Origin of the sequence: Limnobaculum eriocheiris (assembly GCF_021010575.1) — a bacterium.
GTDB lineage: Bacteria > Pseudomonadota > Gammaproteobacteria > Enterobacterales > Enterobacteriaceae > Limnobaculum > Limnobaculum eriocheiris.
The window spans coordinates 1-115,343 of sequence record NZ_JAJNAG010000004.1 but is presented as its reverse complement, the minus strand read 5'-3'; the positions used below and the strand labels follow the sequence as shown (position 1 = coordinate 115,343).

96 protein-coding genes, 3 tRNA genes and 2 pseudogenes are annotated in these 115,343 nt (G+C 46.6%); 68 read left to right on the top strand and 33 right to left on the bottom strand.

The window, feature by feature from the left end; genetic code table 11:
• Positions 1 to 174: 174 nt before the first annotated feature.
• Positions 175 to 1,542: an L-serine ammonia-lyase gene (locus LPW36_RS03665; RefSeq protein WP_230608119.1), complete on the bottom strand. Its 1,368-nt coding sequence runs from the start codon at positions 1,540 to 1,542 to the stop codon at positions 175 to 177.
• A 33-nt stretch (positions 1,543 to 1,575) separates the two neighbouring features.
• Entirely contained in the window at positions 1,576 to 2,877 is a 1,302-nt protein-coding gene (locus LPW36_RS03660; protein ID WP_230608118.1) for an HAAAP family serine/threonine permease, read from the bottom strand.
• Positions 2,878 to 3,672: 795 nt separating this feature from the next.
• On the opposite strand from LPW36_RS03660, the gene LPW36_RS03655 reads away from it, so the two are divergent.
• A complete protein-coding gene (locus LPW36_RS03655; RefSeq protein WP_230608117.1) occupies positions 3,673 to 4,647 on the top strand; it encodes a TerC family protein in 975 nt (324 codons plus the stop codon).
• 772 nt (positions 4,648 to 5,419) lie between these two features.
• Here the strand turns inward: LPW36_RS03655 and LPW36_RS03650 are convergent.
• Positions 5,420 to 5,653, bottom strand: coding sequence for a DUF2594 family protein (locus LPW36_RS03650; protein WP_230608116.1), 234 nt, complete (start codon positions 5,651 to 5,653; stop codon positions 5,420 to 5,422).
• A 162-nt stretch (positions 5,654 to 5,815) separates the two neighbouring features.
• On the opposite strand from LPW36_RS03650, the gene LPW36_RS03645 reads away from it, so the two are divergent.
• Positions 5,816 to 6,250 carry a hypothetical protein gene (locus tag LPW36_RS03645; protein ID WP_230608115.1) on the top strand — a complete coding sequence of 145 codons (435 nt, stop codon included), beginning with the start codon at positions 5,816 to 5,818 and terminating at the stop codon, positions 6,248 to 6,250.
• A 107-nt stretch (positions 6,251 to 6,357) separates the two neighbouring features.
• Here the strand turns inward: LPW36_RS03645 and LPW36_RS03640 are convergent, their stop codons facing one another.
• Together LPW36_RS03640 and LPW36_RS03635 are read right to left on the bottom strand one after the other, a co-directional pair.
• The gene (locus LPW36_RS03640; protein ID WP_230608114.1) at positions 6,358 to 7,194 is read right to left on the bottom strand and encodes a 3-hydroxyacyl-CoA dehydrogenase NAD-binding domain-containing protein; all 837 of its coding nucleotides are present in this window, start codon (positions 7,192 to 7,194) and stop codon (positions 6,358 to 6,360) included.
• A gap of 247 nt (positions 7,195 to 7,441) precedes the next feature.
• A complete protein-coding gene (locus LPW36_RS03635; RefSeq protein ID WP_230608113.1) occupies positions 7,442 to 7,810 on the bottom strand; it encodes an HMA2 domain-containing protein in 369 nt (122 codons plus the stop codon).
• 262 nt (positions 7,811 to 8,072) lie between these two features.
• Here LPW36_RS03635 and LPW36_RS03630 point away from each other — a divergent pair, with 262 nt between their 5' ends.
• The 5 genes from LPW36_RS03630 to LPW36_RS03610 are packed head-to-tail and all read left to right on the top strand — an operon-like array spanning position 8,073 to position 11,759.
• Entirely contained in the window at positions 8,073 to 8,405 is a 333-nt protein-coding gene (locus tag LPW36_RS03630; RefSeq protein WP_230608112.1) for an HMA2 domain-containing protein, read from the top strand.
• Positions 8,406 to 8,419: 14 nt separating this feature from the next.
• Positions 8,420 to 9,079 carry a hypothetical protein gene (locus LPW36_RS03625; protein ID WP_230608111.1) on the top strand — a complete coding sequence of 220 codons (660 nt, stop codon included), beginning with the start codon at positions 8,420 to 8,422 and terminating at the stop codon, positions 9,077 to 9,079.
• Complete coding sequence (locus LPW36_RS03620) at positions 9,072 to 9,386, top strand: magnetosome protein MamC family protein (RefSeq protein ID WP_130590576.1); 315 nt, start codon at positions 9,072 to 9,074, stop codon at positions 9,384 to 9,386. Before LPW36_RS03625 ends, LPW36_RS03620 begins: the two co-directional genes overlap by 8 nt.
• Positions 9,370 to 9,681, top strand: coding sequence for a YtxH domain-containing protein (locus LPW36_RS03615; protein ID WP_230608110.1), 312 nt, complete (start codon positions 9,370 to 9,372; stop codon positions 9,679 to 9,681). The genes LPW36_RS03620 and LPW36_RS03615 overlap by 17 nt, the downstream gene beginning before the upstream one ends.
• An 8-nt stretch (positions 9,682 to 9,689) precedes the next feature.
• Positions 9,690 to 11,759, top strand: coding sequence for a heavy metal translocating P-type ATPase (locus LPW36_RS03610; protein ID WP_230608109.1), 2,070 nt, complete (start codon positions 9,690 to 9,692; stop codon positions 11,757 to 11,759).
• Between the two features lie 160 nt (positions 11,760 to 11,919).
• Here the strand turns inward: LPW36_RS03610 and LPW36_RS03605 are convergent, their stop codons facing one another.
• The 4 genes from LPW36_RS03605 to galR form a co-directional block, all read right to left on the bottom strand.
• Entirely contained in the window at positions 11,920 to 12,519 is a 600-nt protein-coding gene (locus tag LPW36_RS03605) for a histidine phosphatase family protein (protein WP_230608108.1), read from the bottom strand.
• Positions 12,520 to 12,917: 398 nt separating this feature from the next.
• Positions 12,918 to 13,193, bottom strand: a complete 276-nt coding sequence (locus tag LPW36_RS03600; RefSeq protein WP_230608107.1) for a type II toxin-antitoxin system RelE/ParE family toxin — start codon at positions 13,191 to 13,193, stop codon at positions 12,918 to 12,920.
• Between the two features lie 3 nt (positions 13,194 to 13,196).
• Entirely contained in the window at positions 13,197 to 13,445 is a 249-nt protein-coding gene (locus LPW36_RS03595) for a CopG family ribbon-helix-helix protein (RefSeq protein WP_230608106.1), read from the bottom strand.
• A 318-nt stretch (positions 13,446 to 13,763) separates the two neighbouring features.
• Positions 13,764 to 14,765, bottom strand: a complete 1,002-nt coding sequence (gene galR / locus LPW36_RS03590) for an HTH-type transcriptional regulator GalR (protein ID WP_230608105.1) — start codon at positions 14,763 to 14,765, stop codon at positions 13,764 to 13,766.
• 409 nt (positions 14,766 to 15,174) lie between these two features.
• Here galR and aas point away from each other — a divergent pair, with 409 nt between their 5' ends.
• Both aas and lplT read left to right on the top strand, forming a co-directional pair.
• Positions 15,175 to 17,331, top strand: coding sequence for a bifunctional acyl-ACP--phospholipid O-acyltransferase/long-chain-fatty-acid--ACP ligase (gene aas / locus LPW36_RS03585; protein WP_230608104.1), 2,157 nt, complete (start codon positions 15,175 to 15,177; stop codon positions 17,329 to 17,331).
• Positions 17,328 to 18,530, top strand: a complete 1,203-nt coding sequence (lplT, locus tag LPW36_RS03580) for a lysophospholipid transporter LplT (protein WP_230608103.1) — start codon at positions 17,328 to 17,330, stop codon at positions 18,528 to 18,530. Before aas ends, lplT begins: the two co-directional genes overlap by 4 nt.
• 89 nt (positions 18,531 to 18,619) lie before the next feature.
• Here the strand turns inward: lplT and LPW36_RS17745 are convergent, their stop codons facing one another.
• Together LPW36_RS17745 and mutH are read right to left on the bottom strand one after the other, a co-directional pair.
• On the bottom strand, positions 18,620 to 18,751 hold the full coding sequence (locus tag LPW36_RS17745; RefSeq protein WP_268991493.1) for a hypothetical protein: 132 nt from the start codon (positions 18,749 to 18,751) through the stop codon (positions 18,620 to 18,622).
• Between the two features lie 291 nt (positions 18,752 to 19,042).
• Positions 19,043 to 19,729, bottom strand: coding sequence for a DNA mismatch repair endonuclease MutH (mutH, locus tag LPW36_RS03575; protein WP_230608102.1), 687 nt, complete (start codon positions 19,727 to 19,729; stop codon positions 19,043 to 19,045).
• A gap of 709 nt (positions 19,730 to 20,438) precedes the next feature.
• Between mutH and rppH the strand changes: the two genes are divergently transcribed.
• The 7 genes from rppH to LPW36_RS03540 all read left to right on the top strand — a co-directional run bounded on the left by rppH (position 20,439) and on the right by LPW36_RS03540 (position 25,010).
• A complete protein-coding gene (gene rppH / locus LPW36_RS03570; protein WP_230608101.1) occupies positions 20,439 to 20,975 on the top strand; it encodes an RNA pyrophosphohydrolase in 537 nt (178 codons plus the stop codon).
• A 226-nt stretch (positions 20,976 to 21,201) separates the two neighbouring features.
• Entirely contained in the window at positions 21,202 to 22,080 is an 879-nt protein-coding gene (gene lgt, locus LPW36_RS03565) for a prolipoprotein diacylglyceryl transferase (RefSeq protein WP_230608100.1), read from the top strand.
• Positions 22,081 to 22,087: 7 nt separating this feature from the next.
• Positions 22,088 to 22,882: a thymidylate synthase gene (thyA, locus tag LPW36_RS03560; protein WP_230608099.1), complete on the top strand. Its 795-nt coding sequence runs from the start codon at positions 22,088 to 22,090 to the stop codon at positions 22,880 to 22,882.
• 194 nt (positions 22,883 to 23,076) lie between these two features.
• Positions 23,077 to 23,595 carry a prepilin-type N-terminal cleavage/methylation domain-containing protein gene (locus LPW36_RS03555; protein WP_230608098.1) on the top strand — a complete coding sequence of 173 codons (519 nt, stop codon included), beginning with the start codon at positions 23,077 to 23,079 and terminating at the stop codon, positions 23,593 to 23,595.
• Entirely contained in the window at positions 23,589 to 24,194 is a 606-nt protein-coding gene (locus LPW36_RS03550; RefSeq protein ID WP_230608097.1) for a prepilin peptidase-dependent protein, read from the top strand. The genes LPW36_RS03555 and LPW36_RS03550 overlap by 7 nt, the downstream gene beginning before the upstream one ends.
• Before the next feature lies 1 nt (position 24,195).
• A complete protein-coding gene (locus tag LPW36_RS03545; protein WP_230608096.1) occupies positions 24,196 to 24,666 on the top strand; it encodes a DUF2509 family protein in 471 nt (156 codons plus the stop codon).
• Positions 24,654 to 25,010, top strand: coding sequence for a prepilin-type N-terminal cleavage/methylation domain-containing protein (locus LPW36_RS03540; RefSeq protein WP_230608095.1), 357 nt, complete (start codon positions 24,654 to 24,656; stop codon positions 25,008 to 25,010). Before LPW36_RS03545 ends, LPW36_RS03540 begins: the two co-directional genes overlap by 13 nt.
• A gap of 69 nt (positions 25,011 to 25,079) precedes the next feature.
• On the opposite strand, the gene LPW36_RS03535 is transcribed toward LPW36_RS03540, so the two are convergent.
• Positions 25,080 to 26,177 carry an NADH:flavin oxidoreductase/NADH oxidase gene (locus LPW36_RS03535; protein WP_230608094.1) on the bottom strand — a complete coding sequence of 366 codons (1,098 nt, stop codon included), beginning with the start codon at positions 26,175 to 26,177 and terminating at the stop codon, positions 25,080 to 25,082.
• A gap of 360 nt (positions 26,178 to 26,537) precedes the next feature.
• Between LPW36_RS03535 and recC the strand changes: the two genes are divergently transcribed.
• The 4 genes from recC (at position 26,538) to recD (ending at position 38,361) form a co-directional block, all read left to right on the top strand.
• Positions 26,538 to 29,918, top strand: coding sequence for an exodeoxyribonuclease V subunit gamma (recC, locus tag LPW36_RS03530; RefSeq protein WP_230608093.1), 3,381 nt, complete (start codon positions 26,538 to 26,540; stop codon positions 29,916 to 29,918).
• A gap of 156 nt (positions 29,919 to 30,074) precedes the next feature.
• Positions 30,075 to 32,954, top strand: a complete 2,880-nt coding sequence (gene ptrA, locus LPW36_RS03525; protein ID WP_230608092.1) for a pitrilysin — start codon at positions 30,075 to 30,077, stop codon at positions 32,952 to 32,954.
• A gap of 2 nt (positions 32,955 to 32,956) precedes the next feature.
• The gene (gene recB / locus LPW36_RS03520; protein ID WP_230608091.1) at positions 32,957 to 36,493 is read left to right on the top strand and encodes an exodeoxyribonuclease V subunit beta; all 3,537 of its coding nucleotides are present in this window, start codon (positions 32,957 to 32,959) and stop codon (positions 36,491 to 36,493) included.
• Positions 36,493 to 38,361, top strand: coding sequence for an exodeoxyribonuclease V subunit alpha (recD, locus tag LPW36_RS03515; protein WP_230608090.1), 1,869 nt, complete (start codon positions 36,493 to 36,495; stop codon positions 38,359 to 38,361). Before recB ends, recD begins: the two co-directional genes overlap by 1 nt.
• A 127-nt stretch (positions 38,362 to 38,488) precedes the next feature.
• Here the strand turns inward: recD and argA are convergent, their stop codons facing one another.
• Positions 38,489 to 39,817, bottom strand: a complete 1,329-nt coding sequence (argA, locus tag LPW36_RS03510; RefSeq protein WP_230608175.1) for an amino-acid N-acetyltransferase — start codon at positions 39,815 to 39,817, stop codon at positions 38,489 to 38,491.
• Between the two features lie 304 nt (positions 39,818 to 40,121).
• Between argA and amiC the strand changes: the two genes are divergently transcribed.
• Positions 40,122 to 41,363: an N-acetylmuramoyl-L-alanine amidase AmiC gene (gene amiC, locus LPW36_RS03505; protein WP_230608089.1), complete on the top strand. Its 1,242-nt coding sequence runs from the start codon at positions 40,122 to 40,124 to the stop codon at positions 41,361 to 41,363.
• Here amiC and LPW36_RS03500 read toward each other — a convergent pair.
• The 4 genes from LPW36_RS03500 to LPW36_RS03485 all read right to left on the bottom strand — a co-directional run bounded on the left by LPW36_RS03500 (position 41,360) and on the right by LPW36_RS03485 (position 42,165).
• Entirely contained in the window at positions 41,360 to 41,701 is a 342-nt protein-coding gene (locus LPW36_RS03500) for a DHCW motif cupin fold protein (protein WP_230608088.1), read from the bottom strand. The genes amiC and LPW36_RS03500 overlap by 4 nt on opposite strands.
• A gap of 103 nt (positions 41,702 to 41,804) precedes the next feature.
• Positions 41,805 to 41,881, bottom strand: a tRNA-Met gene (locus tag LPW36_RS03495).
• A 65-nt stretch (positions 41,882 to 41,946) separates the two neighbouring features.
• Positions 41,947 to 42,023 (bottom strand) — tRNA-Met (locus LPW36_RS03490).
• Positions 42,024 to 42,088: 65 nt separating this feature from the next.
• Positions 42,089 to 42,165: transfer RNA gene (locus tag LPW36_RS03485), tRNA-Met, on the bottom strand.
• Between the two features lie 224 nt (positions 42,166 to 42,389).
• Here LPW36_RS03485 and mltA point away from each other — a divergent pair.
• A complete protein-coding gene (gene mltA, locus LPW36_RS03480) occupies positions 42,390 to 43,502 on the top strand; it encodes a murein transglycosylase A (protein WP_230608087.1) in 1,113 nt (370 codons plus the stop codon).
• A gap of 182 nt (positions 43,503 to 43,684) precedes the next feature.
• Positions 43,685 to 44,491, top strand: coding sequence for a tRNA cyclic N6-threonylcarbamoyladenosine(37) synthase TcdA (gene tcdA / locus LPW36_RS03475; protein WP_230608086.1), 807 nt, complete (start codon positions 43,685 to 43,687; stop codon positions 44,489 to 44,491).
• Between the two features lie 251 nt (positions 44,492 to 44,742).
• Here tcdA and csdE read toward each other — a convergent pair whose 3' ends face one another.
• Both csdE and csdA read right to left on the bottom strand, forming a co-directional pair.
• Positions 44,743 to 45,177 (bottom strand): cysteine desulfurase sulfur acceptor subunit CsdE, encoded by a 435-nt coding sequence (csdE, locus tag LPW36_RS03470; RefSeq protein ID WP_230608085.1) that lies wholly within the window; start codon positions 45,175 to 45,177, stop codon positions 44,743 to 44,745.
• 2 nt (positions 45,178 to 45,179) lie between these two features.
• A complete protein-coding gene (gene csdA, locus LPW36_RS03465) occupies positions 45,180 to 46,382 on the bottom strand; it encodes a cysteine desulfurase CsdA (protein WP_230608084.1) in 1,203 nt (400 codons plus the stop codon).
• Positions 46,383 to 46,665: 283 nt separating this feature from the next.
• On the opposite strand from csdA, the gene LPW36_RS03460 reads away from it, so the two are divergent.
• The 4 genes from LPW36_RS03460 (at position 46,666) to rlmM (ending at position 49,780) form a co-directional block, all read left to right on the top strand.
• On the top strand, positions 46,666 to 46,890 hold the full coding sequence (locus LPW36_RS03460; RefSeq protein WP_230608083.1) for a YgdI/YgdR family lipoprotein: 225 nt from the start codon (positions 46,666 to 46,668) through the stop codon (positions 46,888 to 46,890).
• Between the two features lie 384 nt (positions 46,891 to 47,274).
• A complete protein-coding gene (locus LPW36_RS03455) occupies positions 47,275 to 48,189 on the top strand; it encodes a transcriptional regulator GcvA (protein WP_230608082.1) in 915 nt (304 codons plus the stop codon).
• 101 nt (positions 48,190 to 48,290) lie between these two features.
• Entirely contained in the window at positions 48,291 to 48,677 is a 387-nt protein-coding gene (locus LPW36_RS03450) for a DUF423 domain-containing protein (RefSeq protein ID WP_230608081.1), read from the top strand.
• Positions 48,677 to 49,780 (top strand): 23S rRNA (cytidine(2498)-2'-O)-methyltransferase RlmM, encoded by a 1,104-nt coding sequence (gene rlmM / locus LPW36_RS03445; RefSeq protein ID WP_420844709.1) that lies wholly within the window; start codon positions 48,677 to 48,679, stop codon positions 49,778 to 49,780. Before LPW36_RS03450 ends, rlmM begins: the two co-directional genes overlap by 1 nt.
• A 64-nt stretch (positions 49,781 to 49,844) precedes the next feature.
• Here rlmM and xni read toward each other — a convergent pair whose 3' ends face one another.
• From xni to queF, 3 genes are all read right to left on the bottom strand, one after another.
• Entirely contained in the window at positions 49,845 to 50,627 is a 783-nt protein-coding gene (gene xni / locus LPW36_RS03440) for a flap endonuclease Xni (RefSeq protein ID WP_230608080.1), read from the bottom strand.
• A gap of 68 nt (positions 50,628 to 50,695) precedes the next feature.
• Positions 50,696 to 52,063, bottom strand: a complete 1,368-nt coding sequence (gene ppnN, locus LPW36_RS03435) for a nucleotide 5'-monophosphate nucleosidase PpnN (protein ID WP_230608079.1) — start codon at positions 52,061 to 52,063, stop codon at positions 50,696 to 50,698.
• A gap of 248 nt (positions 52,064 to 52,311) precedes the next feature.
• Positions 52,312 to 53,166 (bottom strand): NADPH-dependent 7-cyano-7-deazaguanine reductase QueF, encoded by an 855-nt coding sequence (queF, locus tag LPW36_RS03430; protein ID WP_230608078.1) that lies wholly within the window; start codon positions 53,164 to 53,166, stop codon positions 52,312 to 52,314.
• A gap of 88 nt (positions 53,167 to 53,254) precedes the next feature.
• Between queF and syd the strand changes: the two genes are divergently transcribed.
• The 4 genes from syd (at position 53,255) to LPW36_RS03410 (ending at position 56,221) form a co-directional block, all read left to right on the top strand.
• Positions 53,255 to 53,812: a SecY-interacting protein gene (syd, locus tag LPW36_RS03425; protein ID WP_230608077.1), complete on the top strand. Its 558-nt coding sequence runs from the start codon at positions 53,255 to 53,257 to the stop codon at positions 53,810 to 53,812.
• An 822-nt stretch (positions 53,813 to 54,634) separates the two neighbouring features.
• A complete protein-coding gene (locus LPW36_RS03420) occupies positions 54,635 to 54,964 on the top strand; it encodes a YqcC family protein (RefSeq protein WP_230608076.1) in 330 nt (109 codons plus the stop codon).
• Complete coding sequence (gene truC, locus LPW36_RS03415) at positions 54,964 to 55,743, top strand: tRNA pseudouridine(65) synthase TruC (RefSeq protein ID WP_230608075.1); 780 nt, start codon at positions 54,964 to 54,966, stop codon at positions 55,741 to 55,743. The genes LPW36_RS03420 and truC overlap by 1 nt, the downstream gene beginning before the upstream one ends.
• A 25-nt stretch (positions 55,744 to 55,768) precedes the next feature.
• Positions 55,769 to 56,221: a flavodoxin gene (locus LPW36_RS03410; RefSeq protein WP_230608074.1), complete on the top strand. Its 453-nt coding sequence runs from the start codon at positions 55,769 to 55,771 to the stop codon at positions 56,219 to 56,221.
• 112 nt (positions 56,222 to 56,333) lie between these two features.
• On the opposite strand, the gene LPW36_RS03405 is transcribed toward LPW36_RS03410, so the two are convergent.
• Positions 56,334 to 56,735 (bottom strand): DUF3461 family protein, encoded by a 402-nt coding sequence (locus LPW36_RS03405; protein ID WP_108901528.1) that lies wholly within the window; start codon positions 56,733 to 56,735, stop codon positions 56,334 to 56,336.
• Between the two features lie 99 nt (positions 56,736 to 56,834).
• Here LPW36_RS03405 and LPW36_RS03400 point away from each other — a divergent pair, with 99 nt between their 5' ends.
• Positions 56,835 to 57,212, top strand: coding sequence for a hypothetical protein (locus LPW36_RS03400; protein WP_230608073.1), 378 nt, complete (start codon positions 56,835 to 56,837; stop codon positions 57,210 to 57,212).
• A 4-nt stretch (positions 57,213 to 57,216) separates the two neighbouring features.
• A complete protein-coding gene (locus LPW36_RS03395) occupies positions 57,217 to 57,786 on the top strand; it encodes an SMI1/KNR4 family protein (protein ID WP_230608072.1) in 570 nt (189 codons plus the stop codon).
• Positions 57,787 to 57,862: 76 nt separating this feature from the next.
• Here LPW36_RS03395 and dapD read toward each other — a convergent pair whose 3' ends face one another.
• From dapD to map, 3 genes are all read right to left on the bottom strand, one after another.
• Positions 57,863 to 58,687: a 2,3,4,5-tetrahydropyridine-2,6-dicarboxylate N-succinyltransferase gene (gene dapD, locus LPW36_RS03390; RefSeq protein WP_230608071.1), complete on the bottom strand. Its 825-nt coding sequence runs from the start codon at positions 58,685 to 58,687 to the stop codon at positions 57,863 to 57,865.
• A 33-nt stretch (positions 58,688 to 58,720) separates the two neighbouring features.
• On the bottom strand, positions 58,721 to 61,396 hold the full coding sequence (gene glnD, locus LPW36_RS03385) for a bifunctional uridylyltransferase/uridylyl-removing protein GlnD (RefSeq protein ID WP_230608070.1): 2,676 nt from the start codon (positions 61,394 to 61,396) through the stop codon (positions 58,721 to 58,723).
• Between the two features lie 236 nt (positions 61,397 to 61,632).
• Entirely contained in the window at positions 61,633 to 62,427 is a 795-nt protein-coding gene (map, locus tag LPW36_RS03380) for a type I methionyl aminopeptidase (RefSeq protein ID WP_230608069.1), read from the bottom strand.
• A 427-nt stretch (positions 62,428 to 62,854) separates the two neighbouring features.
• On the opposite strand from map, the gene LPW36_RS03375 reads away from it, so the two are divergent.
• The 20 genes and pseudogenes from LPW36_RS03375 to LPW36_RS17935 form a co-directional block, all read left to right on the top strand.
• Positions 62,855 to 63,778 (top strand): aspartate carbamoyltransferase catalytic subunit, encoded by a 924-nt coding sequence (locus LPW36_RS03375; protein WP_130590632.1) that lies wholly within the window; start codon positions 62,855 to 62,857, stop codon positions 63,776 to 63,778.
• On the top strand, positions 63,778 to 65,079 hold the full coding sequence (locus LPW36_RS03370; protein WP_230608068.1) for a dihydroorotase: 1,302 nt from the start codon (positions 63,778 to 63,780) through the stop codon (positions 65,077 to 65,079). The genes LPW36_RS03375 and LPW36_RS03370 overlap by 1 nt, the downstream gene beginning before the upstream one ends.
• Before the next feature lie 330 nt (positions 65,080 to 65,409).
• The gene (gene rpsB / locus LPW36_RS03365; RefSeq protein WP_130590634.1) at positions 65,410 to 66,135 is read left to right on the top strand and encodes a 30S ribosomal protein S2; all 726 of its coding nucleotides are present in this window, start codon (positions 65,410 to 65,412) and stop codon (positions 66,133 to 66,135) included.
• Between the two features lie 131 nt (positions 66,136 to 66,266).
• Entirely contained in the window at positions 66,267 to 67,121 is an 855-nt protein-coding gene (tsf, locus tag LPW36_RS03360) for a translation elongation factor Ts (RefSeq protein WP_230608067.1), read from the top strand.
• Positions 67,122 to 67,217: 96 nt separating this feature from the next.
• Complete coding sequence (gene pyrH / locus LPW36_RS03355) at positions 67,218 to 67,952, top strand: UMP kinase (protein ID WP_230608065.1); 735 nt, start codon at positions 67,218 to 67,220, stop codon at positions 67,950 to 67,952.
• A gap of 144 nt (positions 67,953 to 68,096) precedes the next feature.
• The gene (gene frr, locus LPW36_RS03350) at positions 68,097 to 68,654 is read left to right on the top strand and encodes a ribosome recycling factor (protein ID WP_230608063.1); all 558 of its coding nucleotides are present in this window, start codon (positions 68,097 to 68,099) and stop codon (positions 68,652 to 68,654) included.
• A gap of 201 nt (positions 68,655 to 68,855) precedes the next feature.
• Entirely contained in the window at positions 68,856 to 70,052 is a 1,197-nt protein-coding gene (gene ispC / locus LPW36_RS03345; RefSeq protein ID WP_230608062.1) for a 1-deoxy-D-xylulose-5-phosphate reductoisomerase, read from the top strand.
• A gap of 208 nt (positions 70,053 to 70,260) precedes the next feature.
• Entirely contained in the window at positions 70,261 to 71,019 is a 759-nt protein-coding gene (gene ispU / locus LPW36_RS03340; RefSeq protein WP_230608061.1) for a (2E,6E)-farnesyl-diphosphate-specific ditrans,polycis-undecaprenyl-diphosphate synthase, read from the top strand.
• Between the two features lie 9 nt (positions 71,020 to 71,028).
• On the top strand, positions 71,029 to 71,886 hold the full coding sequence (cdsA, locus tag LPW36_RS03335) for a phosphatidate cytidylyltransferase (protein WP_230608060.1): 858 nt from the start codon (positions 71,029 to 71,031) through the stop codon (positions 71,884 to 71,886).
• Between the two features lie 18 nt (positions 71,887 to 71,904).
• Positions 71,905 to 73,263 carry a sigma E protease regulator RseP gene (gene rseP, locus LPW36_RS03330; RefSeq protein ID WP_230608059.1) on the top strand — a complete coding sequence of 453 codons (1,359 nt, stop codon included), beginning with the start codon at positions 71,905 to 71,907 and terminating at the stop codon, positions 73,261 to 73,263.
• Between the two features lie 31 nt (positions 73,264 to 73,294).
• Positions 73,295 to 75,703, top strand: a complete 2,409-nt coding sequence (gene bamA, locus LPW36_RS03325) for an outer membrane protein assembly factor BamA (protein WP_230608058.1) — start codon at positions 73,295 to 73,297, stop codon at positions 75,701 to 75,703.
• A 67-nt stretch (positions 75,704 to 75,770) separates the two neighbouring features.
• Entirely contained in the window at positions 75,771 to 76,256 is a 486-nt protein-coding gene (locus tag LPW36_RS03320) for an OmpH family outer membrane protein (protein ID WP_230608057.1), read from the top strand.
• A gap of 3 nt (positions 76,257 to 76,259) precedes the next feature.
• The gene (gene lpxD, locus LPW36_RS03315) at positions 76,260 to 77,285 is read left to right on the top strand and encodes a UDP-3-O-(3-hydroxymyristoyl)glucosamine N-acyltransferase (RefSeq protein ID WP_230608056.1); all 1,026 of its coding nucleotides are present in this window, start codon (positions 76,260 to 76,262) and stop codon (positions 77,283 to 77,285) included.
• Positions 77,286 to 77,424: 139 nt separating this feature from the next.
• Entirely contained in the window at positions 77,425 to 77,880 is a 456-nt protein-coding gene (gene fabZ, locus LPW36_RS03310) for a 3-hydroxyacyl-ACP dehydratase FabZ (protein WP_108902140.1), read from the top strand.
• Positions 77,881 to 77,884: 4 nt separating this feature from the next.
• Positions 77,885 to 78,673 carry an acyl-ACP--UDP-N-acetylglucosamine O-acyltransferase gene (gene lpxA / locus LPW36_RS03305; RefSeq protein WP_230608054.1) on the top strand — a complete coding sequence of 263 codons (789 nt, stop codon included), beginning with the start codon at positions 77,885 to 77,887 and terminating at the stop codon, positions 78,671 to 78,673.
• 3 nt (positions 78,674 to 78,676) lie between these two features.
• Positions 78,677 to 79,858 (top strand): lipid-A-disaccharide synthase, encoded by a 1,182-nt coding sequence (gene lpxB, locus LPW36_RS03300; RefSeq protein ID WP_230608052.1) that lies wholly within the window; start codon positions 78,677 to 78,679, stop codon positions 79,856 to 79,858.
• Between the two features lie 5 nt (positions 79,859 to 79,863).
• On the top strand, positions 79,864 to 80,475 hold the full coding sequence (rnhB, locus tag LPW36_RS03295; protein WP_230608051.1) for a ribonuclease HII: 612 nt from the start codon (positions 79,864 to 79,866) through the stop codon (positions 80,473 to 80,475).
• Positions 80,476 to 80,537: 62 nt separating this feature from the next.
• Positions 80,538 to 84,020 carry a DNA polymerase III subunit alpha gene (gene dnaE / locus LPW36_RS03290; RefSeq protein ID WP_230608050.1) on the top strand — a complete coding sequence of 1,161 codons (3,483 nt, stop codon included), beginning with the start codon at positions 80,538 to 80,540 and terminating at the stop codon, positions 84,018 to 84,020.
• Positions 84,021 to 84,032: 12 nt separating this feature from the next.
• Complete coding sequence (gene accA, locus LPW36_RS03285; protein WP_230608049.1) at positions 84,033 to 84,992, top strand: acetyl-CoA carboxylase carboxyl transferase subunit alpha; 960 nt, start codon at positions 84,033 to 84,035, stop codon at positions 84,990 to 84,992.
• Between the two features lie 1,020 nt (positions 84,993 to 86,012).
• Positions 86,013 to 87,491 (top strand): annotated as a pseudogene (locus LPW36_RS17935) (Ig-like domain-containing protein); the annotation flags it as partial.
• On the opposite strand, the gene LPW36_RS17930 reads toward LPW36_RS17935, so the two are convergent.
• Positions 87,440 to 87,571 (bottom strand): hypothetical protein, encoded by a 132-nt coding sequence (locus LPW36_RS17930; protein ID WP_420844713.1) that lies wholly within the window; start codon positions 87,569 to 87,571, stop codon positions 87,440 to 87,442. The pseudogene LPW36_RS17935 and the gene LPW36_RS17930 overlap by 52 nt on opposite strands.
• Here LPW36_RS17930 and LPW36_RS03280 point away from each other — a divergent pair.
• From LPW36_RS03280 to LPW36_RS03235, 10 genes and pseudogenes are all read left to right on the top strand, one after another.
• Positions 87,537 to 96,899 (top strand): Ig-like domain-containing protein, encoded by a 9,363-nt coding sequence (locus tag LPW36_RS03280; protein WP_420844712.1) that lies wholly within the window; start codon positions 87,537 to 87,539, stop codon positions 96,897 to 96,899. The genes LPW36_RS17930 and LPW36_RS03280 overlap by 35 nt on opposite strands.
• 110 nt (positions 96,900 to 97,009) lie before the next feature.
• The gene (locus tag LPW36_RS03275; RefSeq protein WP_230608047.1) at positions 97,010 to 97,180 is read left to right on the top strand and encodes a hypothetical protein; all 171 of its coding nucleotides are present in this window, start codon (positions 97,010 to 97,012) and stop codon (positions 97,178 to 97,180) included.
• A gap of 7 nt (positions 97,181 to 97,187) precedes the next feature.
• Complete coding sequence (locus LPW36_RS03270) at positions 97,188 to 97,961, top strand: OmpA family protein (protein WP_230608046.1); 774 nt, start codon at positions 97,188 to 97,190, stop codon at positions 97,959 to 97,961.
• 254 nt (positions 97,962 to 98,215) lie between these two features.
• Positions 98,216 to 100,378, top strand: coding sequence for a type I secretion system permease/ATPase (locus LPW36_RS03265; RefSeq protein WP_230608045.1), 2,163 nt, complete (start codon positions 98,216 to 98,218; stop codon positions 100,376 to 100,378).
• 23 nt (positions 100,379 to 100,401) lie between these two features.
• A complete protein-coding gene (locus tag LPW36_RS03260; RefSeq protein WP_230608044.1) occupies positions 100,402 to 101,658 on the top strand; it encodes an HlyD family type I secretion periplasmic adaptor subunit in 1,257 nt (418 codons plus the stop codon).
• 5 nt (positions 101,659 to 101,663) lie between these two features.
• A complete protein-coding gene (locus LPW36_RS03255) occupies positions 101,664 to 103,919 on the top strand; it encodes a TolC family protein (protein WP_230608043.1) in 2,256 nt (751 codons plus the stop codon).
• 84 nt (positions 103,920 to 104,003) lie between these two features.
• Positions 104,004 to 104,288 (top strand): hypothetical protein, encoded by a 285-nt coding sequence (locus tag LPW36_RS03250; protein ID WP_230608042.1) that lies wholly within the window; start codon positions 104,004 to 104,006, stop codon positions 104,286 to 104,288.
• Between the two features lie 199 nt (positions 104,289 to 104,487).
• A pseudogene (locus LPW36_RS03245) lies at positions 104,488 to 104,835 on the top strand (BCCT family transporter); the annotation flags it as partial.
• A gap of 210 nt (positions 104,836 to 105,045) precedes the next feature.
• Complete coding sequence (locus tag LPW36_RS03240) at positions 105,046 to 105,978, top strand: LysR family transcriptional regulator (protein WP_230608041.1); 933 nt, start codon at positions 105,046 to 105,048, stop codon at positions 105,976 to 105,978.
• A 57-nt stretch (positions 105,979 to 106,035) separates the two neighbouring features.
• Positions 106,036 to 106,260: a hypothetical protein gene (locus tag LPW36_RS03235; protein ID WP_230608040.1), complete on the top strand. Its 225-nt coding sequence runs from the start codon at positions 106,036 to 106,038 to the stop codon at positions 106,258 to 106,260.
• Positions 106,261 to 106,428: 168 nt separating this feature from the next.
• Here the strand turns inward: LPW36_RS03235 and LPW36_RS03230 are convergent, their stop codons facing one another.
• From LPW36_RS03230 to LPW36_RS03215, 4 genes are all read right to left on the bottom strand, one after another.
• Complete coding sequence (locus LPW36_RS03230) at positions 106,429 to 107,133, bottom strand: LutC/YkgG family protein (RefSeq protein WP_230608039.1); 705 nt, start codon at positions 107,131 to 107,133, stop codon at positions 106,429 to 106,431.
• A gap of 2 nt (positions 107,134 to 107,135) precedes the next feature.
• Positions 107,136 to 108,557, bottom strand: coding sequence for a LutB/LldF family L-lactate oxidation iron-sulfur protein (locus tag LPW36_RS03225; RefSeq protein ID WP_230608038.1), 1,422 nt, complete (start codon positions 108,555 to 108,557; stop codon positions 107,136 to 107,138).
• An 11-nt stretch (positions 108,558 to 108,568) separates the two neighbouring features.
• Positions 108,569 to 109,288 (bottom strand): (Fe-S)-binding protein, encoded by a 720-nt coding sequence (locus LPW36_RS03220; protein WP_230608037.1) that lies wholly within the window; start codon positions 109,286 to 109,288, stop codon positions 108,569 to 108,571.
• A gap of 182 nt (positions 109,289 to 109,470) precedes the next feature.
• Positions 109,471 to 111,015 (bottom strand): L-lactate permease, encoded by a 1,545-nt coding sequence (locus LPW36_RS03215; RefSeq protein ID WP_230608036.1) that lies wholly within the window; start codon positions 111,013 to 111,015, stop codon positions 109,471 to 109,473.
• Positions 111,016 to 111,193: 178 nt separating this feature from the next.
• On the opposite strand from LPW36_RS03215, the gene LPW36_RS03210 reads away from it, so the two are divergent.
• The 3 genes from LPW36_RS03210 (at position 111,194) to LPW36_RS03200 (ending at position 113,375) form a co-directional block, all read left to right on the top strand.
• On the top strand, positions 111,194 to 111,589 hold the full coding sequence (locus LPW36_RS03210) for a VOC family protein (protein ID WP_230608035.1): 396 nt from the start codon (positions 111,194 to 111,196) through the stop codon (positions 111,587 to 111,589).
• Positions 111,590 to 111,652: 63 nt separating this feature from the next.
• Positions 111,653 to 112,990 carry a tRNA lysidine(34) synthetase TilS gene (tilS, locus tag LPW36_RS03205; RefSeq protein WP_230608034.1) on the top strand — a complete coding sequence of 446 codons (1,338 nt, stop codon included), beginning with the start codon at positions 111,653 to 111,655 and terminating at the stop codon, positions 112,988 to 112,990.
• Between the two features lie 67 nt (positions 112,991 to 113,057).
• Positions 113,058 to 113,375, top strand: coding sequence for a c-type cytochrome (locus LPW36_RS03200; RefSeq protein WP_230608033.1), 318 nt, complete (start codon positions 113,058 to 113,060; stop codon positions 113,373 to 113,375).
• Positions 113,376 to 113,431: 56 nt separating this feature from the next.
• Here the strand turns inward: LPW36_RS03200 and rof are convergent, their stop codons facing one another.
• Together rof and LPW36_RS03190 are read right to left on the bottom strand one after the other, a co-directional pair.
• Positions 113,432 to 113,698, bottom strand: a complete 267-nt coding sequence (gene rof / locus LPW36_RS03195) for a Rho-binding antiterminator (protein WP_228398175.1) — start codon at positions 113,696 to 113,698, stop codon at positions 113,432 to 113,434.
• A complete protein-coding gene (locus LPW36_RS03190) occupies positions 113,685 to 113,885 on the bottom strand; it encodes a YaeP family protein (protein WP_108901554.1) in 201 nt (66 codons plus the stop codon). Before LPW36_RS03190 ends, rof begins: the two co-directional genes overlap by 14 nt.
• A gap of 342 nt (positions 113,886 to 114,227) precedes the next feature.
• On the opposite strand from LPW36_RS03190, the gene LPW36_RS03185 reads away from it, so the two are divergent.
• Both LPW36_RS03185 and arfB read left to right on the top strand, forming a co-directional pair.
• A complete protein-coding gene (locus LPW36_RS03185; protein WP_230608173.1) occupies positions 114,228 to 114,776 on the top strand; it encodes a YaeQ family protein in 549 nt (182 codons plus the stop codon).
• A gap of 3 nt (positions 114,777 to 114,779) precedes the next feature.
• Positions 114,780 to 115,196, top strand: coding sequence for an alternative ribosome rescue aminoacyl-tRNA hydrolase ArfB (arfB, locus tag LPW36_RS03180; protein WP_230608032.1), 417 nt, complete (start codon positions 114,780 to 114,782; stop codon positions 115,194 to 115,196).
• Positions 115,197 to 115,343: the final 147 nt, after the last annotated feature.

Genomic DNA, 115,343 nt, shown 5'->3' with positions numbered 1-115,343 from the left:
TTATTTTTCTTATTTCATCATATTGATGTGAGTCACGGACTTGGTTTTATGCAGACTGAAAATACAGGAATAGTAATGAGATGGTGTTTATACAGCAGTTAGCCCCCTTTTAGGGGGCCGTGTCAAAGCCACCTGCTATGCAGGTGGATTATTACTACCAGGATTTAGCTATTATCAGGACTCACACAGCGCCACTTTAATGGCTAATCCACCGCGAGACGTTTCACGATATTTGGCGTTCATATCTTTACCGGTCTCGTACATGGTTTCGATAACCTTATCCAGAGAAACGCGCGGTTCGCTGGTACGCAGAATCGCCATGCTGGCGGAGTTAATCGCTTTTACTGCGGCAATGGCATTACGTTCAATACAAGGAACCTGAACCTGACCGGCAACCGGATCGCAGGTTAAGCCCAGATTATGCTCCATACCGATTTCGGCAGCGTTACACACTTTTTCCGGGCTACCGCCCCGTAACTCAGCCAGACCGGCAGAAGCCATTGAACAGGCCACGCCAATCTCACCCTGACAGCCGACTTCAGCGCCAGAGATAGAGGCGTTCATCTTATACAGTAACCCTACCGCACCAGCCGCCAGGAAATAGCGAGTATAAGCTTCAGGTGTTACCGGCTGAATAAAGTGGTCATAGTAAGCCAGAACCGCAGGAATGATGCCACAGGCGCCGTTGGTTGGCGCAGTAACCACGCGGCCACCGGCGGCGTTCTCTTCACTCACCGCCATGGCGAACATATTAACCCAATCCATAGCGGTCATTGGATCGGTAGACAAGCGGTCATGAGTTTGCAGTATGCGGTGCAGGGCAGATGCCCGGCGCGGAACCTTTAATGGACCGGGCAACACACCCTCTGTACTCATACCTCGATGGATGGCACCTTTCATGGTTTCCCATACCAGCGCCATATAACGCTCCACCCCCTCTCTGCCGTGCAGGGCAATTTCGTTTTTCATCATGACCGCAGAGAGCGACAAACAGTTGTCTTTGCAGTGACGAAGCAGGTTTTTGGCTGAATAGAATGGGTAAGGAACCGTCACCTCAGCGGTGGACTCCTTACCAAAATTTTCTTCATCCACCACGAAACCGCCGCCGGTAGAGTAGTAGGTTTTGCTACTGAGCAGAATATTGTTGTCGTAAGCATGAAATGTCAGGCCGTTTTCATGCAGGGGCAACGTCTTATCTGAGAAATTCAGCGTTAGTCCAACACGACGCAGTGTGTTGTCAGTACAGCGGATAGGTAAAGTGCCGGTTTCATGCACCTGCTGAATAAAGCCAGGAATGGAATCAACTTCTACCGTATCCGGTTTGTTGCCGGCCAGACCCATGATGATGGCGATATCGGTATGGTGTCCTTTACCTGTCAGTGATAGAGAACCGTAGATATCAACAACAATATCGGTAGTCAGATTGTCCAGTTGTTTACTTTTCAGGTCTTCAATAAACCGGATACCGGCTACCATCGGACCCACCGTATGGGAACTGGAAGGACCTATACCAATTTTAAAAATTTCAAATACGCTAATCATGGAATCTCCTTACAACATCATGTTGGACGACTGTTAGCTGATAAGGCTGTAAACAATGGCTGACATGGAAATCAGACCCATCAGTACGACGAACACGTTGCTGATGTGACCACTGTATTTACGCATAGCGGGAACTTTATGAATGGCATACATCGGCATCAGGAACAGCAACATTGCGATGATTGGCCCACCCAGCGTTTCAATCATACCCAGAATGCTTGGGTTCAGTGTTGCAACGATCCAGGTGGTAATTAACATGAACAGTGCTGTGATACGGTTCAGTTTGTTCAGTTCGATGCTCTTACCTTTACCGCGCAGAGATTTGATCACCATACCGTTGAAACCTTCACGAGCACCCAGATAGTGGCCCAGGAATGATTTGGTAATCGCGATAAAAGCAATCACCGGAGCGATATAAGCAATGATAGGTGTATTAAAGTGGTTAGCCAGGTAAGACAAAATTGAGATGTTCTGTGCCTTGGCAGCAGCCAGGTCCGCAGGCGACAGGCTCAGTACGCAGCTGAATACGAAGAACATAACGGTCAGAACCATCATGATGTGGCTACGAGCCAGAATTTGCGAACATTTACGTTCTGCGTTCTGACCGTACTCTTCACGTTTCGCCACGGCGAATGCAGAGATAATCGGTGAGTGGTTAAAAGAGAACACCATTACCGGAATTGCCAGCCACAGAGTCATTAACAGACCGTTGCCGGTAGCACTTGCAGTTGATGATAAACTGGCAGTTTCGAATATTGCGCCGCTCCAGTTTGGAATCAGGTATAGCGCTAATAACATCAGAACGGCAACGAATGGGAATACCAGAATACTCATTGCCTTAACAATAAATTGCTCACCAAAGCGAACAATTGTCATTAATCCCACAATCAGGATTAAAGATAAAATAGCACGCGGTGGTGAGGGTAAATTTAATTGGTGAACAATAAAGCTGTCTACAGTGTTAGTAATAGCCACACTATAAACTAACAGGATTGGGTATATTGCAAAGAAATATAGCAGGGTAATTAATTTGCCTGCACCAACACCAAAGTGTTCTTCTACTACTTCAGTAATATCTTCACCGGGGTTTTTACCAGAAAGAACAAAGCGAGTTAGTCCACGGTGTGAAAAATAGGTCATAGGAAAAGCGATAAGTGCCATAATAATTAATGGAATAAGACCGCCAATACCTGCGTTAATTGGTAGAAATAATACGCCTGCACCGATTGCTGTGCCGTACAGGCCCAGCATCCACATGGTGTCAGATTTACGCCAGCCTAAACTGGAAGCCGGCGCAATACTTGCTGTGATTGTTGTGGTTTGAGTAGTGTCCATAAATATCCCAAAGTAAATTTTTATTAAAATGGTCCCGCGGTATTAAATTAATACCGGTGATAAACTAACTTTTTATTAAGAAATAATGTGTTGATTTGTCACGGAGGGAACTTTAACAAATTAAAATAAAATAATGCTAAATTTCGATCACAAAACCATTTTTGAATAAAAAGTTTTAAAGAATCAGATTTGATATTTTATTTTTTAGAGAGAGGTGTTAGAGCAGTAATGATACTTTTTGTAAGGTTTTTATTGAGGCTGGAAAATATAAGGAATCAAAATTGATATTTAATATTCTTTATTTCCTAAGGGCTCATTGTTGATACTTTATTATATTTCGCTCGGATGTATTTATTATAGAATCAATAAGAAAATAAGTGCAAATAAATAATATAATTAAATAAGAAAACATTATTCATCTGGTTATCAGTTTATTGCTCATCAACCCAACGGGTAGTGTAATCTGCTTTTCTGTCATTTAAGTTTCCCCTCCTATTGACTCTGGTAACGATAATACGTATCTTTCCCTCTGCAAAGGGGAGTAACTTCCAAGCTGGCTAATCGTCAATACGATGTATGCATATACATCCGGTTACCAGGCAACCTTCGGTTGTAAGTGAGACCTTGCCGGAAGGCGAGGTGCGCTTATAGCTAGCTAAAACAGCGGCTGCGTCTTCCGACGTTGGCCGTTTTTTTATGTCTGAAGGTTAGGTTTCTGTATCTGTCAGCCATGTTGTTTAAAGCCACTCGGGTTTTAAACAGCAGGGTGAGATAAGAAGCCAGAGGAGACCCAAAATGAATACTATAGGAACCCCGTTGTTGTGGGGCAGTTTTGCACTTATTGTCGCTGTGATGCTAATGATTGACCTGTTTGGACAGGGCAAGAAGAAGGGCGGAGCGATGTCTTTTAAACAGGCTGCAGTCTGGTCGTTAGTCTGGATTTCTCTCTCTTTACTGTTTGCGCTGGGTCTATGGTGGTATCTGAAAGATAGTGCTGGTCAGCAGGTGGCTGATACTCAGGCACTGGCTTTTATTACCGGTTATCTGATTGAAAAAGCACTGGCAGTCGATAACGTGTTCGTCTGGCTGATGATATTTAGCTACTTCTCTGTTCCTGTCGCAGTACAACGGCGGGTGCTGGTGTATGGTGTGCTGGGAGCCATCGTCCTGCGTGCCATTATGATTTTCGCCGGTAGCTGGCTGATTTCTGAATTTAGCTGGATACTGTATGTGTTTGGTGCTTTCCTGTTGCTCACCGGTATTAAAATGGCGCTGGCCAAAGAGGATGATGAATCCAATATTGGCGATAAACCAATGGTGAAATGGCTTCGCAGCCATATTCGCATGACCGATAGTATGGAGGGTGAGCGCTTCTTCACCCGCCGCAACGGCGTACTGTTTGCCACTCCACTGTTTTGGGTTTTGATTTTGGTGGAAATCAGCGATGTGGTTTTTGCCGTAGACAGTATTCCGGCTATTTTTGCCGTGACAACGGACCCCTTCATTGTATTAACCTCAAACCTGTTCGCCATTTTGGGCCTGCGGGCAATGTACTTCCTGCTGGTTAATGTAGCAGAACGTTTTTCTATGCTGAAGTATGGTCTGGCGGTGATCCTGGTGTTTATTGGCATCAAGATGTTGATCGTTGATTTCTACCATATTCCGATAGCGGTATCGCTGGGAACCGTAGGGGGAATTCTGGCGGTGACGTTGGGGGTTAATGGATGGGTGAATTACAGGAATGATAGTCTTGAGGATGATAAGAAGTAACCTGATTCATACTTGATGTGTTGAAGAAAATTAGGTTGAGCGTTGGTTTCGTCCACTAATAGTACTGTGCCTGAATAAACATTGGTGCGAGTGGCCGAGCAGAGGGTACCAGGGCGGGTACCCTCTGCTTTCCCGCGCCTTCGCACACGAATCCAGGTCTTCTGATGGCGACTGCCTTCCTTCTTCACTCGGGCTTACGCCCCGGCGCAGAGCCGGAGTACTCGCCTCATCCATGAGGCTCGGCCCTTTGGGCCAGCACTTTGTGCTGTTCAAAATTGCTCCTACAATTTTGTCAGACGTCGCTGCGCCTCGCCCAGCATCCCTGCTGGTCGTGCTACCCTCTCTCAGTCGTCAGCTGAATTCCAGTGCTCTTAAAGGTCAAAAGATAAAGGGCGAGAGATTGTTTAGTATTCAGGGCGTTGCCCTGAATATTATGTATTTTTGATCTTTGTTTTTCGCGAAAGCTAATCGTCGGGTGAGAGTGCCGTTGGGGTCGACTTGGTGTAAGCCAACGACAAACAGGCAAAGCCTGTTTGAACAGCGCTAGCGCTGGCCCGCAAGGTGTTTCATAACTGCCCGTAGGAAGCTCAGGCTTGGCGCTCTTTGGTCTCAAATACAGACGGCCTTACCGGCCGGGCACAATGGTAATATGAGCAGATTGCCTTTACGGCCGGAATCGCCTCAGTAGTCAATTTCGCTTAAAAACCCAATTTCCAAACAACAAAAAGCCCCGTGTTAAACCTAACGCGGGGCTCCTAAAGAAAAACAACTATCAGCACGTCTCTTGGCGATATGCCTGCCGCATTTGCTGGACGATACCTTTAAAGGTTTCGGCTTCCGCCATATCCGGATGATCGGCAATCAGTCTTTCCATTTTCAGAATCACTTTTCCCGCGTCCGCTTGACCCATCGTGATCAGCATTAATGTCAGAATAGCTTTCAGACCTGAAATCTCTCTGGCCATCTCTTCTGGTGTCGCGTTGGTTGGAAAATCGATATTGTTCATAACTAGTCCCGTGTCGATGTCGATATATGTGACAATTTAAATTTTCCCATATGGTAGCAAAGTATTGCCTCCGGCGTGAGCATCTGTTGGTGGAAAAGTATTGAAAAGTGATTTAATAATATAGATAATCATTCTCATTATTGTTTGCGAGCAGGCTACTTTATGTCATCAGCCCTCAAGGCACTGAAAAAATTACGTAAAAAAGCGTCTAAGCACGGAAGCAAAAGTAAGGCGGGGGATCGTGCGCTTCAGAATCTTGTCCGCCCCGCAGTTTTACCAAATTCACATCCCCGAGCCACTAAACCAGAAACCACGGATTCAATCTGGAGTGAACTCTCTCAGGAAGTGATGGGTAATATGCTGGTTGAAGTTTCAAAACCCTTGAAACCCCTATTGGACTGGTTCGATCACGGCGGCTATAACGCTCCAGCATCACGCCAGCCGGTAAAAACCGGAAATGTCGGTAATATGCGCATACAATCTGGTAGTATGGCCCCTCCGGCAATCCTGCGTTTGCCCTTTAAATCCCCACCCTGCAAACGCTGTCCGGCTAAAAGCGGTGGCATTTGCCAGTGTGCCGCTAAACGTTTTGCTTAATATTGGCAATCTATTGCCCATCAGATTTATATTAAGGGCACACCGTTATAAGAGCACCCTAGCCCGATTGGTGCTGTAATCGGGCATCCAATCGTCGGGGGTTGATATCAGGCGTAACGATAAAATCCTTTCTTACTCTTTCTTCCCAATGCTCCACCTCTGACCATTTTACGAAGCAAAATGTGAGGGCGATATTTTGAGTCTCCGGTTTCTGAGTACAGCACTTCCATAATAGCAAGACAGACATCCAGACCGATTAAGTCGCCCAGAGCCAACGGCCCCATAGGATGATTCGCCCCCAGCTTCATGGCGGTGTCGATATCTTCTGCGCTGGCGGTGCCATCGGCATAGATACCAATGGCTTCATTTACCATCGGTATCAGCACCCGGTTGACGATAAAACCCGGTGCGTCTTTAGAAATAGCGGCAACTTTCCCCACTTGCTGAACGATCGCCTGCATTTTGCTGATCATCTCATCGGTGGTACCTAAACCCACGACAATTTCTACCAGAGCCATCACCGGTGCAGGGTTGAAAAAATGCAACCCGATAACCTGGCGATCCAGCCCGGCGCTGAGTTCAGTAATGGATAGTGAAGAGGTGTTAGAGGCGAAAATGGCGTCGGGTCGACAGATGTCTTTTAGTTTATTAAAAAGCTGGCGTTTAATGTCAATATTCTCGACTATCGCCTCAATGATCAGGTCACAGTTAGAGACATCTTCTGGCAGGCCGGGAGTAATATTGGCGGCGATTGTTTTAGCCGTATCTGCCACCATTTTATCTTTATCTACCAGCTTGTTCAGCGAGGCGATAATGTTGTTTTTTCCCTTTTCTGCGAACTCTTGCTTAATATCAGCAAGAACCACCGTGAAGCCTTCTGCTGCGGCAAACACCTGAGCAATACCCGCACCCATCGCACCCGCACCGATAACGCCTATTTTCATATTCTGTCCTTCTTATTTTCAAATCGTTGGGAGTTATTTATACGCAGATCTCAATTATATCTTGCCGTTCGAAAGAGGACTGTGTCGGGAGGCGCAGTTTCTTTATCTGATATTTGATGACCGGATAACCAGAGACAGAGAGAAAAGCAGAGGTTGATGAAGAGCGGGCAGGGGGAATTGGGCTGTCCCGTCCTAAAAAACTGTCAACGTATTTTAGGACGGGACACAGGAAGAATGAGGGCGTTATTTATCTGGCGATGGCTGCTACAGCACTGACCAGTGAACCACCTAACGTGCGCTTCAGCGTAGTTAAGGCAATACCTTTTAATAAGGTTTTAGCCCCCAGACGTACCGCATTATTAATAAAGTCGCGTTCTTCACTATTTTCCAGCCAGCCATAGCTTTCTACCGTTTCCAACAGCGCAGCAGCGCTGATGACTTTGCTGTCAAAACGAATTGCCACAGAACCTGCATAGCGACGGTATTGAATCTCTTTGATTCCCGGCACTAAATCCAACTTTGCAATCAAGTTTGTCACTTCAGCAGCGTGCTGTTGAATATAATCAGAACGAATGCGAACGCGGTTTTGTGTCTGATGAACATATGGACTACTCATGATGGCCACCTGAATGATAAAGATAACGAGAATAATTTACATTAAGCTTTGAGCACTGTCCAGTACTGTTATTAACCAATTTTTGTGTAATATCTCTACTTCTTTATGCTAGGGTCTTTCTGTTTTTCGGCATAAATCTGATTTACTTCCAAACCGGGGCGTTTAAGTGTTTTAAATCATCAGGTCACGTCATATGATAGCCATAACTAATATGACTCCTTATTCTGCTGCGGCGGAATAGTTGATTTTTTTAGGATGTAAAATGAGTTCTGATAGTTATAGTGGGTTAATGGCGCTACGCCGTTTTGTAACGCTTGCCCATCACATCCCTGGTCGAATCAGGCTGCGTTTTGCCAATAAGCTGGTGGCCGGGCTGAGTAAAAGTAAGTTATCTGCGTTAGAAGAGCTTTGCGGTAAGAATAACTGTTTACGTAGCTATACCCTTAATAGTGCAACCGGAAGTCTATTATTAGAGTATGACGCTAAACGTTTGCCGCCAAAGTTACTGGAACAGCTATTTGGTGATGACGATCGGGTTGCAGAGCAAGCGTTAACTGAAATTCTGCCAATTATCTCTCCGCCAGAGTCTAAATAAGTGAGGAACTGAAGATGGGAAAAGACAAGAAGAGTAACGATCAGGAAATCCCTGAATATCAAGGGATGCCGCCCTACGGGCCTTACGGTTATCCTTATTATCCTCCCTATCCTCAGCAGCAGGGGCAACCAATGCCACAGATGATGTGGCCACCTCATCCTCCGATGTGGAACCCAATGTGCGGTCAGCCTCCGATGGGCTATCCAATGCCTCCGCAATTTCAACAGTATCCTCCCCAGTTTCAACAGTATCCTCCCCAGTTTCAACAGTCCGCCCCACAGCAAATAGCGCCGGGTTTTGACTGGAGTGGACAGGCGCAAGGTATGGTTGAAGGCTTGATGGGAGAGCAGGCCGGATTATTTAAAAATATCATCAGTACTATTGGTGTTGATGATAAAGAGTTCTGGAAAGGCGCGATGATTGGTGCCGCTGCGGCGCTGATTTTAGGTAATGAAAGCGTACGCAATACGCTGCTGCAAACCTTTGCTAATGCCGGTGATATGTTGAAAAGTGGCGGGAGTAAAGTAAAAGAGGCGGCGGAAACCACCGCAGGCAGCGTTAAAGAGAGTGTCATGACCAGCGGTGCGATTTTCCGTGATACGGTTCAGGCTGGCAAAGAAGGCTTTCAGGAATCGGTAGAGCGTCACCGTGAACAGGAGAAGGCGGATGAGTAATAACAGCGACCGTATGAATCCTGCCAGCCGGGCGCTGATTGCTGGCGCTCTGGTTGGCGCAACGGCTTCCGGGGTAGAGCAGTGGCGTCAGTACCAGCGCGGTGAAAAGACGCTGGAGCAGGCGACCAGTAAAGTTCTGATTGATGCCACTAAAGCCGGTTTGGTGAGTGGTGCTGCCATGACGGTAGCTAACGCCACCGCAGGCCGCCCGGTACTGACACTGCTGACAGTACTCAGTGCAGGCGCTGCCGGACTGTACCTATTAGACTCAATGAATAAGCGAGGCGCAGATGAAACAGCCGAATAATCCTTATTACTATAACCCTTACTACAATCCTTACGCGCCTTACCCTATGGACCCATCGGCTCCACAAACCCCTTATCGTGCGGACAATAGTCGGGCTCATCTGATTACCGGTATTGTTGCCGGAGCCGCAATTGCTTATCTGTTGTCTAATCGCAATGTACAAAAGAGCATTGGTGCAACGGCGAATAAAGCCTGGGGTGCGGTTCGTGGTGAAGTGGAAGAGCTGAAAGAACGTCTGGCGGATGTACAGGCCGAGCTGGATTATTATCGCGAAAAAGATCAGGACAGCGAGTAATTGCCCTGATGACCCAATCATATTCTATTAAGCCGGTTCATCAGCTTCCCGGTCGATTGCGAGTACGCATTCTTCAGCTACGGGCGCAGCCGGATGTGGCCGGATGGCTTAAAACCCATCTGCTCTCTTTCACCGGGGTGAAAACGGTGCGTTTGCGCCCGGCAGCGGCGTCTGCCGTATTAACCTATCACACCAGCAAAACCGATGCGGAAAAGCTGTTGGCGCAGTTGAATGACATTGACTGGGATTCAGCGACTGACAGCGAGTACGAACCGGAATATTGTGGCGGTGATAATCTGCTTAATCTGGCCGGTCTGGCCGCCACTCAGTTTTTACCTAAACGCTGGTCTGCATTACCCGCCATTGCGTTAATGGCACCCACCATTGCTGAAGGCGTTGAGTCACTGTGCCAGCGAGAACTGAAGGTTGAAGTGCTGGATGCGCTGGCTCTAAGCCTGTCAATTGCCCGCGGTGATTATCGAACGGCCATGTTGACCCAGTCACTACTGACGTTGGGCGAATATTTTGAGCAGGAAACCAGCCGCCACTCAGACGAGCTACTGTCTGAGTTGATGCAGCCACAGTACCACTCGGTTTGGGTTGAGCGCGATGGTGAAAGCCAGGAAATTAATGCGGAAGCGCTGGTAAACGGTGACGTGATGCTGCTGGGGCCAGGCGATAATATTCCTGCTGACGGCAGTGTATTGCGTGGTATTGGTTTAATTAATCAGGCCTCCATGACCGGAGAAAGTGTGCCGGTACGTCGTGAAACCGGTGCCTGGGTATTTGCCGGAACTCAGGTTCAGGACGGTAACATTGCGGTTCGCGCTGAGCGAGTCGGTGATGAGTCTTCAACCGCCAATATCCGTCGTTTTATTACTGAGTCACTCGGACAGCGTAGCGAAACCCAGCAGGTTACCCAAAGAATGGCGGACCGTCGGGTCGCCATTACCCTGGGAGCGGGTGCAGGCGTATTTGCACTCACTCGCGACTGGAATCGTCTGGCCTCGGTATTTTTAGTCGACTATTCCTGTGCCTTAAAGCTGAGTACGCCCATTGCGTTTAAATCGGTGATGTACAAAGCGGCGACGTCCGGGCTATTGCTCAAAGGCGGGCGCGCCATTGAGCAACTGGCAGATATTGATACCGTGGTGTTTGATAAAACCGGTACCCTGACATACGGGGATATGTTGGTCACTAATGTGGTCAGTTTTGATCCAAAACATACCTGGGCTAAACGCCTGCTGGCAATAGCTGCTTCGGTAGAAGAGCATAGTAATCACCCGCTGGCGCGTGCGGTAGTCAGTGCAGCACAGCAGCATGAGCTGCCACATATTAACCATGGTGAAGTGGAGTATGTGATTGCCCATGGGCTGATTTCTGAACTTGACGGTAACCGCATGGTGATCGGTAGTCGTCACTTCCTGCGTGAACATTACCATATCGACTTCTCTCCGTTCCGGGAACAAATCGAGGAGCTGGAAGAACAAGGTCGCCATCTGTTGTTTATTAGCCTCAATGAACAGCTGGTAGGAATGATTGGCCTGCAGGATAACGTGCGCGATGAAGCGGCGCAAATTATCAGCCAACTACGTGAGTTGGGCATAAAGAATGTGATTTTGTTAACCGGCGATAAGCAGCATAAAGCTGGGCAAATGGCTAAAGATCTGGGCATTGACCAGTTCTTTGCTGAAGCAACGCCGGAAAGCAAAGTTAGCGTAGTTCAGTCATTACAGGAACAGGGCTGTCGCGTGATGTTTGTTGGCGATGGTGTTAATGATGCACCGGTACTGACCCAGGCGGATGTTGGTCTGGCGATGAACCAAAGCACCGAACTTGCCCAACAGGCGGCCGATGCGGTACTGCTGCAAGACTCCCTGCATGGCGTAGTGACGGCCCGCGAGCTGGCGGTTGACGCCATGAAACTGGTTAACAGCAATATCAAACTCACCGAGTGGATTAACAGCGCGATTATGCTGGCGGCAGCGATGGGGCGGTTATCCCCGACGTTAAGTGCCCTGTTGCATAATGGAACCACCATTGGTGTATTGCTGCGCTCACTTGCCGCGAGGAAATAGGAAAGGTGTCCGGCGGTCAGTCATCGTGATAGACATCAATAAGTGGTTGAATTTATCAGTAAGCCGTTTGGTCTGATAAAATTTTAGGGTGGTGAAGAGGCTTAACTTTTCACCACCCGGTTTGTTTTATCACTATCACGGTCAATTCAACCCGATCCTGTCAGGCATTACTCAATGTAGCCTGAGGTTGTAACTCTCCATGTAATTTTCTTACTTCTGCCGTCATTAGCGGGGCTAAGTCCCGATGCTGACTCAGTGGCATCTGCTGGAAATGGGTTAGCAGGATCTGTAGAGGATCGCCATGACCAACCAGTAAAATCTTTTTCTGAGCAAATTGTTGTTCCAGCGTCTGGATAAATGCCATTTCACGCTCACAAACGGCGTTGAGCTGTTCTACCTGAGCGAATGGCTCTGTAAGGCTTTCTGCGTCGTGCTTCCAGACCAGTGGGTAATGACTGTCATCCCGCAGTTCAAACTCGCCAAAATGGCGCTCGCGCAGCGCTGAAGCAGGCCTGGCCTGACGGTTAAAATAGTCGGCAACAATGCCTGCGGTTTCTGCTGTACGCTTAAAATCGGAATGAAAAATCAGATCCGGAATCGGGTAGGGCCAGTTTTCCAGAGTCTGGATAACCTGATTGATACCCACCGGGGATAGGCCATAGGCATGTTGTCCATGCTGAATATCACTGACAATGATCTTTTGCTGATTGGCTAAACTGTGGCCGTGACGCAGTACATAATATTGGTTTTTCAAAATCATTAGACCGTTCCTGTATTAATCGATTATCTGTTCTTGTAGGGGTGAAACTCTCGTCTCCCCCTATTCAGATTAGATTAATTTTTGGCGTACGCGAACAACAACCCATTCAGTTAACAAAACGACCACTAAAATACTCACCAGAATAGTGGCTACTCACTACCACTGAAACAGGTTCATTGCATCGTTGAGCACAACGCCAATACCGCCAGTACCCACTAAACCAGGTACCGCAGATTCCCGTAAGTTAATATCCCAACGGAACAGCATAATACTGACGAAAGCGGGTACTACCTGTGGTCAGAATTGTAAAATATTGAAGTTCAGTAGTGATAAATGAACCGTATCACTAAGAGAAATTATTGATATGAAAGTAAGGGCCTGATGTGCTGGTTTGAACGTCAGTGCTCCTCTTTTGTATGCCAGAGATCCAGAATGAAAATGTCATTATCTTTAACTTCATGGTGGATTTCGTAGTCGTCGAACAAAACCTTCCTCACTTCGCGAGGCTCATATCGTGTTTGTGGTACGCCAATCGCAGGACAACTTGTCAGGCTGGCGCTGCCAGCCATCAGACGTTCTAAAACATCATCAGCGCGTTGCCGACTGTATTGAAGGGCAAAACGATAAAGACGTTTCAGATCGTCCTGAGCTTTCCGCGTCCAGTAAATTTCCATTTATCAGGATTTCTTCAGGCGGTCAGTAAAATCCACCATGTCTGAATGGCTAACCACTCGTCCCGCGTCAACATCAGCCAGCCCAGCCTGCACGCTTTGATGTCGCCGTTCTCTTTCTGCCAGCATGGAAACTAATGCCTCTTTTATAATCCAGCTTTTTGAACGATCCAGCTCTGTAGCCAGATTTTCAACGGCAAGGGCCAGCTCAATGGGAATTTGAGCGCTGATGGTCTGTTTAGTATGAGAACCCATAAGAATTACCTCGTTTAATAACATTCAATAACTCCTATTAAGTTTAGCATGACAGCGCTCATAAAAACATCAACTCCTTTGTTGCCGAATGCATCCCGATAAAGTGGTTCACCACCAGGTTATCTATCGGTTGGAACCGCATTATGCGACGGATAACATAAGAGAAAAGCCCGAAAATAAAAATCAGGAAGATGGATCGCAATATTTATTGCTGTGGTTAACTTTTGATTTGAACAGGGGTGATAAGAAAAGCCTGACATCAGTGGCCCGGCTATTTGCAGGATGCTATGCCGTTAGTAGAGGAAATAAATGGGGGTTTTATAATAGTGGTGAGACGGAGTGTCTCTTCACCAGCGTGGGATGAAACAGATTAGTGACGTCTTTCAGCGTTTTCCCCTGAGCCAGCGCCAGTGCTAATTCTGCCGCCTGCTTTGCCATCGAGACCACCGGATAGCGAATGGTGGTTAATCCGGGGCGTAAATAGCGGGCGATCAGTACATCATCAAAACCAATCAGCGATATTTGCTCAGGCACCTGAATATTGTTATCGCTGAGTACTGAGAGGGCACCGGCGGCCATGGTATCGTTGTAGCAAACCACTGCGGTAATCTGTTGGTTTCTTTCTAACAGCTCTATCAGCGCTTTTTCTCCACCGCTTTCGTCCGGTGAAGCATAGGCAATGCGTTTGGTATTGATGGCAATTTGGTGTTCCGTCAGGGCATCCAGATAGCCCTGAAGGCGATCTTCCGCGTCGGATATCTTATGGTCAGAACAGATAATGCCAATATTACGGTGCCCCTGTTGGATAAGATATTGAGTAGCAAGATGGGCACCATAGCGATCGTCCAGGGCGATACAGCGGGATTCCAGTTCAGGCAGAATACGATTAATCAGCACCATTCCGGGAATATGGTTCATTAACCCTCGTAACTCCTCATCCCCCATCGCCTTGGCATGAACCACTAATGCGGCGCACTGGTGACGGATAAGCTGTTCAATAGCCTGACGCTCTTTATGCTCATCATGATAGCCATTACCAATCAGCAGAAAGTTACCGCTATCGCTGGCGACTTGCTCGGTGGCTTTTACCATGACGCCGAAGAAGGGGTCTGAAACATCGGAGACAATCAGGCCGATGGTACCGGTCGTCTGGCGTGCCAGCGCTCTGGCATTAGCATTAGGATGATACTGCAACTGCGCCATGGCGTTGAGCACCGATTCTCTGGTGGCTCCCCGGGCTTTTGGCGAGTTGTTAATCACGCGGGAGACCGTGGCAACAGAAACGCCCGCCAGTTTTGCTACATCTTTAATTGTTGCCATAGTTTGCCTGCCATCCGGATAAAAAGAAAACGTTTACATCGTGAAGTCTCACGGAAAACAGGGGTATTAGCAATATGAAATGTCACAAAATTGAAGAAAACACAAAAATTACATGCTTCGTTACACTTTGTGCGTCAATGTAGTCTTTTCAGGCTGGCTGTCCGTTATGACATGGGCTAGATTTGAGATCCCAGAGGTATTTATTGGTGAATATCTGGCGGCAACGTCAGAACCATTTACGGGATTACACCGACCTACGCGGATGCGTAGGTTTTTTTTTACTTCAGGAAAATATTGCTGGTTTTTTATTCGATTAAACAATTAATCGCGAACAGCAATAAAAATAGATTGTCTTAACCTGGAAATGGAGGTATCAACGCATATCGCGTTGTCCGATAGGGAGATTATAATGGTTTTACGGATTTTACGAGCGTTATGCCGCTTATGTTTTCGCGTGCGTGTTTATGGCGATACGGATTGCTTTAAACAGGAACGCATACTGATAACCCCAAACCATCTCTCTTTTATTGATGGTATCCTGCTGGCGTTATTTTTACCGGTTAAACCCGTTTTCGCTGTGTATAGCCTGTATACCGAGCGTTGGTTTATCCGCATATTAATGCCTTATGTGGATATTGTTCCTCTTGATCCTTCAAAACCCATGTCAATTAAAACGCTGGTGCGACAAATTGAGCACGGGCGTCCGATCGTTATTTTCCCGGAAGGCCGCATTACGGTTACCGGTTCCTTAATGAAGATTTATGACGGTGCGGCTTTTGTTGCCGCACGTTCTCAGGCAACGGTGATCCCTATTTGGCTGGAAGGTCTGGAATTCAGCTTTCTGAGCCGTTTGAAAGGTGTATTTAAACTGCGCCTGTTTCCGCAGGTTAATATTCACGTTTTGCCGCCGACCCGGGTTCCAATGCCCGATGCGCCAAAAGCGGCTCAGCGTCGTAAATTAGCCGGTGTTTGCCTGCATCAAATTATGATGGATGCCCGTATGGCAACCCGCCAGCGTGTGACGTTATATGAAGCACTGCTGGAAGCCCATACTCGCTATGGTATCGGCAAGACCTGTATTACCGATATTTCCATGAAAAATGACTCATATCGCACCCTGCTGAAAAAGTCGCTGGGTTTAAGCCGTATTATCGGCAAACTGAGTGAACCGGGGGAGCATGTAGGATTACTGCTGCCCAATATGGTGGTTACCGCCGCCGCCATTTTTGGCTGTTCACTAAGCGGCCGGGTTCCGGCGATGCTGAATTATACCGCCGGTGTTAATGGTCTGGAGAGTGCGTTAAAAGCGGCGCAGATAAAGACTATCGTCACTTCCCGGCAGTTTCTTGAAAAAGGAAAATTGACCTATCTGGCGGAACAAGTCACCGGTGCCAAATGGTATTTCCTGGAAGATTTGAAAGATACCGTTACCGGAGAAGATAAACTCTGGGTCCTGAAGCACCTGTTGTTCCCTCGAATGGCAATGGTGAAACAGAAACCTGATGATGCGGCAATTATTCTGTTTACTTCCGGTTCAGAAGGTAACCCAAAAGGCGTGGTTCATTCTCACGACAGCCTGTTGGCAAACGTTGAACAAATTCGTACTGTGGCTGATTTTACCGCGCAGGATAAGTTTATGTCAGCCTTGCCGCTGTTTCATGCTTTTGGCCTGACTGCGGGGTTATTGACACCGTTAATGACAGGTAGCAGCATCTTCCTTTATCCTAGCCCGCTCCACTATCGGGTGGTGCCTGAGTTGGTGTATGACCAAAACTGTAATGTGATGTTTGGTACTCCAACCTTTCTGAATAACTATGCCCGTTTCGCCCATCCTTATGATTTTGCCCGACTGCGTTATGTGGTGGCAGGTGCAGAAAAGCTGTCTACAGCTACCCGGGAGCTGTGGCAGGAGAAGTTTGGTATCCGTATTCTTGAAGGCTATGGTGTAACGGAATGCGCACCGGTACTGGCGATTAACGTACCGATGGCGGCTAAATCCCATACTGTTGGTAAGTTACTTCCGGGTATCCATTCGCGGTTGATTACCGTGCCGGGTATTGAGGAGGGTGGTCGTTTACAGGTGATGGGACCAAATATTATGAAGGGCTATCTGCGGGTTGAGAATCCGGGCGTGCTGGAGACGCCGTCGGCGGAAAACGCTCAGGGCGATATAGAGGCCGGTTGGTATGACACTGGCGATATTGTCTCTTTTGATAATGATGGTTTCTGTACTATTAAAGGCCGGGTGAAGTGCTTTGCTAAAGTTGCGGGGGAGATGGTTTCACTGGAAAGCGTTGAAGCCATTGCTAAAAAAGTGGCACCGGAGGCAGAGCATGCGGCAACAGTACGTAGCGATGCATCGAAAGGTGAATCCATCGTTCTGTTTACTACGACTGCGGACTTAGCGCGCGATGCTTTAAATCGTGCTGCTCAGGATCTTGGATTACCGGCGCTGGCGGTACCGCGCGATATTCGCGTAGTGAAATCGCTTCCTTTGCTGGGCAGTGGTAAGCCAGATTTTGTATCTCTGCGTAAACTGGCTGAAGAGCCTGTGGAGTCATTATGACCACTGTTGATGTGACGCCAAAACCATTGTTGAATCGCGCAATGGTGGCGGTCGCCAGCGCACAATTTTTATCAGCTTTCGGTGATAGTGCGTTGTTTTTTGCCACTCTGGGTGTTCTGATTCAGAAGGCTTACCCCCTGTGGAGCCATTCCACGCTGCAAATGCTGTTTATTGTGGCCTATGTGGTGCTGGCACCGTTTGTCGGACAGATTGCAGATAGCTTCTCCAAAGGGCGGGTGATGATGTTTGCCAACGGCATTAAGCTGTTGGGTGCGATAATCATTATTGGCGGTTTGGATCCGTTTTTTGGCTATACCCTGGTAGGGATTGGCGCAACGGCATACTCTCCGGCGAAGTACGGTATTCTTGGCGAAATTACCCATGGCGATCAACTGGTAAAAGCGAATAGTTTAATTGAGTCCTCAACGCTGGCAGCGATTTTGGTGGGCTCTTTGGTCGGGGGCTGGTTAGTGGATATTAGCCCTTATCTGGCACTGGCGGTGTGTTGTGCCGTTTATGCTGGCGCAGTGGTGGCAAACTGTTTTATTCCTCGTTTACCAGCGGCTCGTCCGGGAATGCGCTGGAATTTGAAGGAGATGGTGGTACATTTTGCCGACTCGGCCAAAATCTTATGGAACGATCGGGGCACCCGTATGTCTTTGGTGGGCACCAGCCTGTTCTGGGGGGCGGGTATTACTCTGCGCTTCCTGTTAATTCTGTGGGTGCCCATTGCTTTGCATATCGAAGGGCTACTGACACCAACGTTACTTAACGCCATGGTGGCGGTAGGTATTGTTATTGGCGCCGCTGCGGCTGCGAAGTGGATTACGTTGGACACGGTAAATCGCTGTATCCCTGCCGGGGTTCTGCTGGGGGCTGGTGTAGTGGTTTTCGTATTGCAGGGCAGTCTGCCGCTCTCTTATGCCATCCTGATGTTGATCGGCGTTTTCGGTGGATTCTTTATTGTACCGTTAAATACATTGTTGCAGCATCGGGGAAAACAGACCGTCGGTGCAGGCAATGCGGTTGCGGTACAAAACTTTAGTGAAAACGCCGCGATGCTACTGATGCTGGGGCTTTATACTCTGGCTGTTAAAGTCGATATGTCGGTGGTCGCCATTGGTTGTGCATTTGGTGGGCTGATAGTGGTGTCTATTGGCGGGCTGTGGTTGGTACAACTGCGACGCCAGAGAGGATAATCTTTCTAAACTTCTGCCGCGTGATTTAAACGCGCGGCAGAAGGTATCGCACTCAATAAAAGCATTTTATTTCAATATGGAAAGCGTTTTTACCGTTCTACGGTGTTAACCGTTACTGCCTGATTAAACCCATTATCATCAATCAGCAGATACTGTAAGTTTACCGCACCGGATACATTGCGCATTGCCGGATGCTTAAACTCATACTCTGCCGCGCTCAAAAGGCGGTGTCATCATATCCAGCTTCTGCCCGCTGGCGTATTGCTGATACACCATCCCTGTTATCATTGATAACAACAGGTTGCGTCGCTTAAATCAGTATGGATATTTGGTTAAATAATCCATCGCCTCTACATTTCCCGTGTAGTTGGGCTATAGACAGCCTTCGGCCTTATTAATAAAACACTCGGTTAGTTATGCGTTACATAGCAACGTGGCACGATAATACACGGTGATTATCGTGGTTTATATGTTGGTAAAAATATTGCTATCAAATTGGCCTAAGAAATTACTTATATTTGAAAGTGCCTGGATAGCAAAGCCATAGTAAATTTCTTTTTTAAATAGAACCCGCGAGGCAGTGTGGTAATCGGCTGTCCAAATTCACCTATAGCTTCGGTTAATACGCGGCTGTTTGCGGCTTTGGGACGGATTTGTAATACTTCGCCGTGGCGGGCGGTTATCGATTCCACTTTACCTAGTACAATCAGGTCCATCAGTTCTTCCCAATCATGCTTTAACTGTCGCTCTTCATGACTATCGGGACTCCACAATAACGCTGTGCCAACACGGCGCCGGGCTAAGGGAATATGTCTATCACCCTCTACCGGCACCCACAGAACGCGGCACAACTTTTTACGTAAGTAACTATTTTCCCAGGTAATACCGGTATTGCCGATTAGCGGAGCGACACAAACAAAGGTCGTTTCCAGCGGTTTGCCCTGTGCATTAACGGGAATAGTTTTTAATTCTACCCCCAGATGTGGGAAATCCTGTTCCGCTTTACTGCCAGCGCAGGCCCCAAGATAGTGTTCCAGCAGCATACCAACCCAGCCTTTGTCCCGCTTCAGGTTTTCAGGAATGGGTAATCCAGCGGCTTCGGCCAGCTCTTTCATGGTATAACCCGCCAGCGCGAGTGCACGCTGGTACAGTTGTTGTTCACTATCAGGGATATTGGGTGGCTGCGGATTGTTATACATCAAAGGCCCGTTTTTATTGATTCAACATTCTGTTTAATAATTAAACACTAATTTTTAGTGGATTTATCAATCGTCAAATATCTGAAGATAACTCTTATAATGACATGATTTATAAAATTATTTTTATTTTTTATTCACTAAGTTTATCTATCATATCGGAATTTATATGTGATAAGCCACCGACAGTGAACAGGATCTTACACTATGTTATCCACAGCTTCCTTGGATAACTCTAAAAACGTCAAGTCCTGATGCGGTTTTTTACCTTGACTAAAGGTTTTTTTTGCGCATAAGTTGGGGTGTTGCTCAAGTTTTTACCATGTGTTGTGGATAAAATCGACGAAGAACGTTTTTTGAGCATGAATAAACGACCGGGTAATTTAAAGGTAAATAAAATAGTTTTCAGGATGATGTAAATTATTTTATATAATTGAAACTTAATGTTTTTTTTGATTTTATTGGTGGGGTTGATACCGGGTTTTAGAAAGTTCTACCCACATTGTTATCGGGTTCTTCACATAGATATCCACAGTAAAAGTGAATAACCCGTCGATTTACAACGCATTTTTGTTTATAACTTTGCGTGTTGTGTCAAGTTATTCTCAGATTGATTATCACCGCATAGATATGACACAGAGGTTTACCGCTTGTGCGTAGTATGAAACAATCAGACCATCTTTAAGATTTTATGCTTATTTGAGGTAGTCCAGTGATCGATGATGATGGCTACCGCCCGAATGTTGGTATCGTAATTTGTAATAAACAAGGACAAGTTTTGTGGGCCAGACGTTTTGGTCAACACTCCTGGCAGTTTCCGCAAGGGGGGATCAACCCCGGAGAAACGCCAGAACAGGCAATGTACCGAGAGCTTTTCGAGGAGGTAGGACTGAGTCGAAAAGATGTGCGCATCCTGAGTTATACACGAAACTGGTTACGATATAAGTTACCTAAACGTTTGGTGCGTTGGGATACCAAGCCCGTTTGTATTGGTCAGAAGCAAAAATGGTTTTTGTTACAGCTGTTAAGCAGTGAAGCAGATATCAATATGCAGCGTAGCGGCACACCCGAGTTTGATGGCTGGCGCTGGGTTAGCTACTGGTATCCGGTTCGTCAGGTAGTCTCTTTTAAACGCGATGTTTATCGTCGCGTGATGAAGGAGTTCTCACCGGTGGTTATGGTATTGCAGGAAGCAAAACCTCCGCGAACCCATCCTCCCCATCGCCGCAAAAAAGGTGAGGGAAGGTGAGTCAATTCGTTAGCCTCACAATGTTGTGGGGCTAATTTATTTCAGGCTGATGAATAAGCGTTTTGTCAGCTGATGTGTTAAAAAGTAAATGAACGTGAATAACTTGTCTGTTCTGATGAATGTTTTCCCGGCTATGGTATGATGAACGGATTCCGACTTATTTTTAAGTCAGACAGTGTCAACTTAACCCCCTATTCAATATTGAACTCGTACTAAATGGTGAGTGATGAACTCTAATTTTCTGGAATTTCCTAAATTTGACCCGATCATTTTTTCTTTAGAACCTACATTACCCCTCTCTTTACGCTGGTACGGTATGATGTATCTGATCGGGTTTGTCTTTGCCTTATGGCTGGCAAATCGCCGGGCTAAACAACCGGGCAGCGGCTGGACTAAAGATGAAGTCGAAACCATGTTATATACCGGTTTTCTGGGGGTTTTCGTTGGTGGTCGGGTAGGCTACGTTCTGTTTTATGACTTTCCGAGCTTTTTGGCTAATCCTCTGTATCTGTTTAAGGTATGGGAAGGCGGAATGTCGTTCCACGGCGGCTTACTGGGTGTGATTGCAGTGATGTTCTGGTTTGCTCGCCGCACCAAACGCACTTTCTTTCAGGTTTCTGATTTTATTGCCCCGTTGATTCCGTTTGGTTTAGGAGTAGGGCGCGTGGGTAACTTTATTAATGGCGAACTTTGGGGGCGGGTAACCGATTTCTCCTGGGCCATGCGCTTTCCTACTTCAAGAGCGGCCGACCAACTATTTGCTGAACAAAATCCCCAATGGCTTCCTTTTATGCAAGATGGGATGTTGCCGCGCCACATGTCACAACTGTATGAGATGTGTCTGGAAGGTATCGTTCTGTTTGTGATTCTGAACCTGTTTATCCAGAAAAAACGCCCAATTGGTAGCGTGTCAGGCCTGTTCCTGATTGGTTATGGTTCATTCCGTTTTATTATTGAATTCTTCCGCCAGCCGGATGCTCAACTGGGGCTGTTTAGCAACTTCTTCAGCATGGGGCAACTGCTCTCTTTACCAATGATCATTATCGGTATTCTGATGATGGTTTGGGCGTACCGTCGCCCGCAGACTTCGAAACAACAAGCATAGGATAACCATGAAACAGTATCTGGAATTAATGCAAAAAGTCCTGAATGAGGGCACAAATAAATCTGACCGTACCGGTACCGGTACGCTGTCGATCTTTGGTCATCAGATGCGTTTCAATTTGCAAGATGGTTTTCCGCTGGTGACAACTAAGCGTTGCCATATCCGCTCTATTGTTCATGAACTGCTATGGTTTCTGAAAGGTGAAACCAACGTTGCTTATCTGCATGAAAACAATGTCAGCATTTGGGACGAGTGGGCAGATGACAATGGCGATTTAGGCCCGGTTTATGGTAAACAGTGGCGCGCCTGGGGTGCGGCCGACGGTCGTCAGATCGATCAAATCACTCGAGTGGTTGAGCAGTTGAAACAGGATCCGGATTCGCGCCGTATTATCGTTTCTGCCTGGAACGTGGGTGAATTGGACCAAATGGCGCTGGCACCTTGCCATGCTTTCTTCCAGTTTTATGTGGCGGATGGCAAGCTTTCTTGCCAGCTTTATCAGCGCTCTTGTGATGTATTCCTGGGGCTACCATTTAATATCGCCAGCTATGCATTGCTGGTGCATATGATGGCGCAGCAGTGCGATCTGGAAGTGGGTGATTTCGTCTGGACCGGTGGGGATACTCATCTGTATATGAACCATATGGAACAAACTCATTTGCAGCTTAGCCGTGAGCCGCGGGCGCTGCCAAAACTGGTGATTAAGCGCAAACCAGCCTCTATTTTTGATTATCAGTTTGATGATTTTGAGATTGAAGGATATGACCCGCATCCGGGAATTAAGGCGCCAGTAGCGATTTAAATCAAAATCAGTTAATCAAATAATCCATCCCCGATATGGCAAGCCCTGTCGGGGATTTTTTTAATCTAGCTTATTGCGACATAGCTCGAAAATATATTTAACCGTCACATTGTTACATTAAATTGTCTGGTGGCGCTTCCCATCTTTTTACTCTCCTTCTGTTGTCCTGTCTGATGCTGTTTTACCCTGGCGTTATGAAACGATATTTACCTGATGGGCAACGTGGTATGACGCTAATTGAAATATTACTGGTTATCACTATTACGGCGATTCTCTCATTGACGGGAATTTCCGGTTGGCAAAACTATCGGCAACGGGCTGCACTGGAACAAAGTAGCGCGGGGCTTCTGGCTTTTTTAACCCGCGTTCAGGCGACGGCTAACTGGCGTAATCAGACTTATCTGTTGCAGGTAGGCAAACTGGGAACTCGCGGTTGTATCGCAGCCAGTCAAACAAAGCGCGATGGTGAATGCGATAGCGACAGTGGGTTACGCTTTGTTTTACCGGAGTCCACTATTGGTTTAGAAGTTAGTCATTCTGATATTGGCTTTGGCTTCTACGGCATACGAAATACCGCGGGTACCGGGCATATTGTGGTATCGAATCAGGCGGGAAGAGTGAAGGTGATTCTGTCTGCTAAAGGGCGGTTGCGCCGCTGTAGTGAGAGCATCAATGGTCAGCAACCCTATTTACCGGGTATCACTCCGTGTTAATAAAAAATGCTCAGGGTGGCTTTTCATTAGCTGAAATGTTGATGGCAATGCTGATTAGCAGCATGATGATAGTGAGTGTTGCCGCCATGTATCCTGCATTACAGCGGCAGAGTTTAACACTGTATAGGCTCTATCGTCTGGAACAGACTATGGGGCAGGTGCTAATGGCCATAGCAAAGGATTTACGTCGGGCTGGATTTCTGTTTAAAGAAGGAAAAGAGCGGGTATCTGAAGCCCTGTTCATCGGTCAACATTCTCAATCTGTAGCGGGAAGCTGTCTGATTATTCGCTACGATCTTAACCATAACGGTGTCATCGATTCTGTTGATTCCGCAACATCAGAGCATTTTGCTTACCGCTGGCTAAACAACAGTATTGAGCAGCATCGCAGCGCTAAAGATTGCCAGGGTAATGGATGGGAGAAGTTATTAGATCCCGCTGAAATAGTTATCACTCACTTTTCTGTTCGGTCAGGAGGTCATTCATTGAACAGCGCCGGGAAACAGACGGCCTATTACCTGATCGTATTAGAGGGGCACTGGAAACGCTGGTCATCAGTGAAACGTCGTTTAACGCTAAGGGTACGGGGAGTGCGTTGACATGCTAAGAGGAAGATGTGAGTTGATGGCTAATCAACAAGGCTATAGCACCATTGTTATGGTGATGCTGCTAATGTTATTTGGGACTTTAATGCTTAAAGGGCAGAGCGATCAGTTGCTGGTTCAGGTAAAGATCTATGCCGATGAACGGCGCTATTTTCACGCTTATCATCAGGCGCTCTCTTCGCTTTCATGGGCATTATCTCAACGTTGGTTGGCGCTAAACCGCGAGTGGCAATGCAAGAAAGCTGAAAATCATCAACTCTCATCCTGCATTCGCCCACTTAATAATACTGAGATTCTCATTCGGGGAGAGGGGAATATGGGAAGTAACCAGCCTCTCCTGGTACTGTTTCAACTGGCAGGCAGGTTTGACAATCAGTCTTCTGGTGAGGGTATAAAGCTACAACCATTACCTCATGGGAGAATAGACTTCTGCCCACTTAAGGTACCGGCAGAATGCACTCCTTAAATATATTGCGACAGGGTGGGTTTAGCCTGTTGGAAGTCCTTATCTCTATGTTGCTATTCTCTATTACCATTATGGGGCTGTTAAGCTATCAACAGGTACTTCTGGCACAATTCAATCTCTACACCGATAGCCAATATGCATGGCGCCTTGCGGCTCAGGCATTAGATATCTATCCCGACCTTATTGAACAGGAACCAAAGCTTAAATCAGGGCAATGGCACTTAAACATACTGACAGCTCCCATGGGAAATGGTTGCCAGAAAATTACTGCGCAGGTAATGATGCCGGGAAAGCAGAGCGTGGAATTGGAGAAGTGGCAATGCGATGAGTCAGTAAATCAATAGCAGATGATGTTGCCACTGACCGCTTTCACCATTCAGGTTTATATAATAATGAAAGCGGGTCAGTATGCATTAATCTTCAGTAAACAGCCCCTTTACTCGATGAGGCTGTGAACGCCAGTACTGTTTGGGTACGCTAACCTGAGCACCAAGTGCCGCCGCGGCATGCCACGGCCAGTGTGGGTTATATAAGATCCCTCTGGCCAGCGCGACCATATCCGCTTCACCGGTAGCGATAATAGCTTCGGCCTGCTCCGGTTCAGTAATCAGGCCTACGGCGATGGTTGGCATTCCTACTTCTGCTTTGATCCTGCGGGCAAAGGGAACCTGATAATTAGGGCTGAGAGGAATATGCTGCTGGGCCGACAGGCCACCGCTGGAGACATGAATATAATCACAACCCAGCGCTTTTAACTGGTGACAGAGCGTTAGCGATTGTTGCAGATCCCAGCCATTTTCCACCCAGTCACTGGCAGAAATTCGTACACCAACAGCTTTATCCGCTGGCAGTACTTTACGGATCGCAGCGAAAACCTCCAGCGTCAGACGCATACGATTTTCCAGCGAGCCACCGTATTGGTCTTCCCGATGGTTTGAAATGGGAGACAAGAATTCATGCAGCAGGTAGCCATGAGCAGCGTGAATTTCGATGACTTCAAATCCCAGTTTATCGGCTCGTTTAGCCGAATGGGCAAAGGAAGCGATGATGGAGGTAATACGCTCCTGAGTCAGTGCTTTGGGTTGAGCTGAATGTTTATCAAATGGAATGGCGGAAGGAGCGACCGGCTGCCAGCCACCGTTTTCTGGCGTTACGGCAGGACCCGGTTGCCAGGGAACCGGCATTGATGCTTTTCGACCCGCGTGGGCCAGTTGGATACTCAACGGCATAGAAGAGTATTTCCTGACGGCTTGTATGGTGGTGGTTAAGGCCTGTTCTGTTTCATCATTCCATAGCCCCAGATCGCCGGGAGATATACGGCCCTCCGGCTCAACCGCGGTGGCTTCAACAATCAATAGTCCCGAACCGGAAAAGGCTAATTGACCAAGATGAATGGTATGCCATTCCGTTGCTTTACCATCCTCGGCGGAATATTGGCACATTGGTGCAATAATAATACGGTTGGGTAAAACGACCGGCCCCAACTTAATTGGGGTAAATAGTTGACTCATGTCTGACACCTCCGGGTAAACAACCTAAACTGCCGACAGCATGATTTTTTTCGATAAAGCTCGAAATCTGTTAAATATCATCGTGCAGCCAAAGTTCGCTGATAGCATGATGGGTAAGTACGCTAACTAATATAGCAGCATCAATCAGATGAAGGGCAATGGTTCATGCTATGGTTTAGGGTAACGCTGATAATATCTTCAGCAACAGGCGAAATGACAGTAAAAATAGGTGGTTATCCATTGCCTGCTTTACACTATCGGCAAGAAGATTGAGAATTGTGCCCTTGTAAATGGCGACACCAGTGAAATCAGCCCGACTTTTTAACTAAAATGGGGCGTTATATAACTTCAGGAGCCCGGATGTTTACGGTTTACCACTCAAACCAGCTTGACCTGCTAAAAACGCTAACCACTGCGGTAATCGCCGGTAAACCGTTATCCAACCCCTTTGAACGAGAGATTATTCTGGTTCAAAGCCATGGTATGGCGCAGTGGCTGCAAATTGAGCTGGCAACTGAGTTAGGTATTGCAGCAAATATTGAGTTTCCGCTTCCGGCATCATTTATCTGGCAGATGTTTCAACAGGTTTTACCCGGAATTCCTCAGGAGAGCGCATTCAGTAAAGATGCCATGATCTGGAAGCTGATGCGGCTGTTGCCTTCAATGCTGGAACAACCTGAATTTATCGCACTATCGCGCTATTTAAGTGATGATGAGGATTTGCGGAAGTGCCATCAGCTAGCCGGGCGTATTGCGGATCTGTTTGACCAGTATTTAGTCTATCGACCTGAATGGCTGCGCAGTTGGGAGCAGCATGAACTGATTGATGGGTTAAACGAAGCTCAGGTATGGCAGGCGCCTCTCTGGCGAGCGCTGACCGAATATACCCATGATTTGCAGCAGCCGGGCTGGCACCGGGCAAATCTGTATCAACGCTTTATTGATACCCTGAACCATCCTGACTTTTCGCCGGATAAATTGCCTTCCAGAGTTTTTATTTGTGGAATATCCGCACTTCCTCCGGTGTATCTGCAAGCTTTGCAGGCATTAGGGCAGCATATTGATATTCATCTGATGTTTACTAATCCCTGTCGCTACTACTGGGGTGATATCCAGGATTATACTTTTCTGGCCAAACTTCAGGCCCGTAAAAGAAATAAAATAAATAATAAACAAAATATTGCGCTATTTCGCCATCCGGAGATGGCTGCATCATTATTTGACGAGCAGGGCAATCAGCAACTGAGTAATCCTCTGTTGGCCAGTTGGGGAAAACTGGGGCGTGATAACCTCTATCTGCTGGCACAACTGGATAAAATGCAGGAAGTTGATGCCTTTGTTGATATTGAACAGGAGTGCCTTTTGCACCGCATTCAGCGGGATATTCTCCAGTTAGAGGATCGGGCGCTGGTGATTAATAACCCAAACTCTCCGCTGAACAGTCAGGATAAACAGTTACTGGATCCCAACGATCGTTCGGTCAGCGTTCACGTGTGTCACAGTGCCCAGCGGGAAGTAGAGATACTGTACGACAGGCTGTTGACCATGCTGGATGATGATCCAACCCTGACGCTGAGGGATATCATTGTGATGGTGGCGGATATCGATAATTACACGCCATACATTGAAGCGGTTTTTGGCAATGCGCCGACAGAACGTTATTTACCCTATGCAATTTCTGATCGCAGCGCCAGTCAGGCGCATCCTGTACTGAGCGCATTTTTAATGCTGCTGGATTTACCTGAAAGTCGCTTTAGCGCCGAAGATATTTTGACGCTGCTGGAAGTGCCCGCATTAGCCCGACGTTTCCAGATTGATGAAGATGGATTGCGAATTTTACGCCAGTGGGTTGAAGAGGCCGGGATTCGCTGGGGGTTGGATGATGAGATGGTCAGCGATTTTGACTTACCGCCGACGGGGCAGCATACCTGGCGTTTTGGCCTGACCCGCATGTTATTAGGCTATGCGATGGATAGTCAGAGCGGCGACTATCAGGGCATTTTACCTTACGATGAGTCCAGCGGTCTTATTGCCGTTTTGGCGGGGCAACTGGCCGAGTTTCTGATGCAACTCTCCATCTGGCGTAAGCGCCTGATGGAGTCACATACTCTCACGGAGTGGCTGCCTTATTGTCATGAGCTAACGGAAGCCTTTTTTATTACCGATTTAGAGACTGAGCCCGTACTGGCATTGATTGAGCAGCAGTGGCAAAAGCAAATTGGCTTTGGTCTGGAGGCTAACTATAGTCAGGAAATTCCATTAACCGTTTTAAAAGATGATTTAGCTTCCCGGCTGGATAATGAACGCATCAGTCAGCGCTTTTTAGCCGGCCCGATAAATTTTTGTACTCTGATGCCCATGCGCTCCATTCCGTTTAAGGTAGTGTGCCTGTTAGGGATGAACGATGGCGTTTATCCACGCACATTGCCTCCATTGGGTTTTGACCTAATGGCCGTGCAATCGCGTAAAGGGGATCGCAGTCGACGGGATGATGACCGTTACCTGTTTCTTGAGGCTTTGTTATCGGCCCAACAAAAACTGTATATCAGCTATATTGGTCAATCTATTCAGGATAACAGCCCTCGGTACCCTTCCGTTCTGGTAACGGAATTGCTGGAATATATCGCTCAAAGCCACGTTCTGGCAGACGATGTGAATAGCGATCTGGAGAGGAGCGCTGAGAAGGTACATCAACATCTGCTATGCCACCATGCCCGGGTACCATTCAGCCAGCAGAATTTTATTGCAGGTAGCGAACAGCAAAGTTATGCCAATGAATGGTTACCCGCCGCTGAACGGCGGGGGGCTGCACCGGGTGAATTTGGGCAGCCGTTGGATAAAGTCGCTCTGGAGCAGGTTGAACTGGATGAACTACGCCGTTTTTACCGTAATCCGGTACGGGCATTCTTTCAGCAACGGTTAAATGTGAGTTTTACGTTTGATGAGCCAGAACTTCCGGACGAAGAGCCATTTTTAGTCGGAAATCTGCAACGTTATCAGCTTAATACCCTACTGCTTAATTGCCTGATTGAAGAGAACGATCCTGAGCTGCTGTTTGCCCGTTTTTGTTCTGCCGGCACCTTGCCGTTTGGTGCTTTTGGTGAACTCTTCTGGCAGGGGCAGATGCAGGATATGAGCGAGCTGGCGGAGCGGGTGAAACAGCAAAAGCAACCTTTTGACAATATTGAATTTGAAAAACAGATCGATGGTATTACGGTTAGCGGTTGGCTAAATCAGGTGCAGCAGGATGGTTTACTGCGCTGGCGGCCCGCCAAACTGACGGTGGCTGATGGTATATCCCTGTGGCTGGAACATCTGATCTACTGCATGAGCGGTGGGCAGGGGGAAAGCCGAATATATGGTCGGGATGGAACCGAGTGGCGCTTTGCTTCATTCCGTGTGGAAGAGGCAGAAAAGCATCTTTCAGCGTGGCTGAAAGGGTATCAACAGGGGCTGAGTTCACCACTGCTCTTGTTGCCCAAGAGCGCGTGGGCCTGGCTGGAAAGTTGCTATGATGTATCTGCGGGTCAAGTTTGTTGGGATGAATCAATACAGCAAAAAGCCAGACAGAAGCTGATTCAGGCATGGCAGGGCGGCCCACAGGTTAGCGGCGAGGGAGAAGACCCTTATCTGATGAGGCTGTTCAGAGTATTGGATGATAAATATTATCAACAGATTATTAGCGACAGTCAGCCCTATTTACTAACGTTAATGCGTTATCGATTGGAAAAATCTGACTAAAAAGTGAACCCTCTGCAACCGGGATGTCCAATTCATAGTTGGACGGTGGCGGGCAGAGGAGCAAATTTTGCCTGATGCGTGAGGCAGGTACAACGATCCGCTATGTTGTCCATTGTCTGTATTGGTTGTTATTCGGTCATTCCAGAAGGAAATCTAATGCGTAAGCTACATGCCTGGATCGCAGGCACCATACTGATGTTATCTTGTTGGGCACCTCTGGCATTTGCGGCTCAGGGGTGGAAGCCATTACCCGAGGAGATACAAAAAAGCGCGGGAGATGCGCGTGAGTATCAGGCAATTAAATTAGATAATGGCATGACGGTATTACTGGTATCCGATAGTCTGGCCAGCAAATCGCTGGCGGCTCTGGCTTTACCGGTAGGTTCGCTGGAAGATCCTGATAGCCAACTGGGGCTGGCCCACTATCTGGAACATATGGTTCTGATGGGATCAAAACGTTACCCGGAGCCGGACAGCATTTCTGAGTATCTTAAAAAACACGGTGGTAGCCATAACGCCAGCACCGCATCTTATCGTACTGCGTTCTATCTGGAAGTGGAAAATGATGCGTTGGCCCCGGCAGTCGATCGTCTGGCCGATGCTATTGCTGAACCCCGGTTAGATCCGGTATATGCCGATCGTGAACGTAACGCGGTGAATGCTGAGTTAACCATGGCCCGTTCCCGTGATGGTATGCGCATTGGGCAAGTCGGTTCGGAAACCTTAAACCCGGCTCACCCAACCTCACGGTTTTCTGGCGGTAATCTGGAAACGCTAAAAGATAAGCCGGGCAGCAAACTGCAGAATGAACTAAAAGCCTTTTACCAGCGTTACTATTCGGCCAATCTGATGGTAGGGGTTTTATATGGTAATCAGTCTTTAGCGGATTTGGCTAAACTGGCAAATGATACCTATGGTCGAATCAACAACCATAATGCAACGGTTCCACCTATTACCGTACCGGCCGCTACTGAAAAAGAGAAAGGGCTAATCATTCACTATGTACCTGCTCAACCGCGTAAACAATTGCGCATTGAGTTTCGTATCGCTAACAATGTGGCGGAGTTTCGCAGTAAAACCGATACCTATATAAGTTATTTAATTGGTAACCGCAGTGAGAATACCCTGTCAGACTGGTTGCGCAAGCAAGGGCTGGCAGACAGCATTGGTGCTGGTGTTAATCCGGTCGTTGACCGCAACGGTGGTGTATTCAGTATTGGTATTTCATTAACGGATAAAGGGCAGGCCAATCGCGATAAGGTGATTGCGGCAGTGTTCGACTATCTGAAAATGATTCGTCAGGAAGGTATTCGCAAAGATTACTTTGATGAAATTGCCCATGTGTTAAAACTGGATTTTCGTTATCCATCCATTACCCGCGATATGGATTATGTCGAATGGTTATCCGACACCATGCTGAATATTCCAATCCAAAATATTCTGGATGCTGATTATCTGGCGGATAAATACGATCCTAAAGCCATTGCTGTCCGTCTGGATGAAATGACGCCGGAGGCCGCGCGTATCTGGTTTATTAGCCCTGATGAACCTCATAATAAAACCGCCTATTTTGTTGATGCCCCTTATCAGGTTGACAAAATCAAGCCTGAACAGATTGAACGCTGGAAGGCTGAAGAGAAGCAAATCACGCTAAGTCTCCCGGCGCTTAACCCCTATATTCCGGATAATTTTAATCTGGTGGCAGAAAATAAAACTAAAGAGCCTCAGTTGGTACTGAATGAGGCGAATAACCGGGCCTGGTATATCCCAAGTAAATACTTTGCTGACGATCCTAAAGTGAATGTGACGCTGGCTTTGCGTAATGCTAAAGCGCAGGATAGTGCTCGCAATCAGGTGATGTTTGCTTTAACTGATTATTTGTCTGAGCAGGCGCTGTCTCAATTGAGCTATCAGGCTTCTGTTGGTGGGATCAGTTTCTCTTCTTCAGCCAATAACGGCTTACAATTTTCTGCATCAGGTTTCAGCCAACATTTACCTCGTCTGGTGAGTGCTCTGCTGGAGCAATATCGCAGTTTTACCGTAACGCCGGAAGAGCTGGAACAGGCCAAGTCATGGTATAGCGATCAGATGGAAGCGGCAGAAAAAGGCAAGGCTTATGAGCTGGCGTTGCAGCCGGTCAGAGCGATTTCTCAGGTTCCTTACACTGAACGTGATGAGCGTCGTAAGCTGATGGCTGATATTAAGGTTGACGACATCATTCAATACCGTAATCAACTGCTGACAAACAGCTCACCGGAAATGTTTGTACTGGGTGATATGACTCAGGAGCAGGTGAAAACTATGGCGCTAAACATTAGTAAACAGCTGGGCTGTCAGGGTTCCGGTTGGTGGCATGGTCAGAACGTAGTGGTAGAGAAAACCCAACAGGCGAACCTGATGAAGGCGGGCAGCAGTACCGATTCGGCGCTGGCAGCGGTGTATATTCCTGACGACTATGATGAAGTGCAAAGCATGGCGCGCAGCAGCCTGTTAACTCAGATTATTCAGCCGTGGTTTTATAATCAGCTAAGAACGGAAGAGCAGCTTGGCTACGCCGTGTTTGCTTTCCCGATGACCGTAGGCCGTCAATGGGGTGTTGGCTTCTTACTACAAAGTAATAATCAGACTCCGGCTCATCTGGAAGAACGTTATCTGAATTTCTATCAGATGGCAGATAAGAAACTTTCCGCCCTTAGTGATAAAGATTTTAATCAATATCGTCAAGCGTTGGTGAATGAACTGGAACAGCGTCCACAAACCATGGATGAAGAAACGGCCCTTTATCTGAATGATTTTAGCCGCGGTAACGACCGTTTTGATACACGTAAACAGGTATTGGAACAGGTGAAAAAATTGACCAGACAGGATATTCAAACCTTCTATCAACAGGCAGTAATGGCGCGTAAAGGGCTGTCGGTAATGTCCCAAATTATGGGGCAAGGCGATCTGAAAACCCAGTATGCAGAGCTGAAAGGTTGGGATGTGTATAAAGATGCCTCATCACTGCAGAAAACGTTACCGGTGAAGGTTCAGTGATAATGACGGTTACACAGCCTTTAAGGTTAGATCCACTAACGCTCCCTCTGTTTGGGGAGCGTTTAATTGAAGCATCAGCAGGCACGGGGAAAACCTATACGCTTGCGGTACTTTATCTGCGTTTACTGTTGGGGCTGGGCCAGCAGGCGGCTTACCCGCGTAAACTGTCAGTGGAAGAGATACTGGTTGTAACTTTTACCGAAGCTGCAACAGAAGAGCTGCGTAACCGTATTCGGGATAATATTCACCGTTTACGTATTGCCTGTATTCGTAACGACAGTAGCGATCCGCTGTTGTCGCAATTACTGTCGGAATTGACGGATAAAGAAGAGGCTGGCGACTTACTATTGGCCGCCGAACGTCAAATGGATGAGGCGGCAATTTATACCATCCACGGTTTTTGTCAGCGTATGTTGAGCCATAATGCCTTTGAATCGGGCGTTTTGTTTGAGCAATCGCTAATTGAAGATGAACTTCCCTTAAGGCGTCAGGCGGTAGCCGATTTCTGGCGTCGTCATTGTTACCCGTTGCCTTTGCCGGTTGCCCAGGCGATAAACAGCGAGTGGAGTGGACCCGAATCTCTGCTGACAGATGTGATGCCCTATTTGCATGGGGAAGCCCCTCAGTTACGTCAGCCGCCGTCTCAGGACGATATTTTATTGCGACACCAGCAGATTATTGAGCGCATTGAGGCTTTAAAGCAGCAGTGGCGCGATGCCTGTTCCGGGCTGGAATCATTAATCAGCCAGTCAGGTGTAGATAAACGTAGCTACAGCACCAAGCATTTGCCCAACTGGCTGCAAAAAGTCAATTTGTGGGCAGAGCAGGAGACGCAGGATTATAAGCTACCGAAAGAACTGAATAATTTCCGCCAGTCGGTGCTTTGTGAAAAAACCAAAAAGGGCGAAGCACCGGTCGATCCTCTGTTTACTGTCATTGATTTGATCTATTCCGAGCCTTTGACCCTGCGTGATTTAATTTTATCAAAAGCCATTAGTGAAGTTCGTCTGTCGGTTCAGCAAGAGAAGCGTCGGCGTGCTGAAATGGGGTTTGACGATCTGCTGAGTCGGTTAGATTCCGCGTTACAACGCACCGGGGCAGAAGCTCTGGCGCAGGCTATCAGGTTGCGCTATCCGGTGGCAATGATTGATGAGTTTCAGGATACCGATCCACAGCAGTATCGCATATTCCATAAGCTGTACGGTGGTCGTGAAGATACCGGGTTATTGCTGATAGGGGACCCAAAACAGGCGATTTATGCCTTCCGCGGTGCGGATATTTTTACCTATATGCAGGCCAGAAATGAAGTAAGTAACCACTACACGATGGAGACTAACTGGCGATCTTCAGCATCTATGGTGAACTCAGTGAATCACCTGTTTCAGCAACTGCCAGCCCCTTTTATTTTTCAGCAAATTCCCTTTATGCCGGTTAATGCGGAAGAAAAAAATCAACACCTGAGCTTTGAGTTGAATGGGAGTAGCCAACCGGCTGTCTCTTTGTGGTTGCAGCCGGGAGAAGGGTGCGGTCTTAATGAGTATCAGCAGTTTATGGCCCGCAGCTGTGCGGTACAGATTCGGGAGTGGCTGACAGCAGGCCAACAGCAGCGAGCATGGTTAGTGAACGCGACACAGCGCAAACCAGTAGTCGCCGCCGATATTGCTATTTTAGTTCGCACCGGTAAAGAAGCCGCGCTGGTGAGGGATGCTTTAAGCGCTTTAGGGATACCTTCCGTCTATTTATCCAACCGAGAGAGTGTGTTTACCACACCAGAAGCTAAAGACATTCTGTGGCTCTTACAGGCGGTTTTGGCGCCGGAAAAAGAGAGAACGCTGCGCAGCGCTTTAGCCAGCAGTTTGCTGGGGCTGGATGCCCGCCAGATTGATGATATTAACCGGGATGAGCGGCAGTGGGATCAACTGGTAGAAGAGTTCAGCAGTTACCGTCAGCTTTGGCTCAAACGTGGAGTATTGCCGATGTTGCGGGAAGTGATGTCCCGGCGACAACTGGCGGAAAACCTGCTGGTGACGCTGGGCGGTGAGCGCCGCTTAACGGATATCATGCATATTGGTGAACTGTTGCAGGAAGCCTCGCTAAAGCTGGAGAGTGAACACTCACTGGCTCGCTGGTTAGCACAACAAATTACCCAGCCAAACGATCGTTCAGACAGCCAGCAACTGAGGCTGGAGAGCGATCGCAATCTGGTGAGAGTGGTAACTATTCATAAATCGAAAGGATTAGAGTATCCACTGGTCTGGCTGCCGTTTATCTGTGGCTTTCGCCAGCAGAATCAGGCGTTTTATCACGATCGTGAAACATTCTCCGCCATGCTGGATTTACAGCAAAGTGAGGATTCGCTAACGCTGGCAGAAGAAGAGCGTCTGGCCGAAGATCTGCGCTTGCTTTATGTGGCCATCACCCGCTCTGTTTATCATTGCAGTATTGGGGTTACGCCGCTTTATTCCGGAAACCGGCGGCAGGGCAACTCTGATTTACACCGTAGCGCTATGGGATATTTATTACAGCGCGGGCAACCCGGCAATGCTGTTTTTCTGGCGGAGTCTTTACAGACGCTGGAACAGCATGATGGTATTCAGCTTCATACCGCAGCGGAAATGGATGCAGCCCTGTGGCAGGATAATCAATTACAGCCAGAGCTGCTGGCAGCCCGCACTTTTAGCAGCCAGCGGCAAAACAGCTGGCGTGTTACCAGCTATTCAGGCTTACAGCAGCAGGGAACCTCACACCATTACGACTTATTGCCTCGTTTTGATACCGATGCGGCTGGGGAAAAGGGTGAGAATCCACAACAGTTGCTGTCTCCTCATACTTTCCCGAAAGGCGCCGCTCCGGGAACTTTTTTGCATGATTTACTGGAGAAAACGGATTTTACCCAGCCGATAAATAGCCATGAGCTAAATGAAAAAGTACTGTTACAGGGGCTGGAAAGCCACTGGACGCCTGTTTTGCAGCAGTGGTTAGAGACTATCCTTTCTTCACCATTAGATGAGCAGGGGATCTGTTTAAAAGATATTTCAGCGGCCAATCGCCAGGCAGAGCTTCAGTTTTACCTACCCATTGGACCATTGCTACAGGCAGATCGGTTAGACGCTTTGGTTAAGCGTTATGATCCACTGTCAGCCCGCTGTCCTGAATTGGTTTTTCGGCAGGTTCAGGGCATGTTAAAAGGCTTTATCGATCTGGTGTTTTGCTGGCAGGGGCGCTATTACGTGTTGGATTATAAGTCTAACTGGTTGGGAGAAAGTACAGCATCTTATACTCCACAGGCGATGGCCGATGCCATGTGCGAGCATCGTTATGAACTACAGTATCAACTCTACTCGTTGGCACTCCACCGTTATTTACGCCACCGCATTGCTGATTACGACTATCAGTGTCACTTTGGCGGCGTGTTTTACCTTTTTTTACGCGGTATTGAAAAAGATAAGCCAGGGCAAGGTGTTTTCCATTGTCGACCTGAGTGGGCGCTGGTGGATGGGTTAGACCGTATGTTTAGCGGTCAGGAGGAAATAGCCTGATGTTTAGCCTGCTGCAAAAAGCCGTGAATGCTTCCCTTTTGCGACCTCTGGATATTCAACTGGCCCGTTTATTGGCTGGTGATAACTCTTGTCTGGCATTGTTAATTGCCTGTTTAAGTGCTGAAACCGGTGCCGGTCATGTGTGCCTGTTTTTACGTCATTTTAATCAGACGACGTTGTTTGATGGTCGACATACTGAATTAGCCGCAGAAGTCTGGCATAAGGCTGGATATCCACAGTTTGCTGATTTAATTCTGGCGCTGGAGTCTGCACCTGCGGTTACCAATGGCAATTTGCCCGCACCGCTGGTTTTGCAGCACGAGCGGCTCTACCTGCAACGTATGTGGCGAGATGAAGGGCTTATTGCCAACTTCTTTCTGCACCAAAGTGAGATACCGAATAGCCAGACATCGCAGACAATCGATATGTTACGCTCCGCGTTGGATGCCTATTTCTTACCCACTGACGATGGTATTAACTGGCAAAAGGTCGCCGCAGCGGTTGCGGTAACGCGTCAGGTGTCGATTATTTCTGGCGGGCCGGGAACCGGAAAAACCACGACAGTGGCGAGATTACTGGCGGTACTATTACAGCTTGCTGGCGAAAAGCGATTACGTATTGCGCTGGCCGCCCCAACGGGAAAAGCGGCGGCAAGATTAACTGAGTCATTAGGTCAGGCGATTCAGGGATTACCGCTGGAGGAGCATTGGCGCCAGCAGTTGCCAACCGAGGCCTCCACCCTTCATCGTTTGCTGGGGGTTCAGTCCAACAGCCGCCGTTTACGCTATCACAAGGAAAATCCACTCCATCTTGATGTGTTGATTGTGGATGAGGCTTCAATGGTCGATTTGCCCATGATGGCTCGTCTGATAGAGGCTTTGCCGGAGCACGCCCGGCTGATCCTGCTGGGCGATCGGGACCAACTGGCTTCCGTTGAGGCGGGGGCAGTTTTAGGCGACATCTGTCGATTTGCGGAGCAAGGTTACAGTCGGCAGCGCGCCGATGAGCTATCTCGCCTTACCGGTTTCAATATTTCTCCACTGAATTTACCGCATGCGGTAGCCGTCAGGGATAATTTATCTCTCTTGAAAAAGAGCTATCGCTTTCATCAGCACTCTGGTATTGGTCAACTGTCGCTGGCGGTTAATCAGGGGGAAGGACGGTCTGCTATTAGTTGTTTTAGTCAGGATTATGGCGATTTGAGCTGGTTTTCAGTTAAAACACCAGAGGACTATTTACATCTGCTGGAAGCCTGTGTTGATGGCTATCGGGGCTATCTCGAACAGATTAAATCTGGTCAGCCTCAGGATATTCTGGCGCGGTTTAACCAGTTCCGTCTGCTGTGTGCATTGCGCAGTGGGCCGTTTGGGGTTGAAGGGCTGAATATTCGTATTGAGCAGGCTTTACAAGGCAAACGTTTGATTAACAAACCAAATGATAGTGTCGGCGTCTGGTATTCAGGGCGTCCGGTAATGATTAATCGAAATGACAGCTCGCTGGGTTTGTATAACGGGGATATTGGTATCGCCTTAATGACGTCGGAGGGAGAGATGAGAGTCTATTTCCAGCTTCCTGATGGTTCGTTAAAAGCGATACAGCCAAGCCGTCTACCGGATTGTGAAACCGCCTATGTGATGACGGTGCATAAATCTCAGGGCTCGGAGTTTGACCATACGGTGCTGGTATTGCCGGACACCTTTACTCCTTTGTTAAGCCGGGAACTGGTGTATACCGCAATTACCCGGGCACGTCAGAAGCTAACGCTGTTTGCTAATGAAAATATTCTGTTGTCTGCTATAGCTACCCCAACGGAACGCCATAGCGGGCTGGCAGAACGCTTACAAGGAGACGTTTTACCCGTAGCATAAGGGCTAAAATAATTATGGCCGGTATTGACCGACCATAAAATGAAGTTTACTGATAGCTTTACGGTCGAAATGCAATATAGAAAATTTTACCGGATGGCTAAAAAGCACCCGGTAAAACCAATAAAACCTACACCGGCGTGACAAGGATTTTAGATCGCCGTTGGTAATTATATAAAGCCTGCTTTTTCATCGGCAGAACGTCAATGTCTGCTGGCATAAACCCGCGTTCCTGGAACCAGTGAATACTGTGGGTGGTGAGCACAAACAGTTTCTCCAGCCCCATCAGGCGCGCTTGCCCGCTGATTTTCTCTAACAGGATTTCACCGCGTAATGAGCTGCGATAGTTGGGATGAACGGCAACGCAGGCCATTTCACCAATTTTTTCTTCCGGGAAGGGGTAGAGCGCCGCACAGGCGATGGTCATATTATCCCGTTCGATAATGGTAAATTTATCAATTTCCATTTCAAGCTGCTCTCTGGATCGGCGAACCAAAATGCCCTGTTGCTCCAGAGGGCGGATTAGCTCCAGAATCCCACCAATATCGCGAATAGTTGCCCGACGCACCTGTTCCGCGCTCTCCATGACGATTTGTGTACCGATACCGTCGCGGGAGAATAGTTCCTGTAACAGCGCACCGCTTTCCTGATAACTAAGCAGGTGACAACGGCGAACACCACTGCGGCAGGCTTTAATTGCTCCACGCAGGAAGCGTACAGTACCCGAGTTATAATCGCCCTGGGCCTCATGCTTATCCAGATAGGTTTGGGCATCATTAGGGAAAAGTTCCGATATAATTTTTCCCTTTTCGTCTTCTACCCCTTGTGAAGAACAGAAACCAATCATTTTCTCGGCTTTTAATTTAATGGCCAGTTGAGTTGCTACTTCTTCTGAGGTGAGATTAAAGCTCTCTCCGGTAACCGAAACCGCCACCGGCCCCAACAGCACAATAGCGCCGCTGCTCAGCTGGCGCTGAATAGCCTCTTCATCAATCCGACGTATGCGCCCGCTATGGCAGTAATCGATACCATCATCCACCCCTAAAGGCTGGGAGATCACAAAGTTACCGCTAACCACGTTAATATGGGCACCCTGCAACGGCGTATTATTCAGGCTCATAGACAGACGAGCGGTAATATCCAACTGGAGACGACCCGCGGCTTGTTTTACCAGCTCCAGCGATTCTGCGTCGGTTACCCTGGTGTGTTTATGATAGACCGAAGGTTTATTGTGTACCGCCAGATTGGCATCAATCTGTGGGCGGGCACCATAAACCACCACTAATTGAATGCCCAGGCTATGAAGTAAACCAATATCGCTGATAATACTACCGAAATTATCATGCTCTATGGCCTCGCCACCTAACATGATGACAAAGGTCTTCCCCCGGTGGGTATTGATGTAAGGAACCGAATGGCGGAAACCTTCAACCAATTCAGTGCTACGTTCCTTCATGATTAACCTCAATGCATAATAATTCGTAATTTTTGTATTTTTATTCTATTTGAGATGTTCTGGCAAGCAGAAAGTTTAGCCAAAAGTGATTTAGTGAGGGATTATTCAATAGACGTAGCGATTAAAATTGATTAGGCTTCGACGCGTTTAAGCATTATGTGCTTATTTTCACGTATTTTCATCTCAAAGTTATGCTTACAGGCAGATAACATATATGTAAAACGTGACAGTGCCGCTGCACTTCGGTAGAGTTTTACGCCAGCTTTATATTATTGGTAAACAGTCGTTCGTTTTATTTCGGAGAATCATGTCTAGCTCTAAACCCAATTATTTACGCCGCCGTTTGTTGCAGGGAGCCGCTGCGACGTGGTTATTGAGTGTTAGTGGCGTTGGCATTGCTGCTTCTGTGGCCAGCGTTGTTGCTGTGCGCGTATGGCCTTCTTCGACCTATACGCGAATTACGCTGGAATCGACGGTTCCGCTAAAGTACAAACAGTTTGCTTTATCTAATCCCAATCGTCTGGTGATTGATATTGAGAATGTTCACTTAAACAGTGTGCTAAAAGCGGTTTCTGCTCAGGTTCAGAATAACGATCCTTATCTGAAGCTGGCTCGGGTCGGGCAGCATGACCCGGATACGGTTCGGCTGGTGCTGGAATTAAAGCAAAATATCAATCCTAATCTGTTTACTCTAAAGCCGATTGCCGAGTTTAAAAACCGTCTGGTGGTCGATCTGTATCCGGCTAATGGTGGTTCTTCCGAACCGGACGATCCGCTGCTGGCGTTATTGAAAGAGTACAATCTGGGTGAGCTGGAAAAAGATCAGCCAGCGGCACCGCCACAGGCCGGAAAAGCCGGGCGTGACCGCCCTCTGGTTATCATGCTCGATCCGGGACATGGTGGGGAAGATCCCGGCGCTATCGGTAAACGAGGTACTAAAGAGAAGAATATCGTTCTGCAAATTGCGCGCCGGTTACGCACGTTGATTCAGAAAGAGTCAGGGATGAAGGTGTACATGACCCGTAATGAGGACGTATTTATTCCGTTGAAAGTGCGGGTAGCAAAAGCCAGAGCGCAAAAGGCCGATCTGTTTATCTCTATTCATGCTGATGCGTTTACCGATCGCTCTGCTAATGGTTCTTCGGTGTTTGCTTTGTCCACCAAAGGAGCAACCAGCAGTGCGGCTAAATATTTAGCACAAACCCAGAATGAGGCGGATCAGATAGGTGGCGTGAGTAAGAGCGGCGATCGCTACCTCGACCACACTATTTTTGATTTGGTACAAACCGCCACCATCAACAGCAGCCTGACATTTGGTAAGGAAGTGCTGACCCGAATGGGGCGGGTAAATGAACTGCATAAAAATGAAATTGAACAGGCCGGATTCGCCGTGCTGAAAGCGCCGGATATTCCATCTATTCTGATTGAGACTGCGTTTATCTCTAATCTGGAGGAGGAGCGCAAGTTGAAAACGGCAAAATTCCAGCAACAGATCGCTGAATCAGTTTTTGCCGGTATTAAGACCTATTTCGCAACCATCAAATATTAATCAACAATCAGCAGGCGGGCGCCGGTTTTGGTATAGGACTGGTGCGCTTCCGCATTATCACCAACCTGATAGCTTACCCCTGGCGTTAGTACGAACTTACGGCCATCCTCCAGCGTGGTTTCTAACTCTCCTTCCAGGCAGAATAGCACATGCCCTTTACTGCACCAGTGGTCAGCAAGATATTCTGGGGAGTACTCAACCATACGAACGCGAATTTTGTTTTGCTCTTCACCAAAAAAACGGGTTTGCCACCAGACCGTACCGGTCTCGCCGCGGTGTTCCGTCTTTTCTACGCTGGCCCAGTCTGTCAGACTAAAAGCAAAGGGGGACATTTTCATCGATAGGCTACCTGTATAACTAAAATTCAGAGACATTAAATTTAAGCGTAGTACAGGAGAATGGATGGAGATGGTAAATGAAAAGAATATCAGAGAGTCGGATTGGTTGCGGGGGCCAGATTTGAACTGACGACCTTCGGGTTATGAGCCCGACGAGCTACCGGGCTGCTCCACCCCGCGTCCGAAAAGACTAAATACTGCAATAGAAGACATCTTTACTTTAATTCATTGGCATAATATCAGATTGGTTGCGGGGGCCAGATTTGAACTGACGACCTTCGGGTTATGAGCCCGACGAGCTACCGGGCTGCTCCACCCCGCGTCCGATAAGACTAGATACTACAACAAAAGATGTTTCTGCCTTAATACCTTGGCATAGTATTAAGTTGGTTGCGGGGGCCAGATTTGAACTGACGACCTTCGGGTTATGAGCCCGACGAGCTACCAGGCTGCTCCACCCCGCGTCCGTAGGAGGCGCATAATACTCTCTGTAGTTTAGGTTGCAAGCTATTTTTCTTTAAAATAACAAAAAAGGAGGTTTGGATTTTACGATTGGTTAACTTTTCATCATTTCATTATCGTCACTTTTTTTATAAGCACTTTCCTTTATACTGGTGGCCTTGGTATTGTTCGATAGCAATATAGCAATCAATAGAGTAGCGGTTAATTAAAGGCAGGCGGCGAGATAATGAAAGGACGTTGGGTAAAATTTATATTGGGTGGTGTAGTTATTGCGTTACTCGCAGGATGTGAGTCACGGCCGACCGATCGTGGGCAACAATATAAAGATGGTAAGTTAAGTCATACGTTTGGTTTGGTGAACAACCCAAATGCTAAAAATAAGCCGGTTAATGGCAGAGATTTTGCTCAGCAGGTTTATGAAATCAGCCAGGTTTCTCCGTCGCTGTATAACAAATATCGTGATACCTATCAGGCGATTTTTCAGTGGATGACCGCTGGCGCAGAGGGTCCTCAGCTATCTCAGTTCAAGCTTGACGCCTACCAAATGGAAGGGGTAGATAACTACGGAAACGTTCAGTTTACCGGTTATTACACGCCGGTTATCCATGCACGCCATACCCGTCAGGGGGAGTTTAAATATCCGCTGTACTCAATGCCAAACCGAAGTAATAAAATGCGTCGCTTACCCGATCGCGCCGGGATTTATGCCGGTGCTCTGGACGGTTTAAATCTGGAGTTAGCCTACAGTAATTCATTAGTAGATAACTTTATGATGGAAGTGCAGGGTAGTGCATATGTTGACTTTGGTGATGGCACTCCTTTGGTATTCTTTGCTTATGCGGGTAAAAACGGTCGTGCTTATAACAGTATTGGCAAAGTGCTGATTGATCGTAATGAAGTGCCGCGTGAAGAGATGTCTATGCAGGCCATCAAGCGCTGGACCGAACAGCATAGTGAAGCCGAAGTCAGAGAGCTGTTGGAACAAAATCCATCTTTCGTCTTCTTCAAGCCAAGGCATTCTGCGCCGGTAAAAGGCGCCAGTGCGGTTCCTCTGATTGCCAGGGCATCGGTGGCTTCGGATAAAACCTTAATTCCACCGGGCACCACCATTTTAGCCGAGGTTCCCCTGTTAGATAATACGGGGAAATTTACCGGTAAGTATGAAATGCGTTTGATGATTGCTCTGGATGTGGGTGGGGCGATTAAAGGGCATCATTTTGATATTTATCAGGGTATTGGCGATGAAGCCGGACATGCGGCAGGTTTTTATAATCACTATGGCCGGGTGTGGGTGTTGAGTGCTCCCGCTGATTCACCGTTTTCATCGGCATCAAACTAAGCGGTTACTACGGAAAATTTAGCAAGAGGTTATTTTTTCCGGGCGGCTAAATCCATTAAACTTATCGACGGGGAGTGGGCGAGTGTCTGCTCCCCGTCGCCTGTATATCATTATCACATCTGTTGTCGGTTTGTGGATCGCGTTATCAGGCAATTCGATGTTATCGCCAATATGAGGTCACCATGTCTGCTGTCTATTCTGATGCCTATCTACAACGTTTTAGCGGCATTGCCCGTTTGTATGGGCAGTCTGCGCTGACACTTTTTTCTCAGGCACACGTTTGCGTCATCGGCATTGGTGGTGTGGGTTCCTGGGCGGCAGAAGCTCTGGCACGCAGCGGCATTGGTCATATCACTTTGATTGATATGGATGATGTTTGTGTCACCAATACTAACCGCCAAATTCATGCTTTACGCCAGACAGTGGGGCAACCTAAAGGTGAAGTCATGGCCCGTCGGATTGAGGAAATAAATCCAGAATGTGAGGTGACCTGTATTGATGACTTTATTACCGCAGATAATGTGGCAGAGTATCTGACAAAGCAATTTGACTATGTTATTGATGCCATTGACAGTGTTCGCCCTAAAGCCGCGTTACTGGCTTACTGCCGCCGTAATAAAATTCCGGTAGTGACTACCGGCGGGGCGGGAGGGCAGATTGATCCCACGCAGATCCAGGTAGCTGATTTGGCAAAAACCATTCAGGATCCTTTAGCGGCCAAACTGCGTGAGCGGTTGAAAAGCGATTTTGGCGTAGTGAAAAACGGTAAAGGTAAATTGGGAATCGACTGTGTATTTTCAACCGAACAGTTGGTTTATCCGCAGGCTGACGGTAGCGTCTGTGCCGTAAAGAGTAGCGCAGAAGGGCCGAAAAGGATGGATTGTGCTTCAGGATTTGGGGCAATCACCATGGTTACTGCATCATTTGGTTTTATTGCTGTGTCTCATGCTTTGAAAAAGATGTTGGCGAAAGCCGCCAGAAGTCAGTAGCAGGTAGGTTATTAGCCTGTAGAACAGATGAGTTTCTGTTTTTACAGGTTTATACACTCAAGGTGTTATTTAAACTTTAGTGACATTAATGAAGAGATTCCGATTTTCAGATATTTTTCTTTTGAGGTGCTAAACACAATAAGAAGTGCTCTGACATTGAAGGGAATCATCAGCATAATACTTTTCACTATGCCCATATTAGGTTCATTGGTATAGGCAACCGTAGCCATTTCAACGCTGGCATGAGCGGTTTAAATATAAAGAAGCGCTATTTTTTCTATTGTGTTAACCAGAGAATCCAATCCCTGAGAGCGAGAAGCGCTGAGCTGCTGGTGAATGCCTAGCCGATCGAATAACTGCATCAGATCGAGTTTGACAATATGCTGTGGCGTTTGCCCTTCAATTTGAGCGAGTAGAATTGCCAGAATACCTTTTACAATTCTGCCTTCGCTGTCACCGTAGAAGTGGAGAGTTCCATCTTCATTGAGCTGATGCCCCAGCCAGACCCGGTTTTCACAACCTTTCAGCTCCAGGTGCTGCTGTTTGAGTTCTTCCGGCAGCGGCGGTAACTGCTTTGATAGCTGGATGAGCTGGCGATAGCGATCTTCCCACTGCTTTTTATCACTAAACAGGCTGAGAAGCTGTTCCGTACCAATATCGGTACCAAAAGGATGTGGTGCCAGCATGATTACTCCAGTAGTGAAAGTGCGTGAGTTAACGCATCGTATAGCCGGTCTACATCAGCGAGTTGATTATATGGGGCAAAAGAGGCTCTCAGGGTACCGCTTACACCCATCGCGTCCAGCAGCGGTTGGGCACAATGTTGCCCCGAGCGAATCGCTACACCTTGTTCAGAAAGCAGAGTGGCAATATCACTGTGATGAAAGCCCTTAATATTAAATGCCAGCAGGCTGCTGCCAGGTGCCCGGTAACTGATAAATCCGGGAATCGATGAGAGTTGATCGTAGGCCGCCTGAGCCAGTGCACAGGCATAGCGTTCTGCTTCAACAATATCCTGAGTATTGAGCCATGATAGTGCGGCACCAACGCCAATAACACCGGCGATGTTAGGGGTACCCGCCTCAAAACATTCAGGAACGGGTTGAGCTTCAAAACCATTGAAGGATGCCTGAGTTAACATCTTACCGCCTCCCTGCCAGGGAGACATTTCGGCTAACAGTTCCGCTTTACCATACAGCGCGCCCGTTCCGGTTGGACCATATAGCTTATGGGCCGAAAAAGCATAGAAATCGATATCTAACTGTTGAACATCCGCTGGGGAGTGCACCACCCCTTGTGCGCCATCAACCACTACGATAGTACCATTCTGATGGGCCAGATTGATGGTCAGACGCAGGTCCGGACAACCGCCGGTGACGTTCGACATATGGCCAATAGCCAGAATTTTAGTTTTGTTATTTAACAATGCGGGTAGCTGGTTCAGGTCAGGCATAAACCACTTATTGAGTGGCAACTTAACTACCTTTGCACCGGTCTGTCCGGCAACCATAAGCCAGGGAATCAGGTTTGAATGATGCTCTGATTCGGGAACAATAATTTCATCGCCAGGTTGTAGACGCGGGCGAGCGTAACTTTGCGCCACCAGATTAATGGCTTCGGTAGTGCCTTTGGTCCAGACAATTTGTCGTTCGCTGGCGGCATTGAGTAGTTGCGCTACCCGCAAGCGAGCGTTATCAAACAGCTCGGTAGCCTGTTGTGCTGCGGTATGGGCACTGCGATGCACGGTGGCACCGTTATGGGCGTAGTATTCTTTGGTCGCGTTAATCACTGACAGAGGTTTAAGCGTTGTCGCTGCACTGTCCAGATAGCAGCCAGCTTCATTCAGTGCGGGGAACTGTTGACGAAATAGATCAGGATTAAACGATTTCATAAGAGGCCATTCACTGTGGGTATTAATAGTGGTCGCATTTGTCTGCAATAACTCTGATTGTACTAGCGGTGAGTTGAAAGCACACCATTAATTGCCGTGAATTGCCGCTAATTTTATTTGCAGTCAGGCGCTTTTCAGAAGATAGTTAAAGAGATTTAAGATGATGGTATGGCTTTTACCAAGAGTAATATGCCCATCATACTTCAAGTGGTGGGGGCGTTGGTTGCGTTCCTGCACTCGAAATTATTTAAGGTATAACCTGTTTAACCGTAAGGAATAGTTTATGAAACGTTTTATTCTTGCCTCTGCTGCACTGGCTCTCACGTTGGGTTTAGCTGGCTGTACCAGTCATTATGAGATGACTATGCAAGATGGCACTAAAATTATCACGGTGGGAGAGCCAAAGGTTGATGAGAGCACCGGTATGGTGACTTATGAAACCCGCTTTGATGGTGAAAAGCAGATAAAACAGAGCGAAATGAAAGAGTATGTTAAACAGCCATACTAATGATGCCGCTGTCTGATTGAAAACAGAATAAAAAAAAGCACCGCCTTGGCGGTGCTACTGTAATCACTATGGACAGACAGGGTAAATGTTCAGAAAATTAAATCATCATTAATCCAAAGAAATCAGTGAATTAATGATTGCACCTGACAAGTGTCAGGAAAATTAGCAAACACAACATCACAACCACAAAGCCAAAATGCGCCCTTCATTCAAAAAACACATTTTTCGTTCCGGCTTAGGAAGTGCCATCACTATAGGTATTTGCTGGTATATGTACAACGGACAATTTATAATGTAACGCATTAGAAAAACTAATGCGTTAATAGCTAAAATAGCTAAGCATTTCACAAATTATCACCAGGGCCGGGAAGTATTACCAATCTTATGAAGCGATTACCTCCATTAAATGCATTAAGGGTGTTTGATTCCGCCGCTCGCCACCTTAGCTTTACTAAAGCTTCCGAAGAGCTTTTTGTGACGCAGGCCGCAGTTAGCCACCAAATTAAGTCATTGGAAGATTTTCTCGGCCTTAAACTTTTTCGTCGTCGTAACCGCTCTCTTCTGTTGACGGAAGAAGGGCAGAGCTACTATTTAGACATAAAAGAGATATTCGCCTCTCTTAATGAAGCGACACGTAAACTACAGGCCCGAAGTGCAAAAGGCGCACTAACGGTTAGTGTCCCTACCAGTTTTGCTATTCAGTGGCTGGTGCCTCGCCTGTCGGGGTTTCATCAGCTTCATCCGGAAATTGACGTAAGGATCCAGGCCATCGATCGCGATGAATGGAAAATCTCGGATGATGTGGATGTAGCCATTTTTTATGGTCGCGGTAACTGGTCCGGATTAAGAGTTGAACCGCTGTATGCAGAGTATTTGATTCCGGTATGTTCACCGACATTAATGATGGGTTCGCACCCACTGACTTCATCGGAGGCGCTGGAACATCATACTCTGTTGCATGATTCATCCCGGCGGGACTGGCAGGCATATATTCGACAGCTAGGTTTACAGCATATAAATGTGCAGCAGGGGCCAATATTTAGCCATACGGCAATGGTAGTTCAGGCCGCAGTTCATGGGCAGGGCGTGGCATTAGTGAATAACGTTCTGGCATTAGCCGAGATTGAATCAGGCCGTCTGGTTTGTCCGTTTAATCATGCGCTGGCCAGTAAAAATGCATTCTATCTGGTATGTCATGAGAGTCAGGCGGAACTGGGGAAGATCGCCTCGTTTCGTGAGTGGATTCTGGCACTAGCCAGCAGCGAGCAGCAGAGTGTCTATCTGCGTTATGAAGAATAGATCTCATCAAAAATCAAAACAGTGATTATATAAAGTCGGATTTACCGGTAGAATTCCAGCAGGTTTGGCTATAACACTTACATTTGAAGGTATAAATGACAATGAATAGTCGTTGGATTCTGATACTTGCTGCCATAAGCGGTTTTATTTTTGTATCTCTTGGTGCGTTTGGTGCTCACGGTTTAAGTAAAATTCTGGACGTAAAGCAAATGGCGTGGTTGCGTACCGGTCTTGATTATCAGGGGATGCACACTCTGGCCCTGTTGGCTTTAGGGGTTGTCGTTCAGATTCGGAATAACATTTGGTTTCGACGCAGCGCGGCTTTTCTTGCTGTAGGTATTGTGTTGTTTAGCGGTAGCCTGTATTGGCTGGCGCTGACTTCGGTTGGCATGTGGCCTTATATTACGCCACTTGGCGGTTTTTGTTTTTTAATTGGTTGGGCTCTGCTGCTGGTTGGTGCATTACGCCTGAGTAAAAAGGTTGAATAGTGAATAAAGTAGCGTTGTATTGCCGCCCGGGATTCGAGAAAGAATGTGCGGCAGAGATTGCAGAAAAAGCGGCTAAACTGGAAGTTTATGGTTTTCCTCGGGTGAAAGATAACAGCGGCTATGTGCTGTTTGAATGTTATCAGCATGAAGATGCAGACCGACTGATAAAAGAGCTTCCTTTTAATTCACTCATTTTCGCTCGCCAGATGCTGGTTGTTGGCGATTTGCTGAAAGATTTACCGGTAGACGATCGCGTTTCACCTATTGTTGGAATGATACAGGGCGTAGTGGAAAACGCCGGTGAAGTGCGGGTGGAAGTTCCCGATACGAATGATGGTAAAGAGCTGTTGAAATTTTGTCGTAAGCTGACGGTACCCTTACGACAAGTGATGCGTGAACGGGGTATTTTGCTGGCGAAAGAGAATTTACGCCGTCCGGTGATTCATGTGTTCTTTATTGCCAGTGGCTGTTGCTATGTCGGCTATTCATACAGCAATAATAATTCACCGTTTTTTATGGGCATTCCTCGTTTGAAGTTTCCGGCAGAGGCGCCCAGCCGTTCAACCTTAAAACTGGAAGAGGCATTTCATGTGTTTATTCCGGCAGATGAATGGGAAGAACGTTTGGCCAGCGGCATGAGAGCAGTAGATCTCGGAGCCTGCCCCGGTGGGTGGACCTATCAACTGGTTCAGCGCAGTATGATGATCGATGCGGTAGATAATGGACCTATGGCCCAAAGTATCATGGATACTGGCCAGGTGACCCATCACCGTGAAGATGGATTCCGCTATGAACCCGCTAACTCAACAAATTATTGGGTTGTGTGCGACATGGTGGAAAAGCCCTGGCGGGTAGCCAACCTGATGGCTGACTGGCTAATCAAGGGCTGGTGTCGTGAGGCCATCTTCAACCTGAAGCTACCGATGAAAAAGCGCTATGAAGAAGTGTGCCAGAATTTGAAAGCGATTGAAGATAAGCTAAAAGAGAATGGCATCAATGCACAAATTAATGCGAAGCAGCTTTATCACGACCGTGAAGAAGTTACGGTACATGTTCGCCGTATTTGGGCATCAATACCGGGTCGTCGTGATGAGCGAGATTAATTGCTGACAAGATAGTAATAAACTCAATTGAGCCCTGTGGTGAATACGCTACGGGGCTTTTTAATTAATTGAGGCTATCTTCATTCATCTTGTTTTCATTTATCCGAAGCTGCTGAAGGTTTCCCTCTAAATGAATATCTTGCCTGAGCGTAGCGATTTCCCGGCACAAATAAGCCAGCGCTTTATGTTCGATTAACTTGTTGCGCCACTTATCCGGCACGCTGTCTATTTGCTGGTAGATTCCATCCAGCGTCTCATATTGATTAAGTAGTGTTGCCGCCGCTTTGGGGCCGATTCCTACAATACCGGGGATTTTGCTACTGCTAATACCGGCTAACCCCCAGAAATCAGTTAATTGGGTTGGCCTGACGCCAAATTCCTGTTCAATAAAGGGAACATCCAGCCAGCGTTTTTGAAAATAATCACGAATGCGTAAAGTAGGAGCTAGCAGTTGGCAGTAACCTTTATCCGTTGACACTATGGTCACTTGATAGCCTCTCTGGCTAATATGATGCGCCAGCGTGGCGGCCAGATCGTCAGCTTCATCACCGCTGGATTGCCAGCAGGTTACACCAGCCTGTTCAAAAGCCGCCTTTAGCTGTGGTAATTCATGTACCAGTGATTCTGGCATTGGGGAACGGCCGGCTTTATAGTCAGGATAGATCCTGTGACGCCAGCCGGTATTACGCTGCTCATCATCAAAAACGGCAATCGCGTGGGTGGGCTGGCTATGCTGAATAAGCTGTTCCAGAGCACGCACGCAAGTAGGGGCGCAAGGGGAACCTTGCACCGCATGAATACGACGAATCAGGTTGAGGGCATCAACAATCAGCAGGTGTATAGGCATAGGTTTCGCTTATCCGTAAGCTGCCGGAGTTACCTCCGGCAGAGTTAATGATTATTGCGCAAGATTGGTTAAGTGCAGATCTCATAACAAGGGGTATAAACCGAACCCGGCAACTTCATGCGGTGCTGTGCAACAAAGCCTTGCAGCAGCTTGTCCATGTCTTTCATCATTTGCGGATCGCCATGAATTTTATAGCGACCATATTGCTCAATTGCCTGAATACCGACATCTTTTACGTTACCTGCCACAATACCAGAGAAGGCCCGGCGCAGTGCCGCCGCTAATTGTTCCGGCGGCTGGTTAGGATAGAGATTCAGGTTTGCCATATTTTCATGGCTCGGCTCGAATGGATGCTGTAAGTCTGGGGCAATCTTAATTGACCAGTTGAAGCTGTAGGCATCTCCGGTTGCACGGCGGTTTTCTTTTACCGCAGACATGCCGTTTTTCATTGTCCGGGCGACTTCTTCCGGATCGTCAATGATGATTTTATAGTGTTTACGCGCCTGTTCGCCCAAGGTGCTGAGGATAAACTGGTCCAACACTTCAAAATAATCAGCGCTCTCTTTTGGACCGGTGAGTACCAGAGGCAGTATTTGATCTTTATTTTCCGGATTCATCAGAATACCCAGCAGGTAAAGCAGTTCTTCCGCCGTACCAACACCGCCAGGAAAAATCACAATGCCATGAGCAATGCGCACGAAGGCTTCCAGACGTTTCTCAATGTCCGGCATGATCAGCAGTTCATTAACCAGTGGGTTCGGTGGCTCTGCGGCAATAATTGACGGCTCGGTTAAACCAATAAACCGGCTATCTTTGTAAGCCTGTTGAGCGTGACCAACTGCGGCACCTTTCATTGGTGCTTCCATAGCACCGGGGCCGCATCCCGTACAGATATTGAGCTTACGTAACCCTAGCTGATTGCCTACTTTACGGGCATACAGATATTCGGTTTCATTAATTGAGTGACCACCCCAGCAAACGACCATATTAGGCTCTTCACCAACGTGCAGGGCGCGGGCGTTGCGTAGGATGAAAAATACCAGATTGGTTAAATGCACTGAATTGTCGGGGTCCATTCTCTGGTGCTTTAGTGCCTGAGTGAGTTGACCATGCACAAACAAAATATCGCGCAACACCGCAAACAGGTTAGCCTGAATGGAATGGATAAGACGGCCGTCAACGAAGGCCTCTTCCGGTGGATTGATCAGCTCTAACTTAACGCCGCGCTCCCGACGCAGGACGTTAATATCAAATGATTTATAGCGGTCCAGTAACTCTTTGCTGTTGTCCGTTTTGCTACCGGCGTTCAGCACCGCCAGTGAACAATTGCGAAATAAGTGATAGAGGTTGCTGCTGGCCGTTCTTTTTAATGTATCCACCTCAAGCTGTGACAGCAGGTCCATAGAACCTAATGGTGGGCTAATATGTGTAATCAAATCAACTCCCTAACGTTGAGGTTATTGAAAAGCGGCTCAAAAGGTCATCGCAAGCTTTTCTGTTTGTTCTGATAATAATATTTACCATTTTTACCTAAGTCACTCTACTTTACTGATGTTCTGGAAACCATTCACGGTAATCTTGTACTTTTTACTGTCATTTACATAAATATTGCGATGTATCGCTTAATATTATGATTTATCGCACTATATTTGCTATTTTTGATCTCTGCTGTTAGCAAAGTTGTTTATTGTCTGGCCAGTCTTTTGGTTTGAGGTACAAATTGAGTATTTGTTCGATAAGGATTTATGTCCAGCCCACCCCGGCGGGTATAGCGGGCATACACGCTAAGGTTTTCCGGATGGCAATAGCGTTGAATGTCATTAAAGATGCGCTCTACGCACTGTTCATGAAATTCGTTGTGGTGGCGAAAAGAGACAATATAGCGCAATAGCGCTTCGCGATTAATTTGTGGGCCACGGTAATTGATCGCAACTGAACCCCAGTCGGGTTGGTGGGTAATCAGGCAGTTGGATTTTAGCAGGTGACTGACCAGCGTCTCTTCAACCATGGGGGCATGCTTCTCTGTGGCCTGTTCCAGTAATTTGTCGTCAAAGTCGTAATGGGTAATTTCAATCGGCTGATCGTCAATACATTCACCGTCAAGCGTGCCAATGGTATCTCCGGTTAGCTGCTCAAGACGAAATAGTTTGACGCTGACATTACCCTGCGCGCACAGAGATAAATCACGACTGAGTATCTGCTGAACATCTTCCCAACTGCTAAATGTGGTCTGATTAAAGCTGTTGAGATAAAGCTTAAAACTTTTTGACTCAACCAGATTCACGCTGTTTGCATCAATATGAACTTCACCAACGGCTACCTGCGGTAACCCCCGGCTGTTAAGCCAGGAGAGTTCATACAGTGTCCAGATATCGGCACCGTGAAAAGGTAATGCCGTGGCGCTTAATCCCAGTGGGTCACGATTCAGGCTGCGAGGAACGGGCTGTAGCAGCGAGGCGTCATAATGGTCTATATAGGCGGTTTCTTTACCCAGTTTAAGCGCTGATAGTGCTTGATTATCCTGATAATAGGAAGTCATGCTATTACTCCGCTGTTACCCCAAGAGGGAATAACGTTATAATCATTGAAAATTTGCCATATAGTGTAACGCAATCTTTGAGATAAATATGACATATCCCGTAATCTCCGCTTTAACTCAGTTTACCGCCTCTTTTATTGATTTGTGGCAACAGAAGACGGGTCATGAACCTGCCAGTGAAATGCTGTATGGCGTGGCCTCTCCTTGTATTGTTGGTACTCAGGATGAGTCAGTGCTTTGGTTACCTCAGCCTTTTGGTTCTGAGCCCGGGCTGGCTAATGTTGAGCGCGCGTTGAATATATCGTTAAGAGAAGAGGGTGCTCAGTTTTATACCTCACAATATGCCGGGGATATGACGGCCCATTTTAACGGATTGGAACTGTCGCTGATTCAGGTATGGAGTGATGAAGATTTTATTCGATTGCAGGAAAATTTAATTGGGCATCTGGTAACGCAGCGCAGATTAAAACTGGTTCCTACGCTGTTTATTGCTACCACCGATTCAGAAATGGAAATGGTCTCTCTGTGTAATCTGTCTGGTGAAGTGGTGCTTGAACATTTTGGTACAGCCAAACGGGAAATGCTGGCTGAATCGTTAGCGGTTTTTCTGCAAAAACTGGAACCTCAGGTGAGTTTTCTGAAGTAAATTAGGATGTGTGTCTTACGATGAGTGCGCACCGCCTTGTGAGATATATCCTACAAGCACTGTGAGACATATCGTCAATTCTTAAAGTTGATTTTTAAAAATAATAATAAATATCAATGCATTATATGTTAATGGAGTGGTTTGCAAGATATCTCATAGGATGTAAGTCTTACAGGGTATATTGTGAGACGGGGGAAATTAAGCGATTCTATGTCCATCGAAAGGGAGCTCAGGAATAAGGTCTGTATCAGGATGATACGGCTTTAGGATAAAGCAAGTGGATTCGCTTAGGAAGAGCTTAGGAAGAGCTTAGGATATCATCAGGAAGATGAAGGATAGTTCAGGATAGAACTAACGGACAGTTTCAGGATGAGAATCGATTCTACCAGGAATGTAGAAAGTCAGGAAGACAATCAGGGATGGCGCTATCAGGATGGTAGCACAGGAAAGTTTAAGGAAAAAACTAGCGGACACCTCCAGGATGGAGAATGAGTACCTACCGGAGTGTAGGGGGTCAGGACGACTAGCAAGGAAGAGCATCAGGACGATGCAGGATGACGAGACAAGGACGAAAGTAGGACGCTGCAAAGGATAGCAAGGTTAGGATAACCGACAGGACAATTTTTCAAGGATTGAGCAGGGAAGCAACGCGCATAGCCGGATAAGCTATATAACGCACCAGGCCCACTGTAGATTACAGTGGGCCTTTCTCGTTTTTGCTTTTCAATATTTGGCTTTTTACCCGCCATTCTCAAAGTGATATAATCAGCCCCCTTTTCAGGCTTTCAGACAAGTCTGCTGTGTCAATTTCAAGAGAAAATAATGAGTTTAGATAATCAGGTTTGGCAATTGCTGGGAGAAATCGAGCAGTTGATGCAGGAGCAGGCATTATGGAGTTCCTGTGCGCCTGACCTTAGCGTTTTCGAAAGTCGTGAACCTTTTTGTATTGATACCATGTCGCCTGAGGAGTGGCTACAGTGGGTATTTATTCCCCGAATGAGAGCATTGGTGGAAGGGCATCATCCATTACCTACTCGTATTGCAATAGCGCCCTATTTTGAAGAAGCATTCAGCCAGCGTGCTGAAAACCACCAATCTCTGATTGATATACTTCATCAAATCGATCGACTACTTAATAAAGAAACCCTCTAATGCTGGATATTTTGTATCAGGATGAACATCTGGTGGCAGTAAATAAGCCTTCCGGATGGTTAGTGCATCGCAGTTGGCTGGACAGGCATGAAAAAGTGGTAGTAATGCAAACGGTACGCGACCAGATCGGTCAGCATGTTTTCACCCTACACCGTCTCGATCGGCCAACGTCTGGCGTGTTGTTGATGGCGCTCTCCAGCGAGGTAGCGCGTCAAATGTCTCAGCAGTTTGAGTATCATCAGATTAATAAGGTTTATCATGCGGTGGTTCGGGGGCATGTTTATGAATCCGATACCATCGATTATCCTCTGGTGGAACAGCCAGACAAGATCGCCGATAAGTTCGCTAAACAGGATAAAGAGGCTCAACCTGCCGTCAGCCATTATCAGGGGCTGTCACAGGTTGAAGTACCCATTGCCGTTGGGCCTTATGATACTGCACGTTATAGTCTGGTTGAGTTAACCCCCAAAACGGGTCGTAAACATCAGCTTCGCCGTCATATGAAGCATATTTTCCATCCGATTATTGGTGATAGCGCCTATGGTGATTTACGCCATAATCGTGCGGTGGCCGAACATTTTGGTTGTCAGGGACTGATGCTGCATGCCAGCCACTTATCGCTACAGCATCCGGTGACTCATCAGCCATTACTTATTTCTGCGCCCTGGGATTCTCGCTGGCAAAACTTAATGACAGAATTTGGATGGGCCTCGCAATGCCCTGAATATAATGGGGTTGAAATTAATATGGCAATAACTCAGGATAGTTCTGTCAGATAACCCGTTAAAACTGAGAGAAGAAGTGATGGCAAAAATAGGAATTTTTGTTGGTACCGTATACGGTAATGCCCAGATGGTTGCTGAAGAAGCTCAAACCCTGCTGCAAGCACAAGGGCATGATGTTGTCGTGTTTGATGAGGGAACGCTGGATGAATGGCAGGACTACGAGCAGCAACATGTACTGGTAGTCACTTCAACCACCGGACAGGGGGATTTACCGGGCTCCATTGAACCGCTATTTTATGACATTAAAGACTCTTTAGGGCATCAACCGGGGCTACGCTATGGCGTAATCGCGCTGGGAGATAGCAACTATGAGAACTTCTGTGGCGCGGGTAAAAAGTTTGACGCACTGTTGCAGGAACAAGGAGCAACCCGGCTTGGTGATGTATTACTGATTGATTCCAGTGAAGTTTCTGAACCAGAGGTGTTTGCTACCGACTGGATTACACACTGGGGTGCTCTGGTAGGGAAGTAGTTTCTTGTCATCGCCATCGAATAGCATAATAGAAATCCACCTCATGTAACCGGTGGATTTCTATTTTTTTGGGTACTGCGACAGGATTAAAGATTATTTTGCCAGACGGTGCTTACTTTCCGTTCTCTTTTTCCGTCAGCTTTTCCAGGTCGGCCTCGATTTCAGCAATTTTATGGGTGACAACCTGTTCGAGATGGCGCAGATCGGAAAGAATCTTTTTCTTTAAGTCGACCTCAATACGTTCTCCATGGCAAATCTTATCAAGTTCTTCAATGACATGGCGAAGATTAGGGCTGATTTCATGGACTTCTTTATAGGATTTCTCTGCGCCCGGATTAGCTAAAACGGTTTTGCGCTGGCGTGGGTATTTGAATTTGACGCTCTTGGCAAAAAATTCACCTTTTTCCTTACGAAAATAGATTTTTAAAATATCGTTACTGGCTTCCTGACGCAGGCTATAGCGGTCGATCTGTTTAGGATTGGTAATACCAAGACTGGTGAGATTATCGTACATAAGAAAACCTTCCTGATTTATTTTTATGACGGTGCGATAATTATTATAGCAGGGGATATCAATCACTACCCTAATGTTTAAAAAGGAATAAACATGCGGATGAAGTTACGTAGGGTCCATGTTGACGGCGGTGATTTTTTCTGGAGAGTGCTATGGGATCCTGATGCGGCGAATGGTGATTATCTTTTTTTACGCATCTGGATTGCCGGGCGTAAAGCTTATCCCTGGTTAACGGTGCATTATCAGTTTCATAATCCATGGCTATTTTATGGCGATATCATTAATGCGGTTACGCCGGAGCAGCAAGAGAGAGCGAATAATTATTTCCAGCTTAAACCGTTAACGCCGGGAAAAGTGGCGGAAATTATCAGGAAAGCGACCTTTTTGCTGAATGAAACATATGCAGACCGGCGGCTTGATAAAAACTGGTATTTAAATATTAATCGTGAAGGTGAATTAAACTGGGGGCTGGCATAACATCATGAATATTTCGCAAATAACATTACTGATTAAATATTTGAAAAAGTGTGGTGTTACCTTTGCTGAAGGTTTAAGTGATGATGAACTTATTGCGATTCAATTTGAGTTTCAGGTCACTTTTCCTCCCGACCTGAAGCAGTTTCTTCAAGCGGCTTTGCCTGTTTCGGACCGGTTTGTAAACTGGCGTGCAGGCTTGCATTCTTTTAAAGAAAAACAGCAGATAGAACAGCGTATCAACTGGCCGTTGGAGGGTATGTTGTTTGATGTGGAGAATAATGAATTCTGGATGCAGGAATGGGGTGATAGGCCGGAGAGTGCAGAAGAAAGAAGCGTTATTGTTAGCCAGAATTTTTGCGCTTACCCTAAACTTATCCCAATTTATTCTCATCGCTATATTCCAGCGACACCTGATGAAATTGGCAATCCGGTATTTTCCGTTTATCAGACGGATATCATCTATTACGGTTACGACCTGGCGAGCTATTTTGCACATGAGTTTAGCTTTTCACTGCCGGGGAGTTTTGATTCACCAGAAGAGCCAAAATGTATTGAGTTTTGGGGTGATTTTTAGTTTGAGTCGATTGAAATGCAAACGCGGGCATTGTCGTTGCCCGCGTTTTGAGTTTAACTTAGAACGATGAGCGTGATTAATCAATCGTCCGCAGCAGTTCGTTAATTCCCACTTTACCGCGAGTCTTGGCATCTACCTTCTTCACGATAACCGCACAGTACAGACTGTATTTGCCATCTTTAGACGGCAGGTTACCTGAAACTACGACTGAGCCAGCCGGAACGCGACCATAGTGGATTTCGCCAGTTTCGCGATCGTAAATACGTGTACTTTGACCGATGTAAACACCCATCGAAATAACGGAACCCTCTTCAACGATCACACCTTCCACGACTTCAGAACGGGCACCGATAAAGCAGTTATCTTCAATAATGGTTGGGTTGGCTTGCAGTGGTTCAAGTACTCCACCGATACCCACGCCGCCGGACAGGTGAACATTTTTACCAATTTGGGCACAGGAGCCTACGGTTGCCCAGGTATCCACCATAGAGCCTTCATCAACATAAGCACCAATGTTGACATAAGATGGCATCAATACTGTGTTACGGGCAATAAAGGCACCCTGACGAACGCTGGCCGGTGGAACAACCCGAAAACCTTCACGCTGGAAACGTGCTGCATCATAGTCGGCAAATTTCATTGGAACTTTATCGAAATAGCGGGCTTCTGCGCCATCCATGACAACATTATCGTTAATACGGAACGAAAGCAGAACCGCTTTTTTTAGCCACTGATGTGTGACCCACTCACCGTTGATTTTTTCGGCAACGCGTAATTCACCGCTGTCTAATTTAGCAATAGTTTGCTTAACAGCTTCACGAAGAACGGTATCTGCATTCGCCGGGGTAATTTCAGCACGGCGCTCAAAGGCGGTTTCTATCACGGTTTTTAACTGCTGCATTTCTTTTCCTGATGTCGTGTATTTAAGAGAATGTTATTTGGGGCCATATTTATCCGTTGGATTCAGGGTTTCTGTCAACCTTTGTTTCAAAAGTTCGCAAATTTCAGAAGATAACGCTGTTCGTTCACTGTTTGTGAGAATGAATAAGTCTTCAACACGCTCTCCAATGGTGGAGATACGTGCGCTGTGTAGCGATAGCCCTAAATCGGCAAAAACTTCACCCACTCTGGCCAATAGACCCGGTTGATCAAGGGCAACCAGTTCCATATAGGTACGTCGTTCGCTATGGCCCCGTAAGAAAGTTACGTGAGTGGCTACATTAAAGTGGCGAAGTTTAGAAGATAGCATACGCGGACGTGGGCGTTCATACACCGGCTGGGTTATCGCCTGTTCCAATCCTTCACGGATGGTGTGGTGGCGGTCCGGGGTTAAGGGCCTGCCATCAGGTTCCAGAACAATAAAACTGTCCATTGCCATTTCATCGCGGTTGGTAAAAATTTGGGCATCGTGAACGCTCAGATTTTTTCTGTCCAGCTCACCAACGGTAGCTGCAAACAAGTAGGGGCGGTCATGGCTATAGATAAAGATTTCTGTTCCCCCCCGATTAGGGGTAGGACTGATAAGCACCAGTGGTTTATCAGATTTATGATTCACCAGATGACGGGCGTGCCAGGCCAACTGGCCCGGCGTATGGCGCAGAAAATAGTCGGCCCGGCATCGGCTCCATAGATTATGCAGTGCGGCCTCGTCAATATTATCCCGTCGTAACAGAGCTAGCGCCTGAGCGCGATGGTGCCGAACGCGTTCTCTTAAGTCCGGTCGATAATGCATGCCGTGACGCAACTGTTTTTCTGTGGCGAAATAGAGTTCACGTAACAGGCTTTGCTTCCAGCTATTCCATAACGGTTCGTTAGTGGCACAGATATCAGCTACGGTAAGGCAAATCAGATAGTGCAATCGGGTTTCTGTTTGTACTTCGGTAGCAAACTGCTGAATAACTTCCGGGTCTTGTATATCACGACGCTGGGCGGTTACTGACATCAGCAGATGCTGCCTGACCAGCCAACTGACTAAATCAATTTCGTTAGAGTTGAGGTCGTGTAATGTGGCAAAATCTTTGGCGTCTTCCGCGCCTAGCGTGGAGTGGTCACCGCCACGTCCTTTAGCAATATCGTGAAACAGCGCCGCCATGAGCAACAATGACTGTTTTGGCAATCGGGGGAAAAGCTCCACACAAAGAGGGTGAGCCTGACGCGTCTCTTCATCGGCAAAACTCTCCAGCTTTAACAATACCCGAATGGTATGTTCATCAACGGTATAGACATGAAACAGGTCAAATTGCATCTGTCCGACAATCTTTCCCCATTGAGGCATATAGGCCGCGAGTACGCTATGGCGATGCATTGGCACAATGGCCCGTTTGACGGCTCTGGGGTGGCGTAAGATAGCCATAAACAACTGACGAGCGGCAGGTAGTTCGCACAGTGGCTGTTTAAGATGGCGACGGGCATAGCGAAGATGGCGCAGGGTAGTTGAGTAAATGCCTTTAATGTCGGGATTGCTGACCAGACGGTAGAACAACCCCAGAATAGTTTCAGGCTGCTCAATAAACAGATTAGGATCGCGTAAATCAATTAACTGACCGCGTAATTGAAAACGTTCATCCAAAATTTGCGGCTTATCGGTATGGTCAACGGCTAAAATCGCCTCATCAAACAGCTGTAATAGCATATGATTAAGCTCCGCAACCCTACGGGTAACGCGATAATAATCTTTCATCATACGCTCTATGGGGCGATTACCTTCGCCTTTATAGCCCAACAGGGTGGCAACACTGAGTTGTCGATCGAATAACAGGCGATTATCGTAGCGCGGCAGAATTAAATGCAGGGCAAAACGAATACGCCATAAGAAAGCCTGACACTCTTCCAGTTCGGTGCATTCCGCGGGAGTTAAAAAGCCAAAGCTCACCATCTCATCAAGAGATGTGGCACCAAAATGGCGACGGGCGACCCAGAGTAAAGTATGAATATCCCGCAAACCGCCGGGGCTGGCTTTAATATCAGGTTCAAGGTTATAGCTGGTGCCGTGGTAACGCTGGTGGCGTTCTTCCTGCTCCTGACACTTGGCGTGGAAGAAGGTATCGGAAGGCCAGATGTCCTGCCCGAAAATATGTTTTTGTAGGGAGAGAAACAGCGCTATATCACCACAAATTAATCGTGATTCAATCAGATTGGTGGCTACGGTCAGGTCGGCAATACACTCTTCCAGACACTGTTCCAGCGTGCGTACACTATGTCCTACCTCCAGCTTTAAGTCCCACAGCAAAGTAATAATTTCACTAACTCGCTGAGATTGCTCTTCATTTAATGGCTGGTCGCTAAGGACTAAAATATCAATATCAGAGAGGGGGTGTAACTCGCTGCGACCATAGCCCCCAACAGCAATTAATGCTAATCCACTGCGGTTAGCCAGTCCCTTCGCCGTTGGCTTAATAAAACCATGAAAGAGCCAGAGTCGCTGTAGCAGGTGATCTATATAATCTGAACGCGCTTTAAGCAATTCATCAACAGCCACGTCCGCTGCAAAAGCCTCTTTTAACCAGAGCTGAAAACGTTCCAACTCTTGCTTCAGATTGGGCAACGTCAATTCACTGTTACTTAAACAGGAGGGATCGCAGGGCTTTTTCAGCAAAACGTGCTCAAACATAGTGATAATAACCTTCTGATAGCGGAGTTAATCACAAAATAATCCATCGTTGCCGCAGCGGACAACGCACTACTACTTAAGCTACCTGTAAACCCGAAAATTCGCCAGATGAAAGCGCAGAAAGCATGATGATTAGAAAGATGTCCTCAGAGCCAATTTAAGAAACTTCATCAATACACAATAATAAAAATGGCCAACTCACGTCAGCCACTTAAAAAACAACAACCAAAAAACAGTTAAGCTTCTGGCGTCAAAATAGCCTCAATCGTGTCATCTTTCCGCAGGGTCAGAATCTCACAACCGGTGTCAGTAACGGCAATCATATGCTCATATTGAGCAGATAAACTGCGGTCTTTGGTTTTCACTGTCCAGCCATCGCTCATGGTACGAATACGGAAATCACCGGCGTTAACCATAGGTTCAACGGTAAAAGTCATGCCTTTTTGCAATACGACACCGCCGTCATCCGCATCATAATGCAGCACCTGCGGTTCTTCATGGAAACCTTCACCAATACCATGACCACAATACTCTCTGACTACCGAGAAACCCTGCTTCTCAACATATTGTTGAATAGCTTTACCCAGAGTACGCAGACGAATGCCTGGTTTAACCATTTTTAACGCCAGATACAGACTTTCCTGAGTTACACGACACAGACGTTCGCCCAGAATGGTTGGTTTACCCACAAAATACATTTTGGAGGTATCACCATGGAAGCCATCTTTAATCACTGTAACGTCAATATTAACAATATCGCCATCTTTCAGCTTCTTATCATCGCTGGGGATGCCATGACAGACCACTTCATTAACAGAAATACAAACAGACTTGGGAAAACCATGATAACCAAGGCTGGCAGAAATCGCGTGCTGAGTGTTGGTAATATAGTCATGACAAATACGATCCAGTTCGCCGGTGGTTACGCCGGGCTTAACGTACTGCTCGATCATTTCCAATACTTCCGCGGCCAGACGGCCAGCTACGCGCATTTTTGCAATGTCTTCAGGGGTTTTGATAGATATAGCCATAAAATTGTCCACTAATGATAGGCGTCAGCACATAACGAAGCTCACAGGACGCAGGGTTAACTGACAACGATAATCAATTCACGATCTGAATATGGTATCAGTCCTGCAAAAGAGAACCAAATTTATCGTATCAATAACCCTTCTATAATAAGGGTTAATGTGTGTTGAAAAATAAAAAATGGGTGATGCTAACTAATACTTATTGACCCTATTTATATATCTGGTAAATTAAGAAGGTTTGTGCGCTGTCTTTTATCTTTAGTGTGAGGTAAGAGGTTTTTTAAAACCACTTAACAGTAAATTGGGCAAAGCAGGATGAGAGTACACATAGCTAAAAAGGTTGATATCAACCCCTAATCAGATACTAACAAGTATTAGATTGGGGGTTTTTTTTGATTCAAATTTCAACAGAGGAGCGAAAAATATAATGCGAGGCCAACATATTTTAGGGTTGGAACACATGTCGGTTGCTGATATCGAACGTGTGTTGAATACCGCGGATGAAATGAAAAAGGTCACTAAGCAAGACATCAAAAAATTGTCTACGCTGCGCGGAAAAGCAATCGTTAACGTCTTCTTTGAAAATAGTACCAGAACACGTTCATCCTTTGAGTTGGCGGGTAAATATCTGGGTGCCGATGTCATTAACATTGCCGCTTCAACCTCCAGCGTTGCAAAAGGGGAAAGCCTGAGAGATACCCTGTTAACGGTTCAGGCGATGGGCGTTGACGCCATTGTTATGCGCCACAGCGCTGAAGGGGCAGCCCAATATGCGACGCGTTATGTTAAAGCCGTGGTGATTAACGCTGGCGATGGGGCCCATGAGCATCCAACTCAGGGGCTGTTAGATCTGTTAACTATTCGTCAGCATCACGGTTCTATCGCTGGTAAAAAGGTCGCGATTGTAGGCGATATTTTGCATAGCCGGGTAGCCCGCTCAAATATCTGGGGTTTGTTGAAAATGGGCGCTGAAGTTCATCTTGGCGGACCAAAAACGTTAATTCCTAAAGAAATGCTGGATATGGGGGTCACCATCCACCATCGTGTGGAAGATGCCATCGCGGATGCAGATGTAGTGAACGTATTGCGTATTCAGTTAGAACGTCAGAAGAAGGGATTATTCCCAACGCCACGTGAATATGCCCGTATCTTCGGTATTAACGATGAACGTCTGAAACTGGCAAAAGAGAATGTATTAGTGATGCATCCTGGTCCAATGAACCGTGGGCTGGAGATATCACCGGATGTGGCTTATGGGCGTTTCTCGGCCATTGAAGAGCAGGTGAATAACGGTGTGGCAGTCAGAATGGCAGTTCTATCTTTAACTTTAGCTGATGGGGTACAAGCATAATGGCACAGTGGTTAATTAAAAATGGTCACCTGATCGATCCTGCTAATGGTTTAAATGATGTGCTGGATATTCGCGTAGCGAATGGAAAAGTGGCGGCAGTTGGTAAATCACTGAATGCGGAAACGGGTGATGAAGTGATTGATGCCAGTGGGTTAGTCATCAGCCCTGGATTTATTGATATCCACTGTCACCTGCGTGAACCAGGACAAGAAGCAAAAGAAGATCTGTTAACCGGTACCGCATCGGCTGCTGCTGGCGGTTTCACCACTATTCTGACCATGGCAAATACCCGTCCGGTTATCGATCAGGCGATTATTGTCGCCGGTATGAAACATAAAATTCAGACCGATGCGGTAGTGAGGGTAGAAATTACCGGCGCGGTGACCAAAGGTCTGGAAGGAAAAGAGCTGTCAGAAATTGGTGATATGGCACAGGCTGGAGCCAGAGCGTTTTCTGATGATGGTTACTATGTTAATGATGGCCGCCTGATGCGTGCGGCACTGGAATACGCCAGCATGTTTAATCTGCCGGTGATTTCTCACTCAGAAGATTGCTGCCTGGTGGCAGACGGCGTGATGCATGAAGGTTGTGTCTCTGCCAGACTGGGCCTGAAAGGCCGCCCGGCGGAAGCGGAAAACATTGCGGTATCCCGTGAGATTATGTTGGCTGAAATGACCGGTGGGCACGTGCATATCGCCCATGTAAGCAGTAAAGGGGCGGTAGATTTAATTCGTGAAGCTAAGGCCAAAGGCATTAAAGTCACCGCTGAAGTTACGCCCCACCACCTGTGTCTGGTAGATAAAACGATTGAGTCTTTTGACTCCGCCTTCAAAGTTAACCCGCCCTTGCGTACCAATGAACATATTGTCGCGCTAATCGAAGGTCTGAAAGATGGCACGCTGGACGCCATTGCCACCGACCACGCTCCACACGCTTATGAAGAGAAAGACTGTGAGTTTAATGAAGCACCTTGCGGATTTGCCGGATTTGAAACCGCATTCAGCGTACTGCATAGCTGTCTGGTACAAACCGGACAGTGGAGCCTACAGGCATTGATTCAGAAAATGACAGCGGGTCCGGCGGCGGCGTTTGACTGGAAAGATCGCGGCCATCTAAGCGTTGGCGGTCTGGCGGATCTGGTGCTTATCGACCCGAAAAAAGAGTGGATTGTAGACCCGCACACCATGCTGACCCGCGGTAAATCCTGCCCTTTTACCGGTATGGAGATGGTTGGTCAGGTCGTTCGCACCATGGTGGATGGCAAGTGGGTCTATCAGGATGGGAAAATCATCCGCAACTAAACTAGACTTAAGATGAATCGTCCCGTATCGCGCTGAGTTAAAGTGCGTGATGCGGTACTTTTTTCGCTTTGGCCATAGTTTTTTCGCTATTACTCATAGTAAGTAGTGGCATTAATTGCCTCTTTTATGGTATAAAGCGCGCCGGAAATCCGCACTATTAACACTACTCAGTTGTGTTTTTAGGCAATGGGATCTCCACTAACATTAATCAACGTTATAACACACACGTATCGACACATACGGCGGGGTGCTCCGGAATATTACTGTTCAGGGGTCGGCGTTATGGGATACGTGGAGGCATAACCCCAAACTTTACTCATAGAGGTAATAATGGCAACTGTATCAATGCGCGATATGCTCAAGGCTGGTGTACACTTTGGTCACCAGACCCGTTACTGGAACCCGAAAATGAAACCTTTCATCTTCGGTGCTCGTAACAAAGTTCATATCATCAACCTTGAAAAAACCGTACCAATGTTTAACGAAGCGCTGGCTGAGTTAGGCAAGATTGCGTCTCACAAAGGCAAAATCCTGTTTGTTGGTACTAAACGCGCTGCATCCGAGCCAGTAAAAGAAGCTGCAAAGAGCTGCAACCAATTCTACGTTAACCACCGTTGGTTAGGTGGCATGCTGACTAACTGGAAAACCGTTCGTCAGTCAATCAAACGTTTAAAAGAATTAGAAGTCCAGGCACAAGATGGTACTTTCGATAAGCTGACCAAGAAAGAAGCGCTGATGCGTACTCGTGAAATGGAAAAGCTTGAGAACAGCTTGGGTGGTATCAAAGACATGGGCGGCCTGCCTGATGCAATTTTCGTTATCGATGCCGATCACGAACACATTGCTATCAAAGAAGCAAACAACCTGGGTATCCCTGTATTTGCTGTTGTTGATACTAACTCTGATCCGGACGGTGTTAACTTCGTTATCCCTGGTAACGATGATGCTATCCGTGCAGTACAACTGTACCTTGGCGCTGTTGCTGCAACCGTACGTGAAGGTCGTTCAGACCAGGGCGTTCAGGCTGTAGAAGAAAGCTTCATCGAAGCAGAGTAATAAGGCGTGCTCCATTAGAGAGCCCTTATTAACCAGGTATTAGATATGTTGGTTAGGGGGCCTTTGCAGGCTCCCTTTTTGCTTATTTATGCAACAGAACATCCGACAAAGAATAACCGAGGATAAAGAGAATGGCTGAAATTACTGCAGCTCTAGTAAAAGAACTTCGCGATCGTACCGGTGCTGGTATGATGGAATGTAAGAAAGCGCTGGTTGAAGCAAATGGCGATATCGAGCTGGCCATCGACAACATGCGTAAATCAGGTCAGGCAAAAGCGGCTAAGAAAGCTGGCCGTGTAGCTGCTGAAGGCGTTATTCTGACTAAAATCGCTGCTGATGCTAAAGTTGGCGTCATCATGGAAGTTAACTGTGAAACTGACTTCGTTGCTAAAGATGCCGGTTTCCTGGCTTTTGCTAACGCAGCTGTTGATGCAGCACTGGCTGAAAACATCGATGATGTTGAAGCATTAAAAGCAAAATTTGAAGAGCAGCGTACTGCGCTGGTAGCGAAAATTGGTGAGAACATCAATATTCGTCGCGTTGAGGTAGTTAAAGGCGACAGACTGGGCGCTTACATGCACGGTGCTCGTATTGGTGTTCTGGTTTCTGCAACCGGTACTACTGATGATGAGCTGGTTAAGCATGTTGCTATGCACATTGCTGCAAGCAAGCCTGAGTTCGTTTCTCCTGACGACGTACCTGCTGAAGTGGTTACTCGTGAGCACGAAATCCAGATCGACATCGCTATGCAATCTGGCAAACCTCGCGACATCGCTGAGAAAATGGTTGAAGGCCGTATGCGTAAGTTCACCGGTGAGATCTCTCTGACTGGTCAGGCTTTCGTTATGGATCCAAGCAAAACCGTTGGCGATCTGCTGAAAGAGAAGAAAGCTGGCGTTGTACAATTTATCCGCTTTGAAGTGGGTGAAGGTATCGAGAAAGTAGAAGTAGACTTTGCGGCAGAAGTTGCTGCGATGACTAAGTAATCTTAGCTTGATGCATAAAGGCGGATCGATCACCATATCGGTCCGTTTTTTTAGAATAAACAGACCATTATAAACAGCCAACCAGGAAATAAGACTATGGCTACTAACGCAAAACCCGTATATCAAAGAATCCTGCTTAAATTAAGTGGCGAAGCCTTGCAAGGCTCCGAAGGTTTTGGCATTGATGCCAGCGTGTTAGACCGCATGGCACAAGAGATTAAAGAGCTGGTCGAATTAGGCATTCAGGTTGGTGTAGTTATTGGTGGCGGCAATCTATTTCGCGGTGCAGGCCTGGCAAAAGCCGGTATGAATCGTGTAGTGGGCGACCACATGGGAATGTTAGCTACCGTAATGAACGGACTGGCTATGCGTGATGCGCTACATCGTGCCTATGTGAACGCTCGTCTGATGTCAGCAATTCCTCTTAACGGCGTCTGTGATGATTACAGCTGGGCAGAAGCTATCAGCCTGCTGCGTCATGGCCGTGTAGTTATTTTTTCTGCGGGTACCGGTAATCCATTCTTTACTACCGATTCCGCTGCCTGTTTACGCGGCATCGAAATTGAAGCGGATGTGGTATTAAAGGCGACCAAAGTAGACGGTGTATTCTCAGAGGATCCGGTGAAAAACCCGGAAGCAACACTGTATGAAACCCTGAGCTATCAGGATGTATTAGAACGTGAACTGAAAGTGATGGATTTGGCCGCATTTACACTGGCCCGTGACCATAACTTACCGATTCGCGTATTTAATATGAATAAGCCTGGAGCCTTACGCCGCGTAGTGATGGGCGAAGCTGAAGGGACTTTAATTACTAAACCGGCTGAATAATTCAGCGCGGCGGTTCAATAAAAGCTTATAGTATGCTTCTCTTCAGGCTGAAGATGAGTGTTGAAGCAAAGTGGCAAATTTCTTATTCGCGGGCTGTGCATAAGGCGTGGCCCACCATATTACTAGCATTAAAAGGTTAGCAACGTGATCAACGATATTAGACAAGATGCTCAGGTACGCATGGAAAAGTGCCTGGAAATGTTTAAAACACATATCAGCAAAGTTCGTACTGGCCGTGCTCATCCAAGCATTCTTGATGGTGTTCAGGTTGACTATTACGGTTCAGCAACCCCTTTGCGTCAGTTAGCCAACGTAGTGGTTGAAGACTCTCGTACTTTAGCTATTACAGTATTTGACCGTAGCTTAGGCCCGGCGGTTGAAAAGGCAATCATGTCAGCGGATTTAGGCTTAAATCCATCTTCTGCAGGTACGGTTATTCGTGTTCCACTTCCTCCGTTAACCGAAGAACGTCGTAAAGATTTGACCAAAGTTGTGCGTAATGAAGCAGAACAAGGTCGTGTTTCTATTCGTAACGTTCGCCGTGATGCTAACGACAAAGTTAAAGCGCTGCTGAAAGATAAAGAGATCGGCGAAGACGATGAGCGTAAATCACAGGATGATATCCAAAAACTGACTGATATTTATATCAAGAAAGTGGATGAAGCATTGGCAGAGAAAGAAGCTGAATTAATGGCGTTCTGATTCTGTTTCGTACTACGGCCCGGTGGCAGTGACCAGCACCGGGCTTTTTTTTTTACAAAACGAGAGATGGCGCGGTTCACCCGACTCAGTTAATTAGTGATCTCTTCACCATGAAAAGAGTAATATGTGCAGCATTCAATTTCGACAGTGCTACTTCTGTTGAAATACCAGCGTGTTTGTCAGTGATAATGAATTAGTCTAATGAAAAAAATAACTATTCTTGGATCTACCGGCTCCATTGGTCATAGTACTTTGTCGGTAGTCCGGGAAAATCCACATTTATTCAGTGTGTTTGCATTAGTTGCCGGTAGCAATGTTGAAAAGATGGCGCAGCAGTGTCGGGAGTTCTCCCCCCGCTTTGCGTCGATGGCTGATGAAACTTCTGCACAACGGCTACGTACCATCCTTAAGTCTGAAGGGATGATGACGGAAGTGGTCAGTGGTACTCAGGCGGCTTGTGAGTTGGCTGAAGATGCCGAAGTTGATCAAGTGATGGCAGCCATTGTAGGCGCTGTTGGCCTGTTGCCAACGCTGGCTGCAATCAGGGCGGGCAAACAGGTGTTACTGGCGAATAAAGAGTCGTTAGTTACCTGTGGGCGTCTGTTTATGGATGCCGTTGCCCGGTCTGGAGCGCAACTCTTGCCAATCGACAGTGAACATAATGCTATTTTTCAGAGTATGCCGGAAGCGGTTCAACAGGATCTTGGCTGTGCTTCATTAGAAGAACAGGGAATCACTCGCATTGTTTTAACCGGTTCTGGCGGTCCTTTCAGAACGGCAGCGGTGGAACAATTGAAGCATATGACACCCGATCAGGCCTGTGCACATCCTAACTGGTCAATGGGGCGCAAGATTTCTGTCGATTCAGCAACTATGATGAATAAGGGGCTGGAGTATATTGAAGCACGTTGGTTGTTTAACGCTTCACCCGAACAGATGGAAGTGTTGATTCACCCTCAGTCGGTTATCCACTCTATGGTACGCTATCATGATGGCAGCGTTATTGCGCAATTAGGAACGCCAGATATGCGCACGCCAATTGCTCACGCGATGGCGTATCCAAACCGGGTGGCATCCGGCGTTAGCCATCTGGACTTTTGTAGTATTGGTGCTCTGACGTTTGAGCAACCGGATTTTGAGCGCTATCCTTGCCTCAAGTTGGCTATTGAAGCCAGTCATGCCGGTCAGGCAGCGACAACAACGTTAAATGCTGCTAATGAGTGTAGCGTTGATGCATTTTTACAGAGTAAAATTGCGTTTACTGATATTGCCGCTATTAATAATCAAGTGATGGCATCTTTGGTTCATGCGGAACCCCACAGTATTGATGAGGTTTTAGCTATAGATTCATGGGCCAGAATGCAGGCAAACCAGATTATTGCATTATGGAATCATTAACAATGGTCGATTTGTTCCAATTGGGGCGAAATGGTATAGTTTGTTTCATCATGCGGTTTAAGCTATCCGATCCATGGAATTGGGCGGTAGAAAAGCGCGTTAACGAGCTGTTTTTTTTTTGCCGTGAAGTGTTCACGGCTTTTTTGCGCAAGAAAAACAACAGTCTCTTACGGTTGTTCTATTTTTAGCTGAGGAATTCTAATAAGTTATGTCGCCCGCTAAACAGCAAGTGAATAACCCTAAAGCATCTGTGCCCCGTCATGTTGCTATCATTATGGATGGCAACGGACGTTGGGCTAAACAGTTAGGTAAAATGAGAATCTTTGGTCATCAGGAAGGTGCAAAAGCTGTACGCAGAGCCGTGAGTTTTGCCGTCAATAACGGAATTGAAGCACTCACGCTTTATGCATTCAGTAGCGAGAACTGGAATCGCCCACCTCAAGAAGTGACTGCCTTAATGGAGCTTTTTATTCGAGCTCTGGACAAAGAGGTAAAGAGCTTACATAAACATAATGTCCGTTTAAAAATTATCGGTGATACCGAACGTTTTAGTGAACGCTTACAGGGGCGTATTCAACGCGCTGAGGCGGTGACTGAAGCCAATACCGGACTGACATTAAATATTGCAGCAAATTATGGTGGGCGCTGGGATATTATTCAGGCGGTTCAACAGATAGCGCAGCAGGTAAAAAGCGGTGATGTCGCGCCAGAAGATATCAGCGAAGAAATGGTGAGCCAGCACATTAATTTGTGCGAGCTGGCTCCGGTAGATTTAGTGATCAGGACCGGTGGTGAACATCGGATAAGTAACTTCTTGCTGTGGCAAATAGCTTACGCGGAGCTCTATTTTACGGAAGTGCTGTGGCCTGATTTTGATGAGCTTGTTTTTGAAGGTGCGCTTAATGCATTTGCACAACGCGAACGCCGTTTTGGTGGGACTGAACCCGCGAGTATTAAGGAACTGTAGGAGGTTCTCGTGTTAAAGTCACGCATCATTACCGCGTTGATTCTTATTCCTCTGGTTATTGCGGCATTGTTTATGTTGCCACCTTTACCTTTTGCCATTATGACTGTGGCGATTTGCATGTTGGCCGCATGGGAGTGGGGGCAGTTGGCGGGCATGGGAACGCCGGTTCAGCGCATTATGTTGGCGGCTCTCTGTGGTGTTGGTCTGTTTGTGCTATATTGGCCAACCCATATTTCACCATTGCCATTGCTGTTACATCCGGTTGTTGAAGGTTTTCTGCTGGCCTCTCTGGGCTGGTGGGTTCTGGCGTTGCTGATGGTGTTGTTTTATCCAGCTTCTGCACAGTTCTGGAAACATTCCCGTTTGTTACGTCTGATTTTTGGTGTTCTGACCATTGTGCCATTTTTTTGGGGTATGCTGGTGTTACGTCAATATGGCTTTGAAGAAAATAGCTATACTGGAGCCTGGTGGTTACTGTACGTTATGTTCCTGGTCTGGGGAGCAGATTCAGGTGCCTATGCATTTGGACGCCTGTTCGGCAAACATAAACTGGCACCTAAAGTTTCTCCGGGTAAAACCCTGGAAGGGTTAGTGGGTGGTTTAGTTTCCTCTGCGCTGCTGGCATGGTTGTTTAGCCTGTATGCACCGCTGCATATCTCTTTAAATACGTTATTAATCAGTTCAGTGCTGGCGGTGTTGGCCTCGGTGCTGGGGGATTTAACCGAGAGTATGTTTAAGCGTGAAGCCGGCATTAAAGACAGTGGCCATTTGATTCCTGGCCATGGTGGTGTTCTCGACCGGATTGATAGCCTGACTGCGGCAATCCCGGTTTTCGCCTGTTTGATTTTCCTGGTTTTTAAAGGTTAAACGGAATAGCAATCGCCTATGAATATTGTTGGAACCGTAGCTGCGTTTATTGTCGCACTGGGCATTTTAGTGACAGTACATGAGTTTGGCCACTTTTGGGTCGCACGCCGCTGTGGAGTAAAAGTTATCCGTTTCTCTATCGGTTTTGGTAAAGCGATATGGCGACGAACGGATAAGCGCGGCACTGAATATGTTGTCGCGATGATTCCGCTTGGTGGTTATGTAAAGATGCTGGACGAGCGGGCAGAAGAGGTTGAACCTCAGTACCGCAATCAGGCATTTAATAATAAAACCGTATGTCAACGCGCTGCGATCATTGCCGCCGGGCCGATAGCCAACTTTTTGTTTGCTGTGTTTGCTTACTGGCTGGTGTTTATTATTGGTGTGCCCAGTTTACGCCCGGTAATTGGTGAAATCGAGCCGCAATCTATTGCTGCGCAAGCAAATATTTCTGCGGGAATGGAACTAAAAGCCGTTAATGGTATCGAAACGCCTGATTGGGATTCCGTTCGCCTGGCGTTGGTTGGCCAAATAGGCGAAAGCCAAATGGAGCTAACCGTTGCACCATTCGGTACTTCTCTGGACCAGACCAAAACGGTGAATCTTACCGGTTGGAAGTTTGATCCGGAGAAGCAGGACCCTATCAGAAGCTTAGGTTTTATACTTAAACTTCCCCAAATAGAACCGGTGCTGGACGTTGTCCAACCGGGGTCTGCATCAGAAAAGGCGGGTTTACAGCCGGGTGACAGACTGGTTAAGATCAACGGTAAAGATTTTGGACCTTGGGCTGATTTTGTCAGGCTGGTCAGTCAAAGCCCGGGTGTTCCTATAGAGTTAGTAATAGAAAGAAATGGCGAGAGCCACTCTTTAGTTCTGACGCCAGAAGCGAAGACATCCGGAGATGGAGCCATTAAAGGCTTCGCCGGAATATCGCCGAAGGTGATACCACTGCCGGATGAGTATAAGATTACTCGTCAGTACAGTGTGTTTACCGCTATTTATCAGGCTAGCGATAAAACATGGCAATTGACTAAATTAACAGTCAAAATGCTGGGTAAATTGATAACGGGTGACGTGCAGTTAAAAAACTTGAGTGGCCCGATATCGATAGCCCAGGGCGCTGGAGTATCAGCAGGATATGGTTTGGTTTATTATCTAATGTTTTTAGCGCTTATCAGCGTTAACTTAGGCATAATCAATCTGTTTCCTCTGCCTGTGTTAGACGGGGGGCATCTTGTGTTTTTAGCAATAGAAAAGATAACAGGTAAACCGGTATCTGAAAGAGTTCAGGACTACAGTTATCGTGTTGGGGCAATCTTATTGGTACTGTTGATGGGACTTGCACTTTTCAATGACTTCTCACGCTTTTACGGCTAGAGAATTTGGTTAGGGTTAACAGATTATAACGATGGCGATGAAAAAGTTGCTTCTAGCGTCGCTGCTGTTTGGCAGCGCCACCGCATACGGTGCCGACGGGTTTGTCGTAAAAGACATTCGATTCGAAGGATTACAACGCGTTGCTACAGGGGCTGCATTGTTAAATATGCCTGTCCGTGTTGGTGACACTATCGACGATAATGACATCGGGAACACTATCCGAGCCTTATTCGCTTCCGGTAACTTTGAGGATGTGCGAGTACTGCGTGATGGCAGTACCTTGATTGTTCAGGTGAAAGAACGTCCAACTATTGCAAGCATCACCTTCTCCGGTAATAAATCGGTGAAGGACGACATGCTTAAACAGAACATGGAATCTTCCGGTGTTCGGGTTGGCGAAGCACTGGACAGAACCACCCTGAGTTCAATGGAGAAAGGGCTGGAGGATTTTTACTATAGCGTAGGTAAATACAGCGCTTCAGTGAAAGCCGTTGTCACTCCATTACCGCGTAACCGCGTAGACTTGAAATTAGTCTTTACTGAAGGTGCATCAGCAACCATTCAGCAAATCAATATTGTCGGCAACAACGCTTTCTCCACGGAAGAGCTGGTTAGCCGTTTCCAATTGCGCGATGAAGTGCCTTGGTGGAACTTTATTGGCGACCGCAATTATCAAAAACAAAAATTATCGGGTGACCTTGAAGCGTTACGTAGTTTCTATCTGGATCGCGGCTATGCCCGTTTCAATATAGACTCCACGAACGTTAGCCTGACGCCGGATAAAAAGAGCATTTATATCACTATCAATGTGACTGAAGGTAAGCAGTACAAACTTTCAGGGGTTGAAGTGAAAGGCAATCTGGCAGGTCGTGGTGCAGAAGTTGAAGAACTGGCGAAAGTTAACCCAGGCGACTTGTATAACGGCAGTAAAGTGACCCAGGTTGAAGATAGCATTAAGAAAATGTTAGGTCGTTATGGCTATGCTTACCCGCGGGTAGCTACCCAGCCTGAAATTGACGATAAGGCTCAAACCGTTAAATTGCACATCAGTGTAGATGCCGGTAACCGCTTCTACGTGCGTCGTATCCGTTTTGAAGGAAATGACGTGAGTAAAGATTCCGTACTGCGCCGCGAAATGCGTCAGATGGAAGGTTCATGGTTAGGTAATGACCAGGTTGAGCAAGGCAAAGAACGTTTAAATCGTTTAGGCTACTTTGAAACGGTTGATGTGGAAACCGAACGCGTTCCGGGCATGCCAGATCAGGTTGATGTGGTGTACAAGGTGAAAGAGCGTAACACCGGTACGTTCAACTTTGGTGTGGGCTATGGCACAGAAAGTGGCGTGAGCTTCCAGGTTGGTTTACAGCAAGATAACTGGATGGGTACTGGTAAGAGCGTTGGTATCAACGGCACTAAAAACGATTACCGTACCTATGTTGAACTGTCGGTAACCGAGCCTTACTTTACCGTAGATGGTGTGAGCTTAGGCGGGCGGATTTTCTACGATCAATTTAACGCTGATAATGCTGACCTGTCTGACTATAGTAAGAGCAGCTATGGTCTTGGCACTACATTAGGCTTCCCGATTAATGAGAATAACTCATTACGCTTCGGTCTGGATTATATACATAACGATCTGACGGATATGCAGCCGCAAATTGGTATGTGGCGCTATCTGGAGTCAGTAGGTGAAAACCCAAGCCTGAACAGCGATGCGGATTACAAAGCTAACGATTTCTTCTTTACAACAGGTTGGAGTTATAACAGCCTGAACCGTGGTTACTTCCCAACGTCCGGTACTCGTGCTGGTGTGAATGGTAAAGTGACTATTCCGGGTTCTGATAACGAGTACTATAAAGTTACCTTTGACAGCGCGACTTACTATCCGATTGATAGCAATGATAAGTGGGTGTTGTTAGGTCGTTTACGTGCTGGTTACGGTGACGGTATTGGTGGTAAAGAAATGCCATTCTATGACAACTTCTATGCGGGTGGTTCAAGCACCGTCCGTGGCTTCCGCTCTAATAACATCGGTCCTAAAGCGGTTTATATTCGCGGCTGCTCAACGCCAAATACCAGCGCAGGCTGCTATTTAGAGCGTGACAGTGATGCCGTTGGTGGTAACGCAATGGGCGTTGCCAGCGTAGAGTTTATTTTCCCAACGCCGTTTGTTGACGATAAATATGCTAACTCTCTGCGTACCTCTGTGTTCTTTGATGCCGGTACCGTTTGGGATACCAACTGGAAAAATACCGACGCAACAAGAGCCGCAGGCATTCCTGATTATAGTGACGCAGGCAATATCCGTACTTCTGCAGGTGTGGCGTTACAGTGGATGTCTCCGCTGGGTCCACTCGTGTTCTCCTATGCTAACCCACTGGAGAAGTATGAGGGAGATAGGTCAGAACAGTTCCAGTTCAACATTGGTACCACCTGGTAATCGTTCTGAGTTAAGTAGTAACAAACAACGAGTTCAACTCGATAGCAATTATAGTAAGGAGTTCAAATTGAAAAAGTGGTTATGTGCTGCAGGTTTAGGTTTAGCTATGGTTGCTTCAGCGGGCGTTCAGGCGGCCGATAAAGTTGCCGTTGTTGACGTGATGAGCATTTTACAAAAGATGCCAGAGCGTGATGCAGTAGCTAAGAAGCTGGAAAGCGAGTTCAAATCTCGTGCTACAGCGCTGCAAACTGAAGAAAAAGCAGCTCAGGATAAAGTGAAAAAACTGCAAACCAGCGGTGGTTCAATGAAGCCTGCCGACCGTACCAAGCTGGAAAATGATATTAAGGCATTCCAGCAAAAAGCTGCTGCCTTTACTCAGGACAGCCGTCGTCGTGAAGCTGAAGAAATGAACAAACTGGTTGCTAAAGTTCAGGACGCAGTGAAAACTGTTGCTGAAAAAGATGGTTATTCAGTTGTTGTTAAAGCAGATGCTGCATTCTATGTAAATGCTGATAGCGACATTACTGAAAAAGTTTTAGCGCAGGTAAAATAAGTTATGCACTCCATTCGTTTAGCTGATTTAGCAGAACATTTGGGGGCAGAAATACACGGTGATGGCGATATCGTCATCACCGGTGTTGCATCAATGACATCTGCCAAAAAAGGACAGATTACTTTTCTGTCTAATAGCCGTTATCAGGAACAGCTTTTGACCTGTGAGGCTAGTGCAGTGGTGCTGAGCGAAGAAAACCTTCCTTTCTGTTCACATTTGACTGCGTTAGTTGTGAAGAATCCTTACCTCAGCTACGCACGTATGGCTCAGTTACTGGATACTACCCCTTCTCCTGCCCGGGATATTGCGCCAACTGCGGTGATTGCTGAAAGTGCTACATTGGGGCAGAAGGTTTCCATTGGTGCAAATGCCGTCATTGAAAGCGGGGCGGTACTGGGTGATAACGTTGTGATTGGTGCCGGATGTTTTATCGGTAAAAACGCACGTATAGGCACAGGTACTCGTTTATGGGCTAATGTCACTATTTATCATGAAGTGGTTATTGGTTCAGGAGGTTTAGTTCAATCCGGAACCGTCATTGGTGCAGATGGCTTTGGCTATGCGAATGAACGTGGAAACTGGATTAAGATCCCTCAGTTAGGGACGGTCAGAATTGGTGATAACGTTGAAATTGGTGCCTGCACGACTATCGATCGTGGCGCGCTGGATGATACGATTATTGGCAATGGTGTGATCATTGATAACCAATGCCAGATTGCGCATAACGTGATAATTGGCGACAATACGGCAGTCGCCGGCGGCGTGATTATGGCGGGCAGTCTGACTATTGGCAAATACTGCCAGATTGGTGGTGCCAGCGTTATTAATGGTCATATGGAAATATGTGATAAGGCCGTTGTTACCGGAATGGGAATGGTGATGCGACCCATCACTGAACCGGGGATTTACTCTTCCGGGATTCCGCTTCAGAGCAATAAAGAGTGGCGCAAGACAGCGGCTCTGGTGTTAAATATTAACGACATGAGTAAACGCCTGAAAGCCGTTGAACGGAAAGTTGATGGAAAATAGCTGATATAAGTTTAAGAAAACAGTCGTTATCCCATTAATTTTTATAATTTTATTCGCGGCCTGTTTTATAGTCCCCAAGACTAAAAGCAGGCCGTGTTGTTGATACAATCAGTTTAGTTTTGAAGACAGGATGAGCATTTTGACTACTGACAATCGTACTCTGGATATTGAAGAGATACTGAGTTTACTACCTCATCGTTATCCATTCTTGCTCGTGGACCGGGTATTAGATTTTGATAAAGGTAAATTTTTAAGAGCGATTAAGAACGTCTCTGTAAACGAACCTTTCTTCCAGGGGCACTTCCCCGGTAAGCCGATTTTTCCGGGCGTACTTATTCTGGAAGCCATGGCCCAGGCAACAGGCATTTTGGCGTTTAAGAGCCTTGGTCGTTTAGAGCCAGGGGAGCTTTACTATTTTGCCGCTGTTGATAATGCTCGCTTTAAGCGTCCTGTTTTACCCGGGGATCAGTTGGTCCTTGAGGTTGAATTTATTAAAGAGCGTCGTGGTGTAGCACGTTTCCGTGGTGTAGCTAAAGTTGATGGCGAAATCGCTTGTGAAGCTGACATGATGTGCGCTCGTCGTCGGGAGTCTTAATACTGTGATTGATAACACCGTCTTTATTCACCCAACTTCTATTGTTGAAGAGGGTGCGGTCATCGGAGCTAATGTTCACATTGGCCCGTTTTGTTGGGTTGGTTCTCAGGTTGAAATTGGGCCGGGCACCGTACTCAAGTCTCATGTTGTGGTTAATGGCGTCACAAAGATTGGTGCAGATAATCAGATTTATCAGTTTACTTCCGTTGGTGAAGTAAACCAGGATCTGAAATATGCCGGTGAACCTACCCGTGTAGAGATTGGTGACCGTAACCGTATCCGTGAAAGCGTGACTATCCATCGGGGTACCGTACAAGGCGGTGGTTTAACCAAAATCGGTAGTGATAACCTGTTAATGATCAATGCCCACGTCGCCCACGATTGCCAAATTGGTAACCGCTGTATTCTGGCGAATAATGCGACTCTGGCAGGGCACGTTGAGATTGATGACTTTGCTATTATTGGTGGCATGACGGCTATTCACCAGTTCTGTGTGATTGGTGCTCACGTTATGGTGGGTGGTTGTTCTGGCGTCGCTCAGGATGTTCCTCCTTACGTTATCGCTCAGGGTAACCATGCCACGCCGTTTGGCGTCAATATTGAAGGCCTGAAGCGTCGTGGTTTTGAAAAAGATGCACTGCATGCCATTCGTAATGCCTATAAGTTACTTTATCGTAGTGGTAAAACGCTGGATGAAGTGAAACCAGAAATTGAAGAGCTGGCGAAACAACAGCCTGCGGTTCAGCTGTTTGTTGATTTCTTTAGCCGCTCTACACGCGGCATCATTCGATAAATCATGTCATCGCGTCCTCTTACCATTGGATTAGTCGCCGGGGAAACCTCCGGCGATATTCTTGGTGCTGGTCTGATTCGCGCTCTAAAATCCCAATACCCCGATGCACGCTTTGTTGGCGTAGCTGGTCCCTTAATGCAAGCTGAAGGCTGTGAAGCCTGGTTTGAAATGGAAGAGCTGGCGGTCATGGGCGTGGTAGAGGTTCTGGAGCGCCTGCCCCGGTTGTTGAAAATCCGCAAAGTGTTGACTCAGCGTTTTAGTGAGCTAAAGCCTGATGTATTTGTGGGTATCGATGCGCCTGATTTTAATATCACCCTTGAGGGCCGCTTAAAACAGCGCGGTATCAAAACTATTCACTATGTCAGCCCATCAGTATGGGCATGGCGTCAGAATAGGGTATTTAAAATCGGTCGATCGACGAATCTGGTGCTGGCTTTTCTGCCGTTTGAAAAAGCTTTCTACGATCGCTATCAGGTTCCCTGTCGATTTATTGGCCACACCATGGCGGATGCGATGCCGCTGGTTCCCGATCGCCATGCAGCCAGAGAACAACTGGGTATTGCGGATAATGTCCACTGTCTGGCCCTATTACCGGGTAGTCGTAATGCAGAAGTGGAAATGCTCAGCGCTGATTTTCTGAAGACCGCTATGCTGCTGAGAGAAACATATCCTGAATTAGAAGTGTTGGTGCCGTTGGTGAATGCCAAACGGCGTGAACAATTTGAGCGAATTAAATCTGAAGTGGCCCCCGATCTGAATGTGAGATTACTGGATGGTCAGGCGCGTAGCGCTATGGTTGCCAGTGATGCAGCCTTACTGGCTTCAGGTACTGCTGCGCTGGAATGCATGTTGGCCAAATGCCCAATGGTGGTTGGTTACCGCATGAAGCCTTTCACTTTCTGGTTGGCGAAACGCCTGATTAAAACGCCTTATGTGTCGCTGCCAAATCTGTTGGCGGGCAGGGAATTAGTTACCGAACTATTACAAGATGACTGTACGCCAGAGAAGCTGGCAGCATCACTGACGCCTTTACTGAATAATAATAATGACCATACCCGGGCTCTGAAGCAGACTTTCACTGAATTGCATCAGAGTATTCGTTGCGATGCAGATCGTCAGGCGGCGCAGGCGGTTTTAGAACTGGCGGGTTATCTTCCTGCTCAGGTTGACGGCAAGGAGCAATAATTGCGATGGCAAAAAGTATTATAACCGATCCTTTTGTTTATCCTGTGGCAAACCGAATTGCCGGTGTTGATGAGGTTGGGCGCGGGCCATTAGTGGGTGCCGTTGTTACTGCCGCTGTCATTCTCGATCCGGCTAATCCGATTGTCGGTTTAGCTGACTCAAAAAAACTCAGCGAAAAAAAACGTCTCTCCTTGTATGACGAGATTAAAGATAAAGCGTTGAGCTGGAGTCTGGGGCGCGCGGAGCCAGAAGAGATCGACCAACTGAATATTCTGCATGCGACTATGTTAGCCATGCAACGTGCGGTATCTGGTCTGCATATTCAGCCCGACTTTGTGCTGATTGACGGCAACCGTTGCCCTAAGTTACCCATGTCTTCACTGGCGGTGGTTAAGGGAGATAGTCGGGTAGCTGAAATCAGTGCGGCATCCATACTGGCTAAAGTGACCCGCGACCGTGAAATGACCGAGCTGAATTTACGTTTTCCACAGTATGGATTTGCTCAACATAAAGGGTATCCTACAGCCCTGCATCTGGAGAAGTTAGCGGAACATGGTGCGACAGAAGATTATCGTCGCAGCTTTGCGCCGGTCAGACGTGCTTTAGGGCTGGAATAAGTCTGCTATGATTTTTCTGATGTATCCTGATAATGTTTGTAATCTGATAGCTGGTATTTGATATGGCTGAACCTCGTTTTATTCATCTTCGTATTCACAGTGACTTTTCCATGATTGATGGATTAGCCAAAGTGGGCCCGTTGGTGAAAAAGGTGGCGACCCTGGGTATGCCCGCGATGGCAATTACCGACTTTACTAACCTGTGTGGGCTGGTGAAGTTTTATGGTTCTGCACATGGGGTCGGTATTAAACCCATTATCGGTGCTGATTTTCGGGTACAAAGTGAAACCTTAGGCGATGAGTTAACGGAACTCACCGTTCTGGCAGCCAATAACGAAGGCTATCAGAACCTGACTATGTTGATTTCTAAAGCGTATCAGCGGGGCTATGTTCAGGGTGGTCCGGTTATCGATCGTGACTGGCTGGTTGAATATAAAAATGGTCTGATTCTGCTTTCCGGTGCGCGTTTTGGTGATGTGGGGCAGTCGCTGTTACGTGGTAATCAACATCTGGTTGATGAATGCTTACAGTTTTATCGCACTCACTTCCCGGATAACTACTATCTGGAGTTGGTCCGAACCGAACGAGATGAAGAAGAGGTTTATCTTCACGCCGCTGTTGAGCTGGCTACCCGGGAGGGCATTCCGGTTGTTGCCACGAACGATGTTAAATTCATTGATGTCTCTGATTTTGATGCCCATGAAATTCGGGTAGCCATTCATGATGGCTTTACGCTGGACGACCCTAAACGACCGAAGAAATACAGTGCTCAGCAATATCTGCGCAGTGAAGAGGAGATGTGTGAACTCTTCTCCGATCTACCCGAAGCGTTGATAAATAGCGTTGAGATTGCTAAACGCTGTAACGTGACAATCCGTTTAGGTGAGTATTTCCTGCCGCAGTTCCCAACCGGTGAGATGACCACCGAGGATTTCCTGGTTGCCCGCTCTAAAGAGGGGCTGGAAAAACGCCTGGCGTTTTTATATCCCGATCCCGCTATCAGAGCGGAGCGACGCCCTGAATATGATGAGCGTCTGGATATTGAGCTACAGGTGATTAACCAGATGGGATTCCCCGGTTACTTCCTGATCGTGATGGAGTTTATCCAGTGGTCCAAAGATAACGATGTGCCTGTTGGACCGGGGCGAGGTTCTGGTGCGGGTTCTTTAGTGGCCTATGCGTTGGGAATCACCGATCTGGATCCGCTGGAATTTGACCTGCTGTTCGAACGCTTCCTTAACCCGGAGCGGGTCTCTATGCCTGACTTCGACGTTGACTTCTGTATGGAGAAACGAGATCGGGTGATTGACCACGTTTCTGAAATGTATGGACGGGATGCGGTATCACAAATTATTACCTTCGGTACCATGGCGGCAAAAGCGGTTATTCGCGATGTAGGCAGGGTATTGGGGCATCCTTATGGCTTTGTCGATCGTATATCAAAACTGATTCCGATGGACCCGGGCATGACGCTGGAAAAAGCGTTTGCTGCAGAGCCACAATTACCTGAACTGTACGAAGCAGATGAAGAAGTTAAAGCGCTAATCGATATGGCGCGCCAGTTGGAGGGTGTAACCCGTAACGCCGGTAAACATGCCGGTGGTGTTGTTATTTCTCCAACCAAAATCACCGATTTCGCACCGCTATACTGCGATGCGGAAGGGCAATTCCCGGTTACTCAGTTTGATAAAAACGATGTGGAATATGCGGGTCTGGTGAAGTTTGACTTCCTGGGGCTGCGTACCCTGACCATTATTGACTGGGCGTTGGGCATGATTAATGCGCGTCGGGCCAAAGCGGGTCAGGAACCTATTGATATCAGCGCTATTCCACTGGCTGACCAAAAAAGTTTCGACATGCTGCAACGGTCAGAAACTACCGCGGTATTCCAGCTTGAATCCCGCGGCATGAAAGACCTGATTAAGCGCCTGAAACCCGACTGCTTTGAAGATATGATCGCTCTGGTAGCGCTGTTCCGTCCGGGGCCATTGCAGTCGGGCATGGTAGATAACTTTATTGACCGTAAGCACGGGCGTGAAGCGATTTCCTATCCTGATATTCAGTGGCAGCACGAATCTCTGAAACCGGTACTTGAGCCAACTTATGGCATTATCCTGTATCAGGAACAGGTTATGCAGATTGCTCAGGTGCTGGCGGGTTATACCCTGGGTGGCGCGGATATGCTGCGTCGTGCAATGGGTAAGAAAAAACCGGAGGAGATGGCCAAACAGCGTTCGGTATTTAAAGAGGGCGCAGAGCGGATGGGCATTGACGGCGAGCTGTCGATGAAAATCTTTGACCTGGTAGAAAAGTTCGCCGGTTATGGTTTTAACAAATCTCACTCCGCGGCTTATGCGCTGGTTTCTTATCAGACACTGTGGTTGAAGGCTCACTATCCGGCTGAATTTATGGCGGCGGTAATGACTGCCGATATGGATAACACCGAGAAGGTGGTGGGTTTGGTGGATGAATGCCTGCGTATGGGCCTAAAGGTGCTGCCGCCGGATATCAATAGTGGTCTGTACCATTTCCATGTTAATGATGATGGTGAAATAGTTTACGGTATTGGTGCAATTAAAGGCGTAGGCGAAGGTCCAATAGAAGCTATAATTGAAGCACGGAATCAGGGCGGCTACTTTAAAGAGTTGTTTGACCTGTGTGCCCGTTCTGACACCAAGCGCTTGAATAAGCGGGTGCTGGAAAAGCTGATAATGGCGGGTGCATTTGACCGATTGGGGCCACACCGCGCAGCGCTGATGCACTCTTTGGGTGAGGCGATGAAGGCCGCAGACCAGCATGCCAAAGCGGAGGCGTTGGGGCAGGCCGATATGTTTGGTGTGTTAGCAGAAGAACCCGAGCATGTTGAGAAAGCCTATGCTAATGTGGCACCATGGCCTGAACAGGTAATATTAGATGGTGAACGTGACACGTTAGGCCTCTATCTTACCGGGCACCCTATCACGCAATATTTGAAAGAGTTAGAACGCTATACTGGCGGCATTCGTCTGAAAGATATGCATCCGACAGAACGTGGTAAAACCATTGTTGCCGTTGGTTTAGTGGTAGCTGCCAGAGTGATGACCACCAAGCGTGGTAACAGAATTGGTATTTGTACGTTGGATGATCGTTCCGGTCGCCTTGAAGTCATGCTATTCTCTGAGGCACTTGAAAAGTACCAGCATTTGCTGGAAAAAGATCGAATCCTGATAGCGACCGGACAGGTCAGCTTTGATGATTTTAGCGGCGGGCTTAAAATGATGGTCCGCGAATTAATGGACATCAGTGAAGCGCGGGAAAAATACGCTCGCGGGCTTGCCATCTCGTTGATGGACAGGCAAATTGATGACCAGCTTTTAAACCGTCTTCGTGAATCGCTGGAACCCCATCGATCGGGGACGATTCCAGTACATCTGTATTACCAACGGGAAGATGCCCGGGCGCGGCTTAAATTTGGTACAGCATGGCGGATAACGCCAACCGAACGTTTGCTGATAGATCTGAGAACGCTTGTGGGTAATGCTCAGGTAGAATTGGAATTTGACTAAAATAGGAATGCTATGAGTCTGAATTTTCTGGATTTTGAACAACCGATTGCTGAGTTGGAAGCGAAAATTGATTCGCTGAAGGCAATCAGTCTTCAAGACGAAAAATTGGATATTAACCTTGATGAAGAGGTTAAGCGTCTGCATGAGAAAAGCCTTGAACTGACTAATAAAATTTTCTCTGAACTTGGAGCTTGGCAGATTGCACAACTTGCCCGCCACCCACGCAGGCCTTATACCCTGGATTATATTCAGCATATTTTTACCGACTTTGATGAGTTAGCAGGCGACCGTGCTTATGCCGACGACAAAGCTATCGTTGGTGGTATAGCGCGTCTGGACGGTCGTCCGGTGATGATCATTGGTCATCAGAAAGGCCGTGAAACCAAAGAAAAAATTCGCCGTAACTTCGGTATGCCGGCACCGGAAGGGTATCGCAAAGCATTGCGCCTGATGGAAATGGCCGAGCGTTTCAAGCTGCCAATTATCACTTTTATTGATACTCCGGGCGCTTATCCGGGCGTAGGTGCAGAAGAACGCGGTCAGTCAGAAGCGATTGCCCGTAACTTACGTGAAATGTCTCGCCTGAAAGTGCCGGTCATTTGTACCGTTATCGGTGAAGGCGGTTCCGGTGGTGCATTGGCTATCGGTGTTGGTGATAAAGTGAATATGCTGCAATACAGCACCTATTCGGTTATTTCACCGGAAGGCTGTGCCTCTATTCTGTGGAAGAGCGCAGATAAAGCACCTCTGGCGGCTGAAGCTATGGGTATTATCGCCTCGCGTCTGAAAGAGTTGGGCTTGATTGATGCTGTGGTACCAGAGCCTTTAGGTGGCGCACACCGTAATCCGGAAGCAATGGCTGCATCGCTGAAGGCTAAATTGCTGTCCGACTTATCTGAACTGGATGAGCTGGATACAGAATCTTTACAGGATCGCCGTTATCAACGTCTGATGGGTTATGGTTACTGCTGATAGTTGATTATTGAATAAATAAAAACCCGCGGATTTCATTATTCGCGGGTTTTTTTTGTCATTCTTAAACCATTTACTGTAAAGGTGATGATCGTTTATCCCTCAAACTGAAGATGTTCCGATAATTTGTGCTGTTATGATCACTATAGCTGAGATATTTTGTGACTATCCAACCATTCAATTTTTTATTCTAAATCAAATTGATAGTAAGTTTTCTCGCAGTAAATAGTTTGGATGCTGAATTTTAGAAAATAATTTTTTTCTTTACTCTGCAATATATTTACCTTCTCGTCTCATCTGCGAATTAATTATTCTAATTGCGATCTTTGTCGCTAAACTGCTTCTAATTAATTATGAGTAGTTCCTGCCAGTAGTGATTTTCATAGCTGTAGAATTTGTCGGTTATATAAAAGTAAATCTGACTATTTTTTAAGTTAAACGGGTTGCATTTGTTTTTTTAATAACTCATTTGAATTATTTTTTTATATTTAACTCAATATTCAATGATAATTATTATTTCAAATAATAATCACTATTAAATATTTTGATGGCAAAAATAAACAAGACTACTTTACAATGTGGCAGGAAAATGTCTTTACATTGCCTTTGTTGCTAATAATTTTTTGTTTAATTATTTAACGTGTTTTTTATGTGTTTCATGAAGATTTAAATGTGATTTTGATGATTTTTTTCCAACGATTTATTTATTTTTTATAAAAAACAATAAATTATGATTATTTTTAAAGAGTATTCTTAATGCTTTAATTGTATATTTGATGTTTTTTTGATTATTCAAAAAGGTTGTTTTTTTGAGTTTGATTGTGCGCTAAATGATGGGGAAATGACTAAGATGCATGAGCGCGAAAAAATGCGGGTTTTGAGAATTTTTAGTGCGGGATATAGCGAAAAAGGTTAGGCGTTACATCCCTCTTTAAAGAAGAGTTAAGTTAAGCATAAAACTATATATACCTAGCGGGATATCCCATAGGGGAAATTAAAGATACAAGGAGTTATTCGACTATGAATACGAATGCCAGCCTATTGGTTAATTCAGGAAGTGGTACTTCTCAGATTGTTCTTCTGAGTTCAGAAAAACCAGTCAAAATAAAAATTCAGCCAAACACAAAATACCTTCTTAAGAATTCGAGTGACAATTTTGCTCCAGAGAATGTGACGCTTCAACGTAACGGGGATGATCTGTATGTGATTCTGGAAGGTGATACCTCTCCCGCTATTGTTATTGAAGATTACTATGTATCTGGCGATAACGCCCCGCTGTTAGGTATGGCAGAAGATGGTCAGGTTTATGCTTATGTAATCACGGACGGTTCAGGTTTAGGTGATGGTTACCTGTTTAATGATGGTAGCTTTGCCCCGGTTGCTCTTGGCGGAATGCCAATGGGTGATGGAGCCTATTTGTTTGAAAATACGGAAACCAATGATTTTGGCTTGCTAGCTTTGTGGCCCTGGTTTCTGGGAGCGGCTGTTCTCGGTGGTGTTATTGGTAATGCCATTTATGAACATAACAAAGATGATAAATCAACGCCATCACCACAACCTGCTTCAGAACCAGAGTTAAGTGGCGCAACAGATATGACCGGTGATGTGACCGGTTCAATTACATATGGCTCAACGACTGATGAAACTAAACCAATCATTTATGGTGCCGGTGAAGCCGGAAATATCATTACTATCTATGATAATGGCACTGTAATTGGTTCTGTTGTTGTTGGATCTGATGGTAACTGGAGTTTCATGCCAGAAACCGCATTAACTGACGGTTCCCACACTATTACGATCACCCAGACTAATACTGAGGGGCAGACCAGTAGCCAATCTGATGATTTTACTTTTATTGTAGATACCGTAGCACCCAACAAACCTCTGTTTGAGGTCTTGGATGACGTAGGTGGGTCTACTGGCGTCATTGCTAACGGTGCAACGACGGATGATGCTCGCCCTGAATTTACGGGTAAGGGGGAGGTGGGTAGTACAATCACTATTTTCATTGATGGTAAAGAAGCGGGTAAAACGACTATTCGTGATGATGGAACCTGGAGCTGGATGCCAACAAACGATCTGGTCGATGGTCATTACCAGATTACCATCACGGAAACGGATAAAGCTGGAAATACCAGCGTGACTTCTCCAACTTTCGATTTTGACATTGATACGAGTGCGCCAGATAAACCACCGCGCCTTGAAGCCTATGATGATGTGGGGGGAAAGACCGGACTTATTAATAATGGTGATGTCACCGATGACACCAGACCTGAATTTAAAGGCTGGGGGGAGGCCGGTAACACAATTATTATTTATGATAATAGTGATAGTACAAGCCGTAGTGGCGGCAAAGAGATTGGTCGCGTTATCGTAGGGGATGATGGTACCTGGAGCTTTACGCCAGACTCTGATTTATCTGATGGCAATCACAGCATTACTTATATTCAAGAGGATAAAGTTGGTAACGTCAGCGCTCCATCAGATTCTCGTGACTTTATTATCGATACTATTTCGCCAGCAAAGCCAGACGTAGGTAGTGTTATCGATAACACTGGTGATAAAACCGGCCCGATCAATCCAGGTGACAAAACTGACGAAACCAAACCGGAATTTAACGGTAAAGGTGAACCGGGCAGCACCATCACCATCACCGATAACGGTGAAGTGATTGGTACTGCTGTTGTTGATGAAAATGGTAACTGGACTTTCACGCCAGAGGAAGAACTGGGTGAAGGTAACCACAGTATAGTGATCACTGAAACCGACGAAGCCGGTAACAGCAGTGAGCCATCTGAATCGATTGATTTTGTCGTAGATACCACGCCGCCATCCAAACCTGATTTAGGTAGTGTAACTGATAACGCCGGGGGAATTACTGGCCCAATCAAGCCTGGCGGTGCAACTGATGATACGACACCAACCTTTACTGGAGAAGGTGAACCGGGTAACACCATTACTATTAAAGATGGTGACAAAGTTATTGGTACCGTTATCGTTGATGAAAATGGCGCATGGAGCTATACACCAGAAACCGAATTGGGAGAAGGTAGTCACAATATTATTGTGACTGAAACTGATGAAGCGGGTAATACCAGTGAGCCTTCTGATGGTTTTGAGTTTATTGTAGATACTACAGCACCAAATTCAGCTAATTTGTCTATTTCCGGCGTGATGGATAACTACGGTGAAATCACCGGTAATATCACCAATGGTGGTGCTACCGATGACAGCCGTCCGGTTATCAGTGGTACCGGTACCGCTGGCGATACTATTATTCTGTATGTGAATGATGGCACCGGCAACCATGAAATTGGTCGCGGTACTGTCGGTTCTGACGGTAAGTGGAGCATTCAACCAGAAACCCCATTACTGCCGGGTAGCAATCAGTTTACTGCGGTTGAAATGGATCCTGCAGGCAACAAAACTGACCCAAGTAATCAGTACACCGTGACACTGGACGTTTCTCGTCCAAGTGAGCCGGTGATTGTGAACGTACTGGATAATGTGGGTGATGTGGTCGGTCCATTGCAGAAAGGTGATGTGACAGATGACAACAAACCAACCATCACCGGTACCGCCGAAGCGGGCTACACCATCCGTATTTACGATGGTGCCACTCTGTTAGGTACGGCAACGGCTGATAGCAAAGGCGTCTGGACATTTACTCCGGATACCGCACTGGCAGACGGCAAGCACAACATTACTGCGACAGCCACCAGTCCTGTAGGGCAAACCAGTGATAAGACCGGTATCTTCAACTTTGAAGTGGATAGCAAAGCCCCTGAGTCTGTGCAAAATCTGACGGTGAAAGACAACGTTGGCGATTATCAGGGACCACTGAAAGATGGTGATACCACGGATGACAACACGCTGACCTTCAGTGGTAAAGCAGAAGCGGGCAGCACCGTCACTATCTATGCGGATGGTAAAGTGCTGGGTACCGCGAAGGTCGACGGCGAAGGTAAGTGGACATTTACCCCGGATTCAGCACTGGCTGATGGTGTGTACAACTTTACCACTACCGTTACTGACAAAGCGGGTAACATTAATCCGGACGGTCCGGGCCTGACATTGACGGTTGATACATCTACTCATCCGGTCAGCATTGTTGCGTTAATCGACGATGTAGGTACCGTTACTGGCAATATCTCTGCCAATGGCGCGACTGACGATACCAAACCGGAAATCACCGGTCAGGGTAAGCCAGGGGCAACCATCAAGGTCTACGACGGTTCAACCCTGCTGGGTGAAACTACGGTTAAAGCCAACGGTAGCTGGAGCTTCACGCCATCCACCGATCTGAAAGAAGGTGCTCACAGCATTACGGTCACTATGACCGATAAAGCGGGCAACCTGACCGGACCAACGGCGGCGTTTGACTTCACTATTGATACCACCGCACCAAATATGCCAACCATCGATTCTGCCTTTGATGACGTGGGCAGCAAACAAGGTTCGTTAGCCAGCGGCAGCATGACCGATGACTCCACGCCAACGCTGAAAGGTACGGCAGAGAAAGGCAGTCTGGTTACTATCTATGATGGAAGTAAAGTACTGGGTTCGGTGACAGCAAACAGCATCACCGGCGAGTGGGGCTTTACGCCATCTACTCCAATCAGCGAAGGTGGGCACAAGTTCCATGTGACTGCTACCGATGCAGCGGGTAACGTCAGTCAACCTTCGGCCGACTTCCTGTTGACCACCGACTATACCGGTCCGAACAGCAATAGCCTGTCCATTACTGGCGTAGACGATCGGGTCGGTGCCTATACCGGGAACGTGAAAGCAGGTGAAACCACCGATGATACCCGTCCAACCATCAGCGGTACCGGTACCGCGGGCGACACCATTATCGTTTATGTGAAAGACGGTTCCGGCGAGCGTGAAATCGGCCGTGCAACAGTTGATGGAAATGGTAAGTGGAGCCTGCAACCAGCTTCACCACTGGCGAAAGGCGCTAATGAGTTTACCGCAGTGGAAATGGATCCGGTAGGTAATACCACCGATCCAAGCGCACCGTACGCGATTGTTATCGATAACTCCAGACCTCTACCTCCGGTGATTGAAATGGTAGAAGACAATGTAGGCACCATCACTGGCGCACTGCAAAAAGGTGAGGTGACCGATGACAACAAACCAACCATCAGCGGTACCGCGGTGGCTAATGGTATTGTGACTATCTACAACAATAATACCGTGATTGGTTCTGCTCAGGTAGATAGCAAAGGTAACTGGACGTTTACGCCGAATACTGCATTGGCTGACGGTAAATACAATATTACCGTAACGGCTACCAGCCCGGTAGGTCAGGTTAGTGAACCGACAGGTAACTGGAATTTTGAAATTGATACTGCTGCACCAAGTGCAGCGGAAAACCTATTGATCAGCGATAACGTGGGCAGCAAGCAGGGGGCGCTGAAAGACGGCGATGTGACTGATGATGCCACCCCGACCTTCAGCGGCAAGGCGGAAGCGGGCAGTACGGTCTCCATCTACAGCGACGGTAACCTGCTGGGGACAGCCAAAGTGGCTGCGGACGGCAGCTGGAGCTTTACCCCAAGTTCATCACTGCCGGACGGCGATTACAAGTTTACCACCACGGTGACGGATAAGGCGGGTAACACCGGCGCCGCCACGCCGGTGGTGAACATCAAGGTGGATACCTCCGGTCAGGAGGTCAGCCTGGATAAAGTGGTGGATAACGTCGGTGAGATTACCGGCAATATCTCACCAAATGGCGTGACCGATGATACGCGTCCGGAAATCGTGGGTACCGGTAAGCCGGGCAGCATCATCAAGGTGTACGACGGTGCCACCCTGCTGGGCTCCACCACCGTGAATGCGGACAAGAGCTGGAGCTTCACGCCGCCTTCCGATCTGGGCCAGGGCAAGCACAGCATTACCGTCACGGCCACCGATCTGTCCGGTAACACCACCGAACCGAGTTCGGCGTTTGAGTTTACTATCGATACGGTAACGCCAACTCAGCCAACCATTGAGTCGGCGAAGGACGACGTGGGGACCGTTCAGGGTAACCTGAATAATGGCGGTGCGACCGACGATCCGACGCCAACCCTGACGGGCAAGGCGGAGAAGGGCAGTACGGTTAAGGTGTACGACGGCGATACGCTGTTAGGTTCGGTGGTGGCGGATGACACCACCGGCCAGTGGACCTTTACCCCAACCTCACCGTTGGTGGAAGGGGAGCATAAGTTCCATGTGACCTCCACGGATAAAGCGGGTAACACCAGTCTGTCGTCGGCTGATTTTGTGCTGAATATGGACTTTACCGGTCCGGATCCAGATGCGTTGAAGATTACTGGAGTGGACGATCAGGTGGGGGCAGTCACTGGTAATGTGAAAGATGGTAGCTTTACTGATGATAGTCGTCCAACCATCAATGGCACAGGTACTGCAGGGAATACTATCTATGTTTATGTTTCCCATGAGTCAGGGGCTAATGTGTTGTTGGGTACGACCACGGTTCAAAGTAATGGTACCTGGAGCTTGCGCCCAGTAAATACACTGGCAGAAGGCAGTAATAAATTTACTGCTAAAGAGCGAGATCCGGTCGGTAACGAAGTTGGACCAAGTAACTCCTACACCGTGACTTTAGATGGTACGCCAGCCGTTGTTCCTACATTAGAAAAAGTTATTGATGATGTGGGTATTGTGACTGGTGAGCTGAAGAGTGGTGATGTTACGGATGATACTAAACCAACATTTGTGGGCTCTGCATCGGCTGATTGTGTTATCAGAGTGTATGACGGTTCAACGTTACTGGGTAGTACAACTGCGGATAGTAGTGGTAAGTGGAGTTTTGAGTCACCAACGGCACTGAAAGATGGCACACACAACATTACTTTTACTGCTACTTCACCAATCGGTCAGGTCAGTGATCCAAGCGATGTGTTTGTACTGGAAGTGGACACTAAAGTACCAAGTCCAGTAGAAAGCCTGATAATTACTGATAATGCCGGTGCTTATCAAGGCGAACTTAAACATGGTGATACTACTGATGATGCGACACCAACTTTCAGTGGAAAAGCTGAGGCGGGTAGTACTGTCACCATTTATAACAATGGCGTAGCGATTGGTTCTACTACTGTGAGTGCAGGTGGAACTTGGTCATTTACACCAAATACTGACTTGCCGGATGGTAATTATAAATTCACTACGACTGTTACTGACAAAGCCGGTAACGTGGGCGATCCGAGTTCCGTAGTCAATATTATCATTGATACCAGCACGTTGAGCGTTGCTATTGAGAAACTGATTGATGATGTTGGTGCAGTTACTGGCAATATTCAGGCGAATGGTATTACTGATGACCTACGCCCAGAAATTGTGGGTACCAGCAGTAAGCCAGGTAGCATAATTACTGTTTATATTGATGGTGTAAATCAAGGTACGACAACAGTGAAAGCTGATGGTAGCTGGAGCTTTACTCCAACTACGGATCTGGGGCAGGGTACGCACACCGTCACGGTGACAGCGAAAGATCTGTCAGGCAATGTAACACCAATGAGTCCGGAATTTTCCTTTACTATTGATAATGTTGCGCCAAGTGCGCCAACTATTGATAAAGCTCTGGATAATGCTGGCGATATTACTGGCGACCTGAAAACCGGTGATTACACTGACGATAATACGCCAACCTTGAGCGGTACCGCTGAGAAAGGCAGCATTGTCACTATCTATGATGAAAATGACAAAGTATTGGGTAGTGTATTGGTTAACGAGCAGGGCAAGTGGAGCTATGAGTTACCATCACAGGCAGATGGTCGACATGACTACTATGTTATTGCTTCTGATATTGCAGGTAATAAGAGTAACCCAACATCTGACTTTACGCTGAATATCGATACTCAGGGGCCGGCAGGTGAGAATCTAAAACTGCTTAATGTGCTTGATAACGTGGGTAATATCACTGGAAATCTGGTTTCTGGTAGTGGCACCGACGATAGTCGTCCAGAGTTCAAGGGTACGGCTAATGAAGTAGGCAATACAGTTATCATCTATGCAACTGATGGAAGTGGCATAACGCGTGAAGTGGGCCGCACCACGGTAGATGTTAACCGTGAATGGTCTCACGAGCTGGCAAATGCCTTAGCGGATGGTAACTACAAGTTCACTGTGGTTGAAATGGATGCAGCAGGAAACAAAACTGTGCCAACGCCAGAGTTTGGACTGCTTATCGATACCACCATACCAACGGCAACAGCCACTATCAGTAACATGACCGATGACGTAGGCCCAATCACAGGTAATCTGCCGTCCGGTTCTTACACGGATGACAGCATACCAAGATTAAACGGTTTCATTACTGGCACATTGGGTGCTAATGACAAAGTAGTAATCTACGAAAAAGGGACTAATGGCGTACTGACTGCACTGGGCGAAGCCACTATGTTGGATAACACCCGCTGGCAGTTTGATATTCCACCAGGATCGTTAGTGGGTGGTAATACACATAACTATGTTGCAGCAGTAACGAATAAAGTCGGCACTATTAGTACGCCGTCGGCTGATTTTGCCATGACGAGCATTGTGGAAATTAACAGTGATACCACACTGGATACTACGCCAATCATTAGTGGGCGTATCCCATACACGCTAGAGTTGGGTTCGCACATGACAGTCACCGTTAACGGTAAGACCTATAGCTCCTTAACCGGTGCGGTGGTTGTCGATACTGTCAACCTGACCTGGTATGTACAGATCCCTGACAGTGATGCACTGACAGCAAACAGAACCTATGATGTTGACGTACGCATTGTTAGCTCATTAGGTGGTACTACGGATAAAACCGCTAATGAATTGACCATTGCACCTACACCAGAAGTTATTATTGATGCGGGTGGCACTGATGGTAACAATAAAGCGACTACTTTTGGTATGAACAACAAAGGTGGCTGGCAGATCTTTAGTAACCAAGTGGTACTTGATAGTAATGCAACCAGTAACAGTACCATTGGTCAGTTTAATAAAACGATACTGACGCCAAACACCGGCGGGGCAGGTTATGGTAATGACAATATGAACATGGTGCAGAATGCCACGTTCGTTGACTTCAACCGTGATGGTCATATGGACATCCTGGGTGTGGACAGTCGTTACTCTAACGGTCAGCAAATGTTTATTAATAATGGCGACGGCACTTATACCGCCAAGCAAATGGACGGATTAGCTAACACCTATAGCTGGTACGGTGGTGTTGCTGCCATCGACCTGAAAGGCGATGGTTATGTTGATTTCCTGGTAGGCGATCAAACTCCAGATGATGCTAATGCTGTTGCAGGCACGAACTCTCAAATTGTTATGAATGAGGGAGGGGTTTTTGCTAAAGACACGTGGTATACCAATTCCACAGCTAACGGTGGGAAAAATACTAACAATAGTACTTTTGGTAAATCACTCTCCGGTATCGATTTAAATAACGACGGAGCGGTGGATATCGTGTTCCACGGTGAAGCCGGCTCTAGCAAAGTTGGATCAGCAGATGGTAGTAATACGGTAAACAGTACTAACTCTTATAGACTCGTCGTTGCGACTAATAGCGGTGATGGCAAAGTTAATACTACACAAATAATCGAAGGTTTATTTTTCAATTATTGGAGTGATCCAAGCGTAGCGAATGCCGCTTCTATGACCTGGGCTGATTATAACGGCGATGGTTATATGGACCTATTCCAGGGTAGTAATGCGGGGGGGTATAACGTCGCTGATGCCAGAAATAGCCGAATTTACTTTAACGATGGAGCCGGTAAGCTGAACATGGTCGACCCGAACAATGATGGTATCGGTTCGGCTGTAGGTTCTGGTTATTATCAGTTTAACGATAATATGCTGGGTGGTGCTTCGGTTGCAGTTGACTGGAACGGCGATGGCAAGATGGATGTCATTGAAGCACCGATGATTGGTTACAATAACTTAAACGACGTTAATATTGGCGGCTCCATTAACCTGTATACCAACACCACCAGCGGTAGTTCGGTGAACTTCAGTACTACTTATTTGCAGACAAAGAGCGGCAGTACTGAGTTTGGTTTAGACTCGGCCAACCGTTTGAACTTTAAAGGTTCAATCTCTGCTGCGGGTGTCGTTACTAATAATCCTGTCACCGGTATGTTGAGTGTCGATTTGGATTACGATGGAGCGAAAGACCTGTTGGTCTTTACTTCGAAAGGTCAGACAACTTATGTAAAAAACAATACGGTGATAGCCGACGGAACCAGTTTGCATTTGCGTATCGTGGATGAACAGGGCGTGACTATCTTCTATGGTAATACCGTACAGTTGATAGACTCCACTGGTAAAGTCGTCGCAACTCAAGTCATCAATCTTCAGTCCGGTAACCAAGTCAATGACAGTACCAGCGTGGTGGACTTCTACGGCCTGAATCCAAACGAAACCTATAGTGTTGTGCTGTTACGCAACGTGAATGGTGCTTCGCAGGATGTGGGCAGCGTAAGTCAGGTGGGTACTAACACTATTGAAAATGTCAATTTGGGCTGGGGCAACATAAAGGCCGGTGCAGCTAACGAAGCACTGATCCTGACTGCTGAATCTGGTTCTAACTCTGCCAATACCATTGGTTCCGGCGTGGTGGGAACCGGCTATAACGATACCTTTATCGCGACTCAGGGAACCAAAGTCTATGAAGGCGGCGGTGGTACTACTGAAATGTCTAGCTATCAGACCTGGACAGAGACTGGTGGTATGGATATCGTTGACTTTAAGCTGGCGGGCAATACTAACCTGACCATCAATATGATGAACAAGGGTTCTCAGTACACCGGCTGGAACACTATCACCATGAAAAACATTGAGGGTATTGCCGGCGGCGCCGGTAACGACACCTTCACTGATGACAAAGGTGATAACGTGTTCGAAGGTCGTGCGGGTAACGATACTTTCAATTTGGTTAATGGTGGTCGCGACACTCTGTTGTACAAACCACAGTCAGGTTCAACAGGTGATAACCGCGGTGGTAACGGTAGCGATGTGGTGAACGGCTTTGCGCTGGGGGCCAGGGAAGCGACGCCAAATGCTGACCGTATCGACGTTAGTGAAATGCTGACTGGCTACACCTTCGGTGGTGGAGCCAAGTGGATCAACGGTGTGGCGACGATGGAGGTGGGTGAAACCATCGCGAATTATCTGAAAGTAGAAGTCTCTGGTAGCGATACTCTGATTTATATTGACCGTGACGGTAATGGCAGCGCTTACGGCTTCGAATTACTACTCACATTGAAAGGTGTACAGACCGATCTGGTGACATTGCTGGCTAACCATCAATTAGAAGTGGATAACGGTAGTACTGTAAAAATGTCCGCTACAACCAGCGAATTCCAGGCTATTACGCAAATGTTTACTGCCGGTAACGACATCATGTTCGGTACTGAACAGGAAGACATTCTGTTGGGTGGTCTGGGCAATGACACCTTTATTGGCATCAGTAAAGATGATCAGGTCAAAGGTGGTGACGGTAATGACACTATCAAGGTTATCTCTACAGACTTTTCCTCAATTTCAGGCGACGCGGGTATCGATACTCTGGTTCTGGATACCAAAGGCGATCTATTCGACCTGAGTGCATTGAAAGACAAGCTGAACTCAATAGAGATCTTCGATATGGGTAATGGTCATAACACCATGAACGTATCGTTGGAGGATGTCCTGCGCCTGGGCTCAGAAGAATTGGCAATTAACAGTGGCAATAAAGCGATTGTGGTTAACGGCGAAGCCGGTAGCATCCTGCAGTTAGAAGGTGCTGACGGTCAGTGGACCATGTCGCAAAGCAATTACCAGTATCAAGGAAACACTTATAACGTCTGGACCATGGGCACCTCAGGAGTCGAGGTGCTGGTCGAGAATACGGTGAATCCGGTCATTCTGTAATGGTTTAACCGAAGGACTGCCGTAAGGCAGTCCTTTCGGAACACTGCTTAATTTACCAATAACTGAATAAACCGGGAGTAAATATGTTTAGGGAAAACAAGAGGTCTGAAGTGAATAAGCTGACAACGCTATTGCGTACTTCTATGATGGGACTGGTTCCTGCTTTACTAACTTTCAATGTAGCCGCCACTAACGTACCAGTGAATGATGTAATGGATATCAGTTCAACTGAAGGGGGGGGAAACACCAGCGGCTCCAGTAGTGCTGACACATACAGGTAGTCAGTATGTGTCAGTATCCAGAGTGAGTGAAAGTTTGGCTCAGGTGGTGTTTTACCGCTCATCTGGTGATGCAGGTGTAGGTGTTTCTAACGTTTATGTGGATCGTGAGTTTCAGGGTGCATTAAAAGACGGTGAATTCACCGTGTTCTGTGTGGAGCCTGGCAAACATGTCATTGAATCCTATATGGATGATGCGCCAGGTTACAGCGGTAAAAGAACACCCGGATCATTAGCTCGTTTAAATGGGGGTAAAACCTATTTTATAGAAACCAGTCGCGTGCCGAGTATAGGAACACCAATTGCCGTTACTCGTGCTCAGGCTGAAAGTAAACTGTTCAGTTATAAAAATGGTACGGTTATCAATCGTGCATCCACAGTACGTGCATGTGATTATGTCGAGGGTACGCCATTAGGAAATGCTCTGTTCAGGTTCGCCGGTAAAAAAGTATCGGATATCGAAGTGGGCGGCGTGGAAATTGTGCAAAAGATAGCAAATAACATTAACAAATTGCCAGCTGGTTCTCGTATAAACGTAGTAGGCCATGCTGACCCGGTTGGTAACTCCGTATTCAACCGAAAACTGTCACTACAACGTGCCGAAACCGTTAAGCAAATTCTGATCTCCTACGGCGTCTCGCCAACAATATTGTTCACCGACGGTCAGGGCGATAGCAACCTCACGGTTGACTGCACTGACATGCCAAACAACGAACGTAACCTCTGCAACCGCGCTAATCGCCGGGTTGATATTATGATTCAAATCGACAACAGCGTTCAGTAATAGCATAAACAGGGATAACCAAACTGGTTCAATATTTGAATCGGTTTGGTTCCTAAAGCGATTAGACGTTAATTAAAAATAATATTCAGTGGTTGTTAACTGGTATAGGGCTTTTGCAACTTAAATATTGGTCAAAATAAATATAACTATTTGATATATAAATTTTTTATGTTATCGGCGACTTTAAGGGGATTTACTAACAATATCAAAAAACAGTAGCAGTAATATTTACTAAAACAGGAATAACTAAAACTATGAGCCAGGATTTTGCCCCCGCAATGGACGTTCAAGACGATAGCTTACTTTGGTCCGTTCAGTGGTTGGCCGCTTACTACAATAAACCTGCCAGTGCTGCGGTACTGTATGCCGGGTTGCCAAAAGAGCCAAAGCTTACTTCCCAACTTGCCCTACGCATGCTGGGTCAGATAGGTATGGGCGCTGCTTGGGTAGAGCGGGATTTAGGGCAATTATTCTCTTATCTGTTCCCGGTGGTTCTTACTCGTAAAGATGGTAGCCATTGCATTGTTATTGAAAGAATTAGTGACAAAGGGGGGACTTCATCCTATCGGGTAGTCTTACCTGAAAACGGTGGAGAAGTCACTCTGTCTGCTCGTGCTTTGGAAGCAATGTATTCCGGTTATGCCTTGCTGTGCAATCCAAAACCTAAACTTGATGAACGCAGTAACGATTGTTTGCCGGAACCCAATAAAGAAGGGCATTGGCTGTTTTCCACTCTGTGGCGTTACCGCCACTACTTCGCCAGTGCGGCAATGGCAGCTTTGTTGGCTAACATCCTGACTTTGGCCTCAACTTTTTTCACCATGAACGTCTATGACCGGGTAGTACCTACTCAGGCTTATGTAACTTTATGGTCGCTGGGGATTGGCGTTTTTATCGCGATCATCTTCGAGTTCATCTCTCGGTTAGTGAGAGCTCACTTGTTTGATATTGCCGGTAAAAAGGCAGACTTACTGTTGGGAACAATGCTGTTCAGACAAGTCCTTGGTATCCGTATGGAGAGCAAACCTCAGTCCTCCGGCGCTTTTGCTAATCAGTTACGTGAGTTTGAGTCAGTACGGGATTTTGTTACTTCAGCCACCTTATCAACGTTATCAGATTTGCCGTTTTGTGCCTTATTCCTGTTTATTATCTATCTGGTGGCTGGACCATTAGTGCTGGTTCCACTGTGTGCAGTACCAATTATCCTGATTGTAGGTTTGTGTGTGCAATGGCCTCTGGCCAAAAATATGAAGGAGAACCTGCGAGAAATCTCTCTGAAACAGGGCTTGTTGATTGAAACTATTGACGGTCTGGAGTCGCTGAAAGCCGCCCAGGGAGAAGGGGTGATGCAAAAGCGCTGGGAAGATTTTAGTGCGCTCGCTGCTGCAACCTCAATGAAATCTAAAGCATTATCCAGTACTACCACTACCTTTGTCAGTTTTATGCAGCAATTAACAACAGTGGCAATTGTGATATGGGGCGTTTACTTGATTCATGCTGGCGAATTAACCATGGGGGCGATGATTGGTGCTGTCATATTATCCGGTAGAACTTTATCTCCTTTAGCATCCGTAGTTGGGTTAGCTATTCGTTTTCAACAGGCAAAAGCCGCTTTAAGCTCGCTAAATCAGCTAATGAAAATGCCTACTGAACGTGATGAAAAAATTCATTACCTGTCAGCCCCGAATTTTACTGGCAATCTTCGATTAAAGAATGTCAGCTTCAGTTACCCAAGCGGTGGAATGATGGCTGCTCCTGTGGTGCTACAGAAAGTGAATATATCCATTCATCGAGGTGAACGGGTGGCGATCCTCGGTAGTATCGGTAGCGGTAAGTCAACTTTATTGAAAGTGATGGCTCGATTGTTCCAACCAGGGGGCGGTCAACTCATGATTGATAACGTAGATGCCACTCAGGTGGATACGGCGGACTGGCGCACTTCTGTGGGTTATGTTGGACAGGACAGTCGTCTGTTTTTTGGTTCTTTGCGAGAAAACGTCACTATTGGTAATCCATCAGCCTCTACTGAAGAGCTATTGCAAGTGGCGAGCATGACCGGTCTGGATAAGGTCGCTATGCGTCACCCTCTGGGATTTGAGATGCCTATTGGTGAAATGGGGCAGGGAATCTCCGGCGGTCAAAAACAGTTGGTATCGTTGGCGCGCTGCTTACTACTGAAACCAAAAATTCTGCTGATGGATGAACCGACCAGTTCCATGGATGCCATGACTGAACAGTTGTTCATTAATAAATTGAAAACTTCGATTGCCGATCAAACGGTAGTACTGGTGACTCATCGTTTCTCATTACTGGAATTGGTAGATCGGTTGATCGTACTGGATGACGGTAAAGTCGTAGCCGACGGGCCAAAGGATGAAGTAATCGCCGCGTTAAAGGCCAACGGTAAGACGCAATAATAATAAAAGGGAATCCAGACTTAATGACAGACAAGAGACAACAACCAGGTGGCGGTTTACCGGCACCGACGGGAAAAGTAAAAACCAGCGATCTACCTTTTATGCGCGATTTGCAGGTGGCACTGATCGAACAGAAAACGCCGTTCAGTCTGATCATGCTGTATTTAATCGGCGCAATTCTGGTTATCGCCATTGTCTGGGCGAAGTTCGCTCGGGTGGAAGAGATCACGCTGGGTGAAGGCAGAATTATTCCCGCCAGCCGTGAGCAGATTATCCAGAGTCTCGAGGGTGGAATACTGGAAGAATTGAATGTTCGCGAAGGTGATGTTGTTGAGAAAGGTCAGGTACTGTTGAAAATTGACCCGACGCGAGTAGGCGCTATCTATCGTGAAGGAGTATCAAAAGTAATTGGCCTGAAAGGTACTATCGCTCGCCTGAGAGCTGAAGCCTACGGTACGCCGTTAGAGTTTCCAATGGATGTACTGGAAGTGCCGTCAATAGTGAAAGATGAAACTCAGGCTTTCAATGCCCGCAAGCAAACGCTGGACGAGAGTGTAAAAACCCTGCAAACCAGCCTGAAACTGGCGGAGGACGAAATTAATTTGTCCGAACCCTTAATGAGAAAAGGCCTGATGTCAGAAGTAGAGCTGCTGCGGATGCGCCGTCAGGCCAACGAATTCCGCCTGCAAATTGCCGAACGTCAGAATCGATTTCGCTCAGAGGCTAACGCCGAACTGAATAAATTTGAAAGCGAGCTGGCACAGAGTGTGGAAAATGTGGCTGCCCGTGAAGATGTGATGAATCGTACAACCATCGTCGCACCAGTGAGAGGTACGGTGAATAACATTAAAGTCACTACTGTAGGCGGGGTTATCCAGCAAGGCGGGGAGATTATGGCGATTATTCCATTGGAAGATAAGTTATTAGTGGAAGCGAAAATTAAACCGTCAGACGTGGCTTTTCTGCACCCGGGACTACCAGCGACAGTGAAGATCACGGCTTATGACTATGCCATTTACGGTGGTTTAAGTGGCACGCTGGAACACATCAGTGCTGACACCCTGAAAGATGAAGAGAAGATGCGTCAGGGACGTGGTGATACCTCCTATTACCGTGTGTTAGTGCGTACTGACAAAGCGGCGCTCAACGCCAAAGATAAAGTCTTCCCTATTATGCCGGGCATGATAGCCACAGTAGAAATCAGAACGGGAGAGAAAACCATACTGGATTACATTCTGAAACCCGTCTTGAAAGCCAGAGAAGCGTTTAGGGAGCGATAAGGTAAATGATGAAAATGAGACAACGAGCTCTGTTGACATTATCTTTATCGGTAACAGTAACTACTGCTATGTCAGCACAGATGGACGATAAATTATTACAGGCCTTACAGCCGGGACGCCGTGCGGGCGCAGTAAATCAGCCACCACCGACGATAAAACCTAAAGCGGTTGATATTCCTGTAGCACAGGTTGAGCCGGTGATTATCACCCCTACGCCGATTTCTGCAACTCCTGCTCGTGAGGTGACACCGGCAATTATCATACCGCCACCTGCTCCGGTGGTGACAGTAGGTCGCGATGGTAATAACTGGTCCACAGGTACTAAACATACAGCAATGCCTGTTTCTACTACCCACAATAATAAAGGTTGGGTGCCGGATATACCTGCTCCACCAGCTTCAGTGGTTATAGTAGAACCTTTGCAAGATCCTGCTCCAGCTATACCGTTGATCACTGCGCCAGTTACTACAGTAGGACGTGATGGTAAAAGCTGGGTGGCAAAGGGCAGTTCGGTTCAACAAACTAAACCATCAACAGCAGTAGTGTCAGCTTTAGATGATGATGCTCTGGAGTTTGCCCCCATTGATGCGGCGGAGAGTAAAGTAGAAGTTATTGCTGCTGGTACTGCCTCTGCCCGCGTAACAGAACCGGAGCGTAAGAATGCACAGAATCCTGCGTCCATCGCTACCAGTCAATCAACCAGCGTTAAAACAACGGTGGCAACGGCCAACAGCCATGATACGGAGCAACTTACTTTTATCGATATATCATCGGATAGCGAACCGATGACGGTATCCACGCCGGTGAAGCCGGATGAAAGCAAGCCGACAACCCTGCTGACTGATACCCAACCTGTGGTTCAGCCAGTATCTACTATCAAAAACGATAACGCATTTACCAAAACCGACGATAAAGTTCAGCAGGATATTCTTAACTGGGTGGTCAAGGATACTTCGCTGAGCGCGCCGGAAGAGAGCGTTCAGTCAGGGATTTCGGTCAAGGCACCAGGTTATGCCACCAAACCGCCAGTGGCCGGTAAAGGTATCCCATCCATTGAGTTTGTGAAGAACACCGTGCGTCAGGCACTGAACTTCAGTCCGGAAATTCGTAATGCGCAGGCCACATTTACTGCCGCTAAATATGACACGGATGAAATCAAAGGTACCCGCTGGCCGCAGGTGAAAGTGGGCGCTAACTCGCCGGTATCTAACTTTGGTAGCGGTACTCGCAACAATAACTCCTCGGACATCAGTGATACCAGCGGTTCAGTCTCGGTAACCACTACAGTGTTTGACTTTGGTAAAACCGGTAGCGGTATTCAGAGTGCAGAAGAGCTGTCTAAATCATCATTGCAGACGGTGAAACTGATTCGTAATCAGGTTGCTTATCAGACTATTGAAGGTCTGTTGACACTGGATAAGTTTCAGAAAGACATCAAAGTGGCGAAAGCCTATGAAAAACGGATGTCTGATTTAGTGAATATGCTGTCGCAAATTACCCGGACCGATAGAGGTCGGGGCAGCGAACTGGTTCAGGCCCGTTCCAAACTATTACAGGCTCAAACCAATGTACAGCAGTTGGAAAGCAACTGGCGCGATACCCAAATCAAAATGACCCGCCTGCTGGGGCATGAGGTTCAGATACCGGAAAATCTGGTGTGGGATGAGTCGAATATCAATTCGGGCAGTATTCTGGCCTCGTTGGATAACCATCCACAAATTCAGCGGGCGAAAGCGGAGCTTCAGGCCAGCCAGTACAAGGCTGATGCTATCAAGTCTTCAGCTTATCCCAATATTAACTGGATAGTGTCAAAAAGCACTGCCAAAGACAGCAATGACGATGAACAATCCTGGTACACGGGTATTAACGTGGAATGGGATCTGTTTACCGGCGGTTCGGCCTCGGCATCTCAGGCAGCGGCAGTACAGCGCGCTCAGGCCACCCAGATGCAGTTCGAAACCACGGTGCTGGAGCTGAAATATAAAATCCGCAGCATGATCCAGGTACGAAACTCGGCTTTTAAACGGGCGAAAGAATACCAGGCATTGTCATCAGAAACGGATCGGGTGAGAACTATGTTCTATGAACAGTGGTACTACCTGGGTAAGCGGTCACTGTTGGATGTCCTGACCGCAGAAAATGACCATTTCAATAATCAGATATCGGCTATCAATAATGAGTTTGATGGCTATACGGCCAATATCAACATCATGGCGGAGTCCGCTATGTTACTGGGTTGGCTGAATATGCCTGTTTATTGACCCTGAATGTTTCTTTTTAAGGGGTGAATGTCATTAATTTTCAATTTGTTAATTTGTTTTGCGTTAATAAATATGGAGCTGAATATGAATAGTTATTTCAAAAAAGCAACACCTATTTGTCACCATTGCGGAGAATATGATTGTACTAAAAAACATGGGATAGGTAAGGCGGGGATTCAACGTTATTACTGCATCAATTGTCGTAAAACCTTTCAGACCACTTATGTATATAAGGGAAAAGAGGTAAATATTGCTGCTCAAATAGAGCGCCTGTTGGAACAACACCATACTCCAGAACAGATAAGTTTTGAAATGCAGATCCGCCTGTCGAGAGTGGAAGCTTATATTAAACAATTAGAAAACGCATAATTGTTATATATAATTGAGGTAATATTGAACTAATTAAAAATTTAATCAAATGTTTGATTATTATTTTTATTCATTATGTTGATCTATTTTCTGATTTTTTTGTGAGAATGTAATGCAATATTAATTAAAACACATTTGAAGGCAAGTGATTTCTGAATTTGAAAATAATTGAACAGAGTTCAAAGAAAGTTATATATGAAAAAAATATCATTATTACTCAGCGATTTTGATCTTTTTATTAGTTGCTTTTGCTGCAATTTACCCTGAGTTTGCTGACAAACAATTCAAGGCATTACAGCAGCAAATTTATATTAATGCCAGTTGGTTTTATGTATTGGCAGTAGTTCTGATATTGCTAAGTGTAACTTTTTTGGGACTTTCTCGTTATGGTAGTATCAAGTTAGGCCCAGATCATGCCCAACCAGACTTTAGTTATCACTCTTGGTTTGCCATGCTTTTTTCGGCAGGGGTGGGTATTGGCTTAATGTTCTTTGATGTTGCTGAACCCGTAATGCATTATTTGTCGCCACCTGTTGGAACCCCTGAAAAATATTAGTGTTTCTTTTTGATAATGACACTAAAGTTAAGTTTAATAAAGGGTATCCAACAAGTATAAAAGCATTGCTATACTTAAGTTTATCTATCATAACAACTTAGAAAGAAAGCGTTTTTCCATAGCAGAGATTTACCAGAAAAGTAGTTCAGGGAAGTAATTATGGTGTAACATACTATAATAAAATAATAAGGTGTCTCATTTATGATGAAAAGTAGCTTTTCTCGTGTAATTAGAAGTGATATAAATCTTTTGGTTACGCTTTACTTTTTACTTAAAACTAAACAAGTTAGCAAAGCTGCGCGACAGATGCATCTTGGTCAACCAGCAATAAGTCATCAATTGGCTCGTTTGCGAGAATTGTTTGATGATCGACTACTCATACGTAGTGCAAATGGCATGAAGCTGACTCCGTTTGCTGAACGGCTATACCCTGAATTAGAAATTATTTTAGCAGACTTAGAGGTGTTGCTTGACAAACGTCGAGACTTTAAGTTTTGCACTCCTCAAAAAGATGTTTACAGAGTATGTGTGCCGGAAGATATCTATATTAATGATATCTCAGTTCTTTTATATAACTTTGCACAACGTGAATGTGTCGGAACAACAGTAACGTTTGAAGTTTTTACTCGTTATGATCAATGTATAACGGATTTAAACAATGGAAATATTGATTTTTTCTTTGGGCAATGTAGTTCGTTATCAAAGGATATCTGTGAGATTGAGTTAATTGAAATGGAATATTTTTTGACCGTGAGACAAGGACACCCGTTAGCGGAAAAAATTGTGAGTCTTAATGAGATCACTAAATATCCCTGGATAGAGGTGTTATTCCGTGAACAAATACAAAGCCTGGCAGAAAATCTTTGGGGAGATGCAATATTAAACATGGAAACAGTATTGAAAACATCTTCAACCAGTGCTGCGGTAACTCTTTTACGTCAATCAGATGCGATATGTCTTTTCAGTAATGATTTGGTTAAAAAAGATAATTTATCAACTATAAAAATACAGGGGCAAAAACTTGTAATGATGAATTATGTATATTGGCATAATTCTATGAACGATGATGAATTTCATAAATATATACGGGAAAATCTTATTCAACAATATGTATCTGAAAACGTTTTTAGCTGAGAAATAAATATTATAATAATTGTTTTGAAACGTATTTAATTTTTATTAAAGATAATTATGTTAAAAATAAATACATTACAATTAAGCGATAATTTACGCAGTGCAAGGATGACGGTTAATCAATTTAGAAATGCTTTAATATTATTATCATGTGTTATTTTAGTCTTTTTTCGTATAGTTTTTGCTAAAGAACATAATATTCAGTTGATTGAAAACACGGCAAAATCTGCTGTTTTTGTTCAATCATTCTCTAGAACAACCAATTCAGAATTGACTGCTTAACACCCGGTAAACTTCATTTAGCGCCATGCTTACATTTTGCTGTAATCTTGATGGAGGCCTGATTGATAAGTATGTTTCAGCCATCGCTGGATGTATAGCCAACAGAACAGAAATAGTTAGTGGAAGAGGGCAGGGAAACCATCTCCCTGCCGCTGTGATATTGCCCGATTAGCAGTCTTCCAGTACGACATAGGCAGCATGAACTGGACCGTGAACGCCAAATACCTTGATTAACTCAATGTCGGCAGTGGAGCTTGGGCCGCCAATCAGGTTAATACAGGATGGCATACGTTCGCCCGCTTGAGCCATATGATGCAAGTGTTGAGCCATTTGCGCTACGCGTGGCAAAATGGTGCTTTTACGCAGTACGAAGATGGACGTTTCTGGCAGCAGGCTAACGGAACGGCCTCGTTCCGGCGCGGAAAACAGCACTACGCCACCGGATTCCGTCAAACCAGCCTCTGCGTAGGCAATACCCACTTTGGCTTTTTCGGCCATATGAATATTTTCGTCCCCTTTGTTTGGGTCCCACACCCATGCATCAAACTGCTCTTTTAAGGCTGCGGTAATACCTAAGTCAGCTAAACGCGGGTCACCGCTGATAATTACCGGAGCACTGCCGTAATCGTCGCACAGAGACATAAGATCGCCAATTAACCCTTCAGGACGACTCAGTACACATTTTACTTTCTGCGTGCTGGCAAACTCCATAAACTCCAGGCAAAGCTCATCCTGAATTTTATCCGTCAGGCGAGTTTGAGGATAGTCATTGACCGGTGGCTTACTTTCTGAGGGCGTTTTACGTACTTCTCGCCCTAACTGACGGGCAATCTCATCCAAAAATGCAGTACGGTTTTGTTGATTCATTAACATAATTACTTATTCCTCTCAGCCTGATGACGCTTAAACCAACTGCGGAACCCTTCACCGTCTGGCGCAGGTAAGTCACGGGCATCCATCCAGTCATTGAGTACATCAATTTTAAGCGGTACTTTACCGTCTTTAATCATCCAGTTAGCCATTTTGGCACCCATAGTCATACCGACTTTCCACAGGGCAGGATGGGCGTTTGCATAGTTAAACAGACGGGTGAAACGTCGTTCGCCTTTTGGCGTCAGGCCGGTTTCTGCCATAACCCGGCGGTGTTTAACGATCAGTTGTGCTAAAGGAATCTTCACCGGACACACCTGATTACAGGCATTACACAATGAGCAGGCGTAAGGGAGATCGTGAAAGTCTTCATAGCCTCCTAACAGAGGTGAAATAACCGCACCAATGGGGCCGGGATAAATAGAACCATAACCATGACCGCCAATCTGGCGATAGGCTGGGCAGGTATTCAGACAGGCACCGCAGCGAATACAACGCAGAACATCTTTAAATTCTGAGCCGAGGATTTTTGATCGACCATTATCAACAATCACTAAATGGAACTCTTCCGGCCCGTCAACATGCCCCGCTTCGCGAGGGCCAGTTAGCCAGGTGTTATAGCTGGTTAAGCGAGTACCCACTGCGCTGCGGCACAGCAGCGTAATTAACACGTCAACCTCTTCAAAGGTTGGGGCGATACGTTCCATTCCCATAACGGCAATATGCGTTTTAGGCAGGGTCGTTGCCATACGCAGGTTACCTTCATTGGTAACCAGACAAATACTGCCGGTTTCCGCCACTGCAAAGTTACAGCCGCTGATGCCAATATCGGCTTCCAGAAAGTCCTTACGGATGCGTTCACGAATAAACAGCGTCATGGCTTCCGGTGTTTCGGGGCCGTCATATCCCAGTTTTTCATGCAGGACTTTTTGAATCTGATAGCGGTCTTTATGAATTGCCGGAACTACAATATGAGATGGCGGATCGTTATCTACCTGAAGAATATACTCACCAAGGTCGGTTTCAACGACTTCAATACCTTCAGCTTGCAGTACATGGTTCAGTCCAATCTCTTCGGTAACCATAGACTTTGACTTCACCACCTTTTTCGCCTGTTTCTGACGGGCGACATCGCGAATATAGTCGGTGGCTTCTTCTTTAGTTTTGGCAAAATAGACATGCCCGCCGTTTTGCGTCACTTTTTCTGACAGCTGATACAGATAGGCATCCAGGTTTTCAAGCACGTGGTTACGGATTTGCTCTGCGCGATCGCGCCACTCTTCCCAGTGGCCCAATTCATTAACCATAATTTGACGGTTGGCTCCGATACGTTCCTGAGCCATAGCCACCGCTTTACGCATGATGGTGTCTTCCATCTCTGCTTTGATACGCGGTTTAAAATCTATGTTGCTGGTTTTCATCGACATGAGATATCCCCTTAGCGGCTCATTAACACTTCAGCGATATGCATCACTTTTACCGGACGCTTTTCACGTGTCAGACGCCCGCTGATATTGATCAGGCAACTGGTGTCAGCACCAATCAGGTAGTCTGGTTCGACATCCATAATGTGCTGAACTTTCTCTTTCACCATTTCACCGGAGATTTCAGACATCTTGACGGAGAATGTACCGCCAAAGCCGCAGCAGGTTTCCTGATTAACGATTGGCAGCAGTTCCAGACCTTCAACGTTATTTAGCAGGGCAATGGGTTCATCTTTCACCCCAAGTTTGCGAAACAGGCTGCACGATGGGTGATAAACGGCTTTTCCCGGTAAGCGAGCGCCTACGTTTACTACCCCAAGCTGGTGGACGATAAAGCTGGTTAAATCTTGCATACGATCGGCAACGGCCTGTGCTCTGGCAGCCCATTCAGGTTCATCCGCCAGATGGGTTGGGTAGCTCTTAATAGCATAGGTACAGGAGCCAGCAGGGGACACGATTGGATAATCATTATCTTCAAAGGCGGCAATCAGCGATTTCATTGCCGGTTTGGCATCATTAACATAGCCGCTGTTAAGCGCCGGTTGGCCACAGCATCCCTGACGTTCAGGAAAAAGCACTTCACATCCCAGTTGTTCCAGCAGCAGTACGCTATCGCGGGCCATATTGGCCTTCAGTGCGTCACCGATGCAGGTAACATAAAAATTTACTTTCATATAATAGTTACTCCGAAGATATAGAGATGCATCAGGCTGACGGCCGCTTTGTCAGCGATTATCATAATGAGTATTCCGTTAGCGCATCATTTTGGGGCTGATATACCGGCTCCCTGTGCGAAAGCCGGTAACAATCGGGTACGAATTTTATCACTGCCTAAATGTGTTGTATGTGATTTGTATTATGAATAGAACAAATAGTACATAGCACCAATTTTCAGACCAAGAATAATAATATAAATCGCACAGTACTTAAGGGTTCCTGACATGATGGCACTGCTTTGTCCATCCATTCGGGTTGCCGAAACGGCGATAGCAATACTCTGAGGAGAGATCATTTTGCCGCCGGTTGCCCCGGATGTATTGGCCGCCGCCAGCAGTATTGGGTCAATGCCTAACTGAGTGGCTGCGCTGGTCTGTAGCTTGCCGAACAGGACGTTAGAGTTGGTATCGCTGCCGGTAACAAAAGTACCCAACGCACCAATCATTGGAGCGATAAAGATATAGCCGATGCCGGTAACGTTAACCAACGTATTCGCGATATCATTAATCATGCCGCTGGTATCCATAACCGTTGCCATAGCAACGATAGCCGTAATGGCAATAATGGAGTTTTTCAGCTGTACTACCGTGCCCCAGAGTACGGATAGCATGGTTGACATTCTGGCACCCTGAATGGTCCCGCCAATAAAAGTAGCGATAATAATCAGTACACCAGGGGTACTTAACCATTCAACTTTTAGCTTCAGAACCTGACTATCACTTAATGCATAAGGAATGACGCTGGAGATTTGTCCTGCGCTATTTTTAATGGCCGGGAACAGCGGAGAGCACAGCAAAATAAACAGGAACGTTAGCAGATAGATAGCACTGGCGCGCATCAGGTCAGCGCGGGAATAGTGCGGCTTCTCAGTTTCTGACTGTTCGTTTTGCGTTTCCTGTGCTGCTTTATGACGTTTTGCCAGGAAAATAGTGACCAACATACTGACCAGACTACCCGCAAAAGCCGGTAGTTCAGCGCCAAGATAGGTGGCGACGAAGTATTGAGGAATTAAGGTACTTACGCCACACATCAGGGTAATAAAGAACACACCTTTGATGGCTTTGATACCATTACCGGTAATGGCGACAATGACGAAAGGAAGCAAGATATTGAACAATGATAATTGTACAATAATCATGCTACTAAGCTCTCGTACTGGTAATCCGGTCTGCTCTGCCAGAATAGAAACCGGAATACCAACGGCACCAAAGGCGGTAGGTACCGTATTCACTATCAGCGAGGCGACCGCTGCTTTTAACGGATTAAAGCCTAAAGCGATAAGGATACCAATGGGAATGGCGACCGCAGTTCCATAGCCTGCGGCAGCTTCCAAAAAGCCACCAAAACACCAGGAAATCAGCAAAATCTGGATGCGTTTATCATCACTGATGCTGGCCAGAACGTTTTTTATCACATCCATGCTGCCGGTTTTCAGCATCAGGTTATAACTGTAAATAGCGCCAAGAATAACAATGATAATTGGCCACAACCCTTTAGATGCACCATAAAGGGTCGACATGGAGAGGCTTTGCACGGGTGTTTTCCAGAAAAAACCGGCAAGGGCTAAAGTAATAATTAAAGAAATGATAACCGCATAATGTATAGGGGTTTTTATCTTTAAAATCATTACAATTAACGCGACCAGAGGAATAACCCCTAAAATAAAGGAAAGAGATTCAGACATGGTTATACCTTATATTGTGTCTATCGTTTTGATTTAGCCGCGAATTTTAGTGGTTATGGTTTTACTATTCAGTGAGCTGAATCGAGTTAGTCAGAAAAATAACACAAAATGGTTATTGTATGATAATTGCTAATGCACTGATTTAATTGATTATAATTTTAATATCTGGAGTTTTTTTATGCTTAAAGTTGAAAAAATACACCATATAGCGGTCATTTGCGCAGATTATGAGCGTAGCAAACATTTCTATTGTCATACATTAGGTTTTGAGCTGTTAGCTGAACACTATCGCGCAGAGCGCCAATCGTGGAAAGCCGATTTGGCAATTAATGGCGACTATCAGATAGAGTTATTCTCTTTTCCACATCCCCCTGCCAGACCATCACAGCCGGAAGCTTGTGGCTTAAGGCATTTGGCTTTTAGCGTACAGGATCTGAATGCCGCCGTAGCTCAACTGGCTGCGGCAGGGGTGACGTATGAAGCGATTCGTGTTGACCCTTATACAGAAAAACGTTTTACTTTTTTCAACGATCCGGATGGATTACCGTTAGAACTTTATGAAGAGAGTGAGTAAGTTGCTCGTTATACGAGAGTATTTTGATTAACATAGGGTATCTCTTTTTACAGGTAGCCCTATATGTCTGATGAAGCACTGTGCAATGACGTTATACAGCAGGTCGATGCAACGCTGAAAAATGATGACCGCATTCTGGTGGCATACAGCGGCGGTATTGACTCGTCGGTATTATTGCATGCGCTGATGACAATAAGAGGGAAATTAAGACCCGCGTTAATGTTACGGGCAGTATATGTACATCATGGCCTGAGCAAGCACGCCGGAGAATGGGCGGAACATTGTCGATTGCAGTGCGAAAAATGGAACATTCCATTACAGATTGCTTATGTTAACGTAGAGCCGTCCCTGACGGGCATTGAAGCAGCGGCCAGAGAAGCGCGCTATCAGGCGCTGAGCTATCTGTTATCTGATAGCGATGTTCTGGTGACAGCACAGCACCGGGACGATCAGTGCGAAACTTTTTTACTGGCGCTAAAACGGGGCAGCGGACCAGCGGGGCTATCGGCCATGCCGGAAAGAATGATGTTTGGTGATTATCAGCAGGTGAGGCCATTGCTTAATGTGTCCCGTCAGCAAATTGAGGATTACGCCAGAATTCAAAAACTTCGTTGGGTTGATGACGACAGCAATCAGGACGCTCGCTTCGATCGAAACTTTTTACGTTTGAATATCCTGCCCACTCTGGAGCAGCGTTGGCCTCAGTTTTCCCGCATGGTGTCCCGCAGCGCTGCTCTGTGCGCGGAGCAAGAGCGATTATTGGATGAACTTCTGGCTCCGACATTATCCCGGTTAGTTGATGTGAATAGTGCAATAGATATTGATGGATTGTCATCGGTATCTGATAGCCAGCGCCGGGCGCTGCTACGCCGTTGGTTGAGTCAGCAAGGCATGATGATGCCATCACAGGATCAACTGGAAAAACTGTGGTGGGAAGTAGCCCTGAGCCAGCAGGATGCAGAACCGCAGCTAAGGCTAGGGAATTATCAAATTCGCCGCTATCAGCAGCGCTTATATTTGTTACCCATCATGCAGCCGGTTGATGAGATTCAATTGGTGTGGGATGGAAAGTCGACACTACGACTCCCTGATTCATTAGGTGAATTGACGCCGGATGAGCCGGGTGAGGTTGTTCGTAGCCCAGGGGCAGATGAACCGGTTACCGTGCGTTTTTCTGCGCCAGGTAACCTGAAAATTCATATCGTGGGGCGTACCCATTCCCGTAGTCTGAAAAAGCTTTGGCAGGAGTTGGATGTCCCCGTTTGGCTGCGGCAAAGAACACCGCTACTATTTTATGGCGATAAGCTGATTGCAGCATTAGGCGTTTTTGTTACGGTTGAAGGTCAACGACAGGGAGACGATGCAGGCTGGAACATTCGATATCAGAAAAAATCATATTAGCAGTCTGGTGCTAAATTCATCTACACTATTTCATTGATAAGCAATGTAGTTTACAGAGGTCAAGATAATGAAAAAAACGTTATTGTTACTATCCTGCGCATTACTGTTTAGCTTCTCTGTACAGGCTGCTGGCGATGCTGCCGCGGGTAAAGCTAAATCGACAAGATGTGCCAGCTGTCATGGTGTTGATGGTAAGATTTCAATTCCAACCTACCCACATCTCGCAGGGCAGAATGAGGTCTATCTGGATAATTCAATGCATGCCTATAAGAAAGGGGAGAGAACAGGCGGTATGGCGGTAGTCATGGTTGGATATGTGCGTAGCCTTTCCGATCAGGATATTGCCGATTTGGCAGCTTACTACGCCAGCTTAGGTGAGAAGTAGTCGATATTCAGGCAGAAATTAAACGGGCAGTGATAACGCTGCCCGTATTAAATATATCAGTCAGCAAGACTGATCTCTATTTTACCAATTGTTGGATGGCTAAAATAAACAATGCAATCGAGTCTCAGCTCTCTTTGCTGACCATCGACTTCAACAATCAGATACTCGACCTTTTTGCGCAAGAGCAAATCGCAGGCTTTCGCCTCCAATTTCTCACCATCTTCTAACTTAATCTCGAGGACTAAATGGTGCTGACAGGCGAGCTCTAAATTATCATAGTCATCACAGTTTATGGGTTGGTACTCTTTTTTAGTCATCACCATAATCACTCACCAGTAAATTAGCGGCAGCATAGGCCGCTTGTTCCCTAACGGCAGACGATAGCGTTTCATCAGCTGCTATATCGTCTAATGTTTTTAATACGCATCCTAACGCATCAGATACATATCCAAGATCGCCGCTGGCTATTTGCGCATATTTACGACGAACAGGTTCGCTGTACTTCTGCATAATACATCCTCCTTTGCAGCTAATCTTTGTGTTACGGGCGTTATCTTGCAACGCTAAATCAATATCAGAGCTTGCTCATCATTAATTTCAGTGCTGACTATAGCATAGTTGTGATTCTTTATATCAGCTACTTGGGGATGGTTTAGTGAATAAATTTGTCAAGATTCACTGACAAAAGAGATGATACTGCTATTTGGTTAACATGGTGATGTTATAGGGAAAACAGAATTGTTAGTGGTCATCAGGAGGCTGATGCCTTCCTTCGATTGGATTAACGATGTGTTCCTTCAGCGAATTGGTTACACTAGCCGCCATTCAAACTATTTACACTGGCATTTCTTCATGGCATTAAAAGCAACAATTTATAAAGCGACCGTTAATATTGCGGACATGGATCGTCAGGTTTATTCAGATACGGTGCTAACGCTGGCGCAGCACCCGTCGGAAACCGAGCAAAGAATGATGTTACGGCTGCTGGCCTGGATATGCCATGCGGATGAACGTTTATCTTTTACTAAAGGGCTTTGTGCAGACGATGAGCCAGAAATCTGGTTACATAACGACCATAATGGCATTGTTCTGTGGATTGAGCTGGGGTTACCGGAAGAGAAACGATTAAGAAAAGCCTGTCATCAGTCAGAGCAGGTTGTGCTGTATGCTTACAGTGAACGGGCGGCAAAAGTATGGTGGCAGCAAAATGAAAGCAAACTGGCTTCTCACCGTAATTTACTGGTGCGGTTTCTGGACGATACACAATTGAAACAACTGACTTCAATGTGTACTCGCAATATGCAATTACAGGCAACCATTCAGGATGGTGCTATCTGGCTGTCAGACAATCAGAATAATGTTGAACTGACGTTTGAGACCTGGAAAACGCTGGGTGAATAATTAATGGGTTTGGTGATTTCGGCTGGTGTAACTATCCCTGATGATGAAATTGTCTTAACGGCAATTCGCGCACAGGGTGCCGGTGGACAGCATGTGAATAAAACTTCAACCGCGATTCATCTAAAGTTTGATATTCACGCCTCCAGCCTGCCTGAGTTTTATAAGCAGCGTTTACTGACCTTGAACAGCCACCTGGTAACCAGTGAGGGTGTGGTAATTATTAAAGCGCAGGAATATCGCAGTCAGGAACAAAACCGTGAAGCGGCATTAGCCCGATTAACCACATTAATTCAGGAAGCTACCCGATTTCAAAAAGTGCGCAGGGCAACTGCTCCGAGCAAAAATGCCAAACGTAAACGGCTGGAGAGTAAAGTACGGCGGGGAGAAACCAAAAACCTGCGCGGAAAAGTCGATTACTGAAGATAAAAAATCCCGCCGTAGCGCTGAGGAATCCCCAGTAATGAGCAGGTAAAAAAAGACAGGCATAGAGTTTTGTGATCTACTGATTGTGCTATCAATTCAATGAGATCACCTCTATGCCTGTTTACCAAGTATGTCAGAAGTTTT

Coding starts and splice junctions, on each gene's coding strand:
- LPW36_RS03665 (WP_230608119.1), bottom strand. CDS start 1,542: ATGATTAGCGTATTTGAAATTTTTAAAATTGGTATAGGTCCTTCCAGT.
- LPW36_RS03660 (WP_230608118.1), bottom strand. CDS start 2,877: ATGGACACTACTCAAACCACAACAATCACAGCAAGTATTGCGCCGGCT.
- LPW36_RS03655 (WP_230608117.1), top strand. CDS start 3,673: ATGAATACTATAGGAACCCCGTTGTTGTGGGGCAGTTTTGCACTTATT.
- LPW36_RS03650 (WP_230608116.1), bottom strand. CDS start 5,653: ATGAACAATATCGATTTTCCAACCAACGCGACACCAGAAGAGATGGCC.
- LPW36_RS03645 (WP_230608115.1), top strand. CDS start 5,816: ATGTCATCAGCCCTCAAGGCACTGAAAAAATTACGTAAAAAAGCGTCT.
- LPW36_RS03640 (WP_230608114.1), bottom strand. CDS start 7,194: ATGAAAATAGGCGTTATCGGTGCGGGTGCGATGGGTGCGGGTATTGCT.
- LPW36_RS03635 (WP_230608113.1), bottom strand. CDS start 7,810: ATGAGTAGTCCATATGTTCATCAGACACAAAACCGCGTTCGCATTCGT.
- LPW36_RS03630 (WP_230608112.1), top strand. CDS start 8,073: ATGAGTTCTGATAGTTATAGTGGGTTAATGGCGCTACGCCGTTTTGTA.
- LPW36_RS03625 (WP_230608111.1), top strand. CDS start 8,420: ATGGGAAAAGACAAGAAGAGTAACGATCAGGAAATCCCTGAATATCAA.
- LPW36_RS03620 (WP_130590576.1), top strand. CDS start 9,072: ATGAGTAATAACAGCGACCGTATGAATCCTGCCAGCCGGGCGCTGATT.
- LPW36_RS03615 (WP_230608110.1), top strand. CDS start 9,370: ATGAAACAGCCGAATAATCCTTATTACTATAACCCTTACTACAATCCT.
- LPW36_RS03610 (WP_230608109.1), top strand. CDS start 9,690: ATGACCCAATCATATTCTATTAAGCCGGTTCATCAGCTTCCCGGTCGA.
- LPW36_RS03605 (WP_230608108.1), bottom strand. CDS start 12,519: ATGATTTTGAAAAACCAATATTATGTACTGCGTCACGGCCACAGTTTA.
- LPW36_RS03600 (WP_230608107.1), bottom strand. CDS start 13,193: ATGGAAATTTACTGGACGCGGAAAGCTCAGGACGATCTGAAACGTCTT.
- LPW36_RS03595 (WP_230608106.1), bottom strand. CDS start 13,445: ATGGGTTCTCATACTAAACAGACCATCAGCGCTCAAATTCCCATTGAG.
- galR (WP_230608105.1), bottom strand. CDS start 14,765: ATGGCAACAATTAAAGATGTAGCAAAACTGGCGGGCGTTTCTGTTGCC.
- aas (WP_230608104.1), top strand. CDS start 15,175: ATGGTTTTACGGATTTTACGAGCGTTATGCCGCTTATGTTTTCGCGTG.
- lplT (WP_230608103.1), top strand. CDS start 17,328: ATGACCACTGTTGATGTGACGCCAAAACCATTGTTGAATCGCGCAATG.
- mutH (WP_230608102.1), bottom strand. CDS start 19,729: ATGTATAACAATCCGCAGCCACCCAATATCCCTGATAGTGAACAACAA.
- lgt (WP_230608100.1), top strand. CDS start 21,202: ATGAACTCTAATTTTCTGGAATTTCCTAAATTTGACCCGATCATTTTT.
- thyA (WP_230608099.1), top strand. CDS start 22,088: ATGAAACAGTATCTGGAATTAATGCAAAAAGTCCTGAATGAGGGCACA.
- LPW36_RS03555 (WP_230608098.1), top strand. CDS start 23,077: ATGAAACGATATTTACCTGATGGGCAACGTGGTATGACGCTAATTGAA.
- LPW36_RS03545 (WP_230608096.1), top strand. CDS start 24,196: ATGCTAAGAGGAAGATGTGAGTTGATGGCTAATCAACAAGGCTATAGC.
- LPW36_RS03540 (WP_230608095.1), top strand. CDS start 24,654: ATGCACTCCTTAAATATATTGCGACAGGGTGGGTTTAGCCTGTTGGAA.
- LPW36_RS03535 (WP_230608094.1), bottom strand. CDS start 26,177: ATGAGTCAACTATTTACCCCAATTAAGTTGGGGCCGGTCGTTTTACCC.
- recC (WP_230608093.1), top strand. CDS start 26,538: ATGTTTACGGTTTACCACTCAAACCAGCTTGACCTGCTAAAAACGCTA.
- ptrA (WP_230608092.1), top strand. CDS start 30,075: ATGCGTAAGCTACATGCCTGGATCGCAGGCACCATACTGATGTTATCT.
- recB (WP_230608091.1), top strand. CDS start 32,957: ATGACGGTTACACAGCCTTTAAGGTTAGATCCACTAACGCTCCCTCTG.
- recD (WP_230608090.1), top strand. CDS start 36,493: ATGTTTAGCCTGCTGCAAAAAGCCGTGAATGCTTCCCTTTTGCGACCT.
- amiC (WP_230608089.1), top strand. CDS start 40,122: ATGTCTAGCTCTAAACCCAATTATTTACGCCGCCGTTTGTTGCAGGGA.
- LPW36_RS03500 (WP_230608088.1), bottom strand. CDS start 41,701: ATGAAAATGTCCCCCTTTGCTTTTAGTCTGACAGACTGGGCCAGCGTA.
- mltA (WP_230608087.1), top strand. CDS start 42,390: ATGAAAGGACGTTGGGTAAAATTTATATTGGGTGGTGTAGTTATTGCG.
- tcdA (WP_230608086.1), top strand. CDS start 43,685: ATGTCTGCTGTCTATTCTGATGCCTATCTACAACGTTTTAGCGGCATT.
- csdE (WP_230608085.1), bottom strand. CDS start 45,177: ATGCTGGCACCACATCCTTTTGGTACCGATATTGGTACGGAACAGCTT.
- csdA (WP_230608084.1), bottom strand. CDS start 46,382: ATGAAATCGTTTAATCCTGATCTATTTCGTCAACAGTTCCCCGCACTG.
- LPW36_RS03460 (WP_230608083.1), top strand. CDS start 46,666: ATGAAACGTTTTATTCTTGCCTCTGCTGCACTGGCTCTCACGTTGGGT.
- LPW36_RS03455 (WP_230608082.1), top strand. CDS start 47,275: ATGAAGCGATTACCTCCATTAAATGCATTAAGGGTGTTTGATTCCGCC.
- LPW36_RS03450 (WP_230608081.1), top strand. CDS start 48,291: ATGAATAGTCGTTGGATTCTGATACTTGCTGCCATAAGCGGTTTTATT.
- xni (WP_230608080.1), bottom strand. CDS start 50,627: ATGCCTATACACCTGCTGATTGTTGATGCCCTCAACCTGATTCGTCGT.
- queF (WP_230608078.1), bottom strand. CDS start 53,166: ATGACTTCCTATTATCAGGATAATCAAGCACTATCAGCGCTTAAACTG.
- syd (WP_230608077.1), top strand. CDS start 53,255: ATGACATATCCCGTAATCTCCGCTTTAACTCAGTTTACCGCCTCTTTT.
- LPW36_RS03420 (WP_230608076.1), top strand. CDS start 54,635: ATGAGTTTAGATAATCAGGTTTGGCAATTGCTGGGAGAAATCGAGCAG.
- truC (WP_230608075.1), top strand. CDS start 54,964: ATGCTGGATATTTTGTATCAGGATGAACATCTGGTGGCAGTAAATAAG.
- LPW36_RS03410 (WP_230608074.1), top strand. CDS start 55,769: ATGGCAAAAATAGGAATTTTTGTTGGTACCGTATACGGTAATGCCCAG.
- LPW36_RS03405 (WP_108901528.1), bottom strand. CDS start 56,735: ATGTACGATAATCTCACCAGTCTTGGTATTACCAATCCTAAACAGATC.
- LPW36_RS03400 (WP_230608073.1), top strand. CDS start 56,835: ATGAAGTTACGTAGGGTCCATGTTGACGGCGGTGATTTTTTCTGGAGA.
- LPW36_RS03395 (WP_230608072.1), top strand. CDS start 57,217: ATGAATATTTCGCAAATAACATTACTGATTAAATATTTGAAAAAGTGT.
- dapD (WP_230608071.1), bottom strand. CDS start 58,687: ATGCAGCAGTTAAAAACCGTGATAGAAACCGCCTTTGAGCGCCGTGCT.
- glnD (WP_230608070.1), bottom strand. CDS start 61,396: ATGTTTGAGCACGTTTTGCTGAAAAAGCCCTGCGATCCCTCCTGTTTA.
- map (WP_230608069.1), bottom strand. CDS start 62,427: ATGGCTATATCTATCAAAACCCCTGAAGACATTGCAAAAATGCGCGTA.
- LPW36_RS03375 (WP_130590632.1), top strand. CDS start 62,855: ATGCGAGGCCAACATATTTTAGGGTTGGAACACATGTCGGTTGCTGAT.
- LPW36_RS03370 (WP_230608068.1), top strand. CDS start 63,778: ATGGCACAGTGGTTAATTAAAAATGGTCACCTGATCGATCCTGCTAAT.
- rpsB (WP_130590634.1), top strand. CDS start 65,410: ATGGCAACTGTATCAATGCGCGATATGCTCAAGGCTGGTGTACACTTT.
- tsf (WP_230608067.1), top strand. CDS start 66,267: ATGGCTGAAATTACTGCAGCTCTAGTAAAAGAACTTCGCGATCGTACC.
- pyrH (WP_230608065.1), top strand. CDS start 67,218: ATGGCTACTAACGCAAAACCCGTATATCAAAGAATCCTGCTTAAATTA.
- ispC (WP_230608062.1), top strand. CDS start 68,856: ATGAAAAAAATAACTATTCTTGGATCTACCGGCTCCATTGGTCATAGT.
- ispU (WP_230608061.1), top strand. CDS start 70,261: ATGTCGCCCGCTAAACAGCAAGTGAATAACCCTAAAGCATCTGTGCCC.
- rseP (WP_230608059.1), top strand. CDS start 71,905: ATGAATATTGTTGGAACCGTAGCTGCGTTTATTGTCGCACTGGGCATT.
- bamA (WP_230608058.1), top strand. CDS start 73,295: ATGGCGATGAAAAAGTTGCTTCTAGCGTCGCTGCTGTTTGGCAGCGCC.
- lpxD (WP_230608056.1), top strand. CDS start 76,260: ATGCACTCCATTCGTTTAGCTGATTTAGCAGAACATTTGGGGGCAGAA.
- lpxB (WP_230608052.1), top strand. CDS start 78,677: ATGTCATCGCGTCCTCTTACCATTGGATTAGTCGCCGGGGAAACCTCC.
- rnhB (WP_230608051.1), top strand. CDS start 79,864: ATGGCAAAAAGTATTATAACCGATCCTTTTGTTTATCCTGTGGCAAAC.
- dnaE (WP_230608050.1), top strand. CDS start 80,538: ATGGCTGAACCTCGTTTTATTCATCTTCGTATTCACAGTGACTTTTCC.
- accA (WP_230608049.1), top strand. CDS start 84,033: ATGAGTCTGAATTTTCTGGATTTTGAACAACCGATTGCTGAGTTGGAA.
- LPW36_RS03265 (WP_230608045.1), top strand. CDS start 98,216: ATGAGCCAGGATTTTGCCCCCGCAATGGACGTTCAAGACGATAGCTTA.
- LPW36_RS03260 (WP_230608044.1), top strand. CDS start 100,402: ATGACAGACAAGAGACAACAACCAGGTGGCGGTTTACCGGCACCGACG.
- LPW36_RS03255 (WP_230608043.1), top strand. CDS start 101,664: ATGATGAAAATGAGACAACGAGCTCTGTTGACATTATCTTTATCGGTA.
- LPW36_RS03250 (WP_230608042.1), top strand. CDS start 104,004: ATGAATAGTTATTTCAAAAAAGCAACACCTATTTGTCACCATTGCGGA.
- LPW36_RS03240 (WP_230608041.1), top strand. CDS start 105,046: ATGATGAAAAGTAGCTTTTCTCGTGTAATTAGAAGTGATATAAATCTT.
- LPW36_RS03235 (WP_230608040.1), top strand. CDS start 106,036: ATGTTAAAAATAAATACATTACAATTAAGCGATAATTTACGCAGTGCA.
- LPW36_RS03230 (WP_230608039.1), bottom strand. CDS start 107,133: ATGTTAATGAATCAACAAAACCGTACTGCATTTTTGGATGAGATTGCC.
- LPW36_RS03225 (WP_230608038.1), bottom strand. CDS start 108,557: ATGTCGATGAAAACCAGCAACATAGATTTTAAACCGCGTATCAAAGCA.
- LPW36_RS03220 (WP_230608037.1), bottom strand. CDS start 109,288: ATGAAAGTAAATTTTTATGTTACCTGCATCGGTGACGCACTGAAGGCC.
- LPW36_RS03215 (WP_230608036.1), bottom strand. CDS start 111,015: ATGTCTGAATCTCTTTCCTTTATTTTAGGGGTTATTCCTCTGGTCGCG.
- LPW36_RS03210 (WP_230608035.1), top strand. CDS start 111,194: ATGCTTAAAGTTGAAAAAATACACCATATAGCGGTCATTTGCGCAGAT.
- tilS (WP_230608034.1), top strand. CDS start 111,653: ATGTCTGATGAAGCACTGTGCAATGACGTTATACAGCAGGTCGATGCA.
- LPW36_RS03200 (WP_230608033.1), top strand. CDS start 113,058: ATGAAAAAAACGTTATTGTTACTATCCTGCGCATTACTGTTTAGCTTC.
- rof (WP_228398175.1), bottom strand. CDS start 113,698: ATGGTGATGACTAAAAAAGAGTACCAACCCATAAACTGTGATGACTAT.
- LPW36_RS03190 (WP_108901554.1), bottom strand. CDS start 113,885: ATGCAGAAGTACAGCGAACCTGTTCGTCGTAAATATGCGCAAATAGCC.
- LPW36_RS03185 (WP_230608173.1), top strand. CDS start 114,228: ATGGCATTAAAAGCAACAATTTATAAAGCGACCGTTAATATTGCGGAC.
- arfB (WP_230608032.1), top strand. CDS start 114,780: ATGGGTTTGGTGATTTCGGCTGGTGTAACTATCCCTGATGATGAAATT.